Source organism: Legionella yabuuchiae (assembly GCF_900640115.1).
In the GTDB taxonomy this organism is placed as follows: Bacteria; Pseudomonadota; Gammaproteobacteria; order Legionellales; family Legionellaceae; genus Legionella_A; species Legionella_A yabuuchiae.
In genome coordinates, this window is record NZ_CAAAIW010000006.1 from 1 (window position 1) to 115343 (window position 115343).

Sequence of the window (115343 nt, forward strand, 5' to 3'; positions counted from 1 at the left end):
CAGATAATCATCTTTCTTGATTATGACTCGAGCGTTCGAATGCAGTGAAATCGCCGTTCGGATCAAAACCGTAATCACCGTTCGAATCAGCCGAAATACGCATCATACACATCTAATCCATCTCGACCAGCATAGGCGCGATTAAATTTAGCAAATTTATTGACTATATCGTCATCAAGCCTAAGCGCATTCGATCTTAGTTCATTGCTATCAAGATTGTGTAGTGCTTCATTTAATTCATTAATAAAACTATCCAATGATCCAGTATGAGCTGGTTCAAAGCCTGCTGAGAGGCAAGCAAATTCCAGTAGACTCATCATGCGTATATTTTGCCATTTGCTGTAATCAACAGGATGGATGTGCCTAAATATCTTATTTATGAGATCACCATAGCGCGATGATGAGAATTTTAAAGGGAAATCAAAGGTCATACCTTTTCACCAAAAATTTTATTGTTCATATTCGCAACAACTTTGCTTGTATGGGCATCAGATAAATGTGCATATCGTTTAACCATTTGCAGTGTTTTATGCCCTAAAATTTCAGCAATTTCAGCAAGGCTTGCGCCGTTCATTGCCAGATACGAAGCGCAACTATGTCGAAGATCGTGCCAACGAAAATCAGTAATACCTGCTCTTTTTAAAGCTGTTTCAAAGGGAGTCCTTAGATCGATAGGTTTTTTAAGATTGTGGCTTGGAAAAACAAAATCACAGTTTACATGTCTTAGTTTTGAGTGTTCCTTCATTAGTTCAAGCGCATGGCCTGCTAAAGGCAGAACCCTGCGTTCACCATTTTTTGTTTCATGCAGGGTTATCACCCCTCTATTCAAATCAACATCTTTCCAGCGTAAACCCATTATTTCCATTCTTCTGCCACCAGTGGATAACGCCAGTACTGCCGCGATATATAAATAGGGGCTTTCACTTTTTTTACACTCAGATAAAAATAGCGCTCGCTCATGATCATCTAAAAATCGGACACGACCATTAGATTCTTTAGGCTTAGTAACCTTTCTTAAAGGGTTTTCCTCAACCCACCCCCATTCTTTCATTGCTATAGTGAATAAATGACTTAGCACTGCAAGATAGCGATTAATGGTTGCCGGGCTTAATGAATCATTTCGTTGAGAAGGCGTTTTTGCTAATTTATCTCTGTATTGGCCGATTAAGGCTGGTGTAATATCTGCTAGAGTGTAATCTCCAATATTTTTTTGCCACCACCTCAACTGCCCCACTTGATTCCTTGTACTTTTGGGCTTTGTAGGTATTACATCACTGATATAACGCTCGATTGCTTCGGACAATGTGTGGCGCTTTGCTTCAGAAGTTTTGTAGTGGCGACCTTCTCGTATTGCAGACTCAGTTTGTTGTACCCACTTCCTTGCGTCTGTTAGGCGCTCAAAAGTTGCGGTTTGCGTAGGAAATCCTTTAAGTCTAACTTTGACTCGGTAGGATGTTTTACCATCTTGGGACGTTCTTTTTTCAATACTAGCCATAACAACTGTTAACAAATTACAAAAAACAGCACACTACAACAAAACCATTTTTTATGCAACTTATGATTATTATTCATATTGTGAATTACAGTATGTATTGATAAATACAAGGCATATGGGGAAAGTCAATATTTCATGGGGCACTTATGGGACACTAATCAGAAAGGTATTGCCTTTTTGAAATAAAAATGTTCAAATATTGATCTAATTTTTTGATGAAAATGCCCTATGTCCAGCAAGTTAAAAAATAATTCAAATGAACCATATTCTTTAGGTGAGGCCCTGCTTTATCTGCGTGGAGCCACAAAGAACCTAAAGGGGGCGATTAAGTTTGGAAATCATGAACTAATTCTAAAAAGACGACAAGAGCTGTCACAAACGCTTACAAAAATAGAAGACATTTCCGACTATCGAAAAGCACACAAAGACTCAATTGTCGCTTGCCTTTTACTCCACAATTTAGAGGTGGCCATTGAAGATGCTAGTCCGATGCTTTTCGCCGCTTCCTCTCGTCTTTCTCGATCTCTTTCACTGGTTTAACTATTTGAGTTAATTTTTTCAATTGTTTTTTATAGTTTGATTTTGTAGCATGAAGAGCCAAAGCCCATAAATGATAAACGTAAGCATTACCTTTGACTTTAGGTACTAGGTGTAGCCCATCTAAACCCTTTTTAAACTCAGCTAATTCAGGTTTTTTTAATTTTGTTCGGTACTGTGTATCAGCTAAAACTATAGATTTATTTTTCTCACTTATATCATGGAGTAACTCAAAAAATTTCTTTCTAACAAACTCAGTATTGTCGCTAGGCTTATGTAATTGAGTATGATAAGGCTGGGCTGGACTTCCATGACCAACGATTTTATATTCTATTTTGATGGTGCAACCAGGCTGTTCATTATAAACATCTTTGATCCTGTCAAAAAATGTTTGTATTACTTTTTGTGCATTAGAGCAAAAGGCTTTTAAATCCCCCTGTTTAATCTCTTTGGTTGTGGTGGGTTGAACTAGTGAATCGTAATCTTCATCAATTATTATATAACTGATAGATTTTTCTGTACTATTCCAGAGAAAGGCCGCGGTGATTTCCATATCCAAAACTCCTAATTAAAGCCCCCAAGGGGGGAAGTGGCGATAACGCCTTATGCGGACTTAATGTCTGCGTGGATGTGACCGCCAGTAAGCGCGCACAAAAACAGGGAAACTTGATAAGTTTCTCCAGTGCTGTCTTACAAAAACGGTCTTTATGCTATTTGGCATAAACACCTCATTACTTCTTCGGATTTTAAACCGGTTTCTTTGGAGCAGAATTACTCCTGCTTATTAGTAATTGTCCAAAAGTAGAAATAATAATAAGGCAAGACGCACTGTGTAATTATAGTACAAATATATGGCTTTTAATTGTTATTAGGTTGGCAATGGGTAGTAATATTCTTTTATGTGAAGTGTTCTGTTGTTTTAGTTTTTGTGGAAACTCAATATGGGCGTAAAAACTCGCTCAATTTGAACATATCAATTAGGCTTGGTGGATAGACTGACAAGTCTTGAAGCCAAACCAGGCATATGCTGCATTGGCCTCAATGATTATGCATTTATTCAATGCGTATAGAGGTAAAGAATTATTTAACGCCTATATAAATGGCCACCTCATCACCATTACTATACGCTTCAAAATCAGTCATAAAGCAACGTTGATGAGCGCTTTCTTCTGTAAAATAATCCCAGATTCGTTCCCATGTCTCAATGACTGCTTGAGGCATCGGACCTTTGGTCTGAAATACAAGGTAATTACCTGAATTGATTTTAACCGTATTTAATTCCGCACTTTGATTATCATTAGTGGCGCCTACGGTAACATTATAAAAGCCATTTGCATCAGATTCATAATCTGAATAAACACCAAAAATCGTTGTATTAGGGGTGGGGTTATTGACATAGAATTGCTCCCACAGGTTAGGTAATTTTGCTATTTCTTGGTTAAACTCATCGCTATTTTTAGTTCTTACAGTGAGGCCTGTTACTGTAAAACTATCAATGTGTTTCATTGTTGGATGTATAACTGGCATTTAGATTGTCTCCTATTTATTAATTACTAGTGGGGATTTGCATGGCTTTAATAATCAGTTGCATGTCATGGTCGGTGATTGCTATAAGTCCAAAACGAAATTGATATCCCCAGTTTTTTTTATTTTTTGTGAAGTCTAGTTGATCAAGAAGTGGGGTAATTAATGCTTCTTGAGCGTTAAGCCACAGCACATCTCGCCGGAATGGACAAAAGCCATTGCCCATATCAACTTGATAAGGTTCTCTTTCTTTAATTTGTCCTATCGCGGTAAATGATTGTAATTTGTCTTTGCCTCCAAACGTTACGGTTGGTGAATAATAGACAACCCAATCATTAGGCTTCATACGTCGTAATGGGGTACATTTGCCATGGCAAACTTGCATGAAGCCTGACAATCTACCTTTTTGGACGTGCTTTGCTGAAGCAACAGCGATCCAATTTGACATTATGATTTTCTGAGAGAGACAACCCGCAGTCGATTACCATCTGGATCAAGCGCTACAAAAGTATAACCATAAGGTACGGCAGTTGGTGGCTGAGAAATGCTCATTTCCTTTTTTTGCCATTCGACAAATAGCGCATCAACCTCTCTGTTATTATCAAGTGTGAACGCCAATTCACCACCACCGTGTTCCTGAGCGGGCGGTTCAACCGAATGTTTAGCTTTCAAACCTAAACCCATCCCATTTGATAATTTGAAAGAATGAAATGTAGGGGAATCTTCCTCTGGTTTTATTCCAAGTAAATCCTGATAAAATGCGCTACTTACTACAATGTTATCAACATAAAGTACAACGGCACTTGGTTCGAGCATAATATTTCCCCTTTTAAATAGTAATTGAAAGCTTCGATGTAGTTTACTGGCATAGAGTGACAGTTTCTGTCAGTAGCGAAGAGAATTATTGCTCGGGAATATGGTTAATTTTACGCCATTTTTTTAGCAGAGTCTGGCGACGCTCAGGGTAACGTGTTTCTAGCTGTGTTAATTTGGCGATTCTATCTGTGCGAAAATGACGGAAATTTTCCCTCAGCTCACACCAGGCGACAACAACATGAACCTCTTCAAAAAAACCAAGTGCTAGTGGCCAAATAATGCTTTGAGACTCATCTTCTTTGACATCAATATAAGTCATTTGAAGCTTATATTCTTTACGAATAGCAAGACGTATTAAGGCTTCTGTTTCGTCATCATTTTCTATTGGAGTTTTTACGGGACCAATAAGTAAACCTGAAAACTCAAGTTGTTGGCGAAGATCATCTGGAAGAACAGCGGATATTTTAGCTAACACGTTCGTTGCGGCAAGCCTTAATTTTTTATCAGTTCTACGCGCTACCCAGCGGGAACCTAAGACCAATGCTTCAATCTCTTCTTCAGAAAACATTAGGGGAGGGAGCATAAAGCCAGGACGCAATACATAGCCAAGGCCTGGTTCTCCTTCTATTGTTGCACCTTGCCCCTGCAAAGTGACTACATCCCGATACACGGTACGAAGACTCACACCTAACTCTTCGGCTAATTGTTTCCCACTGACAGGATAACGATGACGCCTCAGTATTTGGATGAGATCAAAAAGTCTCTGGGTTTTAGACAAAATGTAAACCTCTAAATTTTACTTTAACCATCATGTTTTTTAGCTAATTGTAATACTTTGTTAACAAAACTTAATTTTTCATCCGTGTATTTTTCACGGTCATATAAATGCTCTTGAGCCAACTTAGCTTTTAATTGCTCATACTCTTTTGCTACGTCTGCATGTGAGCGCAAATAGTCCCTGAAAATCAGTTTATTACGCCAGTGTTCTGAATTATGTTCAAATATGTGGACATGGTGTGTTCGTTGTTCACCATATGGGGGCATGCCTTTAACAAAAAACATTCGTTTGGGATCAGGGTTATTATCCCAATATTCATAACCAAGCTTCTGTAGGATTGGTACTGCCATAAGTTTCATATCTTCTAATGACTGAACTGCAATTTGAATGTCGAGTATGGGTTTAGATGATAAACCTGGAATGGCCGTACTACCCACATGCTGGATATCAATAATTGTCTTGGCGGGGAAAACTGATTTTAACTTATCTATTTCCATCTGTGCCAGATTAGGCCATTCTGGATTATACGACACAAGATTAACATGGTCTTTTTTTAATACATCAGGGCTGTCACTTATATAGTCTTCTGAAGTAATTGCCCAATGCTCATGCCCACGCCATTCATCATTTATTTTTAAATAACGAGGAGAAAACCCTTCATATCGAAAACCACTCTTTTTTACTAATTGAACTGAGCGAGTATTTTCTGGCTGTATATTGGCCTCTAATCGGTGCAATCCTAACTCTTCAAATACTTTTTTCAGTACTAACTTAAGAGCAGCACTCATGTACCCTTTGCCACTGTAATCTTTGATTCCATAAAAGCCTAAGAAAGCATTTTGAAATGCGCCTCGAACTATTTCACTGACATTGAAGACACCAACAATAGTGCCTGACTCATCACAGGCTAAATAACTTTTTTGATTGGATTGCTGGAATCGTTGCCAATACTCATCAAATTCTTGAGAAGTCAGAGGGGGTGTAACCCAAGGGTGGTGCAGAGAATGACTATCCCCCATCGCTTTCAAAAACGCTTCTTTATCTTCAAACTTTAGTTCGCGGAGAGTAATATTCATAATAATTTTCGCATGATTGTTCAATCAATAAGCTCAGCCAATTTTATAGCCCAGCTTGGGTCACTATTATCTTCAATAAACCAAACGGCCATCAAAATTAATCGCACAAACACCCAATCTTTAATTCGTTGTGCATCAAGCCCCGATTTTTGTGCAAGCAGCTCAACACGTTTCTCAAATACATTTTTTACATCGACTATAGCTGTAAGCTTGCTAATGTACATAAAATCAAAGGCTGCAATTTCAAATTCCGCTTCACCAACAACACCTTTAGGATCAATAGCTAACCATTCATTACCATGTTTTAAAATATTGTCATGATGTAAATCACCATGTAGAAAAATAAGTGGCTTTGGTGAAGAAAGCATTTTATTTCTTAGCTCGATTGCTTTATTTAATAGGGCTGTTGGTATTTGTTTTAATGAAGGCTCGTCAAGCACATTTAGCCAATCAGTAATTTGGGGAGGATTTGATTCTTTAGGCAGTTGCTGATGGTGAAGTTTTCGCATTGTCTCGACATAACAGTCCATCACATAATCTGGGTTATCTTGATATAATGATTTAAGCGTTATCCCTGGAATAGCTTGTTGTAATAATAACGCATTGTACGTGCTGTTATAATCAATTAGCTTAATAGCTCCTTGAGAACCAAGGTTTGTTAAAGCTTGTTTTTCATTGATATTACTTTGTTTATCATGGCTAATTTTTAGGACAACAGGCTCTCCATTGCTTAAAATTGCTTTGGCAACATAATTAAAGGTCATGTTAGAAACAGGAATAACCTCACTTAAGCCCCAGTGATTTGCAAGCGCTGTAACAATAGCAGGCAAATTAGCAATCCAATCTGTGCCCTTTGAACCATAAAGATTGGCTATATTTTGCTGTAGTGCTTTCATTCGAGTAAACCTTTTGCAAAGCAGAAATTAAAGTGAGCTATTAAATCTAAAAATATTTTTCTTACTGTTATTAAAATGGGCAATTTCACGAGTATATTCATTAAATTGATTACTACTAAAATTTTTAATGGTTGAACGCCAAAAACGGTAAGCACCTTCGTTTCCAGGTATAACCATGACTTCCCAAACACCAGGGAATTTTTTAAAACATTGCTCTGCAATATATCGACCAATGCCTTTGTGTTTAAATTTTCGTGCAACAAAAAATTGCGCCATATTAAAATCAACGCTGGGTTCGCTTCCTTTTTTATCAACTATAGCAAAACCAATCAGTTCATTTTCATAACGGACTATAAATGGAAAAGAGTTTTCATCTTCCCAATATTTTTTAAAATCAATGCACTCATACAAGCCATCTTCAGGAATTTCCCAACCTTCTTCATTACCAAGATATTCACTCATGTCATAAACATAAAATCTAGCCATGTTTTGTATAGTAGGATGGTCTGACAAGGTAGCAGGGATAAACTTGATTTTATTGTAATCCACTTGAGGTTTCTGGGTATCGTATAAGGCTACTTCGTTATCCCAGTAATGCGCGCGTCCTACATAGTTCATATTTACTTTTTCTAATACGCGGCGTGAATGTTCATTATTAGGATTGATGACGGCAACCAGTTTGCTAATAGTTAAGTGCTGAAATCCCCAATTAATAATGGCTTTTGCAAGCTCAACGCCATAGCCTTTACCCCAGGCAGTTTTAATGAGCGCATAGCCCACTTCAATATCAGGCTGAGTATCGTCATAGGCAAGGTAAATTAATCCAGCACGTCCAACAAAGAGACCACTTTCTTTTTCAAATACACACCCAAGACTAAACCCATGTTTCTCTTCATGAGCCATCGCTTTCTCTAGGCCGCTCATGACTTCAGTTTGCGTACGCACTCCCTGACCAATATACTTCATGACATCAGCATCAGCTTGCAAAGCGTATAAATTATCAAAATCCTCTACTTGAGGAGTCTTAATGATTAAATTTTTTGTTTTTAAAAATACACTCATGATGGTGTCTCATTATTCGTAGAGTAAAGCCATGCTAATTTGATTCTCGTATTTAGTGTCAATACGCACAGCATTTCGATGAAGGCCTTCTATCAAAAAACCTTCTTTCTCATACAAAGCAATTGCTCGTTTATTGTTTTCTCGTACAGTTAGTTCAACTCGAGTTAACCCTCTCGCTTTGGCTTTATCAAGAGCTGCACGTATCAATGCAACTCCCATACCTTGCCCTCGGTAAGGTGCTAATACACCAATTCCTAAGCTACCTGCATGAGCAAAGGCATGTCGATGAAGTGATGTAATATCACACCAACCCACTACCTTTTCTTCTACAAGAGCTACGAAATGAGGCCAGTTACCCTCAATATTCTCTAGCAACACTATCTACCGCTGCTCTAAAGCCTTCAATGTGCTCTTCTGTAATTGGAAGAATTTGATAATTTGACACGTCAGTCACTAATAAATTTGAAAAGATGATTATAACGAAGAAAAAGGGATATGTGTTGTGATTTATTGCGGTTTGTTATTTCTAATTGCCCCACCAGTGCCCCATGGTGAACTTGGCTTGTCAAGCTAGGACGCCAAAACCCTTGCTGGGATTGGCTCCCCGGGACGGGCTCGAACCGCCGACCTAATGATTAACAGTCATCCGCTCTACCGACTGAGCTACCGGGGAATGAGGCGGAATCTTAAATCGATTCCGCTTATAGGTCAAGGGTGTTTGGGGGAATTTCTTTAATTTTCTGCAAATTTTTGTAATCTGTCCATCGCGTCTCGCAAAATGTCCATGCTGGTGGCGAATGAGATTCGGATGCATCCTTCGCTGCCAAAGGCAGAGCCTGGCACTAGAGCGACGCCTACGTCTTGTAGTAAACGATCGGCAAATTCTAGATCGTTAGCAAATCCGCGACGGTCGATAATGCCTTGGACGTTGGGGAAGATATAAAACGTTCCATCGGCTGGAATGACTTCGACTCCTGGAATGTCGTTTAAGCGTTTGACCACGTAATTATGGCGCTCGTGAAAGGCTTTAACCATTTCTTTCACGGTGGCATTGCTCCCAGTTAAAGCGGCTACTGCGGCTTTTTGAGCAATTGAGCAGGGGTTGGAAGTGGATTGGGATTGTATGGTTTTCATGGCGGAAATTAATTTTTTTGGACCTGCGGCATAGCCAATGCGCCAGCCAGTCATGGAATACGCTTTGGATACGCCATTTAAGACGATGGTTTGATCATAGAGCTCTGGACAGGCATCTAAAATGTTAACAAACGGTTGTGACCAGAGGATATGTTCATACATATCATCGGTGGCGATTAAAATATTTGGGTGTTTTTTAAGCACCTCTCCCAAGGCTTTCAGCTCCTCATAGGTATAAGCAATGCCTGATGGATTGGAGGGACTGTTGATAAACAACAGTCGTGTTTTCGGGGTAATGGCTGCTTCTAATTGCTGAGGCGTGATTTTATAACGCTGGGTGGATGGCGCTGAGATGATCACGGGCGTAGCTTCGGCCAAGAGCGCTATATCAGGATATGACACCCAATAAGGCGCGGGAATTAATACTTCATCACCCGGGTTTAAATAGGCTTGGCAAAGATTATAAATGCTTTGCTTTCCTCCGACAGAAACCAAAATCTGATTAAGCTCATAATCCAGGCCATTATCTTCTTTAAATTTATTCTGAATGGCTTTTTTTAAGTCAGGAATGCCGTCAACTGGTGTATACTTAGTAAATCCGTTATTTATGGCTGTAATGGCGGCTTTTTTAATATGTTCTGGTGTGTCGAAGTCAGGTTCGCCAGTGCCAAGGCCAATAACGTCACGGCCTTCTGCTTTCATTTGCGATGCTTTTGCAGCCACAGCCAACGTTGGCGATGGTTTAACTTGCTGTAGGCGGTCAGCCAGTAAAATATCCATCTATTTTGCTCCTATGATAAAGTTCATATGATGAAAAAAATATTTAAAATCAATTCAAACTATCAGCCTGCAGGCGATCAACCCACAGCGATTGCCTCTCTTGTCGAAGGCATTGAATCGGGCTTGGCTCGTCAAATCTTACTGGGCGTAACAGGCTCTGGTAAAACCTATTCCATTGCTCATGTGATTCAAGCCGTACAAAAGCCAACCTTGGTTATGGCGCCTAACAAAACATTGGCCGCACAACTCTATGGGGAGTTTAAGCAATTCTTTCCCGATAACGCAGTCGAGTATTTTGTGTCTTATTATGATTATTACCAACCGGAAGCCTATGTTCCCGCATCGGATACCTTTATCGAAAAAGATGCGTCCATTAATGAACACATTGAACAAATGCGTCTATCGGCTACTAAGGCGTTGATTGAGCGCAAAGACGCCATCATTGTTGCCACCGTTTCTGCCATCTATGGATTAGGCGACCCCGATTCCTACTTGCGTATGGTATTACATGTGTCTCGTAAAGAACAATGCGATCAGCGTAAAATTTTAAGGCGACTTGCCGAAATGCAATACATACGCAGTCCGCAAACTCTTTCGCGCGGGCAATTTCGTGTGCATGGTGATGTGATTGATATTTTTCCAGCGGATGCGGAAAAAGATGCGGTGCGTATCGAACTGTTTGATGATGAGGTAGAAAATATTGCCACCTTTGATCCCTTAACTGGGGAGGTGTTGCAACGGCTACCAAGAATCACCATTTTCCCTAAAACACACTACGTGACACCACGGGAGCGGATTTTAAAAACCATCGACTTGGTGAAAGAAGAATTACAAGTGCGTCTTGCTGAGTATCGAGCACAGGGTAAATTGCTCGAAGCGCAACGACTGGAGCAACGCACGAATTTTGATATTGAAATGATGCTTGAGCTAGGATACTGCTCAGGCATTGAAAATTACTCGCGTTATTTATCTGGCCGTCAAAGTGGTGAACCCCCTCCGACTTTGTTTGATTATTTGCCCGCAGATGCGCTTTTGGTTATTGATGAATCGCATGTGACCGTTCCTCAGATTGGTGGCATGTATCGCGGCGATCGTGCTCGCAAAGAAACGTTAGTGCAGTATGGATTTCGATTACCTTCGGCATTGGATAATCGTCCTATGCGCTTTGAAGAATTCACCGAACGCTCACCTCAGACGATTTATGTTTCCGCCACCCCTGGCCCCTATGAGAGAGAAAAGGCCGATAACCTTGCTGAGCAGGTGATAAGGCCAACCGGATTAATTGACCCGGAAGTGATGGTTCGACCGGTGAAAAACCAAGTGGATGATTTATTATCCGAAATTCATCAAGTCACGGCTGCAGGTGAGCGTGTGTTGGTGACGACATTAACCAAACGTATGGCCGAAGATTTAACGGAGTATTTGCATGAACATGGCATCAAAGTGCGTTATCTTCATGCCGATATTGATACGGTGGAACGAGTTGAAATCATACGAGATTTACGACTGGGTGAGTTTGATGTTCTAGTGGGTATTAACTTATTGCGTGAAGGGCTGGATATGCCAGAGGTCTCGTTAGTGGCTATTTTAGATGCCGATAAAGAGGGTTTTTTACGCTCCGATCGTTCGCTGATTCAAACCATTGGTCGTGCCGCTCGTAATATTAAGGGTCGTGCGATTTTATATGCCGAAAAAATCACAGGCTCTATGGAGCGTGCGATTGAAGAAACCAAACGTCGTCGCGATAAACAGATGGCTTATAACGAAGCGCATGGGATTACTCCCCAAACCATTAAAAAAGCCGTCACCGATATTATGGAAGCCACTCCTGGAAAAGGACGAAAATACGCCATCAAAGAACAGACCTCTACCTATGAGCGTCTTGAGCCTGAGCAATTAGCGAAGCGAATCAAAGTTTTAGAAAAACAAATGTATGCGCACGCTGAAAATATGGAGTTTGAGGAAGCGGCTGTTGTGCGCGATGAGTTGTTGGCTTTAAAGGAGCAGTTGCGGCAATAATGTGGGGCGATACGGTCAACGTACTGTGACCGCAGAAGTTACGGTAATTTTACAATAAGTTATCGCTGTAATACCCTCTTAATAAGGGGTATATAATTAACTATTATATCGCGGGTGTTTCAAGGGACATGATGAAGCATAAGCAGGGTTTTAACTTAATAGAATTGTCTATGGTTATGATTGTCGTCGGAGTTATTGCGATGGCTTTGCTAACCTGGACCCCTACGACCGTAATTGAAACCATCACTGCAGAAGGGTTTGCCAATACCTTTTATCAAGATTTAAATTACACCAAGGTCTTGTCTATTAGTGAAAATCAGCGATATAGAATTGTTGTTGGGGCAAGCGATTACCAAATTCAAGATCAAAACGGAACCCCAGTCCCTAATCTCCAGACCGGGCAAAATAGCACTCCTTATCCTGCGGGGCTGACCATAACCCCCACGACCACCTTGATGTTCGACTCTATTGGACGACCTTATGATGGTGGAGGCTCACCATTAGGCAGTACGTTAACCTTCACGGTATCCGTAGCCGGCCAAACTAAAAGCGTATCGGTCATTCCACAAACGGGGCTTGTGCAATGAAAGTGAATTCAGGGTTTACCTTAATTGAAATTATCTTGTATATCGTGGTTTTGTCGATAGTAGGCTCTGGTTTGTTAATCGCGTTTAATGCAGCCTTAGTGACCGGTGAAAATCCTGGGAAAACCCTGGCAGCTAGTCAGCTTGCAAAAGCTCGGATGAATATTATTTTGCAGCAACGATTGGTCAATGGGTTTAATAATATTTCGGATCCTTGTGCGACGGATCCTGCTCCGGGTGCATGCGCCCCACTGGCAACGTTTGCCACTAACAATAATTTAATTGTTGCAAGCTCAATTCCTCCTGCTACAGGCGGGGTAAGAACGGCCACGGTAACCGTATCTGGGGCTGGAAATGCCACGGTAACCATGAGGTTTGTGCAATGAAAGCAAAAGGCTATACCTTAATTGAAATGGTAATTGCTATTGTTCTATTAGGCATTGTTTTCGCTACGGCAGGTCTTTTTTTAACCGAGGCTTTTAGAAGTTATTTCGCTGCAAAACCCATTTTGAAAGTCGCGGGTAAAGCCAACATTGCCGCCGATAATTTGATGCGAGAAATTAAAAGCGCTGAACGCATTAGCGCAATAGCTTCCAATAGCATTAGCTTTGTGAATCAACAAGGCCAATCTATTTTTATTACCTTAAGCGGCAGCAATTTAACTCGCAGCGTCAATGGTGGCAATGCCTACACCCTATGCTCTGGTATTACTGGATTAACATTCAGTTATTTTGATGCTTCTTTAGGCTCAACGGCCTCTGCCGCAAATGTGCGCTATGTAACTTTAGCCATGACGATCGCAGAAGAAACGATTCCCTTCGCTCTAATAGCAGGGACTTTGATGAGAAAAAAACTATGAATCGGCAACGTGGTTTTCTAGCCATTGCTGCGGTAGCAATGATTGTATTAGTAGGCATCCTAAGTACTGCGATTGTGGCTTTGGCCGTTCGAGCCAGTTTATTTTCGATTCATCTTGGCGCTAAAAATAAAGCGGTCTTTATCGCTGAAAGTGGATTAGAACAAGGCCGAAGCAATTTAACCCAGGATATTCTTGCGAATCGTCAAACTTGCATCGGATTATCGAGTACCGTATCGATGACGGGTGGTCGTTTTACAGTCGTTCCAGCGAGTGACGCCGCAAACTTACTTAATCCTAGATACGCATTCTCAACCTTAAGCACGCCTATTTCTTCAGGTGCTACGCCTGCAACCATCGAGGTATCGGATACCTCGGTTTTTGCGCCTTATGGTCGCGTTCTTATAGGGCGAGAAGTCTTCCAATATGATCGCATCGCAACTAGCACGACGCTTGACGGCATAACACGAGCACAAGATGTGAGTTTAAATCAAGGGCATGCGAGTGGAACTTTAGTCAGCCAATATCAATGTACGATTCAATCGACAGGGAACTCCCCAGCAACTCATCCTGAAGGCGTTAGACAATACCGTCAGGGGATACAGCAACCTGCGGTCTTTGCGGTCGGAGCAAGCGGTACAATTCTTCGTTGGAATGGTGCATCCGAATTGCAGTGGGATAATCAATCCCCCGGGACCTATAATTTTAATGATCTTTCTATCTTAAATTATCATAGTGGGTGGGCAGTGGCTGAAGGTACATCAAATGACTTTAGGCTGTCACGACTACAAGGCAATACTTGGAGTAATTTTGCTGTTAGCGCCCCTTCCAGTGGTGGCGGTCCTACTCCGAGCAATGAGCTTTATTCTGTTTATGCTACTTCACCAAATGAAGCCTGGGCTGTAGGAACGGAGGGTAAACAAAACGCTATTACAATACTTTATTGGACACGTAACGCACTGAACAGCAATACCAATTGGTGTTTGTTAAATTGCGGAGGAAAAACGATTAATGATACCGGCGTGGCTAATAATGCTCGCGATTTTTACGGAGTGAAAGCCGTTGACACAAATGGCGATGGCGCGGCCGATATTGGATTTGCCGTCGGTGGACAACCTGGTCAAACAGGAAGTGGCGCAAATCGTGCAGTTATTTTAGTTTATAATGGAACCACCTGGAGTTTACTAGCCTCCCCTGCTCTTCCCTCTAGCGCTATTGGTCAACTTTATGGGGTGGATATTATTGAAAATGGCAATAATGCCCCCTTAGATGCCTATTTTGTTGGACTCTCCTCCTTAAATGGTGAGGGAGGAAAAATATTACGTCTACGCGGTGGGACATGGACAGTCATTACCACCACCCAACAAATGAATTCTATCTCTGGTGTGGACGTTGATGGCGATGGCTTGGCTGATTTCATCGTTGCAGTTGGCAATGGCGGTCTGGTTCATTTCATGAATGCTAATATGAGCATTACCAATACCTTTACTTTATCCGGTGCCCCAGATCTTACAGGCGTTGTAGCGCTTAGTCCCAGTGATGTATGGGCTGTTGGAAACGGCGGCGTCCGGTGGCATTATAATGGCAGCAGCTGGGTTTTGAACGCTTCGGGTGGAGCCAATCTTCAAGGGGTACAGGCCATTTATCCCAAACAAAATCCAGCAAGTTCTTGGCATGATGTCATTAACTAGGTAATGAGCTGCTAAGAACGCCCAATTGTTACCGCGTGAAGGATGCTATACACTTCCAGATATTAAACGCTTTCCTGGGGAAGGGATTTCATGCTTGGATTGAATGCTCGTGAGAGCAAGAAGCCATCAATCGCAATCGGCTTAGGCCAGAAAAGTTATAGTCTGTCAGCCATTAAAAATAATGATGAGTTGTTGTTCAATGAGTACCGGGAATTTCCTGACGATATTCCCGAGTTAATTACTAAAGGGTTAGCTGAGGATATAGAACGTCTAGGCATTCTTGGTAAAACTAGTGATGTCATTTTATACCCCGGCCAATATGAACTCATTTTAATGGATGCCTTAGATATCCCTGAAAGTGATATGGCTAAGGCATTGCGTTGGCGACTTAAAGGATTAGTTGATTATCCTCTGAATGATATTGTAGTCGATGTTTTTCCTATTCCTGCTCATGGCGTAGCAGGCCAACGAAAGAAAGTTTTTGTGGCCGTTACTCCAATGTCGACGCTTATAGCGCGCATCAACATGATTAAAGATGCATTCATCCACGTGAAGCAAGTTGGCATTGCAGAGCTTGCTGTAAGAAACTTAACAACGTTAGTTCCCTCTGATGAAGAGGCGCCAATCATTACTATTAGCCTAGTGAAGGAATATTGCCAATTACAAATTCTTTATAAGCATGATCTTTATTTAGTCCGGGAATTAAATTTTAAGGAAAAGGATTTGCTTCAAACACAAGAGGATACGTTGCATAATTTTTTGCTTGAGATCCAACGTAGTATGGATTACTGCATCAGCGAGCTTAAACTTCCCGAAGTTAAAAAAGTTATGTTTACCCCTAATTTTTATCAAGCAAAAACATTACTAGAATTTCTCGAGAAAGAATTACCCCATGAAGTGGTATTGTTAAATTTATCTTATTACTTAAAAAACGATCATGCTTTGTCGTTCGAGCAGCAGAAAAACACGTTTTTAAGCATTGGCGGTGCACTAAAATATACCGAAAATAACCTGGATGAATCGTATTTAAATGACACAACAAATCAATTTTCTTAAAGCGATTACGAAAGAAACCAATTACTTGCCAGCTAAATGGGTAGGTTTAGCACTGGCGTTACTCATTTTAATACTAGCCGCTAATGGGATTGCACGTAGTGTAACGGTGTATAAGCAAGAACAACTTTTAAAAGCAGCTCAACAGGAGAAAGCACAAGCTGCGGCGGATTTTCAACAAATTGCGCAATCCTATCCTTTATTAGCGATGGATAAGCCTTTAGTGGACCAAGTCACTGAATATGAAGAAACGCTTAAAGCCAAAAGAGAACATTTTGAAACAGTGACTCATGCCACGATAAGGAAGCCGTTCTCTAGTTATATGGAAGCGTTTGCAAAAATTGTACCCCAAGATCTCTGGCTCACTTCGTTTTATATTAATCAAGATACTGAGAATATTTCATTACGTGGATATAGTCTGCAGCCGGTGGCCGTTTCATTATTACTGCAAGCCTTACAAAAATCGCAAGTGTTTCAAGAGGTCTATTTTGATTTGTTCTATGTAAAAAGAGTCGAAGATAAAAATTATATTGAGTTTGAGGTGGCCAATAACACGCTCTTAGGGCCTAAGAAAGCAGAAGAAAAAACAACCGTTAGAACCAACGAGCAAAAAACAAACACTAAGCGGCTATGAAAAACCAACTCATTAAATGGCAATTTATGATTGATCGCATGCCCATACAAAAGCGTGCGATATTTACTGGCGCAAGCTTTCTTGTGGTGTTAGTCATTTGGTTATTTGGGTTTTACCTCCCTCAAACAAATAAATTGCAACGGATTCAAAAAGAAATCGTTGCAAATATTACTCAATCTACTGAATTTAAAATAAAAAGCGAAACCATAACTAATCTGGCTAAAGATGATACGGTGGCAAAATTAATGGGTAAATATGAGCGGTTAAAAGAAGAAATGCGAACGCTCGATGTCAGGATTTCGCAATACGAACATCGCTTTATTGGTGAGCGAGAATTGGCGCAACTGTTATATTCCATGCTTGAACAAACCGATGAAGTAAGTATTTTAGATTTTTCTAATGTGGATTATCTGAAAGATACGTCTCAACAAACCATAGAGGCTAAGGGCAAGGCCACATCAGCGGCTTCGACTGAACCCGCAGAACCCAAAGGCAAAGAGGAAGAAAAAGAAGAGAAAGCAAAAGCGCCTAGCCCACCTTTATTGTCAGGATTCCAAGATCTTATCCAACTGCCTAGCGCACGCACCCAATACAAATTGGTCTTAAAAGGACAATATTTCCCTATTTTAAAATACTTAAAACGAGTTGAAGCCCTGCCTTGGCAGTTGTACTGGGATAAAATGGAATATCACGTTGAGTCTTATCCAGAGGCTATTGCAACCATTGAGTTTTACACCTTAATGCCATCCAACAGCCATAACAAGACAGCCACAACAGGGAATCCAAAATGAATTGGCATACTTTGTTTAAATTTTGCTTAATCCTGTTATTTCCTTTATTATCAGGGGGAATAAGTGCCGCACAAGATCAATGGCGCGATCCAACCAGACCTTCTTTGTACAGAGCTCTTGAGCCGAAAGGAGCGAAAAAAAACCAGACGTATAATTTGCAATCAATCATTATTGGAAAGTCGCGACGCATGGCCTTAATTAATGATAAATTTGTAACTGTCGGCGACAGGGTGGGTGATGCCAAGGTCGTGGCCATTGAGCGAAACTCGGTGGTGTTGTCCGAGTCCGGCCGAAGACTGACAATTTATTTATTTGACCGAAGTATTTGGAACTAACGCGCATGAGAAAAGGGATTTTGGTTTTATTATTAACACTGGTTGCTTGCACCACGAATCAGCCTATTAAAGGTACCGCCATTGATGAGATGAACGTTGAACTTCGTCAAGGCATTGCCGGAAATCAAGCCCTACATAAAGAATCTGAAAGCCGAACTCCTAGTAAAATCAGTAAAAAATTAATGCCTGGTATTAAGATTCGTTCCCCACAACGAAATTTTTTGACACGTCGTTTTGATATCTCGGTTAAAGATGTTCCGGCTAGAACGTTTTTCACAGGCCTCTTTGCTGATACACCGTTAAGTGTCGTAATTAGTCCAGAAATTCAAGGCAATATTACCTTAAATTTAAAACGCGTCACCATTGAAGAAGTCCTTCAAACGTTAGAAAACGTCTATGGGTACGCTTACAATCGTATCCCTGGAGGTTATGAAGTTCTACCGAATACCTTAAAAACGCAGATTTTTGCGGTGAATTATTTAGAGCTTGAACGAAAAGGTCGTTCCAGAATGACATTAAGCTCAGGGGAAGTGACTCAAACTCCAGCCACCAATACCACTAACACCGCTTTTGGTGGCTCCTCCACATCAAGCACAGGAAATACGACCAACGTTGAAAGTCGGATTGGTGAGGTCGATACTACCAGCACCGTTGATTTTTGGAAGCAATTAAAATCTACTTTGGAAAGCATCATTGGCACGGAAGGAGGCCGTTCCGTGACAGTGAATCCTTTAGCCGGTGTTGTGGTTGTAAGAGCCATGCCCAAAGAATTAAAGCAAGTGGAGAATTATTTGGATTTGGTTCAAAACAGCATGGACCGTCAAGTGATTCTTGATGCAAAAATTCTAGAAGTGACCCTGAATGACGAATATCAAATGGGAATCGACTGGAAAATTTTTGGCGCGCAACTTAATGCCTTAAGCGATTTTACAACGGCAGGTGCTGACATCACTCAGGATGATTTCCCAGACGCGTTTAAAATTGATATTAAATGGAATACCAGTTTTACAACTACGATTCAGGCCCTAGAAACCCAGGGTAATGTCCAGGTATTATCTAGTCCGCGAGTGGCGGCAATGAATAATCAAATTTCTATGATAAAAGTTGGAACGGATGAGTTTTTCGTAACGAACATTAACTCAACTCAAAATATCGCCACAGGATTAGCGGCGACAAACCCCACTCAAAGCGTTGATTTAACGCCCTTCTTTTCTGGAATTACGTTAGACGTAACCCCACAAATCGATGCTAATAATAATGTAACGTTACACATTCATCCCTCTGTCAGCTTAGTGCGTGACCAGCGAAAAACCATTAATTTGGGCGAACAAGGGGGTGTCTTGGAGCTGCCATTGGCTCGTAGTACAATTCGAGAATCGGACACGATTGTCCATGCTAAAAATGGCCAGGTGGTGGTTATTGGCGGTTTAATGCAAAACCAGACCGAAGAAGATATTGCACAACTTCCGTTTTTTGGCAATATTCCTTTTTTAGGAACACTGTTTAGAGCGACCAAACAAAGCTCAAGAAAAAGTGAATTGGTGATTTTGCTTAAACCTACTGTGATCAATCAAAAATCCATGACACGTCATTTGATTGAGAGTACGCAAAAAGTAGCTCGTTTAAAACAAGGCTTTCATATTGGCGGCCGCCCTGATATTTATGGAACGGAAGGTGAAGAGCCTGTGAGTTTTGGCCCTGAGGCAGGATATTACAGCCAGCCTCGATCTCGATAGTGCAAAAGGGAGTTAAAAATGTATCTAGAACATTTTAAATTAAGCAAACCGCCCTTTTCCTTAACACCGAATACGGAGTTTTATTGTGAATTGCCAACACACCAAGAAGCCTTAAATGTTTTATTACTAAGTCTACAACATGGTGAAGGGTTTATAAAAATACTAGGTGAAGTAGGTACAGGAAAAACATTGCTTTGTCGTTTATTGCTTAATGCGCTCGATGCTGATTTTGTAACCGCTTATATTCCAAATCCTGATCAAAATGCGGATAGCTTGCGTTTGTCCCTGGCCACGGAACTTGGACTTAAGCCTGAAAAAGATTTGCCGCAGCATCAGTTGTTGGATGCGATTAATTTACGTTTGCTGGAGTTACATAAAGCGGGTAAAAAAACAGTGTTACTCATCGATGAAGCGCAAGCGCTGCCTGAAATGTGCTTAGAAGCCATTCGATTGCTGACTAACCTTGAAACGGAAGAGAAAAAACTCCTGCAAGTTGTTCTTTTTGGCCAACCAGAATTAGAAACAAAATTAGACAAGCCTTCATTGCGGCAGTTAAAACAACGCATTACATTTTCATATACCCTAAAACCCTTAGCTAAACACGAATTGGATGTGTATTTATACCATCGCTTGGCAAAAGCAGGGTATACCTATGGATCATTGTTTTCAGCGGGTGCAAAAAAGCAGCTATTTCGCGCTAGCGGAGGGTTACCGAGATTATTAAATATCCTTTGTCATAAATCGATGTTGGTTTCTTATGGTCGCGGAGCCAACACGGTGGATGTAGCGGCTGTAAAAAGAGCGGTTGCAGATACCGAATCCGCGCAATCTACAAAAAAACATCGCTTAAACTCCAACATCATGCTGACGGTGGTTAGTGGACTTGCGCTTAGCTTAGTGTTGATTGTTTATTGGAAGTTGGGATTGCTCTAATGAGTCTTTTAAATGAGATGCTTAAAGATCTCAGTGAGAATAAATCCAACGTAAAACCAACGTTAACGTTTATTCCTCCACAACAAAGCGCTACTAAAATTCGGTTTCTCAAGGGAACAGTTTGGTGTATAAGCATTCTAGCGCTCAGTTTTATTATTATATTAATTTTAAAAGGATTTAAGTCGCCAGAGTCTTTTACTAGACCTACTCGCCAAATTCAGCTTAATCAGGCTAAGCCTTCAAGTGCGTCTGTTCGCTATGAGTCTTCGCTTGTAAATATCCCTTATCACGAGTTGGCTCAGCCGAAATTGTCTAGGGAGTCGATCAGCCAATCAAGTAAACCAGACACTAAACTCCCTCCGCCATTACAAGCTCTGCCATCCTCGCTGGTCAGCATTAAAGACTTTGAACAGCAGGCGTCTAGAATAAAACCAGCTATACTTGATTATGAAGAAAAAAATAGGCCAATAGTTAAAAAAAAGAAAACGCACGTTGAAAAAGTATTTAATGAATTAAGCGATGAACAATGGCACGATTACACGCTGAATAAAGCGTTAACGGCGGTGCAGGATGGAGAGGATTACAAAGCCATACAGCTATTGAATCAAGTTATTTTTAAATTTCCTACCTCGCTTACCGCACGAGAAAGTCTGGCCGCGGTTTATATGTCCAACGGGCAATTAGGTAAAGCCATGCAGGTTCTCGATGAGGGGTTGTCGTTTAAGCCAAAGGCTATGGGTCTTAGTACGATGAAGGCTCGATTATTATTCGAGCAGGATAAAGCAGCTGAAGCATTGAAAATTCTGTCGCAGTTTACGCCTGATATATACCGCAACCCAGACTTTTATGGCTTATTGGCTGCCGTATACCAAACCGTTGATCGAACCAAGGAGGCTGGTAGTTTGTATCAAAAGTTGGTTGAAATTGATCCATCTAATGGGCAATACTGGTTGGGTTATGGTATCGCGTTAGAGCATAGGAATGCGACGCAACAAGCAGTTAGTGCTTATCGCCGAGCGAGCGAAAGTTACGAACTTGATCCAGCCGTGCGAGCTTATGCCGAGAGCCGTTTAAAACTGTTGCAGGGTTAGTGTATGAAACGAATTCGACTTGGTGAGCTATTATTAAAAGAACATTTAGTAGATCAAGCAACCATAGATAAAGCCAGCGAACAACAGAAAAAAACTGGAAAAAAATTCGGTCGCGTGCTCATTGATATGGGTATTATTAAAGAAGATCAGCTACTAAAGTTGTTAGCCAAACAATTGGATATTCCTTTCCTTGATTTAAATTACTATGATCTAGATAACGCTCTAATCCAGCTTTTACCAGAAACTTATGCAAGAAGATATCGTGCGTTAGTCTTGAAAAAAGAAGATGAAGCTTTATTAGTGGGATTGACTGATCCCCTTGATATTAATGCGTTTGATGCCATTTCAAGGCTTCTCAAGCAACCCGTTAAAATGGCTGTAGTCAGCGAGAGTGCTTTATTAAAAGTCATTGACCGCGTTTATAGAAGAACCGAAGAAATCAGTAATTTTGCTGAAGAGCTTTCAGGAGAAATCTTTGATGAGGTAACGCTTGCGGAAGATGAGCTCTTTGATGAACAAGCTGAGAGTGAAGAACAAGCGCCGGTAGTAAAGCTGTTGAATTCTTTATTTCGTGACGCGGTTCAAGCCCGGGCATCGGATATTCACATCGAACCCGATGAACATTCATTAAGAATTCGCTTTCGAGTCGATGGGGTACTGAATGAAACCGTGCTTGAAAATAAGCGCATTATAAATGCACTGATTCAACGATTAAAATTGCGAGCGAATCTTGATATCTCCGAAAAGCGTATTCCCCAGGATGGCAGATTTAATTTTACACTGAAAGGTAAAGCCTTTGATGTGCGGGTGTCAACCATGCCCACAGCAAATGGTGAGGCGGTTGTGATGCGGTTATTGGATCAATCGTCTACTGTCGCGGATCTAAATGATCTCGGTATCCCAAAGTCTATGATTAAAGAGCTCGAAAAAATATACACGAAACCTTACGGAATGCTATTAGTCACAGGTCCCACAGGAAGCGGTAAAACGACCACACTTTACAGTGTTTTATCGCGGCTAAACACGCCTGAACGTAAAATTATTACCGTCGAAGATCCTGTTGAATACCGAATACCACGCATTAATCAAGTTCAAGTCAATCCCACCATTGAGCTAACGTTTGCGCGTATTTTGCGTTCCATGTTGCGCCAAGACCCAGATGTGATCATGGTGGGAGAGATTCGAGATACTGAAACCGCACGAATTGCCATGCGCGCTGCTGTTACTGGGCATTTGGTGTTAGCAACCTTACATACGAATAGCGCGATGAGTTCAGCAATGCGCTTAATTGATATGGGTGCTGAAGGCTATATGGTGGCCGCAGCGGTTAAGGCGATTATTGGCCAGCGGCTGGTACGAATAATTTGTGATGCATGTAAAACTGATCATACCCCCAATGAAACTGAAACGGTTTGGCTAAAATCAATGGGCGTTGACCCCATTCGGACATTTAAAGAAGGTCAGGGTTGTTCAATTTGTAACTTCAGAGGCTATGTCGGGCGAGTAGGCGTGTATGAATTATTAGAAATGACCCCAGAGATGTTAGATGCCTTAAGAAGAAATGATTCTTCAGCGTTCACAAAAGCTGCATTAAAGAATGAGACGTATCATCCTTTAGCTAAGCAGGTATTGGAGTTAATTATAGATGGCACAACTTCTATTAGTGAGGCAATCCGCGTGATTGGTCAATTAGATGAAGAATTTCAATTAAGAGAGGTCAAAAACCCTGAGAAAGCAATTGCTACTGGAGCAGAACTGCGGCAGTGAGTGTTTTATGCCCATTACGCACGCGGCTCATTATTAATTCAAAAGCAGTTCACACTGCTTTAAATATTGTAATTCATCTGGCATGGTTTGATGGCGCTGGGCTAACCATAATGCTTCAGCCAAGCAATCCATTATCTTATGTTCTACTTGTGCTGGATCATGATATTTTTGAACCAACGTTTGAAAAATGGAACGAATGCCTGTTGGGCGATCGGTTGCAACTTGGTCGCGGATGGCTAAATGAAGTCCCATGTGTAAAAAAGGATTCGTTTGGCCAAGCTCTGGATAAAAGGCTTGTTCAGATTCCGGCGACAGTCGTTCAAGCACGTTATGATATTCGGGATGGTCAATAACGACATCCACTATCTGCTGCTCCACCGCTGAAAGGGGCTGCTTGTTTTTATATTTTTCCCAGCTGGTGAAAAATAGTTGTCGCGTATCTTGTACTGTGTTGCCGTAGAACATGATATTAAATTCCCCCGCACGATAAAAAATGACTTAGGGCAAGATGATACCACTAAGTATAATTAGTAGCACACGTAAATGCTCGTTATTTGCTCAAATTAGAATTTTGCCCTGGAAAATGACTAAAGTCAGATTGACACCTCGTAGGGTTTATGAGATAGTTTTGCTGCGAGGTTGGACTTGCTATGTGTCATTCCACTGGGTCAATTGGCGACACACTGATTGGCCCTTTCTTTATAATACAGCTAATTTAAACGCTAAATATATCATTAATAGCCCACTTACAAACTCGACTCTCCGCCATATCTTTGCCTGCGTCAATTGTTCTGCAAAAAAGTAAGCCAGCCATGTTAATGCAGTAAACCAAACTAAACTAGAAGTAATCACTCCCATTAAAAACAACTTTGGATGATCAGGATATTGACTACTCCCGCCCCCGATCAAGACTAATGAATCAATAATGGCATGAGGGTTTAACAAACTAAATCCTAATGCCAGAAAAATAATTTTTGCACGACTTAACGATTGATGGCTTAACTGCAATATAGCGGCACTAGATTTTAGGGCGCTTTTTAATGAACGACCACCGTAAAATAATAAAAATATCGCACCAATCCAAGACATCCAGACTTGAACCCCTGGATGAAGTTCTAAGGCATGATGTAAGCCTATAACGCTAAGAGTCACTAAGATCACATCACAAAAAAAGCAGGTAATAGCAGATAAAACAGCATGCTTTCGCAAAGCCCCTTGGCGAATCAAAAAAATATTCTGTGGGCCTAGTGCCATAATCAAGGATAAACCCAGCCCTAACCCACTCAAAAATATCGGCATCAAGACACCTCAGGAGTAGAAATTGTCTATTCGGAAAACCTAAAATCAATCTCTTTACGATAATGTACCAAAAATCCAACTGCTGATTATAATTTGTTCACTTAGATTTGTAAATGGTTAATTTCCAGGGCGCTCGTACCTATCTTAAAGCACAAGGATAGGTTGTAAAACAACCGTTAGGAAGCTGATCGAGTCGAAGATTATCGGCCTTAATATTCTCATGAATCATACCCAGCTCGTGTAAATGTTAAAAATTATAAAAAAAATTTAGCGACAAAATGCCGCCAAATTAAATTATTCGACATTTAATTAATCACTCTGTCTTGTAAATAAATAGTTATTTGCATTGAAAAATTTATTGGACCTTGAAGTCCTTCAAACAAGATTGCATGTTACCATGTGTGCGGTATAAAATGCTCAATTTGTTCGTCCTGCCAATGAATACCCAAGTTTGTGATTTTAAGGAGGGAGCGTGGGCTCTTTGTTAAAAACCAGTGTATTAGCGGTGTGCGTAGCTTCTGCATTATGCGTAGGTTCTCCATCGCTTTTTGCCGCAGAAATCGATGCGGCCAATGAATCCAATAATGCAGTCAATGAATCGACTAAGCCTGCTAGTGACTCGAATAAGAAAGCTAATGGTTTTCGATGGACCAATCCTTTAATCGATGGCTATTATCCGGTCTATCCTGAAACCAAGTCTGCGACTGGGGAAAAAGAAAAGCTAATCAAACGCGGTGAATATCTAGCCAAACTGGGCGATTGTATTTCATGCCATACGAATGTGAAAGCAGGGACCCCTCCCTATGCGGGAGGGTTACCCATTGATACTCCTTTTGGCACCATTTATAGCTTAAATATTACCCCGGATAAAGAAACGGGGATTGGCAAGTGGAGCGAAGAAGACTTTATTCGTGCTGTAAAACATGGGCGAGACCCAAAAGGCCGGAATTATTTCCCAGTATTTCCTTACGTTTACTTTGCGAACATCACTGATGATGATGCCAGAGCTTTATATTATTATTTCATGAATATCCCGGCGGTTAACCTTCCCAACAAAAAACAGCCGCTTCCCTTCAGCATGCCAGGTGCAAGCCTTGGAATGTGGGGTTGGAATTTATTGTTCTTCTATCCCAATCAGAAGTTTGAATACAATCCCGAGCATAGCGCAGCCTGGAATCGCGGCAAATATATTGTCGATGGTCTAGGGCACTGCAGCATGTGCCATACCCCATTAAATTTATTAGGTTCACCGAAACATCGCTTCTATTTAACCGGTGCGTTTATCGACGGTTACTGGGCACCGAACATCACTAAGTGGGGATTACGAGATGCTAACCGCTATGATGTTGCTGATGTCTTTCTCAAAGGCGAGTTGATAAATATGGCGGGTCCCGTTGCGGGCCCTATGGCTGAAGTGAACCACAATAGCTTGAGTTATCTGACGGAAGAGGATCAGCTGGCGATTGCCGAATACTTGAAAACTGTCGTTAGCGAAGAACCTTTAGGCATGGCTCCTACCCATAAGCAACCCACGCTCAAACGTGGTAAACAAGTCTATGTCAACACCTGTATTATTTGTCATCAAGATGGCAAAATGGGTGCTCCATTAATTGGCAATGGTGCAGGTTGGACGATGCGCCTTAAAAACAATGGGTTATCCGGTCTTTATCGTCACGCTATTCATGGCTATAACAGCATGCCCCCTCGAGGCGCTTGTGTGACTTGCTCAGATGAAGATGTGATTTCTGCTGTGGATTATTTATTGAATAAGTCCCTCTCTCGTTCCGAATGGATCGATCTGAAATCTGGGGGCGTTACCAAACACAAGCCTAACGGAAAGACCATCTATAAAGAAGCATGTGCTGTTTGTCATGATGAAGGGAAAATGGGGGCACCCAAAATTGGTGATCAAGAAATATGGAAACCATTAATTGCACAAAACTTTGATGTATTGATCCAAAACACAATCAACGGGAAAGAGCATCCTGTTAACGGCGGCTGTAAACATTGCACCACCGGCGAAGTGATTGAGGCGATCAAATACATCGTCAGCCAATCCAAGACGGAAGGCAATTATACTTTATGGTGATTGAACAATAACCATTATATATAACACGATTATTTGTAAGGGGCGGGAATGCTAAAGAGGTTAAACGTCTGCAAAACAGTTTTCATGCTTTGTGCGACTTTGATTAGTTATGATATGTGGGCTGCGGCTGATCCATGGCAAATGAATATGCACAAAGGGGTTACTCCCTTAAGTCATGATATGTACAATATTCATATGGTCGCTATAGTGATCTGCGCCATCATTGGAATTGTGGTGTTCGGCGTAATGCTTTATGCATTAATTCATCACCGTAAATCCAAGGGGTATACCCCTGCTGCCTTCCACGACAATACCCGCCTTGAAATTATTTGGACCATCATTCCTTTTCTGATTTTATTTGGTCTGGCTATCCCCGCCACAAAAGTACTTATCCGCCTAGAGGATGATAGAGAATCGGATGTAACGATTAAAGTGGTTGGTCACCAATGGAAATGGCAATATGAGTATCTTGATCAAGGCATTAGTTATTTCAGTAATTTATCGACGCCTTACGCTCAAATCGCTAACGAAGAACCCAAGGGTGAATGGTACTTATTAGAAGTGGATCGTGAAGTAGTCGTTCCAATTCACAAAAAAATTCGGTTTCTCGTCACCTCAAACGATGTGGTTCATTCTTGGTGGGTGCCTGAGCTAGGCGTTAAGCGCGATGCCATTCCTGGGTTTATGCATGAAGCATGGGCTCGCATTCAAAAACCAGGAGTTTACCGCGGACAATGCGCAGAACTATGTGGAATTAACCACGCGTACATGCCCATTGTGGTTCGTGCAGTTACGGATGAAGAGTTTGAACAGTGGGTTGATAAACAAAAAAAAGTGGAAGAACAATACAAAGCAACAGAAGATAAACCTGCCGAACAGCGAGTTATGACCCGTGCAGAGCTGATGACGCTAGGCGAAGCAAAATATAATTTAATTTGCTCTGCTTGCCACAAACCAGATGGTACTGGACTTCCGCCGATGTATCCTGGTTTAAAAGGCAGTTCAGTCGCCGTTGGCAAACCCATTTCTAGACACATCAGTATCGTGCTGGATGGCGTCCCAGGTACCGCGATGCAACCCTACAAGGCGCAATTTACGGATGAGGAAATTGCAGCCATTGTAACCTATGAGCGCAATGCCTGGGGTAATAACACGGACGACATTATTCAACCCGCCGAAGTGGCGAAGGTAAGGCAGGGTGAAAACATACAACCGAAAATGGTTAAAAAAGCTCAAGTTGGAGGTTTAAGATGAGCCAAGTGCTAACACATGATGATGAACATGAACATCATGGGCCTGAACAAGGCAAAGGGGTGATCGGGTTTGTAAAGCGTTGGCTTTTTACAACCAACCACAAAGACATTGGCACGCTGTATTTATGGCTTGCTATGAGCAGCTTTTTTGTAGGTGGCGCCATGGCGTTAGTCATACGCGCGGAGCTCTTTCAACCCGGTAAACTTTTGGTTGACCCCAATTTCTTTAATCAAATGACCACCATGCATGGGTTAATTATGCTGTTTGGAGTCGTGATGCCGGCATTTACTGGGCTTGCCAACTGGCAGATTCCGATGATGATCGGAGCCCCCGATATGGCATTACCTCGTCTAAATAACTGGAGTTTTTGGATTTTGCCGTTTGCGTTCGGCCTTTTGCTTTCAACAATGTTTCACAGCGGAGGGGGGCCTAACTTTGGGTGGACGATGTATGCTCCACTATCGACACGATACGCTCCTCCCAGCACAGACTTTATGATCTTTTCAGTGCATATGATGGGGCTTTCCTCGATTATGGGGTCAATCAATATTATTGCCACCATTTTAAACATGCGTGCCCCAGGCATGACCATGATGCGGTTGCCGATGTTTGTTTGGACTTGGTTAATTACAGCCTTTTTGCTCATTGCCATCATGCCTGTTTTAGCCGGAGCTGTGACCATGATGTTGGCTGATCGCCACTTCGGTACGAGCTTCTTTGAAGCAGCAGGCGGCGGGGATCCTATATTATTCCAGCATGTATTCTGGTTTTTTGGTCATCCTGAAGTTTATGTTTTAGTACTTCCTGCGTTTGGCGTCGTTTCGGAAATCATCCCTACCTTCAGCCGGAAACCGCTGTTTGGATATCATTTTATGGTTTATGCGACGATTAGCATCGCCTTGCTCTCATTCATTGTCTGGGCGCATCATATGTTTACGACGGGTATCCCGTTGGGCGCTGAGTTGTTTTTCATGTACGCCACCATGTTAATTGCTGTCCCAACGGGAATTAAAGTATTTAACTGGGTGGGAACTATGTTTAAAGGTTCAATGACCTTTGAAACACCGATGTTATTTGCGGTTGCGTTTGTCTTTTTATTCACAATAGGCGGTTTTACTGGGCTGATGTTGTCATTAGTTCCTGCTGATTATCAGTATCAAGACACTTACTTTGTAGTAGGACACTTCCATTACGTTCTTGTGCCAGGTGTCATTTTTGCGCTCTTAGGGGCAATCTATTACTGGCTGCCGAAATGGACAGGGCGTATGTACAATGAAACCATGGGTAAATGGCATTTTTGGCTGTCTGTGATTTCTGTAAATCTGCTATTTTTCCCCATGCACTTTTTAGGATTAGCTGGAATGCCCCGTCGAATCCCTGATTATGCCTTGCAGTTTACAAACTTTAATATGATCGTTACTGTCGGTGCTTTCGCTTTTGGTTTGTCGCAGTTACTATTTCTAATTAATGTGGTTAGAACAGTGCGGGGCCATGGCCTGGAGGTGGATGCCAGGGTGTGGGAAGGTTCTCATGGTTTGGAGTGGACTTTATCATCACCTCCGCCATATCACAGTTTCTCAACGCCACCTAAAATCCATTGAGTTGCATATGGCTGTAAAATCACACACGCGAGTACTGGTGGTGTTGTTTGCTATCGTGATAGGTATGTTTGGGTTTGGTTTTGCCTTAGTGCCTATTTATAACAGTCTTTGTAAGGCGCTAAATATCAATGGCAAAGTCACCCTTGAAGCGGCGGCATATAATAGTCATACGACCGTTCAGAAAGAGCGAGAAGTGTTGGTTGAATTCGTTGCAACCAATAACAGTGGCATCCCTTGGAATTTTTACCCCAAGGTGCGTAAATTGAGGGTACATCCAGGTGAAATTGCTAAGCTGTCGTTTTACGCTGAGAACAAAACAAATTACCGGATGACGGTCCAAGCGATTCCAAGTGTAACGCCAGGAATTGCAGCGAAATATTTAAAAAAGACCGAATGTTTTTGCTTTGTGCAGCAGACATTGAATGGTCATGAGGCCATGGATATGCCCTTGCTATTTCATTTGGATACGGATTTGCCTGAGCGGATTAAGACCATAACGTTGGCTTATTCCTTATTTGATGTGACGGATCGGGTCTAACCCGCTAACGCATTCAGAGTCTTAAATTAAGGGGATTGATCCTTGATTTCATCCTTCATTCGGAAGTTTCATCAAGGTGACTTGGTTCAACACAATTCGTTTTTTGTAATTAGATTCGGGAATTCATGTTATGAATGACCCCAGATACGACACAGGAGAAAAGAATACTATGGGAGACCACGGCTCTTACTACATTCCCAAACCCAGTCATTGGCCATTGGTCGGTTCCATTGGTTTGACGACGATGCTTGTTGGCGCTGGTTCCTGGCTGCATGAAGACTGGTATGGTCCCTATATATTTACTACGGGGTTATTCATTCTGCTGTTTATGATGTTTGGCTGGTTTGGCCAAGTTATCTATGAGAACGAAAAAGGCGTCTATGATCTTCAAGTCGATCGTTCTTTTCGATGGGGAATGAGTTGGTTCATTTTTTCTGAGGTTTGTTTCTTTGGTGCATTTTTCGGCGCGCTATTCTTTTCTCGCTATTGGTCTGTGCCGATGTTAGGTGGGGAAGTACATCCAATAACCCATTATACACTTTGGCCTAATTTTGAAGCGACCTGGCCACTGCTTCAAAACCCAAATAATCAAATATTTGTCGGCGCTAAAGAAGGCATGGGTGCTTGGGGCCTCGCAGCTATTAACACGTTGATCTTATTAACCTCCGGAGCCACCATCACTTGGGCACACTGGGCATTGAAATACAATAAGCGTCGTCAACTTGATATTGGCTTAGCTTGTACCATAGGCCTTGGGATTTTGTTTTTGTTCCTACAGGCGCATGAATACTATGAAGCCTATACAGAAATGAATTTAACATTGGATGCTGGAATTTATGGTACAACTTTTTTTATGTTAACAGGCTTTCATGGCTTACATGTGACCATAGGTACCATTATTCTAATTGTTATTTTAGGTCGCTCTCTAAAGGGACATTTTACGCCAGAACGCCACTTTGCCTTTGAAGCTGCAGCCTGGTATTGGCACTTTGTGGATGTGGTGTGGTTATTCTTATTTATTCTCGTCTACTGGTTATAGCCTTATACCCAAGATACTTTAAATGGCGCTATTTTAGGAGAACTGATTTTTTTGTTAAACGTTAAGAAAAAAATTGATAGCAGTCCTATCGGCAAACGTTTTTCTAAACGCTTGGGCGGAAAAAGTATCAGCATAACTATCGCATTTTAAAGTATTTTGGGTATATAGTAGATAAGTAATATGGTGAATCAATAAATTTTGGAGACATCTATGAAACGACTTTTCTTGTTATTTACTGCGTTATTTTGTTTTTCAACATGGACCTATGCAGATGCTCATGAAACCAACGGCCAAGATCCTGCGGCAATAGGCAACAATACCGTTCCCTCCGCCAATACTCAAAATGATAATGCACAAGCAGCGGAACAGGAAGATAACCAAGATGATGGTGATGAAGACCGTGACGGTGATGAAGCTGATCCGGCGAACGACCCTGATCCTGAAGCGGATGTTGGCACCCCTTCTTCACAACCAACTTAATTAGTTCGCCAGGATTTCCTGTCGGAAGCTTAGCTAATAATCCCTTCAAGAACTTATCTTCACAGCACCCCGGACTTGATCCGGGGAAATTAGCTAGAGATTATGCGCAGAGCTACTGGCGTGCTTGTTACTGAGATCTGGTTCGCTTATGGTTTACCGCTTTCCACACTTTCTTCTCCACGAGGATCAAGCTCAAATAAAATGGGCGAAGTTTGTGGCATGGAGATAAAATTTTCTTCCTGCGGTAACGCGGGTTTTTGGGCTTTTCTTACAATTAAGATAGGAATAGTCATTGCGCAAATGGTTATAAAATAAAGAAACAACCCTCGCTCGCCAAAAAATCCAATAAATATTGGTGCAATCAACGGACCTATCATGGCGCCAATGCTATAAGTCAGTAATAGGCTTTGCGTTCCGGCGACTAAATCCGAGGTATTCAGAGCCTCACAAGCCTGTGTAATACTGATGGGATATAGGGTAAAGGTTAACCCCCCAAAAGACGCCATGAGTAAAAAAAACAACCCGTTCATTTGTGGATGAATCAGAAGAATAGCGAATGAGATAGCAATGGCCGCAGCCGAAATCACAATTAAAACTAAGCGGCGTTCCACAATATCCGATAATTTGCCTACCGGGTATTGTAATAACATCCCACCAATAATAATGGCAAACATATAATTAGCGACCGCAGCGTTTGAATGAAACGCATGACTTAAAAAAGACGGCATAAGCCCGTAAGTGCTTCCCATGATTAATCCGGAAATAAAACACCCCAGTACCCCAGAAGCGGATATACTGAACAGTTTTTTAAAACTTAAAGTGGATGGCTCGTCATATTGTGGCGAACGCACTTTCGTCATGGATAAAGGAATGATGGACAATGAGCACAGCATGGAGGTGATGGAGAATAAAAGCATCGTTTGCGGATCACCTAAGTTTAAGAAAAACTGCCCTAAGCTTTGCCCTGCATAAAAGGTAATCATATACAACGCTAATACCTGGCCACGATTCGCTGGGGTGCTCTTACACAGTAACCAGCTTTCAATGACTACAAAGAGACCCGCACTGGCAAAACCCGCAATAAACCGTAGCACCATCCAGAGCCATGGGTTATAAATTAAGCCGTGTAAAAGACAGGTAATAGCGAGAGTGGATGAAAACGCAGAAAACGCGCGGATGTGACCAACGCGCGTGATGAACCGCTCAATACGAAATGACCCTGTTACCAATCCAGCATAAAACACGCCAGTTAGTGCGCCTATCATAATGGGTGGCGCATGATTTAAGGTCATTACTAATGCCAACAAAGTAGAAAAAAATCCAGCGCCTAAAATAAATAAAAATAAACTTAACAACGGTGCAAAGGTCTCGGTAATCACTTGTAACATAATGTTCTCGACTTAAAAACTGATTTTTATTAGGGAATCAGTTAATATAAACTACTTTTTTATTCAAATTACATCAGCATGAGCGAACAGCAAAAAAAAACTCACTTTGGTTATCAAACGGTAGCATGGGAAGATAAAGAAAAAAAGGTTGGCGAAGTATTTAAGTCCGTGGCGAATCGCTATGACTTGATGAACGACCTCATGTCCCTTGGTGTGCATCGCTTATGGAAACGCTTTACCGTTGAGGTGAGTCGAGTCCAGGCGGGTTATTCCGTACTGGATTTGGCTGGCGGTACAGGTGATTTAACCCGCTTATTTTTAAAGCGGGTGGGTGATACTGGGCGAGTTGTTCTCGCCGATATCAATGCCTCTATGCTTGAGGTTGGACGAGATAGATTGCTTGATGAAGGGTTGTATGGAAATCTTGAGTTGGTTCAGGCTAATGCTGAATCCTTGCCCTTTGAAGACAATTCTTTTCATTGCATTACGATTGCTTTTGGTCTAAGAAATGTTACCGATAAAGACGCGGCACTTCAGTCTATATATCGCGTTTGTAAACCAGGCGGTCAAATAATGATTTTAGAATTTTCAACGCCTACGCTGCCAGGACTAAAGCCGATATACGATTGGTATTCATTTAATATTTTACCAAAGTTAGGTCAGTTATTTGCAAAGGATGCCTCAAGTTACCAATATCTTGCCGAATCAATTCGCATGCATCCTAACCAAGTAAATTTAAAACAAATGATTGAAGCAGCTGGGTTTGAAGATTGTCGGTATTACAACCTGACTGGCGGTATCGTTGCGTTGCATATCGCCCATAAATATTGAGAAGCCTATGATTAAGACGTATACACTTAAAGGATTACAAACAGCTATAAATCATGCTTTGTCACTGGATGAGGCCAGTGCCGCACGTATCAGTGCCTTGCAGGGAAAGGTCTTAAAGGTGATAATTAATCCCCTTAAGGTCAGCTTTTTTATCTCATTTTCAGGAACGAAGTTACAACTGCATGATTTTCCCCCTAGCGAAGTCAATACAATCATTGAAAGCAGCCCGCTAGGCTTGATCCGGCTGAGTCTGTTACCCGCCTCGAAAGTACGTTCGCTTTTTAATGATCAAATAAAACTCACAGGCGACACTGAGCTGGGGCAGCAAGTAAAACAATTGTTTGATGAGCTCGATATCGATTGGGAGGGGCATTTGGCCCAGTTCACTGGCGATGTTGTGGCGTATCAGCTGGGTTCTTTCATCCGTAAAGGGCAGGAGTTCACGGCATATGTTAGTTCATCTATGCAGCAGAATTTGACCGAATACCTTCAAGAAGAAGTAAAATGCTTTCCACCAGCAGAAGAGGTTGAAGATTTTTGCAAAGATGTAGACGAGTTATTATTGGATGTTGAACGATTGACTGCACAAGTGAACCAACTAATGGCTGACCATGAAAAAGATTAAACAAGCTCTTCGTGTCATAAAAATCAACTACATTCTTGCCAAAAATGGTTTGGATCGCGTCGTAGTTAGTATTCCACTGTTTGCGCCGTTGAGTTTTATTGTTTACTTAAATCCTTGGAACTGGTTTCGGAAAACAAAATTCACTCGCGGCGAAGCGCTCAGAAAAACGCTAGAAGAGCTAGGGCCTATTTTTGTTAAATTTGGTCAGGCATTATCAACTCGACCAGACATATTGCCGGTAGATATTGCCATTGAATTGGCAAAATTGCAGGATAGAGTGCCCCCTTTTCCAAGTGACTCTGCACTAGCAATCATTGAAGCCACTTTTGGTTTACCGGCATCCGAACTGTTTAAAACATTTGATGAGCATGTTCTGGCTTCCGCATCGATTGCTCAGGTTCATGCAGCGACGTTAAACAGTGGCGAAGACGTGGTGGTAAAAATACTGCGTCCAGGGATTAAGCCGATTATTGAACAAGACCTAGGGATACTTCATTTTATAGCAAGTTTGGCCGATCGGTACTGGGCTGAGAGCAGTCGCTATAAACCTAAAGAAATCGTCAATGAATTTGAACGCAATCTTCTTAATGAATTAAATCTGCAGCGAGAAGCTGCGAATGCAGCACAACTGCGCCGTAATTTTCAGAATTCGCATCTGCTGTATATACCTGAAGTGTATTGGGATTATGTGCGTGAAAACGTGATGGTCATGGAACGCATTTATGGTATTCCTGTAACCGATATTGCGACATTAAAAAAATACAACGTCAATTTAAAAAAACTAGCCGAACGTGGGGTAGAAATATTTTTCACCCAGGTGTTTCGCGATTGTTTTTTTCATGCGGATATGCATCCTGGAAATATATTTGTGTCCTATCAGAATCCCCAAGATCCCCAATACCTTTGTATTGATTTTGGCATCGTTGGCACCCTGGATGAAAAAGATAAAAACTACTTAGCACAAAACTTATTGGCCTTCTTTAATCGCGATTATCATCGTGTGGCAGAGCTTCATGTTGAATCGGGATGGGTGGCGCGTGATACCAGAGTTCATGAGTTTGAGAGTGATATTCGTATGGTCTGTGAGCCTATTTTCGAAAAACCATTGAAAGACATTTCTTTTGCGCTAGTGGTGTTACAGTTATTTCAAGTGGCTCGTCGTTTCAAGATGGAGGTTCAGCCGCAATTGGTATTGTTGCAGAAAACCTTATTGGCCATTGAAGGGCTAGGAAGGCAATTGTATCCAAAATTAGATTTATGGACGACGGCCAAACCTTTCTTGGAAGACTGGGTAGAAAAACAGCTTGGACCAAAGGCATTGTTAGGGCATATTAAAAACAACTGGCCATTTTTTGTGGAGCAACTTCCTTATATGCCTCGATTATTAAATGATGTTTTGAAACTTAATAAACAGTTATATCGTAAACGTCTCGAGAGCGATAACGAACCAAATGTGAAGCTCAGTTATAAGACGGGTTGGTATAAAGGCATAGGTGTTGGAATTTTTTCCGCGATGCTTTTGTTTGGTTTAGTCTATTATTTAGATTGGTTGTCTGATGAACAAATTGTTCCGGTCGCATTAGGGGCTGCTTTAGGCGGTGGCGTAGTGGCTTTACTGAATCGCAAACGTAAATCTAAAAAAAGCGAGTATACTTTCTAGGTTTAAAAATTAGGGGGAATCATGGGATTAGGTGGGATAAGTCCGTTGTCGCTGATTTTAATTTTATTGATCGTCGTGGCATTATTTGGCACCAGTAAACTTAAAAGTTTAGGGTCGGATTTGGGCGCTGCACTCAAGAATTTTCGGCGCGAACTGCATGAAGACGACAATAAAAAAGAATGAGTGTTGCGGAATTGTTTTTAATTGTAGTGGTCGCATTGATTGCGTTTGGGCCATCGAAGCTGCCAATGCTTGCACATCACTTAGCTAAACTCCATAAGCGCTTTGTCCGCCTCCAGCAGCAATTCGCGGAATTTTTTCAATCCCAGCTCAATGAACATCAGCTGCAGGAAAACTTAAAGAAAGCCGATAAGGCCGATAGCGAGTACCAACAAGCGTCTGAAAAATCATCTGATTCTTAATTTTTTCTTGTGAACCATCGCGACCCGAAAATTCCTAGCTCGTATAACAAACATAAAGGCACAGCCAATAACACTTGGGATAAGACGTCAGGCGGAGTTAACACCATCCCAATTACAAACGCTCCAACAATGATGTAAGGACGGATTGTTTTTAACGACGCACTCGTTACCAGTTCCAAACTGACCAGCAAAATGCAGATTAAAGGCACCTGAAAACAAAGCCCAAAGATCACCAGCATCCGACTAATAAAGTCAATCGCATAAGCCATGTCGGGCATATAGCGTACCCCAGTTGGTAACGTATGAGCAAAAAACTGCAAAATAAACGGTAAGACAACATAAAAGCAAAATAGCATGCCAAGGCAAAACAACACCATGCTTAACAACGTCATATATTTAATGCGATGACGCTCATGTTGATAGAGTCCGGGAGCTACGAATTGCCAAAGTTGCAACAGTATGAATGGAGCGGTGAGCAACAAAGAGGCATCAAAGGCCAGTTGCAGAGGTGTTATTAAGGGGGAGGTGATCTGTGTTGCAATTAATGAACTGTCGGGCTCTAGAGATAACAATAAAGGCGATACGACAAAAAGAAATAATTGATCACTATTAAAAAAACAAAGTAAAAAAAAGACCAAAAACACCAATACAATAAGAATGGCTCTTCGTCTTAATTCAATTAGGTGATTTAACATTGTTTCTCAACGCTTGGGCGGAAAAAGTATCCGCATAAAAGTCGCATTCTGAAGTATCTTGGGTATATACCTGTGATCTTTCAAAATACTAGATTTGTTCTATGGCTTTTTCCGTCAGAGCTGTTTTTAAAGATTCGCAATAGAACTCGCTATTACTCATCTTTAAAAACAGCTCTGCCAAAAAAATTGAATCGCCCCAAAACTAGCATTTAGAAAGATCACAGGTATATACTCATGATATTCCAAGTCTAACACAACAGTTAATTCTTTCATGCAACATCGACCTCGTAAACGTTTTGGCCAGAATTTTTTGCAAAGTCCGCAAATAATCACTGCCATTATTCAAGCCATTAATCCTAAGCCCAATGATGTAATGATCGAAATAGGTCCAGGTCAAGGGGCTTTGACTAGACCTTTATTGCAACGGGTTAATACTTTAATTGCCATTGAAATTGACCGAGACTTGCACCCTTATCTTAAGGCACTCCCTGAATCATCGAATAAACTAACCCTAATTGATGCGGATGCATTGTCTATTGATTTTAAACAATTCGGCAGCCGGTTAAGAATCGTTGGCAATCTACCTTACAATATCTCAACCCCTTTGATCATACATTTGATGCAGGATATTAAGCCCATTGAAGACATGCATTTTATGTTACAAAAAGAAGTGGTGGAACGCTTGGCCGCTGCACCTGGTGGGAAAGATTATGGTCGACTGAGCGTAATGGTGCAGTATTATTGCGACGTGGAGTCGATGTTTGAAGTGCCACCGGAGGTGTTTTATCCTCGCCCCAAGGTTGATTCTGCCGTAGTGCGATTAACACCATATAAACATCCTCCCTATCCTGAGATTGAGTTTAAAACGCTTGAAGCTTTAGTGGCTCAAGCGTTTTCCATGCGTCGAAAAACTTTGGCTAATAATCTAAAGCCTGTGATTGATCGCGCGTCATTGATAGCGCTTGGCATTGATCCTGCGCAAAGACCAGAACAAATTTCAGTTGCTGAGTATGTTCAAATAGCGAAATTTGTTGCCAAATAGTGTATACTTCGATCTGCTGATTTTTTAGAGCGTTTTGGCGTTGGAGGTTTGTTTTGTTTTATAAGAATGGTAAAAAAGATAAGCTAATAAAAGGCAAGCCATTAAAAGATATGCTAGTTGTCCAAACCCCAGCAGATTTATTAAAACTGGACAAACGGCAACAGTTGCTTAGTCAGATTCAAACCGCATTAGGGTTTACCGAAGGTCGTTATGAATCGCTTTGCTTAGCACTAGTACATCACTTGATCAACCATTGTCAAAGTCTCCCTGAAACTACAAACAGCTATTATTCATTGCCAGGTGGTATACTGGACTATGCTTTAAACCGTACAGAGGCTGCGGTCAATTTATTTCGCGACTACATTATTCTTGAGGGAGAACTTTCAGAAGAACAAACGCTCTGGCTTTATGCTCTATTCTCGGCAGGGCTCTTAAAAGGCATAGGGAAATTGCAGATTGATTATCAAGTCGATTTGTTTGACATTAATGGGCAGCCGATTAAAGTTTGGAATCCTTTGTTAGAAAGCATTAGTTCAGTGGGAAACTATTATCATTATCAGCTTTTAGATGAGCAAGATGAAGCATTACGCTGCCGTTTGAATTTATTGTTAGCACGAATGTTAATGCCAGCAGCAGGATTCTCCTGGATTGCTTCTAATCCCGAAGTATTAAACGTTTGGCTGGCTCTGTTAAACGAAGACTGGCAATCTGCTGGAACTCTTGGAGCGCTTTTAGTACGGGCGGATGCCATTGCTATTCAGCGCTTTATTAATGAGTTTATGGCGCTTACGGGGCTTGGAAGAGGCGCACGTGGTGGGCGAAGGAGTACTTTTGTAGATAGCTCTCCGGCATCGCTAGCAGAACGCGAACGTGCTACGGGCATACACTTTGTTCAATGGCTTATCCAGGCCTTGGAAAAGGGCGAATTGATGATAAATAAGGCGCCGTTATTCATGGTTCCAGGGGGCATGCTCATGTCGTCCGATTTATACAAATTATTTGTACGTGAACACCCAGACTATAAAAACTGGCAGGCAATACAAAATGGTCTATTAGCCCTGCAGCTGCATGAAGCGGGCCCTGAGGGGGCGATAAATTCACGATTTGAACAAGCACAAACGCAACAAATGGTCAGTGGGATCGTTTTAGACAATTACGCGGTGGTGTTGCCTGAGCGGGTTAAATACCACCATTTAAATACTGGCAAAGTGTCAGAGTTTTCTGCGGTTGAGGTGATTCATAAAGCACAATACGCCCAACATTTTAATCAGCTGTCGACGGGTGTTAATGAACCCTCGTTACAACATCTTTCTGCGAATGGACAATGGGTGAACGCAGGAGAACCTATCCACGCCCCTGAGGCAGGGAGCAAATTCCGTGGCTGATTATGCAATAGGTGACATTCAAGGGTGCTATGACCCACTTATGCGTTTACTTGATCTAATACAGTTCGATGAGCATGAGGACCGATTATGGTTTGCCGGCGATTTAGTGAATCGTGGGCCGCAGTCTTTGGCCGTGCTTCGGTTCGTGCGATCCTTGCCACAGAAAACACACTTATCTCTTGGTAATCATGACTTGCATTTGCTGAGTCGTTTGTTTTCAGCCTCCACCTGGTCTAACGATGATGATACATTAAAAGAAATAGAAGAGGCTGAAGACGCCGAAGAGCTAGGATATTGGTTAAAAAACCAATCGATTTTATGCTATGACGAATCGTTGAATGTGGTTATGACTCATGCTGGTATTGCACCCATGTGGGATTTAGACAAGGCTATTGCATTAGCAAAAGAGCTTGAAGCGGCATTACAAGGAAACGATTTCCATGATTTTTTAACCCATATGTATGGCAATAAACCGGATTACTGGTCGGATGAGTTATCAGGTTATGAGCGCTTACGCGCCATTTGCAATTACTTCACACGCATGCGTATGTGCGATGAAGATGGGCGTTTAATATTTCACTATAAAGGTACCTTACAAGATGCCCCAAAGTATTTGTATCCCTGGTATAATGTCCCTGGTCGCAAAGAGGTATTGGCCGATGTTGTATTTGGCCATTGGGCTGCATTAATGGGCATATCACCCGACAAACGACTTCACCCGATTGATACAGGATGCTTATGGGGCGGTCAATTAACGGCATTGCGTTTGCAGGATAAGAAACGATTTGCGGTTCCAGGAATGGCTTCATCAGTATGATTTTGCGGCTCATTATTTACATACTTGGATTCATTTACTGTTTAATCCCCTTGGCTAACGCCCAAGGCGCCTTAGTCGAGCTTGACCATCCCCCTACGAAACTGTTTCAATGGTTACCGGATCCAGGTCGCGAACTTGACAAAGTTAAAGCAGCAGAAGCGCGCCTTAACTGCGCTATACAAAACCCAGAATACATGTTGCATCATTGGATTGCTTTGCCAACATCCCCCAAGCCCCGCGGCAAAACAATGCATTTTTTAACCTTGAGAGAAGCCATATTATTAGCGCTGCGGTATAACCCAAATATTCAAAATGCGGAATTGGATCGTATTATTCAACGGTATCAATTGCGACTCGCCTACAATCAATTTGAACTGCAATATGCACTTGCTGGAACCGCTTTGATTGAGCAAAGTCGTTACAGTGGTGTTGGCAGCACCATCAATCGAACAGGAATTGCTACACCTGAACTCAGTTATAAAAATCGTTATGGGGGGGCTGCCTCGTTAAAAATGGATAACAATGTGGCCGCCACTGGAAATTATAACCCCTTGCTAAATTTTACTCTCACACAGCCGCTTTTAAGAGGGTTTGGGCGTGCCGCGAATGAGGCAGGATTAAAAGATGCTATCGACGCGGATTGGTTAAATAAACTAAATCTTCAGCAGGCGGTTATGGACCAAATCACCAAGGTGATTAGTACCTATCGCGCCTTAATTATCAGTGGCCATAACTTAAAGATTCAACAACAGCAATTGAAAGACGCCCAAAAAACCTTTGAAATTAATGAGAAACGGATAGAGGCGGGGCAACTTGAGCCCACCGCGAATATCCAACAATCGTATCAGATTGAATCGTTGAGCTTGATGGTGGAGCAAGCCGAAAATGAGTTCAGAACCACCACTCAAGATTTGTTACAAGCCATCGGATTGGATCCAGAGATGAAGTTGGCTGTTCCAAGCGATGTAACGATTGAGACTCTGAAGGTCCCGGATGTTAAAGAATCCATCCAACTGGCCCTTAACAATAACACTCAGTATTTGGCGCTCAAAATGGCTTTAAAAGCAAACAAACGCGCCTTGCAAGTGGCTCAAAATCAACAATTATGGCAATTGGATGTGACGGCAAATGTACAAGCGGGAATCATTAACAACGTTGATAATACAAGCAATGCGCCGAATGGAATATACAATGGACGTAACATTACCGAGTCAGCCGGTGTCACCTTAACCATACCTATTAATGATTTAAATCGTCGTAACCAATTAATTGCGGCCAAAGTGAAGCTTGAAAAAGACCGATTAAACCTCATTGCCGCTAAACGCGCGCTCATTACTGCGATTAAAAATACGGTCACAACGATTGAATCGCAGGCCAAACGGTATCAATTAGCAAAACGGCAAGTTGAGTTGGCCGAACAGTCCTACGCACTGGAAAAGAAGATGCTTACAGCAGGTATAGCTAGTTCATTAGATGTGCATAATACCCAAAATCAATTACTCCAAGCCCAGATGGGCTTGATTAACGCTAAAATTGCGTATTTGAATCAATTATCCGAGCTGCAGAATATGCTTGGCACCACCCTTAAATATTGGGATATCAAACTCAGGTATTGTTGATGAAAATAGACTTAAAATTAAATTTAATGCGAGCGGTGTTCCTAATTCTTCTAATGAGTTTAACCAGTGGTTGTGAACGTCATTCAATATCTCATGAAAAGACGGATAAAACCTATGAGGTTCACCTAGAAGCCCTTTCCAAAACACTGTTTTTCTCAGGCATCATACAGCCGATTCGCGAATATTCTCTGACCAATCCAATGGATGGCGTCGTTGCGTCCATGCCTTATCATTATGGCCAGCAGGTGAAAAAAAATACGACCATCTTTGTGTTAAATTCCGCCGAGCTGCAACGGCATTATAATGATACGTTAACCGAATATCTTAAAGCAAAAGACGCGTATAATATTGCAAAAGCTAAATTTATTGGAACGCAAGATCTCTGGGAGGCAGGTCTTATTTCTAAAAATAATTATTTAAGTGAAAAATCAAGCTTATATAATGCGCGGGTAACGCTAGTACAAGCGACCAAAAAATTATCAGAAATGGTTGAAAAAACAGGCAATGGCGACAATCAACGCCTGTGTTCACTCACATTGGCTGAGTTTGATAAAGTACAGCAAGCGTTGTCTAAAAAACACGACCAGATTTTCCTAAAAGCGCGTGGTCATGGTGTGTTGCTCTACCCACCAAAGTCTGCAGATGATAAGGCTGGACATTTAGGAGTTGGCTCTTCTGTGAAGGCTGGACAAGTACTCGCATTGATTGGAGATATGAGTGGTATTCGCGTAGAAATCGATGTTCCTGAAGTAGATATTGATAAAATTAAAGTAGGAATGAAAGCCAACATACGAAGTGTTGCTTATCCCAATGATGAATTGCTAGGAGAGTTAGTCGCGGTAAACGCACAGGCTTCTTCAAACAGCGCTCAAACACTACCGTCATTTTCAGCCATTGTAGAAGTCAAAACCCTATCGTCTTCGCAAATTGAATGGGTTAAAGCCGGTATGAGCGCCAACATCAAGTTAATGGCAGAGCGCGCTAATAAGCTCATGGTTCCTATTGCCGCCGTTAAGCTTAAACATGGGCAACGGTTTGTGACGGTTAAATCCAGCACGGGACAAGTGCAGGATGTGCTTGTGACCACAGGTGCTGCCGAGGCCAACAAAGTAGTGATCGAATCAGGGCTTCGAGTCGGTGATGTGGTGTTATATGGTTAATCTGAATGAGGCATGACCATGGCGCTCATAACACTGACTAACATTTCAAAAATCTATCCCATGGGGTCACAGGTAAACACCGTTCTAAAAGGGATATCGCTGACGATTAACCGTGGAGAACTGGTGGCTATTGTTGGCCCTTCTGGTTCTGGCAAATCGACACTGATGAATATTATTGGGCTTTTGGATTCGCCATCATCGGGTGTTTATACGCTTAATGGGCAGAATACTTCTGGATTTAGCGCGGATGAATTGGCCTCTTTACGTAATCAACGCATTGGATTTATTTTCCAGCAGTTTAATCTTCTTCCGCGGTTTACAGCACAACAAAATGTCGGATTGCCTTTAACCTACCGCAGTTTATCGGATACGGCTATTGACCAGAATGTTAAGAAGGCATTAAAGCGGGTGAACATGAGCGATTTTACAGCGCACCGGCCAAATCAATTATCCGGCGGCCAGCAGCAACGAGTTGCAATCGCCAGAGCTTTAGTGACCGACCCTGAAGTGATTCTTGCAGATGAACCTACAGGCGCACTGGACTCTAAAACGGGAACAGACATTATGAATTTATTTCTGGCACTTCACGGAGAGGGTCGAACCATTATTATTGTGACTCACGATGAGAACATCGCCAATCTTTGTACGCGAAGAATCGTATTGGGCGATGGGGAAATCCTAAGGGTCGAGACTTAGCATGAACTTAAAACGCCATTTCCAACAAGCAATCACTAATTTAACTACTGCTAAGCTTCGATCGTTGTTAGCGGTTTTGGGTATTTTAGTGGGTACGGCGGCGGTGGTTGCCCTCTTAAGCTCGGGGAAATTAGCGACTGAAAAAGCCTTGGCTCAATTTAAAGCCTTAGGAACTAATTTACTGTCGTTGTCGGTTTATCAAAACACCGCTACAGTGCAACATAATGGCCAGGATACTATTTCGTTGGAACAATGGCGCGCAATCCCAGAGCGAATTCCCGAAATTGTAACGTTGGCGCCTTACAGCACTGCTTATCAAGCCATGAGTTTTGAGGGTAAAGCCTTGAATGGCGCGATTATTGGTGCCGATGAAACTTTGGCTGACATCATTCACATCCGTTTGTCTGAGGGCCATTTTGTTTCTTTCGTAGAATCTTTTGAGCATTTTTGTGTGATCGGGAATGCTTTAGCAGAAGAATTAAAAGCATTGACGCTGGATAACCCTATTGGAAAACCACTGCGGATAGGTTCGGCTTTGTATACCATTATTGGGGTCGCTGAACCCTGGAAGGAAAACGGCTTTTTTAATGAAGATATTAATCGCGCGGTGATTATTCCTATTTCTGGTATGGTGCTGGTTAATAAAGACAGCAAAATCAATAATGCGGTATTACTCCTGGATTCTGATCATAATATTGACGAAGTCATTGACAAAATCAAGCACACCGTTAATCAATTGGCGCCTGATCTTAATTTGTTCGTTCGCAGCGCTAAACAAATTATCGCCAGCATGGAAAGTCAAGGCCGAATTTTTACCATCTTACTAGCGGTCATTGGTGGGATTTCTTTAATCGTTGGGGGTATTGGCGTCATGAATGTGATGTTGGTTTCGGTGAGCGAACGAAAAAAAGAAATAGGCGTTCGAAAAGCGTTAGGCGCTAAAAACAGTGAAATTCAAGCGTTATTTCTGGTTGAGTCGGTCATCCTATCCTTATCGGGTGGATTTTTGGGGGTGTTATTAGGACTCGCACTCACTTGGATCGTGGCACTTTTTAATCAATGGCCATTTACATTATATTTATTGCCCCCCCTAGCTGGTTTCGGGGTATCAGTGGTTACTGGAATATTCTTTGGATTTTATCCTGCTCGCCGAGCCTCTTTACTAGAACCTATGGCATCGTTACGTGCCGAACTTTAAAGAAAGATTTTGCTAATACAATAAGCCACGCCCTTAGAATTTATAAATACATGACTAGAAGCAGCGTTATTATTTACGTCTGTTTCAACTGCATTTTTTTTAGGTTATACACCTGAACACAATTTTTACCTGATTTTTTGGCTTTATATAACGCATCATCTGCCGCTCGCATTAATTCATCAGCGCTCACGGCATAATCTGGTGCGGTAGCTAGTCCTGCGGATAGATGAATTTGCGGTAGCGCTTCATCTTGGAATTGAATTCGTGTTGAATTAATTCGACTGATGATTTCATCAACACGGTTTTTTGCGGTTTCAGACTCTGCGTTAATAAATAGGATCACAAACTCATCACCACCGAACCGGCAAGGGATATCACCGGCTCTTATACCCTGCTGCAATTCTTTTCCAATGAATTTGAGTACTTCATCACCAGCGTCATGGCCATATTGGTCATTACAGCTTTTAAAATCATCGATATCGATGATGGCTAATGTAAGGAAATAATTATCGCGTTTTAATTGCTCTAGCTCACGAGGTAAGGTTTCGTCGAGATAGCGGCGATTATAAAGTCCTGTTAAGCCATCACGCGTCGCTTGGTGTCTTAGGGCTTCACGAAGATGAATGTTGGCTAACGCTAACTTTATGTTTTCACTAAACGTAATGGCTAATTGTTTTTTATTGCCTAAGGATTCACCTTTGGGGCAAGAGATGGTTAATAATCCTATGGTGTTTTCATTTACCAACAAAGGAAAGTCTGTATAACTCCCTGAGGGTGGGGTTTGAAAATGACTGCACAGCATGGAATGTTCGGGATACTTAATATGATAAATATTTCCATTACGTAAAGCCCAACACTCTTTACGCAAAAACTCGGTTTTTAAGTTGTGATCCTCTCCCCATTGATAAAGCGTTTCCATTGTCTCATTGTTATGATTATACATGGCTAAACCGCCGCTTAATTCTGAAAATAAATTTTTAGCGGTAATAAAAATGATTTCATAGGCTTCTTCGGCATTGTGACAAGTCAAAAGCATCTCGTTCATTTTATTTAAGTACGCATTTTCTTTATCGCGTAGCTTTAACACCACTAAGGCATTAGACATTTGTTTATGCATTTGAGCTTTTTCTTGCTCATCATGCTTCCAACGACTGATGTCGTTAATTTGGGTGATGAGACCGTTAGGGTTGCCTTGATGATCCAGGATTAAAGATTCACTGAGCAGACACCATAAGGTTGATCCATGCTTGTGAACCAATCGAACTTCCTGCTGCTTTGATTCAATTTTCCCATGAATAAGTTGTTGTTCTGTCTCTTCAACAAGGGTTATATCATCGGGATGAATGAGGTTGCTATTGGTAAGCTCTTTCATTTCTTTGGGGGAATAACCGAGGAGGTCGCTTAAGGATTGATTGGCTTGCAAAACGGTTCCGTCCAATCCACGAATCGCCATGCCAATGGGGGCGCATTCCAAGGCATTGCGAAATCGTGCTTCGCTTTTGCTTAACAAATTAACCAGATGTTCTCGTTCGTCAATATCATCCTCAATATGCGCACACATGGTATTCATGGTCTCGCCTAAAATTTCCAGCTCATTTTTTGATTCAATTTTGTTTCGAATGTTATAATTACCAAGACTGACCATTTCAGCTTGGTGACGTAGTTTTGCAATTGGTTTGGCAACGTTTTGTTTTGTATAACGATAGATTATGAGACAAAGAACTAGGGCCAACAATAAAATAAGCTGGATAGTTAAAAAAACAAATTGCTGTTTTTTTTGCAACTGATTAAGTCCTTCTGCCGTTCTTAAATCAACTGCGAGCTGAAATTGCTCAAGCGGTTCTAAAAACTCGGATTTGGTTTCAAGGTATAATGAACTATGTAAGAGATTTCGTGCTTTAGACATGGGTGAGTTTGTTGAAATATTATTGACGCCACCCTTGCTTTGATCCATTAAATCGATTGCTTCTTGTTCCATATTGGTTAGGGCGTTAGTTTTGGCTTTTGCTTTTTTGAGAAGCGTAAGTTCATAATCAGTAAAACCTAACTGCTCTATTTGGTTTTTGATGCGTAATGAGGGAGGAATGGGCTGATGGGGAACTTTTCCTCCTATGACATAATCCCAATAAAATGGCGAATAGTTGGGGGGAGGTGGCACTTTACCATCACGTATAGCCAGCAAATCATAAAAATAGTCTCTATATTTTTTCTTACCGGTTAGGGTATAAAGACGCGCAATCTTAGTTAGATTTTCCGAATTTTCTAGCAAAACTAAAATGGTTTTAATGGATTGATAACGGTTTTGCTCACTGGCAATGATTAGTCTTTGATTATAGAGGGCGTAAAACATTAAGAGATTTAAAATAAGAAGAATTAGAAACGCTAATATCACAAATAAACGATAGAGGGAATTTATCGAATGCGCTTTCATAAAGCTCATAGGCGCACTCCGTTTAAGTATTTTCTTATTCCCATTATTCCGCCGTTTATAGTATAATTTTTACACTTCCACTGTAAACCTTAAGTATACCCAATTTAAAGTTTAGAATCTTCCATTTACCCTTTTGCCAAAAATTGTCTACACTGGTAACTAGACTAGGCAAGGATCCTAAAGTTTTATTCTAACTCTGCCGATGCGGCATTATAAATGCAGTCAATAAATGGGGTAGCTTCAAGTCGAACAGATATGCCCCAGTTAACCAATAAGAATAAGAGGACTTGAATATGAAGAATCGGGGTAAGCTCATAGCAATGTTAGTTGGATTAGCGCTCACACCGTTAACTTATGCAGATAGTCAAAATTGGAATCGCTGGGTGGCGGAAGTTCGGGAAGAAGCACTTCAACAAGGGATTTCACCCGTCACATTTGATAAAGCGTTTGCAAATATCCATGAACCTAGCCGCCGAGTCAAAAGCCTTTCTCGCTCGCAGCCAGAACATCGTTTAACGTATACCAAGTATCGTGACTCTCGTGTTGATAATTATCGCATTATCATGGGTCGAAAAAAATATAAGCAAAATAAAGAGTTGGCTGATCAAATAGCAGCGCGATATGGTGTTGACCCTTGCTTTATCATGTCCTTCTGGGGAATGGAGACCAGCTATGGCAGTTATATGGGAAATTTCCCCGTGATTAATTCATTGGCAACGCTAGCTTATGACTCAAATCGACAGGATTTCTTTAGAAAGCAATTATTCTATGCGCTGCATATTTTAAATGATGGCCATGTAACGCTAGATCGATTCAAAGGGGAATGGGCCGGTGCTTCCGGACAGCCGCAATTCCTTCCTTCAAGCTGGATGAAATTCGCACAAGATTATGACGGCGATGGTCGCAAAGATATTTGGGATTCAAAAGCGGATGTGTTCGCATCCATTGCCAATTATATGAAACAAAATGGTTGGCAAACGGGAGAGCCTTGGGCCATTCGCGTGAAGCTGCCTTCAAACTTTGATAAATCGTTGGAAGGAAAGTCCACCGTTAAATCAGTAAAAGAGTGGAATGAAATGGGGGTTCGGACCAACGATGGCAAGCCTTTACCGTATCAAAATCTGCAAGCGAGTATTATTCAACCCTATGGTGGGCCAGTATTTCTAGCGTTTCCGAACTATAAGATGATTTTGCGCTACAATAACTCGATTTATTATGCGGGTGCAATTGGTTACCTCGCTGATAAAATTTGCAATCGCCATGACTGAGTATACGGATAAAAGAGCGAGTTTGCCGCCTGATGTGATGAATATTGTTATGAATAAGGCAACAGAACCGCCTCATTCTGGTCAATGCAATATTGTGGCTAATTACGGAACTTATTTGTGCCGGCGTTGTGGGCTGGCACTGTTTCGTGCTGACAGCCAGTTTACCAGTGGTTGTGGATGGCCAAGTTTTGACGAAGACATTCAAGGTAATGTACAAGAAGCTATTGATCCAGACGGACATAGAACCGAGATTCTTTGCCATCGGTGTGGAATTCATTTAGGACATGTATTCATTGGCGAGCGGCTAACGCCCAAAAATAAGCGTTATTGTGTGAATTCCGCGTCTATTGATTTTGTTAACCACATTAAGGTTCGCGACTCCGATGAAGCGATCGTGGCTGGTGGATGTTTTTGGGGGGTAGAATATTATCTGCAAGAGTTGCCAGGAGTGCTCAAGGTTGAATCAGGTTATACCGGAGGCCATACCGATGAACCATCTTATGATGAGGTATGTGCTGGCAATACTGGTCATTATGAAGCCGTGCGTGTACTCTTTGACCTTGAAAAAACCAATTACCTCACCGTAGTAAAGCGTTTTTTTGAAATTCACGATCCCACGCAACACACTGGCCAAGGCCCGGATATTGGTTCCCAATATCAAAGCGCAATTTTTTATTTTAATAAGCAACAACAAGAAAACGCAGAGAATTTAATTCGGCAATTAAAAGCCAGAGGATATGATATAGCTACAAGACTTCTTCCTGCCCAGCCCTTCTGGAAAGCTGAGGAATATCATCAGAATTATTATCAAAAACATAATAAAACCCCATATTGCCATCGCGTGGTTAAGCGATTTGAATAACAGGTTTCAGGGGTAGGGGCTGTTTATGCTTTCCTGACTCCTTAAAGTTTTTCATTCAATCTCCGATAATATATATACCTGTGATCTTTCAAAATGCGGCAGGGCAAAAAAGAAACCGCATAAATCACGCATTTTGAACGATCGATGGTATATATTTAAATCAGTTTATTCAAATAAATAGCAACCAACTTAAACATTGGAGAATCGCATGAATAAACAAGCCAGATATAATATTGGAGACCTTGTCATTCATAAACGTCAAGGATATCGGGCTGTTGTAATCGATGTGGATCCCTTGTTTCAAGCATGCGGCCGTTACAATCCTCAGGCGATAAAGCGAGGATTTGAAACGCGTGATCCTTGGTATCGTTTGTTAGTCGATGACAGCACGCAAATGACCTATGTTGAAGAGGGGTTGCTTCTACCGGATAATAGTGAACAAGTGATTAATAATCCCAATGTTGAAGCGTATTTAGTGGTTAAAAAGGGTCAGTATCAAAGCAACAACAAAAAGCATTAACTTGCCACCTATTGGTTTAAGGCACATAACCCCAACGTTCTGTGCTTAAATCACAACGTCCACGCTGGAAGATAAAAATCATGAGAGATGTCGCGGTCAGAGACGCAATACAACGAGGTAGCGATTTACGTTGATCGTGCCATTACAATAAGAAGTGCAACAAAACAAATCAATAATATGGCTAAAATCCCCATGGTAAAAAAACTTTTGCTCAATGACTCACGGCTTAATGTTTCTGGCCGAGCGCGAATGTATCGATATAAAATCCAGATAATAACGCCCGCTGCAATGAGGCCTAGTACTTGATACAATGTTTCCATGGGTCACCCTCCCAATATAATTAATCTACTGTTAAACTAGGGTCTATTGACATTTCACTTGCCGCCTACGTAGGCGGCAAGTGAAATGTCAATAGACCCTAGTCAAGAAAAGCGCTTACCAAAGTTTTTCCTGTTAAGCGTTTTCAAAATCAAACGCATCTGAAAACATAATCTCCCGCTTGACTTCATGATCCATTAAATAATCTCGAGTGCCGTAGACCATATCAAATGGCCCAGCAATTACAATTTGCCAATCATTGATATTCATAGCATGACGTTTATAGGCCATTGAAGCTAACGTTTCTTTGCTGGTTGAGGTTACATGGGAAAAATATTGAAATTGTGGGACATGGGTTTGCCAGTGGCGTACACGCTCATCCATGTACAAATCGCTTTGTGATCGTGCTCCCCAGAATAATTCAAACGATCGCTTTGAATCTTCTGCCAAGAGATGCTCTATCATGGCCTTAATTGGGGCAAATCCAGTGCCAGCCGCTAAAAATAGGATAGGTTTTTTAGGATCAAGGGCGCGAATATGACAGGTTCCCATCGGAACATTTAACTCTAACGCCCCCATTCTTTTAATTTCTGCTAATAAAGATTGGCTGTATGGATTATCTTGACTATGACGAATGTGCATTTCATAGGAATGGGAACCTAAGGGAGCATTAGCGATGGAGTAGCTGAACGCTTCGTTGTTTAACAAAATTTGCAAGTACTGGCCGGCCTCATAATCGATAAAGCACTCAGGTTTTAAAACTAACTGCAATATGCTATTCGTTAAAGGAGAGATGCGCTCGATCTGAGCAGTGGTTCGAGTCATGGTTCAATTCCCAGCTCTGGCCAATACGCTTCAACACGCGCTAACGTATCGGAATCCATCATAATAGGCTTGCCCCACTCTCGGGTTGTTTCACCCGGCCATTTATTGGTGGCATCCATCCCCATTTTAGAGCCCAGCCCAGAGATGGGGGATGCGAAATCCAAATAGTCAATGGGGGTGTTATCCATCATCACAGTATCACGCAAAGGATCCATGCGGGTGGTCATTGCCCAGATCACATCTTGCCAGTTGCGAGCGTTAACATCGTCATCACACACAATGACAAATTTTGTGTACATGAATTGCCTTAAAAAGGACCACACGGCCATCATAATGCGTTTCGCATGCCCTGGATATTGTTTTTTAATGGTAACCACCGCAAGACGATAAGAGCACCCCTCCGGCGGAAGATAAAAATCAACGATCTCAGGGAATTGTTTTTGCAGTAGTGGTACAAATACCTCGTTTAAGGCTAATCCAAGAATTGCCGGTTCATCGGGTGGACGACCAGTGTAGGTGCTGTGATAAATGGGATCTTCGCGGTGAGTAATGCGGTCGACGGTAAAGACAGGAAAGGATTGGACTTCATTATAATAGCCCGTATGATCCCCAAAAGGGCCTTCAAGTGCTTCAACGCCAGGCTCAAGATAGCCTTCAAGAATAATTTCAGCACTGGCAGGAACATGCAAATCACTTCCTAAACAGTTTACTAAGTGTGTTCGTTGACCGCGCAACAGACCAGCAAAGGCATATTCTGATAGTGTATCTGGAACCGGTGTTACCGCCGCTAAAATCGTCGCGGGATCCGCCCCTAAGGTAACGGCTATTGGAAACCGCTCACCGGGATAAGCTTTTTGCCAGGCTTGATAATCAAGTGCCCCGCCGCGATGGGAAAGCCAGCGCATGATTAGCTTATTCTTTCCAATCATTTGCTGGCGATAAATACCCATATTTTGGCGAGTTTGCTCGGGCCCTTTTGTGGTCACAAGCCCCCACGTGATGAGTGGGGCCGCATCCTCGGGCCAACAGGTTTGAATTGGGAGTTTGCTTAAATCAACGTCCTCTCCCTCGATAACATGCGTTTGACAATTGGCCTTATTGACGTACTTAGGGGCCATATTCAACGCTTGTTTTAACAGAGGAAGTTTATTAAAGGCGTCTTTAAAGCCTTTTGGTGGCTCAGGTTCTTTAAGAGCCGCCAGTAAGGTTCCTATTTCACGTAAGGCATTAATATTTTCTTTGCCCATACCCAAAGCCACGCGTTCAACGGTACCAAATAAGTTCGTTAGTACGGGAATCGAGTGGTTTTTGGGGTGAGTGAATAACAAAGCTGGCCCACCGGCTTGTAAAACGCGATCGCTGACTGCGGTCATCTCTAACTTAGGCGATACAGGATAATCAATACGTTTTAGCAGGCTTTGGCTTTCCAGTTGCGATATGAAATCGCGTAAATCTCCATAGTTCATGCCCAGGTCATTCCTGTCGCTTCATAGCCTCAAAAAACTCAGCATTGGTTTTATGATTTTTCATGCGTTCGAGGAGGAACTCAATGGCATCACACTCATCCATCGACTGAAGAATCTTACGTAATATCCAAGTGCGATGGAGTTCTTCAGGGCTTAATAACAGGTCTTCACGACGCGTTCCAGAGCGATTAATGTTAATCGCTGGGAAGACACGGCGTTCGGCAATACTGCGGCTTAAGTGAATTTCCATATTACCGGTTCCCTTGAACTCTTCGTAGATGACCTCATCCATTTTTGAGCCAGTATCTACTAGAGCGGTTGCAATAATGGTTAGGCTACCGCCTTCTTCAATATTTCGTGCCGCACCATACAAACGCTTAGGACGCTGTAACGCATTGGCATCTACCCCTCCAGTTAAGACCTTACCTGAAGCGGGAACAACCGTGTTATAAGCTCTTGCTAAACGCGTAATAGAATCAAGAAGAATGACAACATCACGTTTATGCTCTACAAGTCGTTTCGCTTTTTCAATAACCATCTCTGCAACTTGCACGTGGCGGTTGGCAGGCTCATCAAAGGTACTGGCAACGACCTCGCCTTTCACTGAGCGCTGCATTTCAGTGACTTCTTCAGGGCGCTCGTCAATCAATAAAACGATTAAGTAGCAATCGGGATAGTTTTTCTCAATAGAATGGGCAATATTCTGCAGCATTAAGGTTTTACCGGCCTTGGGTGGAGAAACGATTAAACCACGTTGGCCTCGACCAAAAGGCGCGGCTAAATCAACCACGCGGGCGGTTAAATCTTCTGTGCTGCCATTGCCTTGCTCCATCACTAAGCGTTCAGTAGCAAATAGAGGGGTTAAGTTTTCGAAGAGAATTTTGCGCTTTGCGCTATCGGGTGCTTCAAAATTAATTTTATCAACTTTTAATAAGGCAAAGTAACGTTCGCTATCTTTAGGAGGGCGAATTTTGCCAGAAACCGTATCCCCTGTCCGAAGGCCAAATCGTCGGATTTGACTTGGAGAGACATAAATATCATCGGGTCCTGCAAGATAAGAACCATCAGAAGAGCGCAGAAAGCCAAAGCCATCTGATAATACTTCAACCACTCCGTCTCCATGAATATCTTCGCCCTTTAACGCATGAGCTTTAAGGATTGCAAAAATAATGTCTTGCTTACGCATACGGGAGGTGTTGTCTACCCCAAGCTCTTGAGCAATGTTTACAAGCTCAGCGATAGGTAACTGCTTAAGTTCACTAAAATTCATACTTCTCACTTGATGTGTTGTTAAATGAAATGGGTTTCCAGGATAGTTTTTACGGGAAGGACAGCTAGGAATACTGCTGCCTATGGTATCTTGCCTACAGCATTAACTGTAGCAATATACCTAAGTTATTAATAGCTTATCATACCTCTCTTGTCAAATCTATATTTTTAATCTGTATAGCTCTGTACATGACAAAAATTGCGTTCATGTACGGGGGTGTACAGGACTAAAATTCCACTGAGCCAACGTGTCCGTAGCCCGGTTGCTTGCAACTGAGGTAAGTTTTATTTGTTTGACTTAATTCCCGGTTGCAAGCAACCGGGCTACGATGATTTTCAGGGTTGGTATTCGCGTTTGATCAAATATTACTTTCAACAAATGCGCTTAATTGAGATTTAGAAAGCAATCCCATTTTAACCGCTTCAACCTGACCATTTTTAAAGAGAATCAACGTTGGAATACTCATTACGCCATATTTTGATGGAGCTTGTGGATTTTCATCAATGTTGATTTTTGCGAAGCTGACTTTATCGCTATTATTTGCAGCCACTTCTTCCAAAATAGGTCCTAAAGCACGGCAAGGCCCACACCATTCAGCCCAAAAATCGACTAATACTGGTCTGCCAGACTTTAAAACATCTTCTTCAAAGCTACCATCGGTTACGGTTTTAATGTGTTCGCTCATGAGTAAAAACCTCTTTTAATTATTCTAGATGTCATTATAGATCACCACTGACAGCTTGCAACATACTTAATGCAGTAATTGCAGCAGTTTCTGTTCTTAAAATGCGAGGCCCAAGTCGCAGACCTTCAAATTGATGGGTAGATGCCCAATCAATTTCTTCCTCACTAAATCCGCCCTCTGGACCAATGAGGAGAGCAATGTCAGCAACACCAAACTCAAAATCCCGCCAGGTTTTGTAGCTTTTAGGATGTAATACCAATTTAAGTCTTGCGTTGCATTGCTGTACATACTTCTGAAAAGAGATAACCGGATGCATGATGGGCAGAGTATTGCGGCCGCATTGCTCACAGGCAGCAATAGCAATGCCCTGCCATTGCTCGAGTTTTTTAGACAGCCGGCTTTCATCAAGACGCACCACAGTGCGCTCAGAAACAAGAGGGGTAATCGAGCTTACGCCTAATTCTACTGCTTTTTGAATGACCCACTCCATTCGCTCGCCTTTTGAAATGGATTGTGCGAGATGAATGGTTCGTGGTGATTCGCGATCGACGGTTTGACTAGACTCAATTTTAACCGTCACTTGTTTTTTTTGAGCAGAAAGGATAACGGCCTGATGCTCAAAATTATCCCCTTTAAATAACGTGACCTCTTCACCAGGACGCATCCGCAACACAACGCCCACATGTTGACCGGCATTAGGAGATAGTTCAATGATTTCCCCAGCCTTATATTTTCCTGGCTGGTAAATGCGAATGGTTTTCACGACATGGGTTAAGAGAGGTATGTGGATAGGATCTTATACCTCATCGCTATCATTATTGTCAAAAAATCTCGTGACAAATTCGAATTAAGCAATTAAAAAAATGGCTAAAGTCGCGATTAAGTTTATGCTAGAATGAAGTTAATTTTTTTAGTTTGAAAGAGCAAAAATATGACACAAATACGAATTGAAACGGACAGTATGGGTGAAATCGAAGTCCCAGCAAATAAATATTGGGGGGCTCAAACCGAGCGTTCACTGCATCATTTCAATATTGGTCAGGATATTATTCCTCGTGAAGTGACGCATGCGTTTGGAATATTAAAAAAAGCCGCGGCACTCACCAATTTGGAGCTCGGTAAATTGCCTAAGGAAAAAGCTGATTTGATCATTGCAGCAGCAAAGGAAGTCAGTGAAGGCAAGTTGGATGAACATTTCCCACTTCATGTATGGCAAACAGGTAGTGGAACACAATCTAATATGAATGCTAATGAGGTCATTTCCAATCGTGCGATTGAAATGGCTGACGGTGTCTTAGGTAGTAAATCGCCTATTCATCCTAATGATCATGTAAACATGTCACAATCTTCCAACGACACATTCCCAACTGCAATGCATATTGCTGCGGCGCTAGGATTTCATAATAAATTAATTCCTGCGGTATGTGCTTTGCGAGATGGATTAAAAGCCAAACAACAAGAATTTAACGATATTGTCAAAATCGGCAGAACACACTTGCAAGATGCCGTTCCGTTGACCTTGGGTCAGGAGTTTTCTGGGTATGTTGCGCAGCTAGATGCCTGCCTTTTGCGATTCGAACAAGTGTTGCCTGAACTGTATGAACTCGCCTTAGGTGGAACAGCCGTTGGTACTGGATTAAATACTCATCCAAAGTTTGCTGAAAAAGCGGCGGCTCATATTGCTAACATCACCAACCTACCCTTCGTATCCGCGCCAAATAAGTTCGCAGCATTGGCTTCCCATGAGCCGTTGGTTATGGCGCATTCCGTTATGAAAACCTTGGCCTGTGCATTAATGAAAATTGCCAATGATATTCGTTGGCTGGGCTCAGGACCACGTTGTGGGATTGGGGAATTACACTTACCGGAAAACGAACCTGGTTCTTCCATCATGCCCGGTAAAGTCAATCCAACGCAATCCGAGGCCATGACCATGGTTTGTGTTCAAGTTATTGGCAATGATACAGCGGTTTCGATTGCGGACAGTCAGGGTAACTTTGAGCTGAATGTATTTAAGCCAGTTATTATTTTTAATGTGATGCATTCTTTAAATATGTTAAGCGATACCTGTCATTCTTTTTTAGAGTTTTGCGTCGAAGGGTTAGAGGTCAACAAAAAGCAGATTTCGGATTATCTGCACAATTCGTTGATGCTCGTTACCGCATTAAATCAACACATCGGGTATGATAAAGCCGCAACAATTGCTAAAACTGCCTATAAAGACAATACTTCTTTGAAAGAAGCGGCGGTGAAACTAGGATTTTTAACAGCAGAACAATTTGAGGACTATGTGAAGCCCGAAGAAATGATCTACCCTTCTTAATCAATATTGGCGCGGTTATCACATGTAACCGCGCAATTCTTTTAAATAATGACTTATTTTTTCAGCCTGATTGGTAAAAATATACTGTAAATCACGGTTAATTTCGCGATAAAGACTGTATTTGGAGTCAATGAAGCCAACTCCCGCAATCTGATGTGTGTCTCTTAGCTTTCGAACGTATTTATCTCTTAATAACAAGTAATGGCCTAGCACGCCCCCATAGCCTTTTTGCAAGGATAGATTAACAAAACGCTTCACATTATTCTGCTCGGGAACCAGTAACAGCGAATGCTTAGGAAATTGGCTAAGAGGCTCAAAGAATTGCTCATTGAGTGATATGAGATGATAATCCTCACCTGGGCTTAAGTGTTTTAACGCATTCATCAAAATAGTTTCTGATCTTACTGGGGTTTTAAGCTCAATGAACAAATGCATTTGTCCGCTGTAGCGTTCAACCACTTCGCTTAGCATTGGTATTTCAGGCACGGTTTGACGCAAAAAGTCCAAATGGCATTGTGAAATCGTAATCTGTTGATTCCATAATCGGTTTAAGTCCGGATCATGATTGACGACGAAGACTTGATCCTTAGTGGCATGAACGTCAAACTCAATGCCCCAACATCCCAATTCCTGAGCTCTTTCGAACGCCGGCATAGTATTTTCAATTATATTGGCTTGATGAAGGTGCGCGCCACGGTGGGCGATTAAACGGGTTTTTGCAACAGAGACTGGATCGGGTGTTGGTTGTGGCAGGCAGGCAAACCAGTAATCGATTAAACGCTCGATTGCGTTTAGAAATGTCATGAAAAAACCCCATTAAACAATGTTCATACTATAATTTATTTAGATTCTAATTGACAGCCATCCTAAACTTAAGTAATTTAGCGACCATTGCCGAGGTGGTGGAATTGGTAGACACGCTAGCTTCAGGTGCTAGTGGGGGCAACCCCGTGGAGGTTCGAGTCCTCTTCTCGGTACCAAATTCTTAAAATCTATTTTATTATTGCTCAGTTTCGTAGTAATTCTTTAATTCAAAATCAACGTAATTTTCTAACAAAGCTTTGATTTCATGCTCCGTTCCATCATAGCTATCAAGCTCGGTATGGAATTTTACCGGTAGAAATTTCTTTCCCTTTCTTAAGAGATAGGTCGCTGTTCCATGGGCTTTATATTCTTCTTGACTGATTGCAATAATTTTGTATGAAATTTTAAATCCCTTGTAAATGTATTCAGTCACGCGTTGCTCCTCTGCAAGCTATTTATTTTTAAATTTAGCATATGCATGAACAATCTGTTAGTTCCTTTTAATGGTTAGCTCTGTACATGACAGGTTTTTTGTCATGTACAGAGAATGGTTAGTTAAGGGTGGCCAAAGATTCGCCTAATTGAATTCTAGAACCGCTATGAAGGCTTTTTTCCCATTGGATTGGGCTATGGTTAGAAAAAAGCAAAATGACCGTTGAGCCTAATTTGAAATATCCCATTTCTTCGGCTTTTTGAAATTCTGTATCGCTGTAGTTGCCCGAAGGATAAATAAATCGAGTGCGTTTTCTGCAACGTTTAATATCTCCATGCCATGTTGTTCCAATGCCACCAACAACGGTTGCCCCAACTAATACCATAGCCATAGGGCCTAAATCAGTATCAAATAACACCACGAGGCGTTCGTTTTGAGCAAATAAATTTCGAATCACTCGGGTAGTGGAAGGCTGTACAGAAAAAAGCTTGCCAGGAACATAAGTCATTTCCTTTAGCGTCGCTTTCATGGGCATATGAACCCGATGGTAATCTTTTGGTGATAAGTACAGGGTTGCAAATTTTCCTTCAGAAAATAGCTGACTAATCGATTGATCAGACGCTAATAATTTATGGATCGAGTAGTTTCTGCCTTTCGCCTGAACCAACTGGCCTGCTTTTATCTTGCCGATCTCGCTGACATACCCATCCACTGGAGAAACTACAGTAGCGTCGGAGATTGGTCTAAGGTCTGGCTTTAAATGACGAATAAAAAAATCATTAAACGTTGGATATCGCTCAGGATTTTCCTCTACGGCCTCACTCATATCAATGCGATATTGACGAATGAACGCTTTAATTAGACGATTCTTAATCGAGGGTGATCTCAGGTTCGCGAGTAATCCTGCCAAGGTCGTTAAAGAACGCTTAGGAATTACGTACTGTGGGAATGTTTTAAGATGATCTTTGAGCATATAAATTATCCAACCGGTATCTCTTTTATTTTAGCTTGTCTGACTGAGCTTGGCTCATGAATGATGAGGAAAGCTACACAGGCAACGCAACTGACAATCAATGCAGGAACCCAATATCCTTGGGCAGCGCTAGACGCTTGTTGTGCTACGGGCAACGCTAATGCTCCAAAACTAGCCGCCAATGCCCAAATGGTGGATATTCCACGACAACGGTATTCTGCGGGTAACTGTTGGTATAAAAAATAATATAACGAGGCACATAGTAAACCGTTAGCAAGCATATAGCCACAAAGCGCTAGAAGTACGCCCAAGTGTATCCCTTGATGCGTGCAATAAAATAAGATTGGGGCAGTAATAGCAACCGTGATCATACTCAGTTTCAGTAACTGGGTTGCAAATCCTTTGGGACTATATTGTGCAATAGGGATGGCTAATAAGGCTGAGCCCAATTGAGCGAAGGAGGCAATCCATGCACAAGTTATACTGCTCCAAAGCTTTTGGTCGCTGGCATAGGTAAACCAAAAAATATTACACAAATACACCATCACACTGACAAATGCGCCAACGGCCGCAATGTGCAGCATGCCTTGCCAGTGCTGTTGCCATAGTTTTTCATGGGGAAGATGTACTTTATTAATGAATTGAGGCGACTCATATAGTCGTTTACGCAAACGGGAAATCAAGAGCGATGCGAAGCCAACGGCGGCCAATACAATGCGCCATAACCATGGTAAGCTCAAAGATTGAATTCCAGCGGCTAAAGCTCCTCCAACAAACATTCCAAGCGCGCCAAAAGCGGCAACAAAGCTGCCAGCTAACATGGGGTTTCGCGGGTTATGCTCTAGAAGAAAGATAGCCGAGGTATTAATTTCACCCCCTAGGGCCACTCCTTGAGCGATGCGAAACACCAATAATAATCCAGTGGCTAGCACGCCAATTTGAGAATAATCTGGCAAAAAACAAATGCCAAGAGTTGCAATTCCCATCAAACTTGCTGTATGCATCATCGGATTTCGTCGCCCAGTCAAATCTGCCCGGCGGCCAAAAAACCATCCACCTAAAGGCCTAGCAAGATAAGCCGCAGCAAATAAAGCGAAGGTTAATAACAAACTTTGATTCGATGGTGGGAAAAAAGTCGTGGCAAATACAGCTTTGGCTAAATAAAGATAAAGGCTAAACTCCAGCCATTCTACAAAATTTAAAGACAACACAATAACACAGGCAGAACGCTTCATAAAAACCCAACACGGAGTAAATGGCTTGATCAAAAAGAGGAAATTATAAGCGATTGCCTCTGTTTTGAAAACCGATTACTTGGTTCTGCATAGTGTTATCAACGCTAAGTAAACTTATTAGATTTCATTTAACTCAGCGAGTTTTCGAAGAGGTCTTTTAAACAGACTAAGGTTAGAAGTCTAGGTAACAGTGATTAACAAAGGTTGGTATCAACGCTCTCCGTACATGACAGCTCGTTTTTGTCAGGTACGGAGATTAAAACTAAACGTTTCTAATTATTACCCACTAATCTGGTTGCCAGATTTAATGTCTTTATGAATAACACTTTCAAAATTGTTGTTGTCGGGGTTAACCAGTAAATATCCGTTCCCCAATGTATAAGTTAAAGCGCATACTTCTTTACCCTCCCAATGCTCCCAAGTCACGCATAGAGCGCCATTGTCTTTAACGTTCCATGTGCCAGTGTCGGTTTGTGGCTCATCGCCCGTAGGTTTTTTGTTAAACTTGCCCATAGCTTGACCATTTTTGTCAAAATAAATTTGGAATAAAACTGGAACGAGCTCACCGTCTAAATTGGCTAAGGGTACGCTTTTAACGGTATTCCCTTGATAGGTTTTGAGTACTTCTTCTTTTGATAGAGTTGTAAGCGTGTCGGCAAAAGCTGAATAACTAAACAACAAAACAGAAATGGCAATGGCTTTTTTCATAAGGGTGTCCTCTATAAAGTTGAAAAATCGGTGCTAGAGCAGAATCTGCAACCGCACCGAATAGATTTAAGTGTGTCTATTAAATATTCATCTGTTGATCATCGACTTGACTGAAATTATCTTGAGAGTTAATTTGATCCTCTTGCTGATCCATTTGATCTTGATGTCGAGATTTATACATTGGACAATGCACGCCGACTTCAGCAAAGGATGCGATGACGTCGTCTTTGTTTAATTCCCGATCAATGGCCGCTTGAATCACACCGCAAGCTGCAAAATCGTAATAGGCAATTGGGGACCAATAGTTTTGATTGGCATCAACCATCAATTGGAAAGCCATAGGAACAGACCAACCTGGCTTATTCGATAGCAAGTAAAACGCTTTGTTAAAAACCCCGCTCGCTAAATGAACATCCAAATCGTCGGTATAATCTTTTGCATGCCCAATTGAATTTCCATCTTGGGTTGGATCATCCATATAACGTATTGGGCTTCCATCTAAAACAGCTTCTCGCCCCAAGGCCCAGTCCTCACCATCCCAATACCAGGGGTATTCTTGACGGACATAATCTTGCATAGCAATGGCTGCCATATCAGAAAATGCCTCATTAATTGCACCGGATTGGCCTTCATAATACAAACCAGAGTTCAGCTCTGTGAAATTATGGGACAATTCATGGGCGATCACCGATTGAGTTGGTGCGGTCAAAAAATCTGAACCGTTGCCAATGACAATTTGCTGATGCGCTAGAACAAATCCTTGCATTTTTATAGTCGGAATCGCAAACGCATTATCCATTAACCCCAAATGGGTGTAAGCTCTTAATGGAAGATCGTCCGTGCCAATTGGGTTTTCCACGCCATATACTTCATCATACATATCCAGCGTTTTCTGAGCGAAATACATCGTATCGTTCACTGGAGAAAATGAAAAATTTATGGGTCCGGTTGAACCATCTGAATAGTTAATGAATTGGCTTTGCGGGCTGCAAGGATATGAGAACGCTTCGATATTGGCTAACGATTCATTAAATACGCTAATAGGAAAAGCCTCATATCCTAAGCGGTAATTCTCCAAATTAATGACGCGAATATTATCGTTTTGAACGTAACATTTCCCCTCAATCAATTGAACGTCAAACTTTCCTAGCGATGGTAAGTTTGGCAATGCATCACCGTGCTGAAACATTCCAGAGCGATAGGGTAAATTTAACGAGTTTCCACCTAACCCTTGACCAATTTTTTCTTTGCGTACGTCATTCCATTCTTGCAGAATCTCGCCACTATTGGCATCAACGAGGTAATTGGGCGCACTAATTGGATTTTTTTCATTATTGACGAAAAAGGAGATGTGATAAGCCAGATGCGCTTTTTCTTTTTTATCAATAAAAATGACTTTTTCGGTATTTTTAAATTTGATGGGCTCTTTTATTTTAGCCAATATTTCTTTTTCAGCTTCACTTGGGGTTATGCGAGCTATGGTATTGATTACGTCTTTTTCAATTCCTGAAACATTAATTCCTGTCACTTTGGGACTGGCGTTTGCTTCATCTTTATGAAATACCAGTTGGTGCCCCCAAACGGGTAAATTTTTATAGGTAATTTGGTAGCGAACATGCTTTTTATCCGCTTTTGAAGGCTCAATAAGCTCTAATTGGTAATCCGCATCCTTGGGATTATCGATGGTTTTTAATAAACCATGTTTTGTAAACGGTGAGTGTTGTTTTAATTGCGGCAAGGCTTGATTTGAAGAACCCCATATCATTTGTTGCGATGCAGCGACAGCATTTACAGATACGGACAAGGCTAAAACGGTGATACATCCTTTTCTCATAGCGACTCCCTAATTTAAGACCACGTTTCATCCTCCTACAAATTTATAAAAAAAACAACAAATCTATTATTTTTTCCCTCTGTATGGCGTTCAATTGGGTGAGCAGTGGGAAAGTATCCTAAAATAATAATAACGTACTGCATAAATTAATAATGATCTTAGATAGAAAATCCAAGTCTTAAAATTATTAGGGGAACTATGAGTAAATGGGAAAGGTTTTATTCACAACATAGTCATGTCAAGGTCGGAGAGGCCAATTTGGGTACAAGTAGCCCAGAAGGAGACTGGGGTCGTTCGATAGATAAACCGTTTAAAATTAATGGGGTTCCCTTAAAAGATATTGTCACCACATCAGGTAATAAATTTGAAACTGAGGAAGATGTAAAGCGGTTTTTTAAAACAATTATTCTTAAAGATATGGAGATTGGTGAAGTTGCCAAAGATAAAATTGTAGATTATCTCTATAAAAGCTTTCATCAAGGTGGATATATGCGGATTGTATCCGGCCCCTTGCAGAAAATTTTCACAGATGATAGCGGTAATCAACTGCTAAACACTTCCGGACGCCCAGAGGGTTTTGTCCGCGAGACGAATCTTATTACTACCGAACGTGGTTTTAAAATACAAGAACTGTTTACTTCAAAAATAATGATTGCTTCAAATGTTCTAAATAATGATATTTTAAAAAAAGAATGTGCCAAAGACGCCGAGCAAGGGACCAGAATTTTTCCTGATAAGGGAAATGATTTCGTCATCAAGGCTGAGGCAACAATCGATTTGGATTTTTCAAAACGTCCTGATGCTCCTGACATGACAGTGAAATCAAATCGCATAAGCTATGGTAATTCTGTAATAAAATCTATTTTTGATAAACGAAATTTGGGACAAAAAATAGTTGATTTTTTTAAAAATTTATTTAATTTAAATTCGGTGAAAGTTCTTTCCCCAGCCTCAGAAAACAAAGTAACTTTACCAGAAGGAAGAAACGATCCTCCGCAATTACGCTAAATAAAGACAACCGTGGTTGTAATGATCAGAGCCCTTCGATATAAAGTGTATCGCAAAAGGTTTTGCATCATAACAGTGGCCTCTTAGGAATGATTCATGATTCATTTGTTGCTTGTTATTTTGTTGCTAGAAGGGTTTATCACCATCTCTGTTGAAGTATTGACCATTAGACAATTATTGCCTTTCTATGGTGGCAGTGTATTAATCACCAGCATTATCATCGGTGTATTTCTTCTTTTTTTGGCGCTAGGCTATTGGCGAGGTGGGAGTTATAAGCAGGATTTTTTTAAGCAGCTTAGTCGTAATTTTACATTGAGCATGATTTGGATTGGTTTAGGCCTCAGTTATACGTTTGTCGCGTTATTTTATTATGTCGGCGCAATTCTCTTAACATTACCTTTCTTGGTTAGTCTATTTGGTTATCTGTTATTGGCATTAGCCCCAATTGTGTACTGGTTAGGTCAGACCGTACCATTGACAACAAATTTATTTAGCCAGAATCAACGGGTTAGTCATATTAGCGGTCGCGCGTTATTTTTGAGTACCGTGGGTTCATTTCTTGGTGCCTTACTCACCTCATTGTTGTTGTTTCAATACCTTGGGGTGGCTTGGACTGTGGTTATCAATTGCTTGTTGTTGTTCATGTTGGTGATTTATCTTCGTCCATTTAGTGGACGCTCGTTGTTGCATATTTTGTTGCTGTTTGTCGTGATGCTCTTTATTTTGGTCTTGAACGTGAATGCAGAAAGGCTACAGTTTAAAGTGACGAACAATTACGGCAATTATCAAGTGGTTGAAACCGCAGATTTTAGTAGAGTGTTACAAATTAACCAATCAAGCAGTTCCTTGTTAACTCAGGAGATGAACGCGTTTCCGTATATTGAGTTTATCCGAGACGTGTTGTTTCAACAGCTCAATATCAAGCAGCAAGATATTCTTGTTATTGGAGCAGGAGGATTTACTTTGACGGCGGCGGGGACGCATGATAATCGTGTAACCTATGTCGATATCGACCCTGCCATTAAAACGATTGCTGAAGAACATTTCCTAAAACAGCCAATTAAAGGCAAATTTATTGGACAAGATGCGCGTCAATTTTTACAACAAAATGCCAGCCGCTATGATGTAATTTTATCCGATGTTTACAGCCATCAAGCAACCATCCCACCATCGTTGCTAACCAGAGAATATTTTCAGTCGCTCTCTAATCATTTAAAGCAAAACGGTTTGTTATTGGTTAATATTATTGCTAATCCCTTATTCATGGACGCCTATTCGCGTAAAGTATACAACACGATTCATTCGGTGTTTCCCTATTGCACAATCGTTCCTTTAAGTTTCCAATCCACCACCAGCAACGTTATTTATCTATGTCCTAAGCTTTCCCCCGTTGGCAAAGACATTTATACCGATGATCTAAACACAGCGACCATGGATTATTTCAAAAGTCATATTCATTAAATCCTTGTGATTATCTTGGCAGCTGTTGTATTTCACGTTAGGATACTATTTTTTTGTATAAGGTTGATTAAATGGAACAAGTCGACGTTTCTGCTGAGCAAGATATCCAGCAGCAAGTATTGCAACTTAGCTCGTTTTTAAATTCCCGAATTCTTGGCCAAAATGATTTAGTGTCGCGATTATTGATTGCCTTATTAGCAGATGGACATTTGCTGGTAGAGGGAGCGCCTGGTCTTGCTAAAACTCGAGCGGTTAAAGAATTGTCAGAAGGGGTCGAAGGTCATTTCCATCGCATTCAATTTACTCCAGACTTATTACCAGGCGATTTAACTGGAACCGACATTTATCGTCCCGAGGATGGTTCCTTTATTTTTCAACCGGGTCCAATTTTTCACAATTTGGTCCTGGCTGATGAAATCAACCGTGCTCCTGCAAAAGTTCAATCCGCATTGCTTGAAGCAATGGCAGAACGCCAGGTAACGATAGGAGGAAAAACGTATCCCTTGCCTGAGTTATTCTTAGTAATGGCGACGCAAAATCCAATCGAGCAAGAAGGAACCTATCCGCTTCCGGAAGCCCAACTGGATCGATTCTTAATGTATGTGAAAATCACTTATCCTGAAGCCAAGATTGAACATGATATTCTTACCTTGGCAAGAAAAGAAGCGCTTGAGACCGCGTTTTCCGATCACTCTAATGCCTCCAAAAAAACGGTTAAGCCTCTTTTGCAAAGTAAGTTATTTGAAGCGCGCAAGCAGGTTCTTCATGTTCATACCAGCGAACCATTGGAGAATTACATCGTTCAGTTAGTCGTTGCGACTAGAAATCCAAAAGCCTACAGTGGCCAATTACAACGTTGGTTACGATATGGCGCTAGCCCTCGCGCCACGATCGCCCTTGACCGCTGTGCAAAAGCGCATGCTTGGCTTGCCGGAAGAGATTATGTGATTCCGGAAGATATTCATGTCATCGCCCATGACGTACTGCGCCATCGGGTTCTTCTGACTTTTGAAGCAGAAGCGGAAGGGGTTAGTAGCGATGATTTTCTAAATGAATTATTACGATTGGTGGCCTTGCCTTAAGGAAGCCTTATGAGCGACGGAGTGGTTACAGAATTGTCTGAGCTGATTGCATTAAGACGCCATGCTCATTCTGCAAATTATACCCCAGAACGCCGTGCTGTGCGCTCAGGCAATCATTTATCCAAACTTCGTGGTCGTGGAATGGACTTTGCCGAAGTTCGAAATTATCAAGCCGGTGATGAAGTTCGCCACATGGAATGGCGCGTTACAGCTCGCACTGGACGACCTCATGTTAAATTGTTTCAGGAAGAACGCGAACGTCCTGCGATTATTCTTGTCGACTTTAGCCCATCCATGTATTTTGGCACGCGTGTCGCATTTAAATCAGTCGTTGCGGCTCGATTGGCGGCGATTCTGTCCTGGACGGCGATGAATCAAGGTGACAGGCTTGGGGGATTACTGTTTTCCGATACCACTCATAGTGAATTTACGCCAAGAGGCCGAGAAGCAGGGGTGTTACCCTTCTTAGCATCCTTATCTGCCTATACCCAGGAGGCGCCCCGAGCTATCGATCGCAGCATGCCTAAGGAAGGTATTTTAAATCAAGCTTTAGTACGTCTTCGTCGTGTAGCAAGACCTGGGAGCATTCTAGTGCTCATTAGTGATTTTTATCAGGTTGATCGAGAAACAGAACAACATTTAAGTCGACTAAGAGCGCATAATGACATTCTGGCGTATCATATTTGTGATCCCTTGGAGTTATCCCCACCAAACCCCCACCAATATGCCATTACTAACGGTCGGGAAGAAATATTATTTGATACCACCCAACATGCGGTGGAAACAGGCTATCAAACTTATTGTGACCATCGTATTGCAGAACTGCAAGCGCTTCTGAAACGAAATCAGATTCAATATGTGCAAGTAACTAGCGAGTTGGATTTACCTTATCTGGTTAAAACCACCTATCCTAGGAGATCAGCGCATGGCTAGCTCAGCCCCTCAGGAATTAGCACAACTGCGCGATATTCACTTGCCTGAGTCAGTCGGTTGGTGGCCTTTGGCCCCTGGTTGGTATTTGCTTTTTTTTATTCTGCTTCTGGTGATAATAGCGTGCATTTGGGGTTTGTATCGATGCTATCGCAATGAGCGCGCTAAGCATCAAGCATTACGTTTGTTGGATGAATACCAGAGTCAGTATGAGGCCAGCCAAAACAGCAAACTCGCCAGTGCTCGTGTTTCAGAATTACTTAAACGAGTTGCGCTGGTTTATTTTCCACGCGAAGAAGTGGCTGGTTTAACAGGTGAGCAATGGCTTGAGTTTCTAAATAAGACGGGGCAAGACATTGACTTTAGGCCGGTTCAGTATGAATTGTTGGAGTTACCCTACGGAAGAGAAAACGCGTGTAAAAACCTAGAGCCTTTATTCCAACAAGCAAAACGCTGGATTAAGCAACGGAGAAAACCATGTTTGAGTTAGCCTGCCCTTGGGTTTTGCTTGCGTTGCCCTTGCCTTTATTAATATGGTTTTTTCTGCCGCGCGCGCCTCTTCATCTTCCTGCAGCCTTGAAAGTTCCTTTCTATTATGCGGTGGCAGGGATTGTCGAAACAGAAAAGCATGGTTTTGCTAAACATAAGGGCATCAATGTTCTCTTGGTGATTTGGTGCCTAACCCTCTTTGCACTTGCTGGCCCTCGCTGGGTTGGTGAGCCACAACCGATTGCTCGCGAAGGGTATAATATTATGTTGGCTTTAGACTTATCCGGCAGTATGGAATTGACTGATATGTTGGTTCGTGGCCGTCCGGTGAGCCGCTTATCTGTGGTTAAGCATGCCGCTGAACAATTTGTTGCTGAACGAAAAGGCGATAAAATGGGACTTATCTTATTTGGCAGCCGAGCTTATCTTCAAACGCCATTAACCTATGATCGAGATAATTTGTTAATGCGAATTGAAGACGCGACCGTTGGACTGGCTGGCAAAACGACCTCGATCGGTGATGCCTTGGGATTAGCTGTAAAACATCTTCAGAATGTGCCCAAAGAAGGACGAATCATTATTTTGTTAACGGATGGGGTGAATAACTCAGGGGTTCTCTCCCCATTAAAAGCCGCGGAGTTGGCTCGTGCTGACGATATAAAAGTCTACACCATTGGGTTAGGATCAGAAGCGGATCCTCGCGCACTTAACAGTTTATTTTTTAATATGAATGCTGCAGCCGATCTTGATGAGGAGACCCTGCAAACGGTGGCGGAGATCACCGGAGGGCGTTATTTTCGAGCAACGGATATGCAGTCGCTACAAAATATTTATGACACCATCAATCGCCTAGAACGCATATCGCAAGATGAAGAGACGATAAGGCCTCAACATGATTATTATTATTGGCCTTTAGCGATCGCATTAGGATTATTTTTTTATTGGTTAGCTTATGAAGGCGGTCTATTGCCCCGACGATCGTTTCAAACAAACCAGGAGGCAACAGAGTGATGGCAGAGTTTCACTTTCTTAGACCCTTTTGGCTATTGGCGATCATCCCTTTGCTGTTACTGGTAATACTACTATTTCGCCATAAACAAGGATTATTGGCATGGAGTAACGTTTGTGACAGCCATTTATTGAATTACTTGATGAAAACCAAACAAAAAAACAAACGACTAGCCTCAATTGGGATCTTATTTACTAGTGCATTATTGATGATCATCGCGTTGGCGGGCCCCACCTGGTCTCGTTATCCAGTGCCAACCTTTAAGCACCGATTACCGCGAGTTATCGTATTGGATATGTCTAATGCCATGCTAGAAAATGATCTAAAGCCTGATCGCTTAACACGCGCTAAATTTAAATTGCATGATTTGTTTAAATATAAAGACATTGGGCAGTTTGGTTTAGTGGTCTATACCAGTGAGCCTTTTATTGTTTCACCATTAACCGATGACGCACAAACGATTGATTCATTACTGTCTTCGTTAACGGCTGAAATTATGCCTGTGCCTGGACAGAAACTAGAAAAAGGATTGACACAAGCGGCCCAATTGATTACTCAAGCAGGGTATTACAGTGGAGAATTACTTGTTCTTACCGGCTCTCCGCCTTCCCCCGCGGCGATTCATGAAGCTAAAGCGCTCGCAGCGGATGAGATCCATACCTCTGTTTTACCAATCACCGCGAAGACGTCTATTAATCCCATGTTTAAGCAGCTCGCAACCGCTGGTGATGGTGAATTAATTCCTTTTTCCAATACGGTTAGCGATATTGATTCTTGGATTAAAGCAACACGTGATCGGCAACAATATACGGTGAGCTTGAAAAATGATATACCCGTTTGGAAGGATCAAGGCCGATGGTTTTTAATTCCTGCTTTGATTCTATTATTGCCAGCATTTCGACGAGGATGGTTACAGAGGCTTACTACATGAAACAAACTGCGCATCGAATTATTTTGCTGCTGTTAATCATGTGGTCACAGCATGTGATGGCATGGTCATGGCGTGATCTTTGGGTGACTAAAAATCAGCAGGGACAGCGCTTAATGAATCAAGGTCATTATAACGAAGCTGAAGCGACCTTTGAACGAACCGATTGGCAAGCTGCTGCGGCGTATCGTGCAGGAAATTATTCACGGGCCGCTGATTTATATCAATCTCAAAACGATGTTCAAGGTTATTATAATCGTGGCAACGCCCTGGCTCATATGGGAGATTATGAAGACGCAATAGCTGCTTACGACAAGGCTTTAGCGATAGAACCAGATCATCAAGATGCGCTTCATAATCGCAAGGTGATTGCTGATTTGTTAAAAAAAGACAAAGAACGACAGGACAATCAACAACAAAATCAATCGAGTCAAGATCAACAACAGCAGGATCAGAGCAAACAGAACCAGAATAAACAGGGCCAGGATAAACAGAGTCAGGATAAACAGAGTCAGGATAAACAGGGCCAGGATAAACAGGGCCAGGATAAACAGAGTCAGGATAAACAGGGCCAGGATAAACAGGGCCAGGATAAACAGGGTCAGGATAAACAGGGCCAGGATAAACAGGGCCAGGATAAACAGGGTCAGGATAAACAGGGTCAGGATAAACAGGAGCAAGGCAAGCAAGATCAAGACAAAACAGACCGAGATCAGCCAGGGCAAGATAAGTCATCTCAATCTAAAGCGCAAACCCAAAAAACGGATGGGCATACAGGCAAGAAGGCGGCAGCAGATTCGGCGCAACCAGATTCAGAACAAGAACAAGCTAAAGAACAATTGCTGCGGTTGGTACCCGACGACCCCGGTGGATTAATGCGAGAGAAGTTTCTTCGTGATCACTTAAGAAGACAGCGAGGGTGGGATTAATGAAAGCGTATTTATCGGAATTAAAAAGTAAGGTTCATTTTAACCAGTGTTTTTTGCTTATTTTTTTATCCGTCTGGGTCAGTGTAGCTGTCGCTGAGATAACGGCACAGATTAAGCCGGATAAAATTCAATATGGTGATACCTTTCACCTCATTATTACATCGGACGATCAACAACCTGCCCTGCCAAATCTCACGCCACTGCAAAAAGATTTTCGCATTGTTGGAACCGAACGCGCAATGAGTTATACCGTTATTAATGGCCAGCCTAAGTCTATCAGCCAATTTATTGTTCTATTAATGCCCAAGACAACAGGGACTTTAACCATTCCCTCTCTTAAAATTGGGAACCAACAAACGAGAGCATTCACAGTAGAAGTCCGTGATCAGCCAGCAATTCCACCAAGCCAGGATGGCCAACCCGCTGATGGTCAAGACGAAGTCCTGATCAAAACGGAAGTAAGTAAGAAGCGACCATTTATCAGTGAGCAGGTAGTTTTTTCAGTAAAATTATTTAATAGCGGTCGGTTGCTCGATGCCCAATATCAACCACCAAAAGTGGAAAACGCGTTATTGATCCCCTTAGGAGATGCTGACCGATATCAAACCATTGAGAAAGGACGAAATTATGTGGTTGAAGAGCAGCGCTATGCCATTTTCCCGCAAAAGAGTGGTGTATTAACAATTACAGGTCCAGCATTTCATGCGTTGGCTTATGAAGCGATACCTCGACAAATTAATATCCCACCGGCTACCACCCAGTTACAGGTAAGACCAATTCCCAAGGACTTTAAAGATAAGTTTTGGCTTCCTGCGAAACAAGTCTCATTGTCTGAAACCTATGATAATCCTCAACATACGGCCGAGGTAGGTGAAACCTTGACTCGGTTTATTACGATTGAGGCAGTGGCGCTTCCTGCGCAACTGTTGCCTTCGTTAGAGTTTGAAGATAAACCAGATTATAACGTTTACCCAGAAAAACCGAATCTGCGTAACACGATTCGTGATCATGAGCTCGTTGGAACGGCTGAAATTAAAGTGACCTATCTCTTGAATAAACCAGGTCAGATAATCCTACCAGAAATGAGTTTAAGTTGGTTAAATACGACGACGGGTAACACTGAAATCGCAAAGCTTCCTCCCCGGACTATAACGGTTACAGGGGTTGAGAAGGCTAAAGAAACGCTTTCCGACTCCGACCCAACTGAGACGGCTATAGATCAAACACCACAACAACTGGAGCCTTCACCCGAATCTAAAGAAGCGGTTATTGCAGAAGCATCAACCCCTTTGGCTTGGTTTTTAGCCATAATATTTGCCGTCGGATGGATTTTAACCTTAATGATTTGGTGGTTTAAGCCTAAAATTGCTGCAGGAAGCAAAAGACGGCTGGCTATTAAGCGGCTTCATGAAGCATGTATTAACAATAATCCAACTAAAGCACGTGATGCATTGTTGAACTGGGCCTCTTTGCATTGGCCTGATAAAGAGTTCATGGATTTAAATGAGATTGCCAAACAAGTGCCTGATCCCAGGTTTAAAAGGCAAATGAAACTCTTGTCCCAAGCTATTTATAGTCCTGGGAATCAAATCAAATGGCAAGGAAGTGAGTTATGGGTTACTGTGGCCAATTACCGCAAACGAAAGCGTAAAAAGAATAATCGTGATACTTTGCCGCCAATAAACCCTTGACCGTGCTAATTTATTAATTAAAGAGATGCCTCATGGATGTCAGCGACTACATCAAGCAAGATGCCCATAGCCTGGCAGCGCTGATTAAACATAAAAAAGTGAGCGCCCAAGACGCATTGGATTGTGCATTTGCAAGAATGAAAGAGGTAAATCCTTCTTTAAACGCAGTGGTATTGTCTTGTCCTTCTTGGGCCCGTGATCAGTTAACTAAAATGAGTGGCAAGGAACCTTATTATGGGGTACCAATTTTAGTCAAAGATTTGGGTTATACCTTAAAAGGCGTGATAAACACCGAAGGTTCGCGTTTTTTTAAACAGAACCTAGGTCGTGATAACAGTGATTTTATAGAGCGGATGCTCGCTTTAGGATTTGTTCCTTTTGCTAAGACAAATACGCCTGAACTGGGACTGTCTTATGTCACGGAGCCTGTATTGTTTGGCCCATGCCGTAATCCTTATGACTTAAGTCTAACTCCGGGCGGTTCTTCGGGTGGCTCGGCCGCTGCCGTAGCCGCGGGTATTGCACCTTTGGCTACGGCAAGCGATGGGGGTGGCTCCATTCGTATTCCTGCCGCGTGTTGTGGGTTATTTGGATTTAAGCCGACCCCGGGGTTAATGCCATCCGGGCCTTGGGTAGAAGAGCAGTGGTCCGGTTTAGCCACAAATTTTATACTGACCAGACAAATTCGAGATGCCGTCAATCTTTTTCCTCTGTTAACGTCAACGCTGACGATTCACCAAGGGACAGAACCCTTACCCAAGCAGTTAAGGTTTGTCGAACTTCAAGGGGCATTTCCTTGCGTACCTGTTGCTAAGCCTTATCGGGATGTTTTGAATGAATTTATTATGTTATTAACGGATCAAGGGCATTGCGTTAAAACCATCACACTGGAGCTAGATTTAGAAACGATTGGCGAATGTACGCTTCAGCTCATTGCTGCAAATACCTATGCAGAAATCGAGCAACAGGAATACCGTATAGGTCACAAGGTCACCCCAAGTGATTTAGAACCCGTAACTTGGAGGTTTTATGAAAGAGGACGTATGATTACGGCCTCGCAATTAATTGCTGCTAAAAATAAGTTATACCAAATGCTTAGACCTTTGCATGAATTATTCACTAAGGTGGATTTTGTTCTAAGCCCGGCATTAGCACAATTGCCATTGAAAATCGGCCAATTGAGTATGAATGATGAGTTTGAACAATATTTGGAAAAAAATATAGAGTTTTCTCCATTTACGTCCCTCTTTAATCAGGCCGGTGTTCCAGCCATGACCATTCCGGTATGTTATCATAATCATCTACCGATCTCCGTACAGCTTGCATCAGGAAGAGGCATGGATAGACGTCTATTACAATTGGCTTTGCAATTACAGCCATTATTGCCAGATTTTAGTCAGGCTATAACGCCAAGGAGAGAACAGAGTTAAAATGTTTACCCGTGATCGTTCATAAATTTGGCAGGGCGAAAAAGAAAACGCATACATCATGCATTTTGAACGATCACGGGTATATATAAATTTGAGCACGAGTTATAGCCAAGATACCTCCAAGTATCTTGGCTATAACTAACCAACAAGGATGCTGATTGATGCGTTTGCAACCGATCAAATTATTATCAAGGATTGAGAGTCTAAAACAATTCTTTCCCTTTCTAGAATGGCTTCCAGAGCTAAAATATTGGTCCAATTTAAAATCGGATATCCTGGCTGGCCTAACGGTGGTGATGCTTCTGATTCCACAGTCCATGGCCTATGCGCACTTAGCAGGTATACCCGTTTATATGGGCTTATACGCTGCCTTTATTCCACCAATTATCGCGGCGTTATTCAGCTCCTCACGCAGTTTATCTACAGGTCCTGTGCCAGTAACCTCATTGTTGACCGCAGTAGCATTGCAACCCATTGCTGCAATTGGAACGAATGATTATTTAAGTTATTTAGTACTGTTGACCTTCTTAATTGGATTAATTCAATTAGGACTTAGTTTTATTCGTTTCGGGGTTGTGGTCAACTTTGTGTCTTACCCAGTCTTATTAGGGTTGATTAATGCCGTTGCCATCGTTATTGCCTCTATGCAAATTAACAGTTTGTTTGGTGTTTACGCCGTAACCAGTCCTCATTTTTATGAAACCTTTTGGCAGGTAATAAATGATGCTATAGCCAATCCTCATTGGCCGACCATGGCTATTGCGGCCTTATCGTTTATTATTATTTTGGGTGGACGCTGGTTATGGCCAAAATGGCCGCATATTTTATTTGCGGTATTGATTACAACGATTGTGGCTTGGTTGAGTGGCTATGAAAAAACTCAAATCATTCAAGTGAATCAGATCATTAATTTGCCTGTGCAGCAATTGTTAGAAAATTATAAGGCGTACCCACAGGCGCTAGAAGAACAAATTGCTGCGGTGAAAAAGGCGCAAAAAAAAGTTGAAAACACTATTAGAAAAGAAGGACCTAGCGCAGAAGAAACAGATGAAGCCATCAATGAGGCTGCTGAAGCCAAGTGGCAAATGGAGCGCTTAATATTGCGGCACAATTTGGAAACAGCTGAACTGAGCCGATTGCGTTTTCGACGAATGAAGACAGAAAATCTACAAGAAGTATTTTATGTTGATGATCAAATGACTCCGATTGGCCAAGTTGATCCTCGTTCTTGGCGAATTGCTGAGTTTCCTGAGGCAGGATTTTTAAAAATACAGGCTGGTGGTGAGGTCGTGGGTAAAATCCCTCGTGGATTACCCTCATTTAAACCGGTTGTATTCAATTCGCAAATCATGCGCGATCTGTTTATGGCTGCCTTAGTGATCGCTTTGGTTGGCTTTACAGAAGCGATCACCATTGCAAAGCGAATCGCAACCGAAAGTCGACAATCATTTGATACCAATCAAGAATTAATCAGTCAGGGGCTAGCGAAATGCGTAGGCAGTTACTTTCAATGCATGCCAGTATCGGGCAGTTTTACGCGAACTGCATTAAACTATCAATCCGGAGCCAGGACACCATTTTCTTCTGTGGTTGCAGGGTTTGTAGTGATGGTGGTGCTGTTATGGCTGACTCCCTTGTTTTATTACCTACCCTATGCAACGTTAGGTGTCATTATTATGGTTGGCGTATTGAGCTTATTAGACATCAAAGAGATGTGGCGTGTCTGGAAAATCAGTCGTAATGAAGGCATTGTTGCACTCACGACCTTTATTATGGCGCTAGTTTTAGCCCCCCGCATTGCGTTTGCCGTCATGATTGGGATCCTTCTGTCGCTAGTCTTTTATTTATACGAAACCATGCGCCCAAAACTTAGCGAATTAATCCGTGATGAGCATGGAGAACTAGTTGAAGTTACCGACAGTGATGCTGGAAAAACATGTTATTTAATAAGCATCTTGCGATTTAATGGCCCACTATATTTTGCCAACGCGGCTTATTTCGAACATAAAGTTCTCGAGCTTATCAGCGTCAAGCAAAAATTGCGTTATATTATTTTAGATTGCGTCAGTCTTAATCAATTAGATGCAACCGGTGTTGAAACGTTACGCAGTGTTTCTGAAAGGCTTGAAGAGGCTGGTATAGAGCTTTGGTTTACCCGGGTAAGGCGCCCGGTTATGAGGTTATTAAAACGCAGTGGTTTAGTTAAAAAACTGGGCCCACATCATTTTTATAAAAACAATGAGATTGCGCTTGCTAAGCTTTCAGAGCATTTAGGCCCCAAGCACATGAACACATGTCCCTTAGCTAAAATGCCCATTAAAACCAACTCAAGTTAACCCTCATGATAGACAATTATTTATACAAAAAATAAAAAAATAAACAAAAAAGCTCGCTATATTACATACCCTAAGTTATACTAGTAATACTTGTTGTATTGTATTCTGGTAAACATTGTTACACGTGAATTCCCTTCTTTAATACGTTTTAAGTAGTGAACCTAACGAACCAATCGTTCTCCCTGGAATCCCAAAACCACAAGTGTGTGTATAACTTAATTTTTGGAAAAAAGAATGTCTGCTAAAGAAACCGGCCACGTTAAGTGGTTTAATGATGATAAAGGCTATGGATTTATTAGCCGTGATAATGGTCAAGATGATGTATTTGTGCATTTCCGCTCAATTGTTAGTTCAGCAAACCGTAAAAGCTTAGCTGAAGGTCAGCGTGTTGAGTTTATGGTCACCAAAGGCCCCAAGGGTCTGCAAGCTGAAGAAGTATCGGCGGTATAAACCTCGATTTCTCCATACTTCCCCTTGGTTGATTCTATCAATCGTCCAAGGGGAAGTCCTTTTTTCTAACCTAGAGAGTTTAGGTTAAGTTAGTTTTTGCTGGTAAATTCATGTAATCCAGATATAATGGATTTTATCTTATACAAATGCCAGGATGCATGGATGATAAGATTTACGCTCAGTTTACTCGCCTTCATATCAACAACTTCGTTGGCTGCAATTCCAGTTTCGGGTTATTTTGATGCCTCAAGGACATGTCCTGCCTATGTTTCAAAAGAAGAAACACGGTCCCCAGCCCAGTTCATAAGCCCCTCCCAGCGTTACTCCATCAAAGAAATTAACCAACGGTCACCTGAATGGGTTCGCATTGAATTACTGGAAGATCCGAGTGCTTTACGATGGGTAAAAGCGGCTTGTGGGCAACCGCACTATAAGGTAAAAAAACCTACGCCCTGTGATAATAGCCCAGGGCTTGCCGATCACTTTGTGTTAGCACTTAGCTGGCAGCCAGGATTTTGTGAAACCTATGGGTATGAGGCCGGAAAACCAGAATGTTACCAACTTTCGCCTACCTCCTATCATGCCAATCATTTAGTATTGCATGGCTTATGGCCTAATCAGAAAAAATGTGGCAACCAGTATGGTTACTGTGGTGGAAGGAAAAAAAGTCATTTCTGTCAGTATTCTCCAGTTTTATTGACCCCAGAAGTAGCCCAACGACTCAAGCAATTAATGCCTAGTTTTGCGCATGGGAGTTGTCTTGAGCGTCATGAGTGGAATCGTCATGGAATGTGCCATATTTTATCGAGTAACGATTATTTTTCGCAAGCCATGGATCTTACCGAACAACTAACTGAAAGCTCGTTTAGCGATTTTCTGAAAAAACACATTGGCGATGAGATCAAATTGGCGGATCTTACGTATGAATTTAATAATGCATTTGGAAAACACGCCGCAGAAAAAGTCCATTTTGGGTGTAAGAACGGATTGTTAGTGGATGTATACATCACGCTTCCGGCCTTACTTCCAAAAGGAGAATCGTTAGCTACTTTGATCCAGAAGGCCCCAGTTAATCATCACCATGGCGGGTGTCCAAAAAAAGTAAAAATTTCTGATTTTTATAACGAATAGTAGCGATAGAGTTGAAATTCTTGCGCATTACACGAACTTCCTCTAATGTAGCAAGATACTATAACAGGATTCTCATCATGTTAAGACGGTCTTTTGTATTGATTTTTTTGGTATTGTTGACGGCTTGCGCTCATCATCAAACCACCCCAACGACCTTGCCTGCGATCAAGCAAACGAGAGATGTTGGTGCATTTAATCGAGTGATAGTAACAGGAAATATTAATATCAGTCTTCACTCCGGGTACTCAAAACCAAAAGTCATCTTAACTGGCGCAGCTGCTGATTTAGCCAATGTCACAACCACCGTTTCCGGGAGTACATTAACTATTGTTGCTGGAAAGGGCTATCCAAAGTTCGGACCAATCACTGCGAAAGTACAAGGACGTTTTTTAAATCGTTTTGAGTATCATGGTAATGGAATAGTTAAAGGTACGAAGCTTAATTCTAATTTGATTGACCTCATCATCAACAATGATAAGGGAAATACCATTCTTGGAGGCAATCTCGGCGTTCGCAAGTTGAAAGTCACGTCAGGTACAGTGGATATTAGTGGTGTCCGAAGTCATAATTTAATGCTGGATTTAAGTGGAAACGCGAAGCTTAAATTAAGAGGCATGGCCAATGTCACTTCGCTGACTATGGTAGATCAATCTTGGTTAAGTTTTCATTGGGTGAACAGTAAAGTATTAGTCGTTCGTGGCTATGATCAATCCTACATTCAGCTCGCCGGAGTAACGGATAAGCTCGATCTCGAATTATGCGAAAAGGCGCATTTTAATGGACGCTATTTACGAGCAGAACGTGCCTTTGTAAAAACATTTAATAAGGCGCTTGCCGAAATATCCGCTGTGAAACGACAACATACTTTAGCGAGCGATGCTAGTGATATTCATTTCTACAACCTCCCACAAATGAGAACGGATTTTCTAGCCTTTGAAGGCTCCGTATTGGATATGAGAGATTTAAGAATGCCTTTTATCCAAGAATATACTGATTATAATAAATGGGTTCAGATGTAAACCACTCTAACCTACCTGGCCCGATTCATTCGGCCTATCGATCTAGGGTTAACAGTCCCTAATCGTTTTCATCGCTCTAAGTTTTTTTCTCCTGTTCCCAATTTTGTTTTAAGCAAGCAATGATGCGGTCAATATCACCATCCAAAGGTAAAATATGCGCAGAGTTTTGTAGCCAATGGATGTCGACATTCGGAAGTTTGTTAAAATAATCTTCAATCTTATGAGAATCAACCACTTCATCATAGGCCCCTAAAAATACATCCACAGGACAAGTAGGCGGTGAGAATTTGAATTCTTTGATTAAGGTTAAGATTTCAATAATGGTTGCAATCGGTAAATGGCGATAAGCAATTTCTGCAGCGCGATTGGTACGCAAGTTTCCCGCGCGATTACGTAAGTGTTTAAAACCCAGTGAACGCAATAGTTTTGCAAGCGCTATGGCCAGAGGAAGATTTAATCGCAGCGAAAGCGCGGGCGCCAGCAAATAAAGATGATGCAGTGAAAAGCTATTGGCTAAATGGCAGGCTAAAAGCCCACCTAAGGAAAGCCCCATCACATCTACTTGTTTATAATGCTTCGTTAAGTTTTCACAGGAATCCTCAGCAGCACTAACCCATTCGTGGGCTTGGACTTTGGCAAACGCTGCTATATGAGTAGCATGGCCAGGTAACGCTGGACAAACCACGGCATCGTATAAACGAGATAAAGTTGGTATGAGCTCGCGGTAAACTGCAGGAGAAGATGAAAAGCCATGTAATAATAGCAAGGCTCGTTCATGATGTTCCTCATGCCAATCAATCGGGGATAACCATTCCAATTGTTCTTTTGAAAGCGCTCGAATCGCTTTTCCACGCCACATATAACGAAAATCATCGATATTCATACATAAGTACCTGTTACGTCCTGTCGGGTTGTCCATAGTATAACCCAGAAAGGAAGTATGTGATCATAGTCATAGGTTCTAGCAACTATACCCGTGATCTTTCAAAATGCAGGGCGAGAGCACGTGTGATTTTAAATTACCCTATTTGCCTACGTACCGCGCTTTATGCGCGGGTTCCTCCGATACTATTAGAATCCTGGATCCCGCGAACAAGCCGCGTACCGTACAGAGCCAAATTCACCATGGAGCTTGATTTTTTTAAATCAAAATTGACTGAACAAGGCATAGAGGTAATTATTCCGAATGAAGCGGATCGGATTTTAATCATGCAACTATTTTTGATTAACTCGGAAAAGGCATTAGAACCGAGATTACAAAACAGCGTTATGAATCAATTATTGACAAATTACCTCTGTGCATGACAAAAAAACCTGTCATGTACAGAGACAAATTACTTAAAAATAGGGTCGAAGGAATTATTCTTGGATGTACGGAAATACCACTCATTATTCAGCAAAAAAGATGTAATTGTTCCTGTTTTTGATACTACAAAAATTCACTCTTTGGCAGCGGTGGACTTTTTATTAAGTTAAAAGAAACGATAGGTATTGGTACACGTTGGTGGAACGGACGATACCCAATCAACTTCAAAATGCTTATATTGAATTCTATAACCGTACAGTTAGGTATGATTGGCTAATCCACTATTTTTATTTGAATTATTGCTGAAACCCAGCCACATGCGACACAATCGCTTTGAACTTATCACAATGAGCACCCGAATACTGCTATGGGACAGAGGGACCTCCAACGAGGCACAAACAGGCATTAGTTGCCTAGCTTTCTACTTTAAGCCTCAGAAAAAAGGGGGATTACCCCCCTAACTTGATAGGCTGAATTGATGGGAATTTACAGCACTTTTTGAACTTCACCATGAAAAAATGAGAAATAGCTGCTTTGAAATTCCTATGCTACTCCCAAGATAGGTCAACGGTGCTTGTGCTTATTCTTTTTTCCATTCCAAACCTGGAAACTCTTTAGGTTTAGATTTTGGCGTAGATTTTTTGGTATTATTTTTCCTCCAATCCATTTGTGGGAACTCTTTAGGTTTTACTTGCTTTTGCATCGTTTCTTTTTGTTTAGGGGTTTTGGGAATTGGCTCCGTATTAATTGCGTGCAAATTAAACGCTAACAAAGTAAGGAAAACAGCTGAAGCGGATAATAATTTAATTTTAAACATAATCTTTCTCCTTGTTACATTTTTCCTCTTTTAAAAAAGACAATGTCTTACTCTCATATACGAAGTAAAAAAATTGATATTTTTGTCCACCAATATAAAAACCTGGGTGTTAAGTAAATTTTAGCCAACAATAGGGGAATAACAAGATAAAGCCGTCATTCGGCAGTCACTTTCCAAATGAATTTTTCAAAAAAAAACTATTGACACGTGGATCTAATTTTTGATCTATGCCCGTGATCGTTCAAAATGCTTGTTTGTAGGCACCTTTATTTTTTGTCCTGTCACATTTTAATAAGCGAGTAACGTCTCATTCCCTTAAGAGCTTTTTAAAATGAGGCAGGGCGAAAAACAAAAAGCATAAATCACGCATTTTGGCCGATCACGGCTATATACCCAATAGAGTAAAAAAATTGTAAATAATTCGATTTGTTTCGCTGCCATCATGTCGTTTAAATACAATAGAACAAACAGTCAAATTTAAGCGTATTATCGTGTTAGGGTATATACTTAAACTAATATGCAGTGATAAGTCGAGGTTATAATCATGGGATATGAACAAGAACTCTATCAACTATTAGAGTTGGATCAAGATGCGACCCCAACGAACAGTGAGATTAATAACGCTTATAAAAAGCTATCTCTACAATATCATCCGGATAAACAGAGTGGTAAAACTGAGGAAGAACAACAGAGCGCAAAAATTAAATTTCAGCAAATTTCTGCCGCGAAGGACGTGCTCAATGATCCGGAACAACTGCAACAATATAAAGAGGGCCGTCTACAAATCACCGAAACAGGCGGATTAAAAAAGTTGCCGGAGCCCAGGACTCAGACACCCCAACCTTCCTCTAGTCCTGAACAAGGTGCTTCTTTCAATCCTGAGTCCACTCCAGCCGGTTCGGTCGTCCCTCCGTCTAACAGGAAAAATGCTCAAGTAGCGCCTGCGCCTCAAGGCAATCAATTTACTACACCTCTTGAAGCCGGCTCTGAAGAAAGCAATCAAAATGAGGAAGCAGGAGAGAATAAAGACGAAAAGCAAACAGCAGGACAGGATGATGTTAGACCAAAAATGGCGAATAATCCGTCTTCTGAACAAGGAAATAGCAAAACAATGCTGGATGTGTGGATACAAATGATGAATACTATGTTTAGCCGGGGCTTGGATCACTACTTATCGGCGCAATCAAAACAAGAGGATTCGCAACCCCCTAAAAATGATGCTGAAGTGCCAGAGAATGCCGGTCAAAGCCAGCAAAATTCTCAGCAAAGTTCCCAAGGTGTTTCTCAAGCTTCTACACCAACGGATGTTGCTTTAACTTCGGTTCAACCCAAAGAAGATATGGATAAGCAGATTGGACTAACTTCAGCAACACCAGACGCGGGTCTAGTTCGAATGACGCCGCCTGCCAGTACTTCTTCCCCAAGTACTGAATTGCTGGCTTTAGCGGATAATGCGCTAGTCGATCGTGAATCATTACAACAAACACAGCAGCAACAGCTTCAACAACAGGAGCAACCAGCAGCCAAACGATTTAAAGCACCAGGTGGTTAAAATGAGGTAAATAAATACCCGCGATCGTTCTTAATGCGTGATTTAGGCTTTTTCTTTTTCGTCCTGCCGCATTTAAAAAATCACGGGGATAGTCGATTAGCGCTCCATTAGCTTATGAGGCAAGCTTTCAAGTCTGCCCGCTTGCGTAACCACAATAAAGTTTAATTTGCGCTGTAATTCACTAATGGTATCTGCGCCCGCATAGGTTAAGCCAGATCTTAGCCCACCGATAATATCGGCAATGATGGCATCCTGGCTATCGCGGTAAGGTACTTCCGTAGCAACGCCTTCAGCGGTCTTCCACTCATGGACTTGGCCAATAAAATCCTCTTGAGCTTCGCGAGAGGCCATGCCGCGATACATTTTTACTTTGGTGCCATCTTCTTTGGTAATGACTTTGCCAGGGGTTGGATCGGTTCCTGAAAGCATTCCGCCAATCATTACAAAATCAGCCCCAAAAGCTAACGCTTTGACAATATCACCTGAGGTTCGAATACCGCCATCGGCGACAATGGAGCGATCCGTTCTTGCGCAATCCTGAATGCAAGTAAGCATTGGAACGCCGAATCCTGTCTTAATCCGTGTGCTGCAGACAGAACCGCCACCAATACCCGCTTTGATGATATCAGCACCGCAAGAAGCGAGATAGTCAGCTCCTGCATAGGTTGCTACATTTCCAGCCATAATACAGCGATCATCGAGCATCTGACGTAAATTTTTCAAGGTCTTGCCGACGTATTTGGCATGAGCGTGCGCTACATCGACGCAAAAATAATCGGCGCCTGCATCCCGTAAGGCTTCAGCACGTTCTAGTTCGGCTGAGGTACAACCCACGGAAACAAACACAGGGCCTTGGCAAGCTTTAAACTCACGAATGTTGTCTTCAACGCTTAGAAAACGATGTAAAGCGCCAATGCCGCCTTTACTATGCATAAAGTTGGCCATTTTGCTTTCGGTGATAGTATCCATGTTTGAACTGATAACGGGCAATTCAAGGGTGAGCTTTTCTAACCGGTCCGTCATGCTGATGTTCACCACACGTCGAGATTCGTGATGGTTGTAGGAAGGGACGAGCAATACGTCATCAAAAGTAATCGCTTGGGTAGACATGATTAATCTCTAAAAAGTACGTACTATAAATGCTCAGCGGCATAATATGCAAGTCTTGATCGCTCTCCGCGAGTTAAAGTCATATGCGCGCTATGTTGCCAAGTCTTAAATCGATCCACTGCAAAGGTTAAACCGGAGGTGGTTTCGCTCAAGTAAGGCGTATCGATCTGCTTAATATCCCCAAGACAAATAATCTTACTTCCTGGCCCTGCGCGGGTAACGAGCGTCTTAATTTGTTTCGACGTTAAATTCTGCGCTTCATCGATAATAATAAAGCGGTTTAAAAACGTACGTCCGCGCATGTAATTTAAGGAGCGAATTTTAATTTTATTTTGTATTAAATCCTGAGTGGCCCCACGCCCAAAACTTCCACCCTCTTGAGCGCTATGCAACACTTCAAGATTATCCATTAATGCCCCCATCCAGGGCGTCATTTTTTCTTCTTCTGTACCTGGTAAAAAACCGATGTCTTCACCAACGGGAATCGTGACGCGGGTCATGATAATTTCTGTGTAGCGTTTAAGATCAAGTACTTGGGTTAATCCTGCAGCAACTGTGAGCAATGTTTTGCCGGTACCTGCGGATCCTTGCAGCGTCACAAAGTCAATTTCGGGATCCATTAGCATATTAAAGGCAAAATTCTGTTCACGATTTCTTGCGGTAATTCCCCAAATGGCATTTTTTGTTTGCGCGTAATCGTGCGCGATTTGAACAACCGCATGCCCAGACTCAACTTGCTTCACGATGGCTTGAAATTGATTGTCTTCGGTACTTAAACAATCATTAGGATTCCACTTATTCGTCAAAGGACCATTAATGCGATAGAAGGTGACCCCATTTTCCTGCCAGGCTTCCATGTCTTTAGAATGACTATCCCAAAAGTCATTTTCCAGAATGTGAACGCCGCTATGCAGCAAGTTCACATCATCCAATACGCGGTCGTTGTAGTAATCTTCCGCTTGAATGCCTAATATTCCGGCTTTGATTCTAAGGTTAATGTCTTTAGAAATGATAATGACTTGCTTATTGGGATGTTGCTTTTGTAGCCCCAAAGCGGTGGCAAGCAGGGTGTTATCTACTTTATGTCCAGGTAAAGACGTTGGCCTTAAAGGCTCGTAATCATCGGTTTGGAAAAATAACCTTCCACTGCTTTTGACCTCTTCTGAAACCAAGTAATTGGGAATTGCAAGACCTTCTACAATTTGATCATGGCTGGCATTGCTCATCAACTCGACCAGCATGCGATTGGTTTGACGGACGTTTCGGGCAACTTCTGAGAGACCGGTTTTGTGGTTGTCTAATTCCTCCAAGACAACCATCGGCAAATAAATATCATGCTCTTCGAAACGGAATATAGCGGTTGGATCATGCATCAAAATATTCGTATCCAACACAAACAACTTTTGTTCCTTTTGGGCGTCCATCGTTTCTTCCTGATCTAAGTTCGTCATTTCATTTTGCTGAGCCGGCCGTTCGCAGTCAAGTTTTTATTACAACCCTCAGAAATTCCATAAAGTTACTTCTTTCAATACGCCACAAATGTTTACGAAAGCGCTTTAAGTTCCGACAAAACTTCCGCAACATGGCCTTTTACGGAGACTTTTCGCCATTCATGACGTACGTTACCTTCTGGATCAATCAGAAACGTACTTCGTTCAATGCCTCGAACTTGTTTGCCATACATGGATTTCATTTTAATCACACCAAACGCTTGGCAAAGCGCTTCGTCTTGATCACTGATCAATTCAAACGGGAGTTCTTGTTTCGTTTTGAATCTTTCATGGGACTTCAAACTGTCACGTGAAACGCCCAAGATTTCCGCATTGTTTTTCTTGAACTCGGAATAATGGTCTCTAAATTCCTGGCTTTCTAGAGTACAGCCTGGGGTTGAATCTTTAGGATAAAAATAAAGCACTAACCAGTTTCCGCGGTAAGCATCGAGGCTCGATTGGACCTCATTGGTCGCTTCAAACTCATAAGGGGGTATTTTATCGCCAACATTCATGAATAGCTCCTCCAAATTTTGATGTTTTTGCTGATAAAATCATACCCTAAATACAGATGCCTAATAAGTTAAATTCAAACATTTTTTTGTCCAAACGTTGAGAAAAAGCGAGTGATAGCCCCGCTCTATCGCGAACTATTTCGCAACGCTTGGGCGGAAAAAGTATCCGCATAAAAGTCGCATTTTGGCGTATGTTGGGTATATACTTGCTGTTTTTATTTAGGTGTCTTATGACCGCTAAAACACAACAAAATTCAACGATTGTCGTGAATAAAAAGGCAAGGTTTGATTATTTTATTGAAGAAGAATATGAAGCTGGAATGGTTTTAGAAGGGTGGGAAGTAAAAAGCCTGCGTGCCGGTAAGATAAATTTAGCGGAAGCGCATGTCATTGTAAAACGAGGTGAAGCTTGGTTATTGGGCGCTCAAATTCAGCCCTTACCCACGGCATCCACTCATTTACTTCCCGACCCCATTCGTACTCGAAAATTATTGCTAAATAAACGTGAATTAAATCAACTGATTGGTCGAGTTGAGCGACAAGGATATACCCTAGTTCCATTGTCTTTGTATTGGAAGCATAATCGAATTAAAGCCAAAATTGCTTTAGCAAAGGGCAAAAAAACTTATGACAAACGGGATGCCGTTAAAGATCGGGATTGGGCGCGTGACCGTTCAAGACTGATGAAAAAGATAAATAAGCCCTAGACTTCTGATCTTCGTCCTATACGAAAATGTCTAATGCAAAAAGCTAAGTTATTTTTAAACGTTGTGGCATAATTGTTGGATTTTCAGCAAAAAATCTTCGATCGAGGAGTCATTATGTGCGGGATTATTGGAGCGGTTTCACACAGGGAAGTGAGTAAAATATTGTTAGAGGGTTTGCGCCGACTGGAATATCGTGGCTATGATTCAGCCGGTATAGCGGTGATTAATCATGATTTGCAACTTCAGCGCGTGCGCATGTCGGGCAAAGTGCAAGCATTGGCTCAGGCAATGCAAAACACGGCCGTGACGGGAAAGGTTGGGATTGCACATACCCGTTGGGCCACGCATGGCAAGCCTTGTGAATTAAATGCCCATCCTCATCTCTCACAAAATGAGTTGGCAGTCGTGCATAATGGAATTATTGAAAATCATGAATCGCTAAGACAGTTTTTACAGGATAAAGGGTATGAGTTTTTATCCGAAACCGATACTGAAGTCGCCGCTCATCTGATTCATTATCATTGTAAAACCGAAGCGACTTTGTTAGCGGCGGTTCAGGCGTCTGCACAGCAAATGCATGGCGCGTTTTCTTTGGGGGTTATCCATCAGCACTTTCCTAAAGAGCTCATCGCGATTCGCAAGGGCAGTCCTTTGGTGGTCGGATATGGGATTGATGAATATTTTATTGCCTCTGATGCATTGGCTCTGCGAACGTTTGCACAATCGGTGATTTATCTCGAAGAAGGTGAGAGCGCCTGTTTAACGGCAACGGGAGTGCAGTTGTATGACGCAGACAGCAATCCTATTAGCCGCGAGGCGCATGCTTTAAGTGATGATTGTCATGCCGTCAGTAAAGGCGACTATCGCCATTTCATGCTTAAAGAAATTTTTGAGCAAAACCAGGTTTTGGCTGATACCTTACAAGGTCGAATTTCAAGCTTAGAGGTGTTACGAGCCAGTTATGGCGATCAAGCGTTAGCTGTTTTTGATCAAGTTAAACAAATTCATATTGTCGCCTGTGGCACGAGTTATCATGCGGGTTTAATTGCTAAATACTGGCTTGAATCCCTTGCAGGAATACCAACATCGGTTGAGATTGCCAGTGAATTTCGCTATCGCGATGTTGTTGTGCATGACCAAACGTTATTTATCACCGTATCACAATCTGGTGAAACGGCCGATACGTTGGCGGCTTTGCAAAAAGCAAAACAAATGAATTATTTGGCTTCTTTTGCCATCTGTAATGTCGCAACATCAACGCTCGTTCGTGAATCTGATTTTGTGTTTTTAACTCGTGCAGGCGTTGAAATTGGCGTTGCCTCCACCAAAGCCTTTACCACGCAACTGGCGGCTTTTTTAATGTTGGCTGCTGCTCTTTCTAAAGATGAGCGGGCAAATGAGGTATTAGTACAGTTACAACAGCTCCCGCAACAATGCCAGCAAACATTAAACATGAACGGTGAAATTGAGGCACTTGCCACCAATTTTGTGAATAAGGCTCATGCTTTGTTTTTAGGACGTGGCGTTCAATATCCTGTTGCCTTGGAAGGCGCTTTAAAGTTAAAAGAAATTTCTTATATCCATGCCGAAGCTTATCCTGCCGGTGAGCTCAAACACGGTCCTTTAGCCTTGGTGGATGAAAACATGCCAGTTGTGGCTATTGCGCCTAATGATGAATTATTGGATAAATTAAAATCGAATCTCCATGAAGTCAGTGCACGCGGTGGCCAGCTGCTGGTGTTTGTTGATGATTCCCAAAGTTGGGAAGCCAATGGCGCTGTGCTGATAAAAGTCCCAGCTTGCGGGAATTGGGTTGCGCCTATTATCTATACGCTGCCGTTACAACTTCTGGCGTATCATGTGGCTGTGGTTAAAGGGACGGATGTGGATCAACCGCGTAATTTAGCGAAATCCGTGACGGTGGAATAGACTCAAAGGCCTGTGAGTCTCGCAATTCAAATGACAACAGGTATAATGCGCCTTCTTAGACAGTTTTTATTAGATTTACGGGGAAATAAATGACTCAGGAGATGTTGGCAACAGCGTCAGTGATTGCTAGTGAATTGAATGCCGAGGTTGCACAAGTTGAAGCAGCAATTCGGTTATTGGATGAGGGAGCAACGGTTCCTTTTATTGCACGCTATCGAAAAGAAGCAACTCAAGGATTAAACGACAGTCAGTTACGCCTGCTTGCTGAGCGCCTACACTATTTACGTGAATTAGAAGAACGCCGCAACGTCATTCTCCAGTCTATTAAAGACCAAGAAAAACTGACTCCTGAATTAGAACAAGCAATTCATAAAGCGGACACCAAAACACGTTTGGAAGATTTATATCTACCTTACAAGCCAAAGCGACGTACAAAAGCGATGCTGGCTAGAGAGGCGGGGTTAGAGCCTTTAGCTCTAGGATTATTAACTGATCCAACCTTAGTTCCAGAAACGTATGCGACGCAATACCTCAATGCCGAGGCAGGCATTAGCGATGTTACTACAGCGTTGGAGGGGGCTCGCCAAATTCTTATGGAACAATTTGCTGAAGACGCCGATTTGCTTAAAGAGCTTAGAAGCTACTTGTGGCAACATGGGGTGTTGGCCTCAACCGGCGCCAAGGGCAAAGCAAGTGCTGCGGCCAATAAATTTGCCGATTATTTTAACTACGCGGAACCCATTCATAAAATTCCATCGCATCGGGCGTTGGCCTTATTTCGCGGACGGCGTGAAAGCGCATTACAATTGGCATTGACCTTACCCGAAGATCCTGAGTACGGTGTAAAACGAATCGCTCGTTATTTTAACATTACCGCTCAAGGGCGTGCTGCCGATGAATGGCTCTTAGAAACCGTTAATCTGACTTGGAAAATTAAGCTCTTTACCAAGTTGGAATTAGAATTGATGACGCAATTACGCGAGATGGCGGATGAGGAAGCGATCAACGTATTTGCTTTAAATTTGCGAGATTTATTGCTCGCCGCTCCTGCTGGTCATAAAGTAACCATAGGACTGGATCCTGGTATTAGAACCGGGGTTAAAGCGGTGGTCGTTAACGAAACCGGAAAGTTGTTGGATTACGCGACCGTTTATCCATTTGCGCCACAAAATGAATGGCATGATGCGATCGCAACGCTCGCAAAATTAGCGGCGCGTTATCAAGTACATCTCATAAGCATTGGGAATGGCACCGCGTCTCGTGAAACAGAGCGGCTAGTTAGCGATATGATTAAAATGTATCCGGATTTAAAGCTGACTAAATTGGTGGTTAGTGAGGCCGGAGCTTCCGTCTATTCAGCCTCTGAGCTTGCCTCCAAAGAATTTCCTGAGTTAGACGTCACTCTTAGAGGGGCTGTTTCCATTGCAAGACGTCTGCAAGATCCTTTGGCCGAGTTGGTCAAAATCGAACCTAAATCCATCGGAGTTGGGCAATATCAACATGACGTGAATCAAACAAAATTAGCCCGTAGCCTAGAAGCAGTTGTGGAAGATTGCGTCAACGCAGTGGGTGTTGATGTGAACACAGCCTCCAGTGCTTTGCTGACCCGCGTTTCAGGGTTCAATGAAACGCTGGCTAAGAATTTGGTTGAATACCGGGATGCGCATGGTTCGTTTGTAAGTCGAGAACAATTAAAACAAATTTCACGAATGGGCGAAAAAGCTTACCAGCAATCCGCTGGGTTTTTAAGAATAATGCAGGGAGAAAATCCTCTAGATGCCTCTGCAGTTCATCCGGAAGCCTACCCGTTGGTTGAGAAAATTCTTACCAGTAAAAGCATGCCCATTTCTGATGCAATTGGAAATATTGATTTGCTTCGAAGCCTTAACCCTAAAGAGTTTGTAGACGAACAGTTCGGTTTGCCCACCGTGCAAGATGTGCTCAAAGAATTAGAAAAGCCTGGACGCGATCCCAGGCCTGAGTTTAAAACCGCTAGCTTTAAAGAAGGGGTTGAAGAGATCAATCACTTGAAAGAAGGGATGATTCTTGAAGGCGTCGTCAGCAACGTCACCAACTTTGGAGCATTTGTAGATATTGGGGTTCACCAGGATGGACTCGTTCACATCTCAGCGCTCACCAGTAAATTTGTCAGTGACCCACGCACGGTTGTGAAAGCAGGGGATATTGTCAAGGTGAAAGTCATTGATGTGGATCAAGATCGTCGTCGAATCAGTCTTAGCATGAGACTCGAGGATGAACACACGCAAACCAAAAAATCCAAAGCGGTTAATACGAATACCCCCAAAGCGGTGAAGAAAAAAGTCCTGCCTAAAAAAACAGCGTCGCCTAAACCGTCACCAGCCAACAACAAGCCTCTATTCAATACGGCTATGGCAGATGCTTTAGCCAAGTTGAAACGAGGCTCCTCATGACTTCCAATCCTAAAGGAGAGCTAACTATTCAAACGTTGGCCATGCCAGCAGACACCAATGCCAACGGAGATATTTTTGGTGGTTGGCTAGTCTCGCAAATGGACTTGGCCGCAGGCGTTTTAGCCAAAAAAATTGCCAAAGGCCGGGTTGCGACAGTTGCCATTCACTCTATGACGTTTCTTAAACCCGTTCATGTCGGTGATCTGATTAGCTGCCATGTTGATCTGATTAAACAAGGGCGAACCTCGATGACGATAGACGTAGAGGTCTGGTCCGAGGCGCTTGGCAGCGGTTATAAATACCGCGTCACTGAAGGGACGTTTATCTTTGTTGCCATCGATGAACATGGTAAACCAAGACTAATAGAAGATAAGGTATAATGGTAAGTATTGATCGGCTGAAAACTTGGTTGCATGATATCGCAGATGTTATTGAACAAAGCCAAAATCTAGATCCAAGTCATTATTCGCACTTTATTCAGGAACCGGAACTCGCTTTAGGCTTGATTGATCTAATCGTAGTCATGGATGAGTTAGATATTGATGTTGCAAAGCCTTATTATTCCGCTTGCGTCTTTGCTCTTGAAATCTGCATCTCACAGTTGCAGGCCGCTGCCGAATCGCAGAATAAATTGGCGATTAAACTCTTAGAGCAACTCATGTCGCACTTGGCCGATGCCATACAAACGAGCGATCATTCCCTAAGTTTTTGGCTTCCAGTCTTAAATGCGTTTTATGAAGTGCATGTCGAATTATCAGATGAACTTAAAGACGCTTATTATGAGTTAGCCAGTGAAGAAGAATTAACGTTGCCACAAGAAGAAGGCGCGCATTTAAATTCCATTCGTGATTTAATCGAGGAATTATCAGATCTTTCAGCGTTTGATATTGCTGAAAACTTTTTCGCCCAAAGTTATGCTCTGCCTGCTGAATTTTTTACCGATTTAGTCATTGATTTATACAGCATAGAAGAAGGGCAGGATATCGCTCTCTTAACGCTACTTCATCCTAAAGCTGAGGTGCGCGATGTCGTTGTATCCACCATTGATCTTCTAATCGATAAGATAACATTAACGCCTTTATCGCTGTCCCGCTTGCAAGCCATCAAGCATTGGTATCCTAAATCGTATCATTCACAATTTGAGCGGTGGATAAAGGTACAGCGTAAGCGAGGCGTGGTATTTCACGCGGAAAAGAAAAATCCAACGCTCAGAATTAAAGCCAGCGAAGTGGATGGTAGTGGTGCGCAAGGAATTTTTATTCATTTTAAACAGCGAAAAATTAATCGTCTTTGCGGGTTATTGTTTAAGTTTGAGGTTGGCATCAAAGACGCCTGGTTTACTCCAGATATTCCCTCTCAGGAACTCGCGCGATATTATGATGAGTCTTTTGAAGAGACCGTAATGCTCCGAGAAGTAGATCTCAACTATTTAGTCTTGTTAACCAATCACTTCTTGGCTATCAGTATCGAACAGGGTGAAATGCCAGATTTGCATTTATTAGAAATTCAAGAAGAACTGGGATTGCAGTTTATCCCCAACCGATTGGATGAACGAGCGTTGCTGGAACAGTTAACGGTGCAAATTGCCCCGTTTAACCCAACACGAATCGATGAAGCCCTCCAGCGCTCAAAACTCTGGTCTAAAACCAAACGGTTTACAGAGTCTTGGTATATTGAAACTCAAGGCGTTGATACAGTGGTGAATCAATTTTGTAGCTTCATTGAAGGGATAAAAGTGTGTGATTTTGAAAGAGCCGTAAGCGCGGTCTTTGAACAAGTATTTGAAATGCAACGGGAACGTTGGCTTTTTCACTTTATTTGGGTTGCGCTTTGGTTGAAAAATAAGGCGCGCAAGCATGAAAAAGCCTGGGAAGATTGTATTTTAATCGCGCATCTTATTGCTCATCAAAAGTCTTTAAAGGAAATACCGATCATGCAGGAAATCTGTGAGCAAACCATTCAAAACAGCATTGAAACCATGACGGAACGAAAGACTCACTTAACCTAAGCATTTCTAAATGCGAAATAACTATGGATACGGTTATTGGTGAATGTAACGTTGTTACTAACAGCTTCAATTTAAGCCAAACATGCTTCAAATTCCTGCAGCAGTTCTTTTGCGTGCGAACGCGTTTGTTCGGTAATTTTTAAACCACCAAGCATTCTTGCGATTTCGTCGATTTTATCAGAAGGCTCCAAAGCTATAATTCGCGAATAGGTTTGTTGGTTATCGCTATGTTTTTCAACCACAAAATGGTGGTGGGCGCTGGCAGCGACCTGGGGCTGATGCGTGACACAAAATACTTGCAATCGCTCGCCTAAGGTTCGAAGTAGGCGTCCAACTAAAGCCGCAGTTGCCCCTCCAATGCCCACGTCAACTTCGTCAAATAATAACGTGGGGGTACTCCCGCGTTGAGCCGTGATCATTTGAATTGCTAAGCTGATTCGGGATAATTCGCCTCCGGATGCGACTTTACTTAATGCATCCGGTTTCATTCCTGGGTTAGTGCAGACGTTATATTCAACTTTATCTTGGCCATGAGGTTGCATTTTATCAAGGGAGGTTATTTCTATTTCAATGTAGCCATTTGGCATACCTAATTGTTTGATGGTTTCGCTGATGGCTTTAGCTAATTTTTTACCGTGATGTTGACGAGATTGACGAAGTTCTTCAGCCGCAATTTGATAGTTTTTAAGCGCGGATTGATGCTCTTTTTGTAAACGTTCTAGCTGAAGCCCAGCATTTTCTAAGGTGTTTAATTCTGCTTCAAGCTCAACTAAGATGCCAGGTAACTGATTGGCCTCGACATGATATTTTCGTGCAGCTTGATGAAGTTGGCTAATCCGAGCTTCTACCTCATTCAATCGTTCGGGATCAAGTGAGATCTGCGCTGAAAATTGAGCAATTTCATCTTGCGCCTCATCACACTGGATTATGGCCGAATTAATTAGTTCACGTGCGTTTTTAATGGAAGGTTGATTATCTGGCAAGCTGGAAAGTCGTTGCATAATATGATTTAAGCTTTGGATAATGTTCGGCTCTTCATCGCTGCTTAATAAGTTGTTGATTTGCTGCGCATGCTCCATATATTCTCGGGCATGGTGTAAAAACTGATGTTCTTCATGCAGTCGTTGCATCTCGCCTTCTTGTATATTTAATTCACGAAGTTCTTCAATTTGAAATTGCAATAATTCTCGGCGCTCCTCAGAGGTGCTTTGATGTTCTAGATGCTTTATTTCTTTTCTAATTTTTTGACAGGATTGAAACAAAACCGCAACGCGCTCAAGCAGGGAGTCATGGCCTGCAAATTGATCAAGCTGTTGGCGATGCGTTGCATGATGAAGTAAGGTTTGGTGTTGATGTTGGCCGTGAATGTCAACTAATCGCTCGCTGAGTTCTTTTACTTTTTGCAACGGAAATGGTTGGCCGTTAATGTAGGATTTTGAGCGTCCCTCAGCAAGAATAACCCGACGCAGATAAATTATTCCATCCTCGCTGGCTATCTCATGTTCTTCTAGCCATTGGGCGGGCTGAGAGTGTTCGTCATATTGAAAGCAAGCACTGATGTCGCATTTATCGGTGCCAGGACGGATGACCGAAACATCGGCGCGATCGCCAAGAGCTAGCATTAAGGCATCAATCATGATGGATTTGCCGGCCCCTGTCTCACCAGTAAATGCCGTCATCCCCGGTTTAAAGTCCAGTTCTAACTTCGCGACAATGGCAAAATTTTCAATGCATAAAGACGTGAGCATAATTATCCCTGGGATTTGCTTCCCCACCCTAATTTAATTCTTAAGGTATCATAATAATTATATTCGGTAGGATGCAATAGCCGCAGCTGCTGGGCATTTTTTTCAATCGATACAATCTGGCCAGGCTTTACTGTGCGGGATTCATGTCCATCGCAACTAATTTGTAAATCGCTTTCATTGCTTTTACTAATTTTCAAATCTACGACGTCATGGCCATCAATGACTAAAGGTCTGGTGGTTAGACTATGAGAAAACATCGGTACCATCACCATGGCATTTAAGAGGGGGTGCACAATAGGTCCACCCGCGGATAAGGCATAGGCCGTAGAGCCAGTTGGTGTGGCCAAAATTAACCCATCTGCACGATAATGGCTGACAAATTGTTGATTAATGCATACTTCAAATTCAATTAAATGGGTTTCGCTTCCTCGGCTAAGAACCACATCATTAAGCGCATCGCCTTGAAAGTAAGTCGAATCATCATCATGAATGCGAGTTTTTAATAAAAAACGACGCTCTTCTTGGTACTGACCATTTAATATGTCACCGAGTTGTTCATCAATTTCAGAAGGCGAAATATCGGTTAAAAACCCAAGCCGTCCGCGGTTAATGCCAATAACCGGCACATTGACTTTAATGGCCATTCGAGCGGCCGAAAGCAGGCTGCCATCGCCTCCAACCACGACAATTAAGTCTTGATTTTCGCCCATATTGTCGCGCTCCAATACAGGCAGTTTCAATTCAAAATTAGATGCGGTATCGACATCCTGAAAGGCAGAAATGTTTTGAGATTTTAGAAAACCAACCAAACGTTGAAGCGTTTCATTGACGCCTTGATTAGCTCGGTGTTGGCGAGCGTACAAAATGACACGTTTAAACTTTTGTTTGGTCATAACAAGTTAGTCCTTGCTGTTACTCATCGCTATTAGCAGCACGCGCAGTTCGTTTGCGCTCATGTTCTTTTAACTCTTTTTTACGTAACCTGATGGATATCGGTGTGACTTCTACTAATTCGTCGTCATCAATAAATTCTAGGGCTTGCTCAAGCGATAATTTAATCGCAGGGGTCAAAATAATATTTTCATCGCTTCCGGATGCGCGAATATTTGTTAATTGCTTTTCTTTCGTTACATTGACCACTAAATCATTATCTCGAGAGTGTATCCCTACAATCATCCCTTCATAAACGACGGTTTGCGGTTCAATAAATAAACGACCGCGCTCTTGAAGATTAAATAATGCAAACGCGCGAGCAGTACCCTGGCAATTGGCGATTAATACACCATTGTTGCGCTTGCCTAGGCGACCACGATGGGCTGGCCCATAATGATCAAACACATGATACATTAAACCGGTGCCTGATGTGCTGGATAAAAACTCGGTGTGAAAGCCTATCAAACCTCGAGTAGGAATAATGTAATCCAAGCGAACGCGACCTTTGCCATCGGGCGTCATGTTTTGCAATTCACCACGACGTTCGCCTAGTTTTTCCATAATGCTGCCTTGATGTGTTTCCTCGACATCAACGGTCAAGTGTTCGTGTGGCTCTAAGGTTTGTCCTTCTTCTTCGCGGAGAATGACTTCAGGCTTTGATATGGCGAGCTCATATCCTTCTCGACGCATGTTTTCAATTAAAATGGATAAATGAAGTTCACCACGGCCTGAGACCCTAAATTTATCGGGATCATTGGTGTCTTCAACGCGTAACGCCACGTTATGCAACAACTCGGTTTGTAATCGCTCGCGAATTTTACGGCTGGTGACAAATTTCCCATCTTGACCGGCAAAGGGAGAATCATTGACTTGAAAGGTCATGCTGATGGTAGGCTCATCCACGGTTAAAGGAGGAAGCGCCTCAACCAAAGCTGGATCGCAGATGGTGTCGGAGATATTTAACGGATCAATACCGGTGATGGCAATAATATCACCGGCCCGAGCTTGCTCAATTTCAACGCGCTCTAAGCCTTTAAATCCTAATAATTGCAAGAGTCGCCCACTGCGAACGTCGCCTTCTTTGTCAATAATTTTGATTGGAGATTTTGCTTTTATTTGTCCACGGGTTACGCGGCCAATTCCGATTGTTCCAACGTATGACGAATAATCTAAGGAACTAATTTGCATTTGGAATGGACCATGTTCATCCACCTCTGGCGGATTAACATGCTTAACGATGGTTTGCAATAAGGCATCCATATTGTCCGTTTCTTCTGCCAGATCTAATTTGGCATAGCCATTTAATGCAGAAGCATACACCACTGGAAAATCTAACTGCGTGTCGTTGGCGCCGAGATTATCAAATAAATCAAACACCTGATCCATGACCCAATCGGGACGCGCGCCTGGACGGTCAATTTTATTGATGACGACGATGGGGTTTAACCCTTGGGCAAAGGCTTTTTGAGTCACAAAACGTGTTTGGGGCATGGGACCATCGACGGCATCGACTAACAAGAGTACGCTATCCACCATCGATAAAATACGCTCAACCTCGCCACCAAAATCAGCATGTCCAGGCGTGTCGACAATATTAATTTGATACCCTTGCCAATGCACGCAGGTGTTTTTAGCTAAAATGGTAATGCCACGCTCTTTTTCCAGTGCATTAGAGTCCATGACTCGCTCAACTTTAGGCGCGCGTTCGTTTAACGTCCCCGTTTGTTGTAACAGCTGATCCACCAAAGTGGTTTTTCCATGATCGACGTGAGCGATGATGGCAATATTTCGAATGTTCTCAATCATTATTAACCTTAGAAAGCAAAACAGGACAAAGGTCCAAGCTATTTGTTTATGTATTTACCATTATACATGAAATCCGCAGAATATTGTGGCAAGAATGTGTAGAAGCTAAAAATTTTCATAAAAACAGTGATGTTGGGGCAGACCACTGAATCAAAAAAAACCTATTCCTCCCCTTTCATGTGGCATGAGCTTTGCTAAACTAATAGTAAGAGTAAAAAAAAAGGTGGTAAAAATGAAAAAATTAATTTTGCATCCCACCGATACTAGCCAATGGCACGCGTTGGTTAATGAAGCCCAGGCTGCAACTAGACTTGTGTTAAACGAAAACACAGAAAGTTATCTTGTGTTTTTGTTAATGCGATATTCTCAAACAACCCAATTATTAGAATCCGTGATTGCGCTAGATTTTTTAGAATCAATGCAATTGTTTGGGAAGCGACAAGTCGAGCGGTTGAAAGATGTGGGTGATAAAAGTTTGTTGTTCTGTGGCTTATTTCCAGGGATGGCTGATAAGCGACATGTAAGTCTTGAATATTTCAGTGACATGGGGCAGGCTGCTTATTTGTCGGTAGGGGAGTTGCAAGATAATCATTCTGGGGATTTGTATTTTCAGTTGAGCGAGCAATTTAATATGATGCAACAAATCTTACAGGCAATGCGGGGCGATTATGTTCACCTTTCTGAGCCAGGGAGTGGGATTTTAGCGCCCACCGATATGCCCATACAGTAGACGCTTAGTGGAGTCTGCAGTCAGAAGAGTATGGGCTTAGCCCTTAGCCTAAAACACAGCTTAGAGGTTATCTTCGAAACAACATGGCCACATCAATGGCGTCAAACTCATATTTTTTATTACAAAAGTCACAACTTATGGTGACGTGACTTTGTTCTTCAAGTAATTTATTCAAATCCTCTTCACCAAGAATAGTTAACACATCCTTCATTTTTTCTTGGGTGCAGCGACATTGAAATTTAACGGCGCGAGCATGATAAAGTCTAAGTTCTGTTTCATGATATAACCGATGTAAAATGGTCGGATTATCCAGCGAAATTAATTCTTCGTCGGTGATGGTTTCACCTAAATGCACCGCATATTCCCAAAACTGTTCGCGTTGCTGAGTATCTTGTCCTGGCATAAGCTGCAAGAGCATCCCAGCGGCTTTATTTCCTGTTACAGCAAGCCAGACGCGTGTTGAAACCTGCTCAGATTGGGCAAAATAATGCATGATATTTTCACTCATTGAAGTCGAATCAATGGGAACAACGCTTTGATACGCTTGGGTTTTATTGTACTGATTGATGGTTAGGATCATTTTTCCTGCTAAAAATGAGTCATAATAGTCAACGGTATTTTTATCTTCGGGTTCTTGATACTTTGCAAACCCCCTGACATTAAGTTGATGATCGCACTGAATTAGCAATAACGGCAGGCGATGATCTCCATGAAATTGCAAACTGATTTCTCCCTCGAATTTAATGCTGCCAGCGAGCAACACACAAGAGATTAATGCTTCTCCTAATAAGGTTCGGACTTCTTCAGGATAAGGGTGCTGCTCCATGACGGTTCGATACGTCTCATCAAGATGCGCAATTTCACCACGAATGCTTGCGTGTTCAAATATAAACCGTTGCAGGGTATCAGAATCTTTCATAGTAATCAGGAAAAGCGAAAAGAAGAAATTCTAGCATATTTTATTGAACTCCTGTCATAATCCACAATTTTTTTGCAGGTTAGAACATGCTCAATCCCCAACAAACTGCCGCCGTTAAATACATCGATGGCCCTTTGCTGGTGCTGGCAGGGGCAGGCAGTGGAAAAACGCGGGTCATTACACGAAAAATTGCCTATTTAATAGAAGAATGTGGTTATGCCGCTAACAGTATTTATGCTGTAACGTTCACAAACAAAGCAGCCAATGAAATGCGTGAGCGCATTTCATCAACGCTGTCTACTACCGCACGACGGGGATTAAAAGTCGCCACTTTTCATACCTTAGGGCTTAGCATTTTAAAGCGTGATGCGGTTCGGTGCGGATTAAAAAAAGGCTTTACCATTTTTGATCAAGAAGATTGTTTGGGGGTGATTAAAGGGTTATTGCCCCCAGCAAAAGCCAATCAGAAAGAAGATGTGCTTCAAATTCAATATCAAATTTCACGTTGGAAAAATGATTTGCTTGGACCGGATGCCGTCCCAAATCAACTGGAAAATCCATTGTTAAATGAAGCCGCGCGTTTGTACACGGGCTATCAAAAAACCTTACAAACCTATAATGCTGTTGATTTTGATGATTTAATTCGCTTGCCTGTGCAACTTGTTCGTCAATATCCCGATCTCTTGGAGCATTGGCAAAACAACATTCGCCATTTATTAATCGATGAGTATCAAGACTCCAATACTTGTCAGTACGAATTGGTTCGCTTATTGGTAGGTGTTCGAGCAAGTTTTACTGTGGTGGGGGATGATGATCAATCGATTTATGCTTGGCGAGGGGCTCGTCCTGAAAACTTGACACAGCTACAGGCCGATTTTCCTCAACTTAAAGTGATTAAACTAGAACAGAATTATCGTTCAACCGGACGTATTCTTAATGCGGCGAATCATCTTATCAGCCATAATCCTCATTTGTTTGAAAAAAAACTCTGGAGCGAGTTAGGGCATGGTGAGTTAATCCGAGTTCTTTGTTGTCGTGATGAGCAGCATGAAGCGGAGCAAGTCGTCATGGACATGATTAGTCATAAGCTTCGTTATGGAACGTCGTTTGGGGATTACGCCATTTTATATCGAGGGAATCATCAGGCTAGACTGTTTGAAAAAGTCCTAAGGCATCATGGCGTATCTTATCATATCAGTGGTGGTCAGTCCTGGTTTGCTCGTGCTGAGATTAAAGATATTTTTGCGTACTTAAAGCTCTTATGTAATGAAACAGACGATGCGGCTTTTTTACGTGTTATAAATACTCCAAAACGTGGTATTGGTGAGGCGACGTTATCCATCTTAGGACATTATGCTCAAACGAAAGAGCAAAGTTTATACCATTGCTGTGATCATTTGGCATTAAGTGAATCCGTTAATGAAAAATCTCGCGCCGCCATCCAAGAGTTTAAACGCTGGCTAGAAACCATTAAACGTCGTTGCCAAACAGAGCCTGTGGTCGAAGTGTTGCGCGAGATGGTCGAAGATATTGGCTATGAGGCTTATTTATATGAGCAAACGGATGCGCCTATTAAGGCACAAAAGCGCATGGAAAACGTGCTGGAGTTATTAGACTGGGTTGGTCGCTTGCTGGATAAAAAAGAAGAAAATACCTTAAGCGATGTCATCAACAAGCTGATTTTAATAGATATTCTTGAACAGTCAGATGAGGCCGTGAGCGGTAAGCTGCAACTGATGACTTTACACGCCTCAAAAGGTTTAGAGTTTCCTTTCGTTTATTTGGTCGGCATGGAAGAAGAATTGTTACCGCATCGCGAAAGCATCGAACAAGATCAAATTGAAGAAGAAAGGCGATTGGCTTATGTAGGAATTACGCGCGCTCAGAAAGCGCTTTGCCTCAGCTTAGCGAGACAACGGCGTCGTGGCGGGGAATTACAAGATTGTATCCCGAGCCGCTTTCTTGATGAATTACCAAAAGATTATCTTGAATGGTATGGTAAGTCAGACGCTCGCGATGAAAAAAAATCAAAAGCAATCGCTCGCTCGCACTTAGAGGGGTTAAAAAGTTTACTGAATTAAAACCATGAATAGGTTCTGCGTGCTCCGATTAAATCAGGTTATTTAGAGATGGCCCGATTTATTCGGGCCATCTAAGTAAGACTCGTTACGCAGCAGCGCCTGGAGCAGCAACGCGCTCAGGCAATGCTTCTAAAAAGGTTGTATTGTCCTGGTGGGCAAAGAACCCATGCTTGTTCCGCAAATGGGAAAGCACTTGCTCCGGTTTTTCAACACGAATTTCTTTCTCTAACTGCGAAAGCTTATCATGCTCATGACTTGATTTTTGTTTTTGTCGCTCAATCCGATGTAACACTTGGGCTTTTTGCCAGGCTTGTGAAGGTTTCACTGAATCGGCTTTTAAAGAGACGTGCTCTTCAACCGGGGTCCCTCTTTGCTTATTCCAAGCTTCTGTAAAGCTCATCGATGTTCTAGGCGTTTTATTGAGCTGGCTTGCTGCGTAATCCCAAGTAGCGGCCAGCAAAAATAAAGGAGAAAACAACAGTTTTAAAAATCGGGTTGGTAGATCATTATCATGGCTATGACTATGATCGGCACTGAGACGAGCTTTTAACAAGTCTTTGGTGTGAGCGTGCTCATGATGATGGTGTGTATGGGGAATAAAGTAATGCGCATCCTCAAACCCTTCACTAATGAATCCAAATAATGCAGAGAGTATTTGCGGGATGCCTGGAACACGATCGGCGGTAAAGGCTATTCCAACCAGATGTCCTAAAAATAATATAATTCGTAATGGGGTGAGCGTTAGTTTCAATAACAGACGGAATGGATTAAACAGTTGCAATAAATTTTCGCGTGCGTATACATTTGAGAATCCGCGTCGCATAGCGTTTAAAAAACCAGACTTGGCTTTTGTTTCACTAGAATCGTGGTGATGGGGGTGCGAAATCGCTTCATAAATCAGTTCTAACGTTTCGCTGGTATTTTGTAAATTAAATACAACCGCAGATAAGCCAGTGATAATGGGGTTAATCACGCCCATAATGAACCCAGGCATTTTTCCCATCCAGTGAAACAGCGGTCTTGCTTCTTTAACCACGGTCCACCAAGTGCCTGCGGTGCAAATGGTTAAGGCCACTGCCATGCCGACCAGTAAGACAGCGGTGATGACCATAAACACATTTCTAGTGGTTGGGCCTTTTTTAAAGTCATTACGAAGTGTGTTATACCACGCCACAAGGGTATTGTTGCTGATCATATCGGTGATGGCATTATAAGTTAAAAGCCCATATGCCGCTCCTGCAACAACGGCCATGGGGACAATCAACAACGGCCATGTTCCAAACGGAATGAAGGCTAGCAATGGAATTGCGCTGAACGCTTCAACTAGAAGATAGGTGGTGCCTAAGCCCATAAATACGCCGGCTAATGCGCTAAAGGCTTTCACCCCATTAAACCAATAGTTACGTCGAATAAACGTCTTTCGCCATTCGGATTGAGCGTGTTTGGCCAACCACGTTCTTAATTCCTGTTCATAATCCGAAGCGTCGCTGTCAGTTTCAGTGTTGGCAAAAAACTGCTTGGAAAACCACTTTTCCATGTCCTTTAATGTTTTGAGAAATTGTTTTTTCTGTTTGCGACTTTCTTTGTCCAAACGTCGCTCGCCAAACTGGTTCAGTAGATGAAGCTCGGCTTCATAATCTTTAAAAAATTGCGGGCAATCATCAGCGCGGGTATCTGGAAAATGATGAAGCAAATATTGCCTTGAAATCTGATGCTTTAAAAAGTCGGCTTTAAGTAATTTATTTAAAGCGCCCTTAATGTTTTGCAGATAAATTTCACCCTCATAAGCCACTGAAAGGCCAAAAGCTGCAAAAGCAAGCGGCAAGACCGGCAACAAGGCATACATACCGCCAAAGCTTAAAAATCCTAGAATTAAGCTCGCCCCCACAGTTAATAATAAAAGGGAAAGTTGATAAGGCAGTTTTTTTAATAATTTTTTATTTAAGGTCATAAAAACACCAGAGTGGGCCAAAAAAAGAATTGGTACTTTATAACGAATGAAAATGATTATCAATAACTTTTATGAAGGGTTATAGATATTAAATCTTTTGTGAGTAAGAGAGATGTGGTTTACTAGTAAGTTCCCAAAGAAGATTAGTTTCTAAATCGAAAACAATTAAGGACTTCCTATGAAACGAACGGTAATGGCGTATTTTCTTATGAGTTGGTTATCGTCAACAACAGCGATAGCGCAACCTGAATTAAACATGCAACAAGTTCAAGTTCCAAACTGTCTCGCCGAAGCGCTCACCACACCGTTTGAGGTATTAGCCGAACATAAAGGATTTAAAATCCTAAATGTTCCGCTTAATGAGCTAGATACGCTTCATTATGCGGCAGATAAAGTTCGATGTGGAAGATTTGTGAATGTCACAAGAAAACTGCAAGCCAAGTCTGAGCAAGAACGACGAATGAACGCACAAATGCTGCTCTCACAGCCCAAAACTAAAGCGCTACGTCAAGATCGTATAACTTATCCTATTCAGCACCAGCCAGAAGTTCAACAAGCCTTAACTAAGGTAGATGATAAGCGCATTGAGGATACCTTAATTCATTTAACCTCTTATACCAACCGTTCTTCCGTTCTAAACAATGGCGTTCGCACAGCAAAGTGGTTGAAAGAGTCGTTTGATCATCTGGCAATTGAGTACGGACGTCAGGATGTAAAATCCTATTTTATAGCCACTGGCGGCCGGTTTATTCAACCTTCTGTTGTGACCGTCATCGGTAAAGATTTAACAGCGCCAGGCATTGTCATTGGCGCGCATATGGATACCTTAGGTAAAGCGGAGCGGCAACGTATGCCTGGTGCTGGTGATGATGGCAGTGGTTCAGCCAGTATTATGGAAGTTGCGAGGATCTTATTGTCTTCTAAACTAGACTTAAAACGGCCCATTTACATCATTTGGTATGCTGCTGAAGAACAAGGTTTGCTTGGTTCTCAAGCGGTTGTGGAGCATTTTAAAAACAAAAACATTCCAGTGTTTGCAGCCATTCAATTTGATATGACTGGTTTTCGTAATGATCCGAATGATCAAACAATGTGGGTATATGAAGATTACACCGATAAATCGCTCAGTAATTTCGTAAGTCAATTAATTACAACCTATGTTAACGTTCCTGTCGAATATTCTCAGTGTGGCTATGGCTGTAGCGATCATGCTTCTTGGATGGCTGAAGGCATTCCTGCGGCATTTCCCTGCGAAACCAGTTTTGAACAGCATAATCCCTATATCCATTCGGCTTTAGACACGATAGATCTGTTAAGCACAGAACACATGGCTAACTTTGCTAAGCTGGGATTAGCGTTTGCTATAGAACTTGCAACAAAGGATTGAGATTAATTAACCCTCACTGTCTTCTGATTTGTTGTGCACCTTCGGTGGAGGGCACAACGATTCGGAGAGCACTTGTCCTTCCATAGTGACCGTTTTTAATGAAACCGGGAATTTCCAAAGGGTATACAAATGCTTTAAGACTTCATTGGCTGAAGAGGCTAGAGGAATTCGGTTTTGCTGGGTGTAATGTAACGTCAGTGTGCGATCGCCTTCGAAATCCACCGAATACACTTGAATATCAGGTTCAAAGTTACTCAAATTATATTGCTTTGATAAGGCTTCACGAATTTTTTGATACCCTTGTTCGTCATGAATCGCATTGACCACCAACTCGGGATGAAGATCATCATCCACGATATGAAATAATTTTAATTCACGGATGAGTTTGGGCGATAAAAACTGAGCCACAAAGCTTTCGTCTTTAAAATTGCGCATGGCATTATCCAATGCCCCTAACCAGTCTGTATTAGCGAGATGAGGAAACCATTGCTTATCTTCCTCGGTCGGTGCCTCACAGATACGCTTTATGTCTTGCATCATATGATAACCCAAAGTATAGGGGTTAATCCCGCTGAAATAAGGACTATTGTATGGTGGTTGCATAATGACATTCGTATGATTTTGCAGAATTTCTATCATGAACTCATCAGTAACCAGACCTTCATCATATAGGGCGTGAATAAGTGTATAATGCCAAAAACAAGCCCAGCCTTCGTTCATGACTTTGGTTTGACCTTGCGGATAAAAATATTGTGCGATTTTTCGAACGATACGAACGATTTCGCGTTGCCAGGGGTCTAACAAAGGCGCATTTTTTTCGATGAAATAGAGAATATTTTCCTGCGGTTCTTCAGGAAAACGCCTTTTAGCCCGATGTTTCTCCTGATCTTTACCTTTGGGGATGGTTCGCCATAACTCATTGATTTGAGACTGCAAATACATTTCTCGATTTTGTTGGCGGATTTTTTCTTCTTGAATCGAAAGCGTTGGGGGGTGTTTGTAGCGATCGACTCCATAATTCATTAACGCATGACAAGCATCCAAAATGGATTCCACTTCATCAATGCCATAGCGTTCCTCACATTCGCTAATGTAATTTCTTGCAAACACCAGATAATCGATAATTGCATCTGGAGAAGTCCACATTTTAAATAAGTAATTGTTTTTAAAAAAAGAGTTATGTCCATAGCAGGCATGCGCAATCACTAACGCTTGCATCGCCATGGTGTTTTCTTCCATTAAATAGGCAATGCATGGATTCGAGTTAATCACTAATTCATAAGCCAACCCCATCTCGCCGCGCTCGTAACTCTTTTCAACGCCAACAAAACGTTTTCCAAAAGACCAGTGATGATACCCAATGGGCATGCCAACCGAAGCATAGCTGTCCATCATTTGCTCAGCAGTGATCACTTCAATTTGGTTGGGATAAGTGTCCAGCCCGAAGTCTTTCGCGATCCGCGCAATCTCGCGATCGTACGATTCTATTAATTCAAAGGTCCATTCTGCCCCAGTTGATAACGGTTGTTTTCTCATACCGTTTTCCTTTTAAAAAGTTCGCGAAACACTGGATAAATATCTGCAGCGTTATCGATATTTTCCATAGCAAAACTTGAATATTTTTTACCCACCTGCTGATAGACTTCCCATAAGCTTTGATGATGTCTCGGCATGATTTCAATATAAGCAAAATATTGCAGTAAAGGCATAATTTTTTCTTGCAATAACTCTAGGCAGTAGGGAGAGTCGGCGTTCCAATTGTCGCCATCAGAAGCCTGCGCAACATAGATATTCCATGAGGCTGGGTTATAGCGTTGTTCGATAATGTCATACAGTAATTCCAAGGCACTAGACACCACCGTTCCACCGGTTTCACGTGAGTAGAAAAAATCTTCTTCGCTCACTTCTTTCGCTGAAGTGTGATGACGAATAAACACTAATTCTATCTTTTCATAATTACGAGTCAGAAAGAGATAAAGCAAAATAAAGAAACGCTTTGCAATATCTTTTTTGGGTTCATCCATTGAACCTGATACATCCATCACACAAAACATAACCGCTTGCGTCGATGGCGAAGACACTTTAGTGTGTTGGTTATAACGTAAATCAATGGTATCTATAAAGGGAACGGCGGCAACTTTCTTTTTCAAAAACTCGATGTCGCGGGTTAGGCGATTCACCTCGACCTCATCACGATTTGGTTTTTTTAAGAGCGCATCTAATTCTTCTTCGGCGTGCTTTAGCTGTCTTTTATAGTTGGCCCCTAGGGCCACTCTTCTTCCAGTGGCCTGCTTCATTGAGCGCAATACGTTAATATTGGTTGGTGTGCCACTGGTGGTAAATCCAGCGCGTACTTTCTTGAAGGTATTCATTCGCGCCAGTTCTTTCCGAACCAGATCAGGTAATTCTAGGTCTTCAAAATAGAGCTCTAAAAATTCCTCACGCGATAGCTGAAACACAAAATCGTCTTCTCCTTCGCCCTGATTGCTGGCTTCTCCTCCACCTCCAGCCTGGCCCTGGCCACCAGGACGCTTGATCCTATCGCCTGCGATAAATTCATCATTTCCCGGTAAAACGCGCTCTACTCGCCCACCTTTAGCCGGTGAAAAATGAGGCTCTGAAATGTCTTTTGCGGGGATAGTGATTTGCTCCCCTTGATCGATTTCGGTAATGCTTCGTCGTCCAACCGCATCCGATACCGCACGTTTGATCTGGCTTTTATAACGCCTTAGAAAACGTTGACGATTGACGGTGCTTTTTTTACCAGCATTTTGTCTTCGGTCAATCAGTTGGCTCATAAACCAGCTCCCTTAAACACAGATGTTTTTTTACTGTGATTTACGTACTCTTAAATACCATTCCGACAGCAGACGAACTTGTCTTGGCGTGTAGCCTTTATCCACCATTCTTGCGATAAACTCCTCGTGTTTTTTCTTATCTTCTTCGGACGCTTTAGCATTAAATGAAATTACCGGTAACAAATCCTCAGTGTTGGTAAACATTTTCTTCTCAATGACTGAGCGAAGTTTTTCATAGCTGTTCCATCTTGGATTTTTACCATGATTATTCGCGCGGGCTCTCAATACGAAATTCACCACTTCATTACGAAAATCTTTTGGATTTGAAATTCCTGCCGGTTTCTCAATTTTTTCTAATTCCGAGTTTAACGCAGAGCGGTCAAAAATTTCACCGGTATCTGGGTCACGATAATCTTGATCTTGAATCCAGAAATCAGCATAAGTGATGTATCGATCAAAAATATTCTGACCATACTCGGAATAGGATTCAAGGTACGCGGTTTGAATTTCTTTGCCAATGAACTCGACATATTTCGGCGACAGGAATTCTTTAATGAAAGTTAAATATCGCTCATGCAGTTCTTGTGGTAATTGTTCTTGCTCAATTTGGCGCTCCAGTACATACAAGAGATGAACTGGGTTCGCAGCTACTTCGCTGTGATCGAAGTTAAATACTTTCGATAGAATTTTAAAGGCAAAACGGGTTGATATCCCACTCATGCCTTCATCAACACCGGCAAAATCACGATACTCCTGATAAGATTTTGCTTTAGGATCGGTATCTTTCAAACTTTCACCGTTATAGACACGAAGTTTTGAATAAAGACTTGAGTTTTGTGGTTCTTTTAAGCGCGTTAACACAGAAAATTGCGCCAACATATCGAGGGTTCCTGGGGCGCAAGGGGAGTTATTGAGCGAACTGTTTTCAATCAATTTTTTGTAAATTTTTACTTCTTCTGAAACCCTTAAACAATAAGGAACTTTAACGATGTTGATACGATCAATGAAGGCTTCGTTGTTTTTATTATTGCGAAACGTTTGCCACTCTGCTTCGTTGGAGTGGGCAAGGATAATGCCTTCAAAGGGAATGGCGGATAGCCCTTCGGTTGGGTTGTAATTCCCTTCTTGGGTTGCGGTCAGCAGTGGATGTAGCACTTTGATTGGGGCTTTAAACATCTCTACAAACTCGAGCAATCCGCGGTTTGCCCGGCATAAGCCGCCGGAGTAACTATAGGCATCAGCATCATCTTGGGAAAATTCTTCAAGTTTACGAATATCTACTTTACCCACTAACGAGGAGATGTCTTGGTTGTTTTCATCACCAGGCTCTGTTTTGGCGACTGCGATTTGTTTCATACGGGAAGGTTTAACCTTAACGACCCTAAATTGGTTAATGTCGCCATTAAATTCATGCAGTCGTTTAATCGCCCAAGGAGAGAGCACGTAGCGTAAGCATCGCTTTGGAATGTTATAGCGTTCCTGCAATAATTCACCATCTTCTTCTAAGTCAAATAGAGATAAAGGAGAGTCAAACACAGGCGAGCCTTTAATGGCATAAAAAGGAACTTTTTGCATTAAATCTTTTAATTTCTCCGCCAGTGAAGATTTACCGCCACCCACAGGTCCCAAGAGATAGAGAACTTGTTTTGTTTCTTCCAGTCCTTGCGCGGCGTGCTTTAAGAAACCAACAATCTGTTCAATCGGTTCTTCCATGCCATAAAACTCATTGAACACTTCATAGCGGGGAATGACTTTGTTGGAAAATATCCGTGATAAAACGGGATCGTGGCGAGTGTCTACCATTTCCGGCTCACCAATCGCCATGAGTAAGCGCTCAGCTGGGTTTGCATAAGCCGATGGGTCGTTACGGCACAGCTCTAAATATTCGTCCAAAGACAAATCTTCTTCTTTATTTTCTTCAAAGCGGCGTGTGTAACTGGCTAAAAAATCTTGTGTGTTCATAACATTCCTCTCCCTAGAGCCTTACGAGATCTATCGTCAGTCTAAAGTTTAACTTTAAGTATTTAAGATATTAATCAATCCCTTGTGATTATTTTTGCATTTTGGTGGCAAAAGAGAGAAACTCATGCCGTTATCTTGATTATAGATTAAATCCCAAGGTCATGCTGTTTCAAAAATCAATTATTAATGAATAAATTAAAACACAAATAGTAGATTGCAAGAAATCGGAGTATTCACTATGCCTAACACAACCATTCACCGCAAAGATTACCGCCCCTATCCATTTAAATTGCTCCAAGTTTACCTTAAGTTTGATCTCTATGATGAGGAGGCTAGAGTAGAGAGTCAAATGGTGTTTGAACGCGAACATCCAGGGTCTTTGCATTTGTATGGCGATGAATTGGAGCTTATTGAGATAAAACTGGGCGATGAAACGCTTAATGAAGGCGATTATGAACTGCGCGATGGAGATTTATATATCCATAATTGTCCGGATGCCTTTACTTTACATATTGAAACGCGTATTCGCCCACAAGAAAATACCGCGCTTTCAGGCCTATATCGCACCAATCATCTTTTTTGCACACAATGTGAAGCGGAAGGCTTTCGTCGCATTATGTTTTTTCCCGATCGTCCCGATGTATTATCCGTCTTCACCACAAAAATTGTTGCCGATAAAAACAAATATCCGGTGTTGCTATCCAATGGGAATTTAATTGAAACGGGAACCACAGATTCAGACCGGCATTGGGTGGTTTGGCAGGATCCCTTCAAAAAACCATCGTACCTCTTTGCACTAGTGGCTGGGGATTTGATGTTGGTTCAAGAGGCATTTCAAACCTGTTCAGGTCGAACCGTTGATTTAAGAATCTATGTTGAGCCAGGAAACGAAGATAAGTGCCAGCATGCGATGGACTCTTTGAAACGCGCAATGCGTTGGGATGAAGAACAATATGGCCGCGAGTACGATCTGGATATTTTTATGATTGTGGCGGTGAGTGATTTCAATATGGGCGCCATGGAAAATAAAGGCTTAAATATTTTTAACTCAAAATATATTTTAGCAAGACCAGATACCGCAACCGACAGCGATTATTTAGATATCGAGGGCGTGGTTGGCCATGAATACTTTCATAATTGGACTGGAAATCGAGTCACTTGCCGTGACTGGTTTCAATTAAGTTTAAAAGAGGGCTTAACCGTATTTCGCGATCAAGAGTTTTCACGTGATATGAACTCACGAGAAGTGAATCGAATTTTAGACGTCAAAGTGTTAAGAAACATACAATTTCCCGAAGACGCCGGGGCCATGGCTCATCCTGTTCGCCCAGAGTCTTATCAAGAAATTAATAACTTTTATACCGCAACGGTCTATAACAAAGGCGCTGAAGTAATCCGCATGCAACATACCTTACTTGGGGACGTGGGCTTTAGACGTGGCATGGATTTGTATTTTGAACGCCATGATGGACAAGCGGTGACGATAGATGATTTTGTAGCAGCCATGGAAGATGCCAATCAAGTTGATTTAACCCAATTCAAATTATGGTACAGCCAAGCCGGAACGCCTGAAGTCCTTGTAAAAAGCAGTTTTAACGAGGGAACCTTGCGCTTACACGTGATGCAGTCTTGTCGGCCAACGCCTGAAAGCGAAGAGAAACAGCCGTTTCACATCCCGATTCGGATTGCCTTGTTTGACGGCAAAGGCCAAGCACTCACTCTTCAGCACGATGTACTCGAATTAAAAGAAGCCTCACAAGTCTTTGAGTTTCACGACTTGAAAGAACAGCCGCTGGTGTCGATGCTGCGCGATTTCTCTGCTCCCATTTCTCTTCAATTCGAACGCAGTGAGGAAGCATTAACCGACTTATTGCGATATGAATCCAATGGTTTTGCCAAATGGGATGCCGCCCAGACATTGACCATCAACTGTTTAACCAAGCATTATCAGAATAATGCCACATCAAATACTTTGCCAGAATCCTTGTTAAACGCTTATCAACATTTGTTATTAGATGAAAGCCTTGATCAAGCGTTAAGAGCTGAAGTCTTATCTCCACCGGGATTTGAAGACATTGCCGCTCACCTCTCTTTAGTCAATGTTAGCTTATTAGAAGCAGTGCGTGATAATTATCGTGCAACACTCGGCCTTCACCTTTTTGATGACGTAGCTGACATGTATGAAACGTTGCGGAAAAAAGAAGATCATGCCATGGATTCTCGAGCTTACAACCGTAGAAAATTAAAAAATATCTGCCTGTGGTTGATGATGAAAGCCAATGAAAAAGAAGCGCTTGAAGCATGCCAACAACAGTTTACAACAGCGCGTACGATGACGGATCAAATGGCAAGTTTTCATCTGTTAGTAAACACTTCATTTGAGGACTATCGCTTGCAAGCGATGGATGCCTTTTATCAGCAATGGAAACACAATGACCTCGTTTTGGATAAGTGGTTTATGGCCCTTGCCCTTTGCGAATTGCCCGGAACGTTAGAACACGTGCGTCAACTCATGAGTCACTCGGCGTTTAATCTCAAAAACCCCAATAAAGTACGGGCCTTAATCGGTGCTTTTTGTTTCTCAAACTACCGTCATTTTCATGCTGAAGATGGAAGTGGGTATGAGTTTTTAGGTGAAGTATTGGTAACGTTGGATAAGTACAATCCACAGGTTGCAGCGCGTCTTGCAACCCCTTTTACTCGCTGGCAACGCTTAGATAAAACAAGACAAGACTTAATGCAAGATCAACTGCAAGTGCTTGCTAAAAAAGAATTATCTCGTGATTTAAGGGAATTAGTGAGCAAAAGCTTAGTGTGAGAACAACATGACCGATATGTTTGCGGTTATGGGCAACCCTATTGCCCATAGCCTTTCTCCCGTGATTCATCAACAATTTGCAGCTCAAACTGGGCAACGCATAATGTATGAAAAAAAATTAATACAGCATGGCGAGTTTGAGCAACAAGTCGTCGATTTTTTTAATTCCGGCGGTAAAGGGTTAAACATCACGTTACCGTTTAAAACAAAGGCCTATGCTTTATGCGAGGTGCGAACAGAGCGTGCCGAACAAGCACAAGCCGTCAATACGTTGTGGATGCGAGATGGGAATCTTCATGGCGATAACACGGATGGCGTGGGCTTGCTTCGTGATTTAGGGCGTTATTTGATTATCCGGAATAAATCGGTTTTACTGTTAGGCGCAGGAGGAGCGGCTTCAGGTGTAATCTCCGCGTTATTATCACAAACGCCCAAGGTAACGGTGGTCAATCGCACGCGTTCAAAAGCAGAGTCATTACAAGCTAGATTTGAACATTTAACCGTCCTTGATTTTGAATCATTGGATTCAAGCTATGATTTAATCATTAACGCCACATCGGCAAGTCTTGATGATAAAACGCTGCCTATTCCAGCTTCGGTATGGGATGGTTACCCTTTTTGCTATGATTTGTCTTATCGCATGGCTTGCGATACTCCCTTTGTTGCTTTGGCGAAAGCGCATGGATGTGATGGAATTGATGGCTTAGGAATGCTCGTTGAGCAAGCGGCTGAATCATTTTGGATTTGGCTTGGAATTAAACCAGAAGTTCAACCTGTTTTGACATCACTCAAAAAAAGCCGTGACGACCGCTTCCGCAGCTAACGTATCATGATAACCCAAGTCAATTAATTCGCCGGTGAACTCTTTTTCAAACAGCAAGAAACTTAATAAATCACCGGAATGGCTTTTCGCGCCAAGGACATTTAACAGCAAACGTAATACCGCAGGCATTGCGGTGTAATTGGCTTGCGCAATGGCTGAAATGTTTATGCTAGGTCGCATGTGAAGGGTTTCAATAGGCCGCCAAGGCGAATATCTTTTTTTCCACATTGATAATAAGCGCGCGATGTCGTTCATGCGATTAAGCATCTCTATATCGCGATCAAGATTGTCTAAAAAAAGACCGTTTAGCATGTTCCCTAAAATATGTGCAAAACCAATGTCACCATTTTTTAATGTTTCGGGATCTGAAAAAGCGGGCAATTGGCGCGTTCCCAAAACCATGATTTTCTCAACATTGAAACGAACCGCTCCTCGCAAAGGGGAGACGAGCCCCATACTGCCGTCTCCATAATGAAAGCCGTTAATTTTAACGGTCGGGAAAAATAAAGGCAGTGCGCTAGAAGCAAGAATGTGTGGCATATCCATTTCAACACGCTCGCTGATATGACGAGGGTAATGCCAGTCTTCAAACTCATCACTATTGTGTTGATAAAAAGAAATGGTTTGTTGTGTTTCATAACAGTTACTGATCACCTCCATGGTGTTCAGCACCCTGTGATTAATATTAGTTTTTATGCGCTCAAAATCGATATTGGCATTAATAAATTCATGCAGCGGATCGGTATTGAGCAAATAACCGGTTTTGCGTTGGCGAATCAGTAAATGACTGATGTTTCTAAATACCGACTTACCCAATTCGTAGTTGCTGGTATTAAATATATTATTGCAGTGGATATCTCGCCAAAGGGTTTCAAGTTTCTCCACGGCAATTGGAAAATCGTCAGCGTGTTGCGCAAGTATCGACGCATTAATGCTGCCAATACTCACACCGCTAACCATCTCAAACGGAATAGGTTTAACCTGTAAAATTTGAGCGATTGCCTTTAAAACACCCGCTTGGTATGCACCTCTCGCACCGCCGCCGGCTAAATAAAGAGCTTTTTTGGCCATAAAAATTCACTAATTTATTAATACCCGATTCAGAGTTATTTCACTGGATAAGTTTCGATAAATCAAGGATTACTTTATTTTTTTGCAGTAAAAAAATCCGTTCAGGTCATAGTCATCGAATGAAATAAAATATAGTTGACTTACGCAGGATAAAGCAAGACTTAGCTCAGTTCAGGTTTTCTTAATCTTTTTTTGGTAATTTATAAGGTAAATCACCTTCAAAAAATTATTGTGATGCTGTGAACGTATGAAGGATTTTTGGTATGACGCTTAAAGAATTTAATGTAACAACCTTATCTGATGACCTATTGTTGGAAGCGGCAGATCTTGAAACGCTTGAGAAACTAGTGCGTCTGATTTCATTGCCCACTGTGGATGGTAAAGTCCCTGAAAAGCCCTATTCATTACTATCACTAATGTCTTCTGTAGCAAAGTTTGGTGAGGCTGCTTCAGACAGTGGTGAAAAGATTACTCATTTCGTTGGTTATGAGATTAATTTTGATCACCCCCATCAAGCGCATTCAATAGAAGCGCTATCTGGCGCGCTTCATCTAGGTGCGTTAGGGTTTACAGCCGTTAACTTTTTCCGAACCCCTGCTGAATATGTAAACGCTTTGGTTAGCGGTAAAAAAATCAATCCCACCGTTTCTAAAAATGCGCGGTGGGCTTTATCCGCAGTAATGTTGGCCATTGGTATCTTGGTTGCCTGTTTTCCGGTCATTGCTCCTGGATTTAGCATCGGTGCTGCATTTCTCGGCTTAGGCGCTGGAGTTATAGGAATGGCCAGTTTGCTTTATCAGCGCTTGGAAATAGAAGAACAGCAAGTCCAGGTCAAAAAAGCAATTGCCATGCAAGAGCAATTAATTACGGATATTAATGCGCATCTTTTACCTCAATATTATCTCTTAGAGGAGGCTCTCGCGGAAAAGGATAAGTCAAAATGCACTGAGCTTATCGGGGACATGAGACCGCTCCTGAAGAAATTGGAAGCGGCTAAACGTGGCCTGATTCACTTGAAGAATCATCAAGCTTATTTAGAACAAACCTTTCGTAAGCTAAATTCGACTGCAATGCTGGATAAAATAGTGAGCATCAGCTTATCGGTAATCGTCATTATTGGAATTACCATTAGTTATATGCTGCCACCGGTTGGATTAGCCATCATCGCAGGCGTCG

Annotated in this window: 104 protein-coding genes, 2 tRNA genes and 1 pseudogene (1 of these 107 running past the window's edge); 63 read left to right on the forward strand and 44 right to left on the reverse strand. The window is 42.0% G+C overall.

Features of this window, described 5'->3' with window-relative positions:
* Positions 1 to 86: 86 nt before the first annotated feature.
* The 13 genes from E1O47_RS03245 to E1O47_RS03305 form a co-directional block, all read right to left on the reverse strand.
* Complete coding sequence (locus tag E1O47_RS03245; RefSeq protein ID WP_133129838.1) at positions 87 to 431, reverse strand: hypothetical protein; 345 nt, start codon at positions 429 to 431, stop codon at positions 87 to 89.
* The gene (locus E1O47_RS03250; protein ID WP_133129839.1) at positions 428 to 1495 is read right to left on the reverse strand and encodes a tyrosine-type recombinase/integrase; all 1068 of its coding nucleotides are present in this window, start codon (positions 1493 to 1495) and stop codon (positions 428 to 430) included. The genes E1O47_RS03245 and E1O47_RS03250 overlap by 4 nt, the downstream gene beginning before the upstream one ends.
* Positions 1496 to 1976: 481 nt before the next feature.
* Positions 1977 to 2585: a hypothetical protein gene (locus tag E1O47_RS03255; RefSeq protein WP_133129840.1), complete on the reverse strand. Its 609-nt coding sequence runs from the start codon at positions 2583 to 2585 to the stop codon at positions 1977 to 1979.
* A 527-nt stretch (positions 2586 to 3112) separates the two neighbouring features.
* Entirely contained in the window at positions 3113 to 3559 is a 447-nt protein-coding gene (locus E1O47_RS03260) for a GyrI-like domain-containing protein (protein ID WP_207384285.1), read from the reverse strand.
* A 19-nt stretch (positions 3560 to 3578) separates the two neighbouring features.
* A complete protein-coding gene (locus tag E1O47_RS03265) occupies positions 3579 to 4004 on the reverse strand; it encodes an EVE domain-containing protein (RefSeq protein WP_133129841.1) in 426 nt (141 codons plus the stop codon).
* Positions 4004 to 4372, reverse strand: coding sequence for a VOC family protein (locus E1O47_RS03270; protein WP_133129842.1), 369 nt, complete (start codon positions 4370 to 4372; stop codon positions 4004 to 4006). Before E1O47_RS03270 ends, E1O47_RS03265 begins: the two co-directional genes overlap by 1 nt.
* Positions 4373 to 4457: 85 nt before the next feature.
* Entirely contained in the window at positions 4458 to 5150 is a 693-nt protein-coding gene (locus tag E1O47_RS03275; protein ID WP_133129843.1) for a helix-turn-helix transcriptional regulator, read from the reverse strand.
* A 23-nt stretch (positions 5151 to 5173) separates the two neighbouring features.
* The gene (locus E1O47_RS03280; protein WP_133129844.1) at positions 5174 to 6226 is read right to left on the reverse strand and encodes a GNAT family N-acetyltransferase; all 1053 of its coding nucleotides are present in this window, start codon (positions 6224 to 6226) and stop codon (positions 5174 to 5176) included.
* A gap of 20 nt (positions 6227 to 6246) precedes the next feature.
* Complete coding sequence (locus E1O47_RS03285) at positions 6247 to 7122, reverse strand: aminoglycoside phosphotransferase family protein (RefSeq protein WP_133129845.1); 876 nt, start codon at positions 7120 to 7122, stop codon at positions 6247 to 6249.
* Positions 7123 to 7149: 27 nt separating this feature from the next.
* Positions 7150 to 8184 (reverse strand): GNAT family N-acetyltransferase, encoded by a 1035-nt coding sequence (locus E1O47_RS03290; RefSeq protein ID WP_133129846.1) that lies wholly within the window; start codon positions 8182 to 8184, stop codon positions 7150 to 7152.
* Positions 8185 to 8196: 12 nt separating this feature from the next.
* Entirely contained in the window at positions 8197 to 8562 is a 366-nt protein-coding gene (locus E1O47_RS03295; RefSeq protein ID WP_242601985.1) for a GNAT family N-acetyltransferase, read from the reverse strand.
* A gap of 219 nt (positions 8563 to 8781) precedes the next feature.
* Positions 8782 to 8857: transfer RNA gene (locus E1O47_RS03300), tRNA-Asn, on the reverse strand.
* 59 nt (positions 8858 to 8916) lie between these two features.
* Positions 8917 to 10098, reverse strand: coding sequence for a pyridoxal phosphate-dependent aminotransferase (locus E1O47_RS03305; protein ID WP_133129847.1), 1182 nt, complete (start codon positions 10096 to 10098; stop codon positions 8917 to 8919).
* A 27-nt stretch (positions 10099 to 10125) separates the two neighbouring features.
* Here E1O47_RS03305 and uvrB point away from each other — a divergent pair, with 27 nt between their 5' ends.
* The 13 genes from uvrB to E1O47_RS03370 all read left to right on the forward strand — a co-directional run bounded on the left by uvrB (position 10126) and on the right by E1O47_RS03370 (position 23588).
* A complete protein-coding gene (uvrB, locus tag E1O47_RS03310) occupies positions 10126 to 12117 on the forward strand; it encodes an excinuclease ABC subunit UvrB (RefSeq protein WP_423202752.1) in 1992 nt (663 codons plus the stop codon).
* A gap of 131 nt (positions 12118 to 12248) precedes the next feature.
* Complete coding sequence (locus E1O47_RS03315) at positions 12249 to 12704, forward strand: GspH/FimT family pseudopilin (protein ID WP_165475031.1); 456 nt, start codon at positions 12249 to 12251, stop codon at positions 12702 to 12704.
* Complete coding sequence (locus E1O47_RS03320; RefSeq protein ID WP_133129849.1) at positions 12701 to 13087, forward strand: prepilin-type N-terminal cleavage/methylation domain-containing protein; 387 nt, start codon at positions 12701 to 12703, stop codon at positions 13085 to 13087. Before E1O47_RS03315 ends, E1O47_RS03320 begins: the two co-directional genes overlap by 4 nt.
* Positions 13084 to 13560: a type II secretion system protein gene (locus E1O47_RS03325; protein ID WP_133129850.1), complete on the forward strand. Its 477-nt coding sequence runs from the start codon at positions 13084 to 13086 to the stop codon at positions 13558 to 13560. The genes E1O47_RS03320 and E1O47_RS03325 overlap by 4 nt, the downstream gene beginning before the upstream one ends.
* Positions 13557 to 15248, forward strand: a complete 1692-nt coding sequence (locus E1O47_RS03330; protein WP_133129851.1) for a hypothetical protein — start codon at positions 13557 to 13559, stop codon at positions 15246 to 15248. Before E1O47_RS03325 ends, E1O47_RS03330 begins: the two co-directional genes overlap by 4 nt.
* A gap of 90 nt (positions 15249 to 15338) precedes the next feature.
* Complete coding sequence (locus E1O47_RS03335; protein WP_133129852.1) at positions 15339 to 16304, forward strand: hypothetical protein; 966 nt, start codon at positions 15339 to 15341, stop codon at positions 16302 to 16304.
* Entirely contained in the window at positions 16279 to 16935 is a 657-nt protein-coding gene (locus E1O47_RS03340) for a PilN domain-containing protein (RefSeq protein WP_133129853.1), read from the forward strand. Before E1O47_RS03335 ends, E1O47_RS03340 begins: the two co-directional genes overlap by 26 nt.
* Positions 16932 to 17726 (forward strand): hypothetical protein, encoded by a 795-nt coding sequence (locus E1O47_RS03345; protein WP_133129854.1) that lies wholly within the window; start codon positions 16932 to 16934, stop codon positions 17724 to 17726. The genes E1O47_RS03340 and E1O47_RS03345 overlap by 4 nt, the downstream gene beginning before the upstream one ends.
* On the forward strand, positions 17723 to 18061 hold the full coding sequence (locus E1O47_RS03350) for a hypothetical protein (protein ID WP_133129855.1): 339 nt from the start codon (positions 17723 to 17725) through the stop codon (positions 18059 to 18061). The genes E1O47_RS03345 and E1O47_RS03350 overlap by 4 nt, the downstream gene beginning before the upstream one ends.
* 5 nt (positions 18062 to 18066) lie before the next feature.
* Complete coding sequence (gene mshL, locus E1O47_RS03355) at positions 18067 to 19797, forward strand: pilus (MSHA type) biogenesis protein MshL (RefSeq protein ID WP_133129856.1); 1731 nt, start codon at positions 18067 to 18069, stop codon at positions 19795 to 19797.
* Between the two features lie 18 nt (positions 19798 to 19815).
* Entirely contained in the window at positions 19816 to 20730 is a 915-nt protein-coding gene (locus E1O47_RS03360) for an ExeA family protein (protein WP_133129857.1), read from the forward strand.
* Positions 20730 to 21821: a tetratricopeptide repeat protein gene (locus E1O47_RS03365; RefSeq protein WP_133129858.1), complete on the forward strand. Its 1092-nt coding sequence runs from the start codon at positions 20730 to 20732 to the stop codon at positions 21819 to 21821. Before E1O47_RS03360 ends, E1O47_RS03365 begins: the two co-directional genes overlap by 1 nt.
* Positions 21822 to 21824: 3 nt before the next feature.
* Complete coding sequence (locus tag E1O47_RS03370) at positions 21825 to 23588, forward strand: GspE/PulE family protein (RefSeq protein ID WP_133129859.1); 1764 nt, start codon at positions 21825 to 21827, stop codon at positions 23586 to 23588.
* A gap of 33 nt (positions 23589 to 23621) precedes the next feature.
* Here the strand turns inward: E1O47_RS03370 and E1O47_RS03375 are convergent, their stop codons facing one another.
* Both E1O47_RS03375 and E1O47_RS03380 read right to left on the reverse strand, forming a co-directional pair.
* Positions 23622 to 24053, reverse strand: coding sequence for a DUF1841 family protein (locus E1O47_RS03375; RefSeq protein ID WP_133129860.1), 432 nt, complete (start codon positions 24051 to 24053; stop codon positions 23622 to 23624).
* Between the two features lie 234 nt (positions 24054 to 24287).
* Positions 24288 to 24887, reverse strand: coding sequence for a LysE/ArgO family amino acid transporter (locus E1O47_RS03380; RefSeq protein ID WP_133129861.1), 600 nt, complete (start codon positions 24885 to 24887; stop codon positions 24288 to 24290).
* A gap of 661 nt (positions 24888 to 25548) precedes the next feature.
* Here E1O47_RS03380 and E1O47_RS03385 point away from each other — a divergent pair.
* The 6 genes from E1O47_RS03385 to E1O47_RS03410 all read left to right on the forward strand — a co-directional run bounded on the left by E1O47_RS03385 (position 25549) and on the right by E1O47_RS03410 (position 31888).
* Positions 25549 to 26976: a c-type cytochrome gene (locus tag E1O47_RS03385; RefSeq protein ID WP_242601994.1), complete on the forward strand. Its 1428-nt coding sequence runs from the start codon at positions 25549 to 25551 to the stop codon at positions 26974 to 26976.
* A 48-nt stretch (positions 26977 to 27024) separates the two neighbouring features.
* Complete coding sequence (coxB, locus tag E1O47_RS03390; RefSeq protein ID WP_133129862.1) at positions 27025 to 28230, forward strand: cytochrome c oxidase subunit II; 1206 nt, start codon at positions 27025 to 27027, stop codon at positions 28228 to 28230.
* Positions 28227 to 29831, forward strand: coding sequence for a cytochrome c oxidase subunit I (gene ctaD / locus E1O47_RS03395; RefSeq protein WP_133129863.1), 1605 nt, complete (start codon positions 28227 to 28229; stop codon positions 29829 to 29831). The genes coxB and ctaD overlap by 4 nt, the downstream gene beginning before the upstream one ends.
* Before the next feature lie 7 nt (positions 29832 to 29838).
* Positions 29839 to 30369 (forward strand): cytochrome c oxidase assembly protein, encoded by a 531-nt coding sequence (locus tag E1O47_RS03400; protein ID WP_133129864.1) that lies wholly within the window; start codon positions 29839 to 29841, stop codon positions 30367 to 30369.
* A gap of 169 nt (positions 30370 to 30538) precedes the next feature.
* Positions 30539 to 31408 (forward strand): cytochrome c oxidase subunit 3, encoded by an 870-nt coding sequence (locus E1O47_RS03405; protein ID WP_133129945.1) that lies wholly within the window; start codon positions 30539 to 30541, stop codon positions 31406 to 31408.
* 210 nt (positions 31409 to 31618) lie between these two features.
* Complete coding sequence (locus E1O47_RS03410; RefSeq protein ID WP_133129865.1) at positions 31619 to 31888, forward strand: hypothetical protein; 270 nt, start codon at positions 31619 to 31621, stop codon at positions 31886 to 31888.
* Positions 31889 to 32034: 146 nt separating this feature from the next.
* On the opposite strand, the gene E1O47_RS03415 is transcribed toward E1O47_RS03410, so the two are convergent.
* Positions 32035 to 33276: an MFS transporter gene (locus E1O47_RS03415; RefSeq protein ID WP_133129866.1), complete on the reverse strand. Its 1242-nt coding sequence runs from the start codon at positions 33274 to 33276 to the stop codon at positions 32035 to 32037.
* Positions 33277 to 33354: 78 nt separating this feature from the next.
* On the opposite strand from E1O47_RS03415, the gene ubiE reads away from it, so the two are divergent.
* From ubiE to E1O47_RS03440, 5 genes are read left to right on the forward strand one after another with little or no spacing between them, the layout of a single operon-like run.
* Positions 33355 to 34107 (forward strand): bifunctional demethylmenaquinone methyltransferase/2-methoxy-6-polyprenyl-1,4-benzoquinol methylase UbiE, encoded by a 753-nt coding sequence (gene ubiE / locus E1O47_RS03420; RefSeq protein ID WP_133129867.1) that lies wholly within the window; start codon positions 33355 to 33357, stop codon positions 34105 to 34107.
* A 7-nt stretch (positions 34108 to 34114) separates the two neighbouring features.
* On the forward strand, positions 34115 to 34732 hold the full coding sequence (locus E1O47_RS03425) for a ubiquinone biosynthesis accessory factor UbiJ (protein WP_133129868.1): 618 nt from the start codon (positions 34115 to 34117) through the stop codon (positions 34730 to 34732).
* A complete protein-coding gene (ubiB, locus tag E1O47_RS03430; RefSeq protein ID WP_133129869.1) occupies positions 34719 to 36392 on the forward strand; it encodes a ubiquinone biosynthesis regulatory protein kinase UbiB in 1674 nt (557 codons plus the stop codon). Before E1O47_RS03425 ends, ubiB begins: the two co-directional genes overlap by 14 nt.
* Positions 36393 to 36413: 21 nt before the next feature.
* Positions 36414 to 36575, forward strand: coding sequence for a twin-arginine translocase TatA/TatE family subunit (gene tatA, locus E1O47_RS03435; protein WP_133129870.1), 162 nt, complete (start codon positions 36414 to 36416; stop codon positions 36573 to 36575).
* The gene (locus E1O47_RS03440) at positions 36572 to 36814 is read left to right on the forward strand and encodes a Sec-independent protein translocase subunit TatA/TatB (RefSeq protein WP_133129871.1); all 243 of its coding nucleotides are present in this window, start codon (positions 36572 to 36574) and stop codon (positions 36812 to 36814) included. Before tatA ends, E1O47_RS03440 begins: the two co-directional genes overlap by 4 nt.
* Here E1O47_RS03440 and tatC read toward each other — a convergent pair.
* Entirely contained in the window at positions 36811 to 37509 is a 699-nt protein-coding gene (tatC, locus tag E1O47_RS03445) for a twin-arginine translocase subunit TatC (RefSeq protein ID WP_133129872.1), read from the reverse strand. The two genes, E1O47_RS03440 and tatC, sit on opposite strands and share 4 nt — an antisense overlap.
* A gap of 271 nt (positions 37510 to 37780) precedes the next feature.
* Between tatC and rsmA the strand changes: the two genes are divergently transcribed.
* The 7 genes from rsmA to E1O47_RS03480 are packed head-to-tail and all read left to right on the forward strand — an operon-like array spanning position 37781 to position 45426.
* On the forward strand, positions 37781 to 38551 hold the full coding sequence (gene rsmA / locus E1O47_RS03450) for a 16S rRNA (adenine(1518)-N(6)/adenine(1519)-N(6))-dimethyltransferase RsmA (protein WP_133129873.1): 771 nt from the start codon (positions 37781 to 37783) through the stop codon (positions 38549 to 38551).
* A gap of 53 nt (positions 38552 to 38604) precedes the next feature.
* Positions 38605 to 39936, forward strand: coding sequence for a TraI domain-containing protein (locus E1O47_RS03455; RefSeq protein ID WP_242601988.1), 1332 nt, complete (start codon positions 38605 to 38607; stop codon positions 39934 to 39936).
* Positions 39929 to 40753 carry a symmetrical bis(5'-nucleosyl)-tetraphosphatase gene (locus E1O47_RS03460; protein WP_133129874.1) on the forward strand — a complete coding sequence of 275 codons (825 nt, stop codon included), beginning with the start codon at positions 39929 to 39931 and terminating at the stop codon, positions 40751 to 40753. The genes E1O47_RS03455 and E1O47_RS03460 overlap by 8 nt, the downstream gene beginning before the upstream one ends.
* On the forward strand, positions 40750 to 42372 hold the full coding sequence (locus E1O47_RS03465; protein WP_133129875.1) for a TolC family protein: 1623 nt from the start codon (positions 40750 to 40752) through the stop codon (positions 42370 to 42372). The genes E1O47_RS03460 and E1O47_RS03465 overlap by 4 nt, the downstream gene beginning before the upstream one ends.
* Entirely contained in the window at positions 42372 to 43532 is a 1161-nt protein-coding gene (locus E1O47_RS03470; RefSeq protein WP_242601989.1) for an efflux RND transporter periplasmic adaptor subunit, read from the forward strand. Before E1O47_RS03465 ends, E1O47_RS03470 begins: the two co-directional genes overlap by 1 nt.
* Before the next feature lie 12 nt (positions 43533 to 43544).
* On the forward strand, positions 43545 to 44228 hold the full coding sequence (locus E1O47_RS03475) for an ABC transporter ATP-binding protein (protein WP_133129876.1): 684 nt from the start codon (positions 43545 to 43547) through the stop codon (positions 44226 to 44228).
* A 1-nt stretch (position 44229) separates the two neighbouring features.
* Positions 44230 to 45426: an ABC transporter permease gene (locus E1O47_RS03480; RefSeq protein WP_133129877.1), complete on the forward strand. Its 1197-nt coding sequence runs from the start codon at positions 44230 to 44232 to the stop codon at positions 45424 to 45426.
* Positions 45427 to 45499: 73 nt separating this feature from the next.
* On the opposite strand, the gene E1O47_RS03485 is transcribed toward E1O47_RS03480, so the two are convergent.
* Entirely contained in the window at positions 45500 to 47866 is a 2367-nt protein-coding gene (locus E1O47_RS03485; RefSeq protein WP_133129878.1) for a diguanylate cyclase, read from the reverse strand.
* 311 nt (positions 47867 to 48177) lie between these two features.
* On the opposite strand from E1O47_RS03485, the gene E1O47_RS03490 reads away from it, so the two are divergent.
* From E1O47_RS03490 to hspQ, 3 genes are all read left to right on the forward strand, one after another.
* Entirely contained in the window at positions 48178 to 49125 is a 948-nt protein-coding gene (locus tag E1O47_RS03490) for a lytic murein transglycosylase (protein WP_423202753.1), read from the forward strand.
* Entirely contained in the window at positions 49118 to 49987 is an 870-nt protein-coding gene (locus E1O47_RS03495; RefSeq protein ID WP_133129880.1) for a bifunctional methionine sulfoxide reductase B/A protein, read from the forward strand. The genes E1O47_RS03490 and E1O47_RS03495 overlap by 8 nt, the downstream gene beginning before the upstream one ends.
* A 208-nt stretch (positions 49988 to 50195) precedes the next feature.
* A complete protein-coding gene (gene hspQ / locus E1O47_RS03500) occupies positions 50196 to 50507 on the forward strand; it encodes a heat shock protein HspQ (protein WP_133129881.1) in 312 nt (103 codons plus the stop codon).
* Positions 50508 to 50632: 125 nt separating this feature from the next.
* Here hspQ and E1O47_RS03505 read toward each other — a convergent pair whose 3' ends face one another.
* The 6 genes from E1O47_RS03505 to E1O47_RS03530 all read right to left on the reverse strand — a co-directional run bounded on the left by E1O47_RS03505 (position 50633) and on the right by E1O47_RS03530 (position 55834).
* Positions 50633 to 50827 (reverse strand): hypothetical protein, encoded by a 195-nt coding sequence (locus tag E1O47_RS03505; protein WP_133129882.1) that lies wholly within the window; start codon positions 50825 to 50827, stop codon positions 50633 to 50635.
* Positions 50828 to 50960: 133 nt separating this feature from the next.
* On the reverse strand, positions 50961 to 51650 hold the full coding sequence (locus tag E1O47_RS03510; RefSeq protein ID WP_133129883.1) for a ferredoxin reductase domain-containing protein: 690 nt from the start codon (positions 51648 to 51650) through the stop codon (positions 50961 to 50963).
* A complete protein-coding gene (gene ubiD, locus E1O47_RS03515) occupies positions 51647 to 53116 on the reverse strand; it encodes a 4-hydroxy-3-polyprenylbenzoate decarboxylase (protein WP_133129884.1) in 1470 nt (489 codons plus the stop codon). Before ubiD ends, E1O47_RS03510 begins: the two co-directional genes overlap by 4 nt.
* Before the next feature lie 7 nt (positions 53117 to 53123).
* Entirely contained in the window at positions 53124 to 54386 is a 1263-nt protein-coding gene (gene rho, locus E1O47_RS03520) for a transcription termination factor Rho (protein ID WP_133129885.1), read from the reverse strand.
* Between the two features lie 358 nt (positions 54387 to 54744).
* Entirely contained in the window at positions 54745 to 55071 is a 327-nt protein-coding gene (gene trxA, locus E1O47_RS03525; RefSeq protein ID WP_133129886.1) for a thioredoxin, read from the reverse strand.
* A 34-nt stretch (positions 55072 to 55105) separates the two neighbouring features.
* Positions 55106 to 55834: a 16S rRNA (uracil(1498)-N(3))-methyltransferase gene (locus E1O47_RS03530; protein WP_133129887.1), complete on the reverse strand. Its 729-nt coding sequence runs from the start codon at positions 55832 to 55834 to the stop codon at positions 55106 to 55108.
* A 168-nt stretch (positions 55835 to 56002) separates the two neighbouring features.
* Between E1O47_RS03530 and fumC the strand changes: the two genes are divergently transcribed.
* Positions 56003 to 57394: a class II fumarate hydratase gene (gene fumC, locus E1O47_RS03535; protein WP_133129888.1), complete on the forward strand. Its 1392-nt coding sequence runs from the start codon at positions 56003 to 56005 to the stop codon at positions 57392 to 57394.
* Between the two features lie 18 nt (positions 57395 to 57412).
* Here the strand turns inward: fumC and E1O47_RS03540 are convergent, their stop codons facing one another.
* The gene (locus tag E1O47_RS03540) at positions 57413 to 58198 is read right to left on the reverse strand and encodes a glycerophosphodiester phosphodiesterase (protein ID WP_133129889.1); all 786 of its coding nucleotides are present in this window, start codon (positions 58196 to 58198) and stop codon (positions 57413 to 57415) included.
* An 89-nt stretch (positions 58199 to 58287) separates the two neighbouring features.
* Here E1O47_RS03540 and E1O47_RS03545 point away from each other — a divergent pair.
* Positions 58288 to 58374, forward strand: a tRNA-Leu gene (locus tag E1O47_RS03545).
* Positions 58375 to 58394: 20 nt separating this feature from the next.
* On the opposite strand, the gene E1O47_RS03550 is transcribed toward E1O47_RS03545, so the two are convergent.
* The 5 genes from E1O47_RS03550 to E1O47_RS03570 form a co-directional block, all read right to left on the reverse strand.
* A complete protein-coding gene (locus tag E1O47_RS03550; RefSeq protein ID WP_133129890.1) occupies positions 58395 to 58631 on the reverse strand; it encodes a hypothetical protein in 237 nt (78 codons plus the stop codon).
* A gap of 118 nt (positions 58632 to 58749) precedes the next feature.
* On the reverse strand, positions 58750 to 59604 hold the full coding sequence (asd, locus tag E1O47_RS03555; RefSeq protein ID WP_133129891.1) for an archaetidylserine decarboxylase: 855 nt from the start codon (positions 59602 to 59604) through the stop codon (positions 58750 to 58752).
* Between the two features lie 5 nt (positions 59605 to 59609).
* Positions 59610 to 60839, reverse strand: a complete 1230-nt coding sequence (locus E1O47_RS03560; protein WP_133129892.1) for an MFS transporter — start codon at positions 60837 to 60839, stop codon at positions 59610 to 59612.
* 279 nt (positions 60840 to 61118) lie between these two features.
* Positions 61119 to 61547, reverse strand: a complete 429-nt coding sequence (locus E1O47_RS03565; RefSeq protein WP_133129893.1) for a hypothetical protein — start codon at positions 61545 to 61547, stop codon at positions 61119 to 61121.
* A 79-nt stretch (positions 61548 to 61626) separates the two neighbouring features.
* Complete coding sequence (locus tag E1O47_RS03570) at positions 61627 to 63381, reverse strand: M4 family metallopeptidase (protein WP_133129894.1); 1755 nt, start codon at positions 63379 to 63381, stop codon at positions 61627 to 61629.
* Positions 63382 to 63579: 198 nt separating this feature from the next.
* Here E1O47_RS03570 and E1O47_RS03575 point away from each other — a divergent pair, with 198 nt between their 5' ends.
* From E1O47_RS03575 to E1O47_RS03640, 14 genes are all read left to right on the forward strand, one after another.
* A complete protein-coding gene (locus tag E1O47_RS03575; RefSeq protein ID WP_133129895.1) occupies positions 63580 to 64389 on the forward strand; it encodes a hypothetical protein in 810 nt (269 codons plus the stop codon).
* 96 nt (positions 64390 to 64485) lie between these two features.
* Entirely contained in the window at positions 64486 to 65850 is a 1365-nt protein-coding gene (locus tag E1O47_RS03580; RefSeq protein ID WP_133129896.1) for a fused MFS/spermidine synthase, read from the forward strand.
* Between the two features lie 71 nt (positions 65851 to 65921).
* On the forward strand, positions 65922 to 66932 hold the full coding sequence (locus E1O47_RS03585; RefSeq protein WP_133129897.1) for an AAA family ATPase: 1011 nt from the start codon (positions 65922 to 65924) through the stop codon (positions 66930 to 66932).
* A 9-nt stretch (positions 66933 to 66941) separates the two neighbouring features.
* The gene (locus E1O47_RS03590; RefSeq protein ID WP_133129898.1) at positions 66942 to 67865 is read left to right on the forward strand and encodes a DUF58 domain-containing protein; all 924 of its coding nucleotides are present in this window, start codon (positions 66942 to 66944) and stop codon (positions 67863 to 67865) included.
* On the forward strand, positions 67858 to 68352 hold the full coding sequence (locus tag E1O47_RS03595) for a DUF4381 domain-containing protein (protein ID WP_133129899.1): 495 nt from the start codon (positions 67858 to 67860) through the stop codon (positions 68350 to 68352). The genes E1O47_RS03590 and E1O47_RS03595 overlap by 8 nt, the downstream gene beginning before the upstream one ends.
* Positions 68340 to 69362, forward strand: coding sequence for a vWA domain-containing protein (locus E1O47_RS03600; protein ID WP_133129900.1), 1023 nt, complete (start codon positions 68340 to 68342; stop codon positions 69360 to 69362). Before E1O47_RS03595 ends, E1O47_RS03600 begins: the two co-directional genes overlap by 13 nt.
* Positions 69359 to 70291 (forward strand): VWA domain-containing protein, encoded by a 933-nt coding sequence (locus E1O47_RS03605; RefSeq protein WP_133129901.1) that lies wholly within the window; start codon positions 69359 to 69361, stop codon positions 70289 to 70291. The genes E1O47_RS03600 and E1O47_RS03605 overlap by 4 nt, the downstream gene beginning before the upstream one ends.
* Positions 70288 to 71217, forward strand: a complete 930-nt coding sequence (locus E1O47_RS03610; protein ID WP_133129902.1) for a tetratricopeptide repeat protein — start codon at positions 70288 to 70290, stop codon at positions 71215 to 71217. The genes E1O47_RS03605 and E1O47_RS03610 overlap by 4 nt, the downstream gene beginning before the upstream one ends.
* A complete protein-coding gene (locus E1O47_RS03615) occupies positions 71217 to 72908 on the forward strand; it encodes a BatD family protein (RefSeq protein ID WP_133129903.1) in 1692 nt (563 codons plus the stop codon). The genes E1O47_RS03610 and E1O47_RS03615 overlap by 1 nt, the downstream gene beginning before the upstream one ends.
* 32 nt (positions 72909 to 72940) lie before the next feature.
* A complete protein-coding gene (locus tag E1O47_RS03620; protein ID WP_133129904.1) occupies positions 72941 to 74338 on the forward strand; it encodes an amidase in 1398 nt (465 codons plus the stop codon).
* A 161-nt stretch (positions 74339 to 74499) separates the two neighbouring features.
* Positions 74500 to 76674, forward strand: coding sequence for a SulP family inorganic anion transporter (locus E1O47_RS03625; protein ID WP_133129905.1), 2175 nt, complete (start codon positions 74500 to 74502; stop codon positions 76672 to 76674).
* 234 nt (positions 76675 to 76908) lie between these two features.
* On the forward strand, positions 76909 to 77124 hold the full coding sequence (locus tag E1O47_RS03630; protein WP_133129906.1) for a cold-shock protein: 216 nt from the start codon (positions 76909 to 76911) through the stop codon (positions 77122 to 77124).
* A gap of 162 nt (positions 77125 to 77286) precedes the next feature.
* Positions 77287 to 78255, forward strand: coding sequence for a ribonuclease T2 family protein (locus E1O47_RS03635; RefSeq protein ID WP_133129907.1), 969 nt, complete (start codon positions 77287 to 77289; stop codon positions 78253 to 78255).
* 77 nt (positions 78256 to 78332) lie between these two features.
* Positions 78333 to 79274 carry a GIN domain-containing protein gene (locus tag E1O47_RS03640; RefSeq protein WP_133129908.1) on the forward strand — a complete coding sequence of 314 codons (942 nt, stop codon included), beginning with the start codon at positions 78333 to 78335 and terminating at the stop codon, positions 79272 to 79274.
* Between the two features lie 76 nt (positions 79275 to 79350).
* Here the strand turns inward: E1O47_RS03640 and E1O47_RS03645 are convergent, their stop codons facing one another.
* Positions 79351 to 80157: an alpha/beta hydrolase gene (locus tag E1O47_RS03645; protein WP_133129909.1), complete on the reverse strand. Its 807-nt coding sequence runs from the start codon at positions 80155 to 80157 to the stop codon at positions 79351 to 79353.
* Between the two features lie 639 nt (positions 80158 to 80796).
* Between E1O47_RS03645 and E1O47_RS12690 the strand changes: the two are divergent.
* A pseudogene (locus E1O47_RS12690) lies at positions 80797 to 80914 on the forward strand (IS3 family transposase); the annotation flags it as partial.
* Positions 80915 to 81160: 246 nt separating this feature from the next.
* On the opposite strand, the gene E1O47_RS03650 reads toward E1O47_RS12690, so the two are convergent.
* The gene (locus tag E1O47_RS03650) at positions 81161 to 81397 is read right to left on the reverse strand and encodes a hypothetical protein (RefSeq protein ID WP_133129910.1); all 237 of its coding nucleotides are present in this window, start codon (positions 81395 to 81397) and stop codon (positions 81161 to 81163) included.
* A 544-nt stretch (positions 81398 to 81941) separates the two neighbouring features.
* Between E1O47_RS03650 and E1O47_RS03655 the strand changes: the two genes are divergently transcribed.
* Positions 81942 to 82949, forward strand: coding sequence for a J domain-containing protein (locus tag E1O47_RS03655; protein ID WP_133129911.1), 1008 nt, complete (start codon positions 81942 to 81944; stop codon positions 82947 to 82949).
* A gap of 96 nt (positions 82950 to 83045) precedes the next feature.
* On the opposite strand, the gene E1O47_RS03660 is transcribed toward E1O47_RS03655, so the two are convergent.
* The 3 genes from E1O47_RS03660 to E1O47_RS03670 all read right to left on the reverse strand — a co-directional run bounded on the left by E1O47_RS03660 (position 83046) and on the right by E1O47_RS03670 (position 86064).
* On the reverse strand, positions 83046 to 84059 hold the full coding sequence (locus tag E1O47_RS03660) for a guanosine monophosphate reductase (RefSeq protein ID WP_133129912.1): 1014 nt from the start codon (positions 84057 to 84059) through the stop codon (positions 83046 to 83048).
* Positions 84060 to 84082: 23 nt separating this feature from the next.
* Positions 84083 to 85510: a PhoH family protein gene (locus E1O47_RS03665; protein WP_242601990.1), complete on the reverse strand. Its 1428-nt coding sequence runs from the start codon at positions 85508 to 85510 to the stop codon at positions 84083 to 84085.
* A 92-nt stretch (positions 85511 to 85602) separates the two neighbouring features.
* Positions 85603 to 86064, reverse strand: a complete 462-nt coding sequence (locus E1O47_RS03670; protein ID WP_133129913.1) for a peroxiredoxin — start codon at positions 86062 to 86064, stop codon at positions 85603 to 85605.
* Between the two features lie 230 nt (positions 86065 to 86294).
* Between E1O47_RS03670 and smpB the strand changes: the two genes are divergently transcribed.
* From smpB to E1O47_RS03695, 5 genes are all read left to right on the forward strand, one after another.
* Positions 86295 to 86771 (forward strand): SsrA-binding protein SmpB, encoded by a 477-nt coding sequence (gene smpB, locus E1O47_RS03675; RefSeq protein ID WP_133129914.1) that lies wholly within the window; start codon positions 86295 to 86297, stop codon positions 86769 to 86771.
* A 114-nt stretch (positions 86772 to 86885) separates the two neighbouring features.
* The gene (gene glmS, locus E1O47_RS03680; protein WP_133129915.1) at positions 86886 to 88700 is read left to right on the forward strand and encodes a glutamine--fructose-6-phosphate transaminase (isomerizing); all 1815 of its coding nucleotides are present in this window, start codon (positions 86886 to 86888) and stop codon (positions 88698 to 88700) included.
* Positions 88701 to 88789: 89 nt separating this feature from the next.
* Positions 88790 to 91132, forward strand: a complete 2343-nt coding sequence (locus E1O47_RS03685; protein ID WP_133129916.1) for a Tex family protein — start codon at positions 88790 to 88792, stop codon at positions 91130 to 91132.
* On the forward strand, positions 91129 to 91512 hold the full coding sequence (gene yciA / locus E1O47_RS03690; RefSeq protein WP_133129917.1) for an acyl-CoA thioester hydrolase YciA: 384 nt from the start codon (positions 91129 to 91131) through the stop codon (positions 91510 to 91512). Before E1O47_RS03685 ends, yciA begins: the two co-directional genes overlap by 4 nt.
* On the forward strand, positions 91512 to 93140 hold the full coding sequence (locus E1O47_RS03695; RefSeq protein ID WP_133129918.1) for a hypothetical protein: 1629 nt from the start codon (positions 91512 to 91514) through the stop codon (positions 93138 to 93140). Before yciA ends, E1O47_RS03695 begins: the two co-directional genes overlap by 1 nt.
* A gap of 71 nt (positions 93141 to 93211) precedes the next feature.
* On the opposite strand, the gene recN is transcribed toward E1O47_RS03695, so the two are convergent.
* Genes recN through typA form a run of 3 tightly spaced genes read right to left on the reverse strand, consistent with a single transcriptional unit; the run spans position 93212 to position 97627 of the window.
* The gene (gene recN, locus E1O47_RS03700; protein ID WP_133129919.1) at positions 93212 to 94888 is read right to left on the reverse strand and encodes a DNA repair protein RecN; all 1677 of its coding nucleotides are present in this window, start codon (positions 94886 to 94888) and stop codon (positions 93212 to 93214) included.
* 2 nt (positions 94889 to 94890) lie between these two features.
* Positions 94891 to 95781 (reverse strand): NAD(+) kinase, encoded by an 891-nt coding sequence (locus E1O47_RS03705; RefSeq protein ID WP_133129920.1) that lies wholly within the window; start codon positions 95779 to 95781, stop codon positions 94891 to 94893.
* A 19-nt stretch (positions 95782 to 95800) separates the two neighbouring features.
* The gene (gene typA, locus E1O47_RS03710) at positions 95801 to 97627 is read right to left on the reverse strand and encodes a translational GTPase TypA (RefSeq protein ID WP_133129921.1); all 1827 of its coding nucleotides are present in this window, start codon (positions 97625 to 97627) and stop codon (positions 95801 to 95803) included.
* Between the two features lie 232 nt (positions 97628 to 97859).
* Between typA and E1O47_RS03715 the strand changes: the two genes are divergently transcribed.
* Positions 97860 to 98357 carry a hypothetical protein gene (locus E1O47_RS03715; protein ID WP_133129922.1) on the forward strand — a complete coding sequence of 166 codons (498 nt, stop codon included), beginning with the start codon at positions 97860 to 97862 and terminating at the stop codon, positions 98355 to 98357.
* Between the two features lie 67 nt (positions 98358 to 98424).
* Here the strand turns inward: E1O47_RS03715 and hslO are convergent, their stop codons facing one another.
* Complete coding sequence (hslO, locus tag E1O47_RS03720; protein ID WP_133129923.1) at positions 98425 to 99276, reverse strand: Hsp33 family molecular chaperone HslO; 852 nt, start codon at positions 99274 to 99276, stop codon at positions 98425 to 98427.
* An 86-nt stretch (positions 99277 to 99362) separates the two neighbouring features.
* Between hslO and E1O47_RS03725 the strand changes: the two genes are divergently transcribed.
* Positions 99363 to 101357 carry a UvrD-helicase domain-containing protein gene (locus tag E1O47_RS03725; protein WP_133129924.1) on the forward strand — a complete coding sequence of 665 codons (1995 nt, stop codon included), beginning with the start codon at positions 99363 to 99365 and terminating at the stop codon, positions 101355 to 101357.
* Between the two features lie 85 nt (positions 101358 to 101442).
* Here E1O47_RS03725 and E1O47_RS03730 read toward each other — a convergent pair whose 3' ends face one another.
* Positions 101443 to 103308, reverse strand: coding sequence for a hypothetical protein (locus tag E1O47_RS03730; RefSeq protein ID WP_133129925.1), 1866 nt, complete (start codon positions 103306 to 103308; stop codon positions 101443 to 101445).
* Positions 103309 to 103486: 178 nt separating this feature from the next.
* On the opposite strand from E1O47_RS03730, the gene lapA reads away from it, so the two are divergent.
* On the forward strand, positions 103487 to 104695 hold the full coding sequence (lapA, locus tag E1O47_RS03735; RefSeq protein WP_133129926.1) for an aminopeptidase LapA: 1209 nt from the start codon (positions 103487 to 103489) through the stop codon (positions 104693 to 104695).
* Between the two features lie 6 nt (positions 104696 to 104701).
* Here the strand turns inward: lapA and E1O47_RS03740 are convergent, their stop codons facing one another.
* The 3 genes from E1O47_RS03740 to E1O47_RS03750 are packed head-to-tail and all read right to left on the reverse strand — an operon-like array spanning position 104702 to position 109455.
* Positions 104702 to 106231: a SpoVR family protein gene (locus tag E1O47_RS03740; RefSeq protein ID WP_133129927.1), complete on the reverse strand. Its 1530-nt coding sequence runs from the start codon at positions 106229 to 106231 to the stop codon at positions 104702 to 104704.
* Positions 106228 to 107493: a YeaH/YhbH family protein gene (locus E1O47_RS03745; protein ID WP_133129928.1), complete on the reverse strand. Its 1266-nt coding sequence runs from the start codon at positions 107491 to 107493 to the stop codon at positions 106228 to 106230. The genes E1O47_RS03740 and E1O47_RS03745 overlap by 4 nt, the downstream gene beginning before the upstream one ends.
* 30 nt (positions 107494 to 107523) lie before the next feature.
* Positions 107524 to 109455, reverse strand: a complete 1932-nt coding sequence (locus E1O47_RS03750) for a PrkA family serine protein kinase (RefSeq protein ID WP_133129929.1) — start codon at positions 109453 to 109455, stop codon at positions 107524 to 107526.
* 238 nt (positions 109456 to 109693) lie between these two features.
* Between E1O47_RS03750 and pepN the strand changes: the two genes are divergently transcribed.
* The gene (pepN, locus tag E1O47_RS03755) at positions 109694 to 112273 is read left to right on the forward strand and encodes an aminopeptidase N (protein WP_133129930.1); all 2580 of its coding nucleotides are present in this window, start codon (positions 109694 to 109696) and stop codon (positions 112271 to 112273) included.
* Positions 112274 to 112280: 7 nt separating this feature from the next.
* Complete coding sequence (aroE, locus tag E1O47_RS03760; RefSeq protein ID WP_133129931.1) at positions 112281 to 113096, forward strand: shikimate dehydrogenase; 816 nt, start codon at positions 112281 to 112283, stop codon at positions 113094 to 113096.
* Here the strand turns inward: aroE and E1O47_RS03765 are convergent.
* The gene (locus tag E1O47_RS03765) at positions 113058 to 114167 is read right to left on the reverse strand and encodes a patatin-like phospholipase family protein (protein ID WP_133129932.1); all 1110 of its coding nucleotides are present in this window, start codon (positions 114165 to 114167) and stop codon (positions 113058 to 113060) included. The two genes, aroE and E1O47_RS03765, sit on opposite strands and share 39 nt — an antisense overlap.
* A gap of 263 nt (positions 114168 to 114430) precedes the next feature.
* Between E1O47_RS03765 and E1O47_RS03770 the strand changes: the two genes are divergently transcribed.
* Positions 114431 to 115343, forward strand: the 5' portion of a protein-coding gene (locus tag E1O47_RS03770; RefSeq protein WP_133129933.1) for a hypothetical protein. The gene runs 341 nt beyond the window's last position; 913 of the gene's 1254 nt are visible here — the first part of the coding sequence; the start codon lies at positions 114431 to 114433; the stop codon falls past the right edge of the window.

Excerpts from the sequence above, each read along its gene's own strand:
- E1O47_RS03245 (WP_133129838.1), bottom strand. The coding sequence starts at position 431 with ATGACCTTTGATTTCCCTTTAAAATTCTCATCATCGCGCTATGGTGAT.
- E1O47_RS03250 (WP_133129839.1), bottom strand. The coding sequence starts at position 1,495 with ATGGCTAGTATTGAAAAAAGAACGTCCCAAGATGGTAAAACATCCTAC.
- E1O47_RS03255 (WP_133129840.1), bottom strand. The coding sequence starts at position 2,585 with ATGGAAATCACCGCGGCCTTTCTCTGGAATAGTACAGAAAAATCTATC.
- E1O47_RS03260 (WP_207384285.1), bottom strand. The coding sequence starts at position 3,559 with ATGCCAGTTATACATCCAACAATGAAACACATTGATAGTTTTACAGTA.
- E1O47_RS03265 (WP_133129841.1), bottom strand. The coding sequence starts at position 4,004 with ATGTCAAATTGGATCGCTGTTGCTTCAGCAAAGCACGTCCAAAAAGGT.
- E1O47_RS03270 (WP_133129842.1), bottom strand. The coding sequence starts at position 4,372 with ATGCTCGAACCAAGTGCCGTTGTACTTTATGTTGATAACATTGTAGTA.
- E1O47_RS03280 (WP_133129844.1), bottom strand. The coding sequence starts at position 6,226 with ATGAATATTACTCTCCGCGAACTAAAGTTTGAAGATAAAGAAGCGTTT.
- E1O47_RS03285 (WP_133129845.1), bottom strand. The coding sequence starts at position 7,122 with ATGAAAGCACTACAGCAAAATATAGCCAATCTTTATGGTTCAAAGGGC.
- E1O47_RS03290 (WP_133129846.1), bottom strand. The coding sequence starts at position 8,184 with ATGAGTGTATTTTTAAAAACAAAAAATTTAATCATTAAGACTCCTCAA.
- E1O47_RS03305 (WP_133129847.1), bottom strand. The coding sequence starts at position 10,098 with ATGGATATTTTACTGGCTGACCGCCTACAGCAAGTTAAACCATCGCCA.
- uvrB (WP_423202752.1), top strand. The coding sequence starts at position 10,126 with ATGATGAAAAAAATATTTAAAATCAATTCAAACTATCAGCCTGCAGGC.
- E1O47_RS03315 (WP_165475031.1), top strand. The coding sequence starts at position 12,249 with ATGAAGCATAAGCAGGGTTTTAACTTAATAGAATTGTCTATGGTTATG.
- E1O47_RS03320 (WP_133129849.1), top strand. The coding sequence starts at position 12,701 with ATGAAAGTGAATTCAGGGTTTACCTTAATTGAAATTATCTTGTATATC.
- E1O47_RS03325 (WP_133129850.1), top strand. The coding sequence starts at position 13,084 with ATGAAAGCAAAAGGCTATACCTTAATTGAAATGGTAATTGCTATTGTT.
- E1O47_RS03330 (WP_133129851.1), top strand. The coding sequence starts at position 13,557 with ATGAATCGGCAACGTGGTTTTCTAGCCATTGCTGCGGTAGCAATGATT.
- E1O47_RS03335 (WP_133129852.1), top strand. The coding sequence starts at position 15,339 with ATGCTTGGATTGAATGCTCGTGAGAGCAAGAAGCCATCAATCGCAATC.
- E1O47_RS03340 (WP_133129853.1), top strand. The coding sequence starts at position 16,279 with ATGACACAACAAATCAATTTTCTTAAAGCGATTACGAAAGAAACCAAT.
- E1O47_RS03345 (WP_133129854.1), top strand. The coding sequence starts at position 16,932 with ATGAAAAACCAACTCATTAAATGGCAATTTATGATTGATCGCATGCCC.
- E1O47_RS03350 (WP_133129855.1), top strand. The coding sequence starts at position 17,723 with ATGAATTGGCATACTTTGTTTAAATTTTGCTTAATCCTGTTATTTCCT.
- mshL (WP_133129856.1), top strand. The coding sequence starts at position 18,067 with ATGAGAAAAGGGATTTTGGTTTTATTATTAACACTGGTTGCTTGCACC.
- E1O47_RS03360 (WP_133129857.1), top strand. The coding sequence starts at position 19,816 with ATGTATCTAGAACATTTTAAATTAAGCAAACCGCCCTTTTCCTTAACA.
- E1O47_RS03365 (WP_133129858.1), top strand. The coding sequence starts at position 20,730 with ATGAGTCTTTTAAATGAGATGCTTAAAGATCTCAGTGAGAATAAATCC.
- E1O47_RS03370 (WP_133129859.1), top strand. The coding sequence starts at position 21,825 with ATGAAACGAATTCGACTTGGTGAGCTATTATTAAAAGAACATTTAGTA.
- E1O47_RS03375 (WP_133129860.1), bottom strand. The coding sequence starts at position 24,053 with ATGTTCTACGGCAACACAGTACAAGATACGCGACAACTATTTTTCACC.
- E1O47_RS03380 (WP_133129861.1), bottom strand. The coding sequence starts at position 24,887 with ATGCCGATATTTTTGAGTGGGTTAGGGCTGGGTTTATCCTTGATTATG.
- coxB (WP_133129862.1), top strand. The coding sequence starts at position 27,025 with ATGCTAAAGAGGTTAAACGTCTGCAAAACAGTTTTCATGCTTTGTGCG.
- ctaD (WP_133129863.1), top strand. The coding sequence starts at position 28,227 with ATGAGCCAAGTGCTAACACATGATGATGAACATGAACATCATGGGCCT.
- E1O47_RS03400 (WP_133129864.1), top strand. The coding sequence starts at position 29,839 with ATGGCTGTAAAATCACACACGCGAGTACTGGTGGTGTTGTTTGCTATC.
- E1O47_RS03405 (WP_133129945.1), top strand. The coding sequence starts at position 30,539 with ATGGGAGACCACGGCTCTTACTACATTCCCAAACCCAGTCATTGGCCA.
- E1O47_RS03410 (WP_133129865.1), top strand. The coding sequence starts at position 31,619 with ATGAAACGACTTTTCTTGTTATTTACTGCGTTATTTTGTTTTTCAACA.
- E1O47_RS03415 (WP_133129866.1), bottom strand. The coding sequence starts at position 33,276 with ATGTTACAAGTGATTACCGAGACCTTTGCACCGTTGTTAAGTTTATTT.
- ubiE (WP_133129867.1), top strand. The coding sequence starts at position 33,355 with ATGAGCGAACAGCAAAAAAAAACTCACTTTGGTTATCAAACGGTAGCA.
- E1O47_RS03425 (WP_133129868.1), top strand. The coding sequence starts at position 34,115 with ATGATTAAGACGTATACACTTAAAGGATTACAAACAGCTATAAATCAT.
- ubiB (WP_133129869.1), top strand. The coding sequence starts at position 34,719 with ATGAAAAAGATTAAACAAGCTCTTCGTGTCATAAAAATCAACTACATT.
- tatA (WP_133129870.1), top strand. The coding sequence starts at position 36,414 with ATGGGATTAGGTGGGATAAGTCCGTTGTCGCTGATTTTAATTTTATTG.
- E1O47_RS03440 (WP_133129871.1), top strand. The coding sequence starts at position 36,572 with ATGAGTGTTGCGGAATTGTTTTTAATTGTAGTGGTCGCATTGATTGCG.
- tatC (WP_133129872.1), bottom strand. The coding sequence starts at position 37,509 with ATGTTAAATCACCTAATTGAATTAAGACGAAGAGCCATTCTTATTGTA.
- rsmA (WP_133129873.1), top strand. The coding sequence starts at position 37,781 with ATGCAACATCGACCTCGTAAACGTTTTGGCCAGAATTTTTTGCAAAGT.
- E1O47_RS03465 (WP_133129875.1), top strand. The coding sequence starts at position 40,750 with ATGATTTTGCGGCTCATTATTTACATACTTGGATTCATTTACTGTTTA.
- E1O47_RS03470 (WP_242601989.1), top strand. The coding sequence starts at position 42,372 with ATGAAAATAGACTTAAAATTAAATTTAATGCGAGCGGTGTTCCTAATT.
- E1O47_RS03475 (WP_133129876.1), top strand. The coding sequence starts at position 43,545 with ATGACCATGGCGCTCATAACACTGACTAACATTTCAAAAATCTATCCC.
- E1O47_RS03480 (WP_133129877.1), top strand. The coding sequence starts at position 44,230 with ATGAACTTAAAACGCCATTTCCAACAAGCAATCACTAATTTAACTACT.
- E1O47_RS03485 (WP_133129878.1), bottom strand. The coding sequence starts at position 47,866 with ATGAGCTTTATGAAAGCGCATTCGATAAATTCCCTCTATCGTTTATTT.
- E1O47_RS03490 (WP_423202753.1), top strand. The coding sequence starts at position 48,178 with ATGTTAGTTGGATTAGCGCTCACACCGTTAACTTATGCAGATAGTCAA.
- E1O47_RS03495 (WP_133129880.1), top strand. The coding sequence starts at position 49,118 with ATGACTGAGTATACGGATAAAAGAGCGAGTTTGCCGCCTGATGTGATG.
- hspQ (WP_133129881.1), top strand. The coding sequence starts at position 50,196 with ATGAATAAACAAGCCAGATATAATATTGGAGACCTTGTCATTCATAAA.
- E1O47_RS03505 (WP_133129882.1), bottom strand. The coding sequence starts at position 50,827 with ATGGAAACATTGTATCAAGTACTAGGCCTCATTGCAGCGGGCGTTATT.
- E1O47_RS03510 (WP_133129883.1), bottom strand. The coding sequence starts at position 51,650 with ATGACTCGAACCACTGCTCAGATCGAGCGCATCTCTCCTTTAACGAAT.
- ubiD (WP_133129884.1), bottom strand. The coding sequence starts at position 53,116 with ATGAACTATGGAGATTTACGCGATTTCATATCGCAACTGGAAAGCCAA.
- rho (WP_133129885.1), bottom strand. The coding sequence starts at position 54,386 with ATGAATTTTAGTGAACTTAAGCAGTTACCTATCGCTGAGCTTGTAAAC.
- trxA (WP_133129886.1), bottom strand. The coding sequence starts at position 55,071 with ATGAGCGAACACATTAAAACCGTAACCGATGGTAGCTTTGAAGAAGAT.
- fumC (WP_133129888.1), top strand. The coding sequence starts at position 56,003 with ATGACACAAATACGAATTGAAACGGACAGTATGGGTGAAATCGAAGTC.
- E1O47_RS03540 (WP_133129889.1), bottom strand. The coding sequence starts at position 58,198 with ATGACATTTCTAAACGCAATCGAGCGTTTAATCGATTACTGGTTTGCC.
- asd (WP_133129891.1), bottom strand. The coding sequence starts at position 59,604 with ATGCTCAAAGATCATCTTAAAACATTCCCACAGTACGTAATTCCTAAG.
- E1O47_RS03560 (WP_133129892.1), bottom strand. The coding sequence starts at position 60,839 with ATGAAGCGTTCTGCCTGTGTTATTGTGTTGTCTTTAAATTTTGTAGAA.
- E1O47_RS03565 (WP_133129893.1), bottom strand. The coding sequence starts at position 61,547 with ATGAAAAAAGCCATTGCCATTTCTGTTTTGTTGTTTAGTTATTCAGCT.
- E1O47_RS03570 (WP_133129894.1), bottom strand. The coding sequence starts at position 63,381 with ATGAGAAAAGGATGTATCACCGTTTTAGCCTTGTCCGTATCTGTAAAT.
- E1O47_RS03575 (WP_133129895.1), top strand. The coding sequence starts at position 63,580 with ATGAGTAAATGGGAAAGGTTTTATTCACAACATAGTCATGTCAAGGTC.
- E1O47_RS03580 (WP_133129896.1), top strand. The coding sequence starts at position 64,486 with ATGATTCATTTGTTGCTTGTTATTTTGTTGCTAGAAGGGTTTATCACC.
- E1O47_RS03585 (WP_133129897.1), top strand. The coding sequence starts at position 65,922 with ATGGAACAAGTCGACGTTTCTGCTGAGCAAGATATCCAGCAGCAAGTA.
- E1O47_RS03590 (WP_133129898.1), top strand. The coding sequence starts at position 66,942 with ATGAGCGACGGAGTGGTTACAGAATTGTCTGAGCTGATTGCATTAAGA.
- E1O47_RS03595 (WP_133129899.1), top strand. The coding sequence starts at position 67,858 with ATGGCTAGCTCAGCCCCTCAGGAATTAGCACAACTGCGCGATATTCAC.
- E1O47_RS03600 (WP_133129900.1), top strand. The coding sequence starts at position 68,340 with ATGTTTGAGTTAGCCTGCCCTTGGGTTTTGCTTGCGTTGCCCTTGCCT.
- E1O47_RS03610 (WP_133129902.1), top strand. The coding sequence starts at position 70,288 with ATGAAACAAACTGCGCATCGAATTATTTTGCTGCTGTTAATCATGTGG.
- E1O47_RS03615 (WP_133129903.1), top strand. The coding sequence starts at position 71,217 with ATGAAAGCGTATTTATCGGAATTAAAAAGTAAGGTTCATTTTAACCAG.
- E1O47_RS03620 (WP_133129904.1), top strand. The coding sequence starts at position 72,941 with ATGGATGTCAGCGACTACATCAAGCAAGATGCCCATAGCCTGGCAGCG.
- E1O47_RS03625 (WP_133129905.1), top strand. The coding sequence starts at position 74,500 with ATGCGTTTGCAACCGATCAAATTATTATCAAGGATTGAGAGTCTAAAA.
- E1O47_RS03630 (WP_133129906.1), top strand. The coding sequence starts at position 76,909 with ATGTCTGCTAAAGAAACCGGCCACGTTAAGTGGTTTAATGATGATAAA.
- E1O47_RS03635 (WP_133129907.1), top strand. The coding sequence starts at position 77,287 with ATGATAAGATTTACGCTCAGTTTACTCGCCTTCATATCAACAACTTCG.
- E1O47_RS03640 (WP_133129908.1), top strand. The coding sequence starts at position 78,333 with ATGTTAAGACGGTCTTTTGTATTGATTTTTTTGGTATTGTTGACGGCT.
- E1O47_RS03645 (WP_133129909.1), bottom strand. The coding sequence starts at position 80,157 with ATGAATATCGATGATTTTCGTTATATGTGGCGTGGAAAAGCGATTCGA.
- E1O47_RS03650 (WP_133129910.1), bottom strand. The coding sequence starts at position 81,397 with ATGTTTAAAATTAAATTATTATCCGCTTCAGCTGTTTTCCTTACTTTG.
- E1O47_RS03655 (WP_133129911.1), top strand. The coding sequence starts at position 81,942 with ATGGGATATGAACAAGAACTCTATCAACTATTAGAGTTGGATCAAGAT.
- E1O47_RS03660 (WP_133129912.1), bottom strand. The coding sequence starts at position 84,059 with ATGTCTACCCAAGCGATTACTTTTGATGACGTATTGCTCGTCCCTTCC.
- E1O47_RS03665 (WP_242601990.1), bottom strand. The coding sequence starts at position 85,510 with ATGACGAACTTAGATCAGGAAGAAACGATGGACGCCCAAAAGGAACAA.
- E1O47_RS03670 (WP_133129913.1), bottom strand. The coding sequence starts at position 86,064 with ATGAATGTTGGCGATAAAATACCCCCTTATGAGTTTGAAGCGACCAAT.
- smpB (WP_133129914.1), top strand. The coding sequence starts at position 86,295 with ATGACCGCTAAAACACAACAAAATTCAACGATTGTCGTGAATAAAAAG.
- glmS (WP_133129915.1), top strand. The coding sequence starts at position 86,886 with ATGTGCGGGATTATTGGAGCGGTTTCACACAGGGAAGTGAGTAAAATA.
- E1O47_RS03685 (WP_133129916.1), top strand. The coding sequence starts at position 88,790 with ATGACTCAGGAGATGTTGGCAACAGCGTCAGTGATTGCTAGTGAATTG.
- yciA (WP_133129917.1), top strand. The coding sequence starts at position 91,129 with ATGACTTCCAATCCTAAAGGAGAGCTAACTATTCAAACGTTGGCCATG.
- E1O47_RS03695 (WP_133129918.1), top strand. The coding sequence starts at position 91,512 with ATGGTAAGTATTGATCGGCTGAAAACTTGGTTGCATGATATCGCAGAT.
- recN (WP_133129919.1), bottom strand. The coding sequence starts at position 94,888 with ATGCTCACGTCTTTATGCATTGAAAATTTTGCCATTGTCGCGAAGTTA.
- E1O47_RS03705 (WP_133129920.1), bottom strand. The coding sequence starts at position 95,781 with ATGACCAAACAAAAGTTTAAACGTGTCATTTTGTACGCTCGCCAACAC.
- typA (WP_133129921.1), bottom strand. The coding sequence starts at position 97,627 with ATGATTGAGAACATTCGAAATATTGCCATCATCGCTCACGTCGATCAT.
- E1O47_RS03715 (WP_133129922.1), top strand. The coding sequence starts at position 97,860 with ATGAAAAAATTAATTTTGCATCCCACCGATACTAGCCAATGGCACGCG.
- hslO (WP_133129923.1), bottom strand. The coding sequence starts at position 99,276 with ATGAAAGATTCTGATACCCTGCAACGGTTTATATTTGAACACGCAAGC.
- E1O47_RS03725 (WP_133129924.1), top strand. The coding sequence starts at position 99,363 with ATGCTCAATCCCCAACAAACTGCCGCCGTTAAATACATCGATGGCCCT.
- E1O47_RS03730 (WP_133129925.1), bottom strand. The coding sequence starts at position 103,308 with ATGACCTTAAATAAAAAATTATTAAAAAAACTGCCTTATCAACTTTCC.
- lapA (WP_133129926.1), top strand. The coding sequence starts at position 103,487 with ATGAAACGAACGGTAATGGCGTATTTTCTTATGAGTTGGTTATCGTCA.
- E1O47_RS03740 (WP_133129927.1), bottom strand. The coding sequence starts at position 106,231 with ATGAGAAAACAACCGTTATCAACTGGGGCAGAATGGACCTTTGAATTA.
- E1O47_RS03745 (WP_133129928.1), bottom strand. The coding sequence starts at position 107,493 with ATGAGCCAACTGATTGACCGAAGACAAAATGCTGGTAAAAAAAGCACC.
- E1O47_RS03750 (WP_133129929.1), bottom strand. The coding sequence starts at position 109,455 with ATGAACACACAAGATTTTTTAGCCAGTTACACACGCCGCTTTGAAGAA.
- pepN (WP_133129930.1), top strand. The coding sequence starts at position 109,694 with ATGCCTAACACAACCATTCACCGCAAAGATTACCGCCCCTATCCATTT.
- aroE (WP_133129931.1), top strand. The coding sequence starts at position 112,281 with ATGACCGATATGTTTGCGGTTATGGGCAACCCTATTGCCCATAGCCTT.
- E1O47_RS03765 (WP_133129932.1), bottom strand. The coding sequence starts at position 114,167 with ATGGCCAAAAAAGCTCTTTATTTAGCCGGCGGCGGTGCGAGAGGTGCA.